The following is a 115343-nucleotide window of genomic DNA, read 5'->3' on the forward strand; positions in this document are numbered from 1 at the left end:
AGAGTTCATATCGACGGCGGTGTTTGGCACCTCGATGTCGGCTCATCACATCCTGGGGCTGAAGCCGGTCCCAAGGGTATGGCTGTTCGCCATTTAAAGTGGTACGCGAGCTGGGTTTAGAACGTCGTGAGACAGTTCGGTCCCTATCTGCCGTGGACGTTTGAGATTTGAGAGGGGCTGCTCCTAGTACGAGAGGACCGGAGTGGACGAACCTCTGGTGTTCCGGTTGTCACGCCAGTGGCATTGCCGGGTAGCTATGTTCGGAAGAGATAACCGCTGAAAGCATCTAAGCGGGAAACTTGCCTCAAGATGAGATCTCACTGGGATCTTGAATCCCCTGAAGGGCCGTCGAAGACTACGACGTTGATAGGTTGGGTGTGTAAGCGCTGTGAGGCGTTGAGCTAACCAATACTAATTGCCCGTGAGGCTTGACCATATAACACCCAAGCAATCTGCTACGCAGATTGTGGTGGTGAAGACGAAAGACCCGAAAATTCGTGCTTTACACAAGAGCTTCGCAAATATCGCATATCCGAATTCGCTGGGCTGTCCATCTGGACATTCTGGCAACAGAATTTCTTGACGACCATAGAGCATTGGAACCACCTGATCCCATCCCGAACTCAGTAGTGAAACGATGCATCGCCGATGGTAGTGTGGGGTTTCCCCATGTGAGAGTAGGTCATCGTCAAGATTCATTTCGCAAAACCCCTATCTGCGCATGCAGGTAGGGGTTTTGTCTTTGTGGGCAAAAAAACTGGACCTGCTCGAATCACTGTGGGAACAGGCAGCTCGGTGGAGGGCACCGGCTTCGCCGGTGTTCGCGGGTAAACCCGCTCCTACGACGGCCTGTTTCCACCCGCCCGATGTGTGTCCACCACCAATCTGTGTAGGAGCGGGTTTACCCGCGAATGCGGTGGCGGCGGCAACGGTGAACGGCGGGTGGAAATTGGCCAGCAGGGCCGGCCTCTTCGCGGGTAAACCCGCTCCTACGACGGCCTGTGTCCACCCCCCGATGTGTGTCCACCACCAATCTGTGTAGGAGCGGGTTTACCCGCGAATACGGTGGCGGCGGCAACGGTGAACGGCAAGTGGGGATTGGCCAGCAGGGCCGGCCTCTTCGCGGGTAAACCCGCTCCTACAGAGGATGGTGCGACGCCAGGCTAGATTGGCCTCCACGCATCATTAACGTGACTTTCCCGCCCCCCCCCTACGTCAAGACTTTGGTTCGGGGCACTTCTGCTCTGGACCTGGCGATGCCAGCGTACCGTGCTGCGCATTTCTGGACTTCCCCGTCCCATCACTTGAGGTAGCAAGCAAGATGGCCAAGGCCGCCGATGTCGTTGTGCAATGCCTGGAAAACGAAGGTGTCGAGTATGTATTCGGCATTCCCGGTGAGGAAAACCTCGACCTGCTCGAATCCCTGCGCAAGTCGAAGATCAAGCTGGTACTGACCCGTCACGAGCAGTCTGCAGGTTTCATGGCTGCCACCTACGGTCGTCTGACCGGCAAGACCGGCGTCAGCCTGTCGACCCTCGGCCCTGGTGCCACCAACCTGGTGACCGCCAGCGCCTACGCCTACCTGGGCGGCATGCCGATGATGATGATCACCGGGCAGAAGCCGATCAAGAAGTCCAAGCAGGGTCGCTTCCAGATCATTGACGTGTGCGGCATGATGGACCCCATCACCAAGTACACCCACCAGTTCGCCTCGGCCGACAACATCCCGGCCCGCATGCGCGAAGCCTTCCGCCTGGCCGAAGAAGAAAAGCCGGGTGCGGTGCACCTGGAGCTGCCGGAAGACATCGCCGCCGAGCAGACCGACGCGCTGCCGATCCCGCGCAGCCTGCACCGCCGCCCGCTGGCCGAGCACGTGGCCATTGAAGCTGCCGTCGAGAAACTGCAGAACGCGCGTAACCCGATCCTGGTGATCGGTGCCGGTGCCAACCGCAAGATGACCGCCAAGGTCCTCAAGCAACTGATCGACAAGACCGGCATCCCGTTCATCACCACCCAAATGGGTAAAGGCGTGGTCGATGAGCGCCACCCGCGCTTCCTTGGCAACGCTGCGCTGTCGTCGGGCGACTTCGTTCACCGCGCCGTCGAAGCCGCCGACCTGATCATCAACATCGGCCACGATGTGATCGAGAAGCCACCGTTCTTCATGGTCCGTGGCGGCACCGAAGTCATCCACATCAACTTCCGCTCTGCCGAAGTCGATGCCGTGTACTTCCCGCAAGTAGAAGTGATCGGCGACATCGCCAACGCCGTGTGGCAGATCAGTGAAGCACTGAACGACACGTCGCACTGGGACTTCACCCGCCTGATGGCCATCCGTGAAGCCAACGAAGCACAGATCGCCGAAGGCGCCGACGACGACCGCTTCCCGGTCTACCCACAGCGCATGGTGGCTGACATCCGTCGTGTACTGCCGTCCGAAGGCATCGTCGCCCTGGACAACGGCATCTACAAGATCTGGTTCGCCCGCAACTACAAAGCGCACAAGCCAAACACCGTGCTGCTGGACAACGCCCTGGCGACCATGGGCGCCGGCCTGCCATCGGCAATGGCTGCGCACCTGGTGCACCCGGACCGCCCGGTAATCTCGGTGTGCGGCGACGGCGGCTTCATGATGAACAGCCAGGAACTGGAGACTGCAGTACGTCTGGGCATGCACATCACCGTGGTGATCCTGCGTGACGACGGCTACGGCATGATCCGCTGGAAGCAGGCCAACATGGGCTTCACCGATTTCGGCCTGGACTACGGCAACCCGGACTTCGTCAAGTATGCCGAAGCCTACGGCGCCAACGGCCACCGCGTGGAAAGCGCCGAAGGCCTGCTGCCACTGCTGGAGCACTGCATCAAGACCCCAGGTGTGCACGTGATCGACTGCCCGGTCGATTACAGCGAGAACGACCGCATCCTCAACAGCGAGCTGCGTGAGCGCGCGCTGGCGGTGTAAGCCCTGACGACCTTATCGCTGTAAGCCGGCACCCACGGGTATCTCAGATCCTGTAGGTGCCGGCGGGTGGTAGTTAGCAACCACTTCACGCCTGTTGCAATTGATCATTCTCAGGTTCTCTACTCATGGAGAACCCGAGAACATGACTATTGGTTCGACACACAATCATCCTGCCGATCTGGCCATCGACCCATCACTGCCTATGCAGCCATGGGCCGCACGTTTCCCTAATCCCCCGGATCTCTGCTTCGACTACCGCCGGCTTCTCGAACAAGAGGGCGGCGTCGCACGTGCCATACAACCCGATCACCGCATTTGCATCGTCGGTGCCGGAGTTACCGGGCTGACTGCTGCCCGCGAGTTATTGCGCTGTGGTTTCAACCGTATCACCTTGATTGAGCAGTCCCGGCGTGTAGGCAGGCGACACCTGACGGTCGTGAACAGCTCAGCAAGCCACAAGCAACCTGCAACCCCTTTTGAAATGGGGGCGATGCGCATGCCGTTCTTCAATAGGACTGGAGAGTCGCCTAAAGAGGGTCGCTCGCTTATGGCCTATTACGCAAAGCTGTTCGAGCTGCGGATTTCTGACTTCCCTAACCCAGGTACACCTTGGGTGAATGCTACGGGAATTTATCTTCGCGAAGGTCAATTAGAAGGGGAAGGTGAACCGGGTCTTTTGATCTGGCGTAATCCGTCAGGCGAAACCCCACCCCCTACGGCAGTCTTGCAACAGGTCTACGAGAAATGGCGCAATTTTGCTCAGCAATTTGCTGAACATGTTGCCGCGGTTTATGGCACGTCAAGCTGGGAGTCGATATGGCGGGAAATCGTCGAACGCTATCATCGACTGTCGTTCAGGGATCTGGTGCATTTGCCCGCCCTTGCTGCCTGGGATCCTGAAAACCCCGGTGACTTTGGCGGTTTGGGCATGAGCAGTGACGAGTCAGCCATTTTCTATGCTATCGGTATTGGCGATGGCAGCTGGGGAGCATTTTATGATGTTTGCTGCCTGTACCCGCTACGTACGGCAATCTTTGGCTTCAGCAGTCACTTGCAGTTGGTGCATGGCCGTGTGGATTCAAGAGGGGTGCCTTACACTGCGCCGCATCTTGAAGCAAACAATATCCCTGATAGCAGGGGATTGCCGTTTCAAGGGCCAGCTTATCTCGGACTTGCGGCCCTCGACGAAAGCCTTTTGCACCTAGACGTCGGCATGGGTGGGATCTCGCTATATGAACATCTTCTGAAAACAAGTGATGGGCTACTGACTGATACGTCCGTGTGTGCGGTGCAGAAGCTGGAAAGTGGCCGTATTCGGGTCGGATACCGTTGGCGATGCAGTGATCCGTTACACGAGAGCACCGAATATGAAGACTTCGACAGCGTGATCATGACCACTCCGTCATGGCTGATCGAAACCAACATCAGCCTCAGCGGCTTCACCCGCCAGATGTTGCCGCAGCCGATTATCGATGCCTGGAAGCATGCCCATTGGGAGACCAGTTGCAAGGTCTATGCACCGTTGAAGAAAAGTTTCCTAGACCACAAGCCGATGCCGCAAATTCTGATTACCGATAGCTTTGTGCACGATGTCTATGCCTATCGGTACAACGATAGCTATCCAGATGACTGCATTCTCCTCAGTTATACCTGGGAGGATGACGCTACCAAATTGGCAGCCTTCTCTGATGCGGAGTTGGCGAGTAAATGCCTGAAGGAGCTCGATCGGATCCTTCTACGCTGCACCAATGTGGGGGAGGCTATTTCACCTTACGTCGATACTCGAAATATTTGCATACAGCGTTGGATCACAGATCGAAATGCGCTCGGGTGCGCGAAGTTGTATAGGGCAGGTACCTACTTTGATGCTGTAAACCTGATGAAATACAACCGAGACCTGAGTGCGCGCTCAGGGCTGTATCTGGCCGGCGAGTCCTTCTCAGTTGACGCTGGATGGACCGAGCCGTGTTTGCGCACGGCAATCGATACGGTCATTAACCTCTGCAACAACACGTCAGCCGAGTTCAATGGTGGCTTTACCCTCGAGTACTACCCCCACTATCAGGTTGGGAAATAACGGCGTACGGGCCATTTTGTAGGGGGAGTCCTACTGCCATTATGTGACTTTCCTTTGGTCCCATAGGACTCACCTGACTGTCGCTCCCTGGCCCAACATCGCTTTACTGGCGTCCTTCCAAAACAACCACAAAAAGGAAGCCGCCATGTCTGAATCCTGTTCCCCCGTCAGCCCCGTACGAATCGCTGTCATCCAGTACGACCCTCAGGTCGGTCTTGAGCACTGTGAGAGCAACGTGAGCAGAGGCCTGGCATTGGCCCGGCGCGCAGCACGCGAAGGTGCCAACCTGATCGTACTGCCTGAACTGGCCAACACGGGCTACACCTTCAACTCCCGTGCCGAAGCCTATTCCCATGCGCAGGTGCTGCAGGACGGCCCTTGCCTGAAAACCTGGGCCGACTTCGCCAAGCAGTACCAGGTATACCTGGCTGCGGGGTTTGCCGAACGTGACGGGCTGAAGCTATACGACAGTGCTGTACTGTTTGGCCCCGAAGGCCTGCTCGGGCACTACCGCAAAGCGCATCTGTGGAACCAGGAAAAGCTTTGGTTCACCCCTGGTGACCTGGGGTTCCCGGTGTTCGAGACGCCTATCGGCCGTATCGGCCTGCTGATCTGCTGGGACATCTGGTTCCCGGAAGTACCACGGGTGATGGCCGCGCAAGGTGCCGACATCATCTGCAGCCTCAACAACTGGGTATGGACCCCGCCGCCGTTGTTCGATGATGCAGGGCGCTGCATGGCCTCGTACCTGACCATGACGGCAGCGCATGTCAACAACGTTTATATCGCCGCCGCGAACCGCGTCGGCAGTGAGCGGGGCGGGCGCTTCCTGGGCTGCTCGCTGATCGCCGGTACTCATGGCTGGCCGATCGGCGAGGTGGGCAGTGCAGAAGCCGAGGAGATCATCTATGCCGATGTCGATTTGAGCAGTGCGCGCTCGGCACCGATCTGGAACAGCCTCAACGACCTGCCAAGAGACCGGCGCACCGACCTCTACGATGCCACCCTTGGCTATCGCTTGCATGCACCTATGCCACGCTGAGGAGTTGCGAATGAACACGCGCTTCTTCTCACGACAGCAGCATTGGCTTGTGTTGATGTTCGGCTGTCTGCTGGTGTTTTTCGCTGCAAGCCTTGCCCATGGCCAATGGCTGGATTATGCACAGAGGGTGGCGACGCTCGATGAGCCGCTCAGCCGCTTGCGCTGGATTGTTGGTGATATCAGTGAAGTGGCTTTCTACAAGCACGAACTACCCGCGCTGGGCTTGCTGCTGGGCGCGTGCCTGGCGCACTGGGCGCAGGTGCGAGGGTACCGCTGGCAGGGCTTTGCCATTTGCTATGGCAGCGGATTATGGCCATGGGTGTTTACCAGCTCGCTCTTGGGCTTGCTGCTCAGCCATGCGTTGTGGGGATGGACCTTGGCCAGTGGCATCTGGCAACCAACGTTCGTTGCCTTCGTGTCATTGCCGGCAGCCATGGTCTTGCTTTTTGGTGCGGGCTGGCGGGTGACGATCACGGGGGCGCTACTGGGGGCACTACTGGTAACACCGGCCAGCCTGCTGATGGTCAATTACCTGTGTTATCCCCTGCAGTTGCCCGTGGTAGTGGGCAATGTGAGTGGCATGGCTGTGGCAAGCGTCGTGGCCTTCATCCTGTGCAAGCGCTTTCCTTCATGGGTACGCCAATGCGGTGAACCCACCGTCGTGGCGCCGGTTGTCAATCAGCCTGACTACGGTGTGGTCTGGACTTTGCGGCGCGTTCTGGCCGACTTCAGCGAAGCCCCATTCTTTGGTAATGAGCTGGCCAGCCTCGGGCTATTGCTGGGTGTGTTGCTGGCATACCTGTTGAGCCCGGCTGCACTGTCATACGGTTCTATGTTGGTGATGCAGATGGTGGCCGGGCAGGCCCTGGCATCCCTGGTCGGGGTTGTATGCTGGCGTGGACAGTGGAAAGCCCGTGGGTGGTACCCCACCTACATTCCGATTGTGTCGATCGTCCCGGCCGCGGTGTTGACACATGGCGGCAGCTGGCAAGTGGTGGTGGCCAGTGCAGTGCTGGGTGCCCTGGTGGCTCCGCCGCTGGCAGTGGCGATCACTCAGCGGTTGCCGGCCTATGTGCATGGCTACATCGGCAATGTGGTGTCGATGGCCATCTGCACGCTTGGCATTGTGCCGATAGTCGGGTTGATTGTGGGGGGAGAAGCATGAGCGAACATTCGAGCCTGCCCAGGCTGTCGATCGCCACTCTGGGCGGCACGGTCAGTATGCGGCTGGGTACTGTCGGGGATGGTGTGACGCCAAGCCTGGATTGTGAGCGGCAACTGCTTCAGGTTCCACAGTTGCGCGAGATGGCGCAGTTGAACGTTGCTTCATTGTGCCTGCTCCCCAGTGCATCGCTGGGCTTCGCGACGTTGCTGGAGGTGCTGGCATGGGCCCGGGGCGAGGTGGAGCGCGGAGCCCAGGCTTTGGTATTGAGCCAAGGGACCGACAGCCTTGAGGAAACGGCCTATTTCCTGGATCTGCTCTGGCCATTCGATGCGCCATTGGTGATGACCGGTGCCATGCGCTCGGCGAGTCAGCCGGGCAATGATGGGCCGGCCAATTTGTTGGCTGCGGCTCAGGTTGCATTGGCACAAGACAGCCATGGGCGAGGTGTGCTTGTGGTCATGAATGATCAGGTCCACTGCGCGGCAAGGGTTCGCAAGACGGCCAGCCTGGCGATGGCGGCATTCGAGTCGCCCGGATGTGGCCCGTTGGGCGACGTTGTGGAGGGTGTTGTGTTGTATCGCCATCCGCCCGGGCGACGGGAAGTGTTGCCGTTACCGTATCGCATCGACCAGCGCGTTGCCCTGCTGGAAGCCTGCCTGGACGCAGACACGGCGCTGCTGCAGGCTGTGGCCGCATTGGGTTACGAGGGGGTGGTCATCGCCGGTTTCGGTGCTGGTCATGTTTCTGCCAGTTGGTCCGAAGTGCTCGAACACCTGGCGCCCACCTTGCCGGTATTGGTTGCTACACGCACTGGGAGAGGGCCTACAGCCCGGGCAACCTACGGGTTTGCTGGCGCAGAAATCGACTTGCAGAAAAAAGGCGTCTACATGGCTGGGCAACTCTGCCCGCGCAAATGCCGCATCTTGCTGTGGCTGCTGATAGGCACCGACCGGCAACATGAGCTGCAGGCCTGGTTGCAGCCCTGAACCATCTGCCCGCGCGGGCGTTCGCGCGGGCAGCCCTTCCGGCGTTGCTGTGCTAGGGTGCACACACTTTTGCTTCCCAGGATTCTTACCCATGCTCCCCGTACTCAGCGAAAAAGAACTCGACCGCCTCGAAGACCTGCTGATCACCTATGGCAATGACTACTCGGTGCTGGACCTGGCCGAGCTCAATGGCTTTTTCGTCGCACTCGCCAGTTCGCCGATCACTGTCCTGCCGGAACAATGGCTGCCGGCGGTAGCGGGTGGCAAGGTACCGAAGTTCAAGAAGCCCGCCCATGAGGAGGCCTACACGGCATTGATGCTGCGTTATGCCAGCCAGGTGGCAGAAGAACTGAGCAATGAGGTCGACCAGTTCGAACCGCTGTTCGAGGAACGCGAATGCGAGCAGGGCACTGTGATCGTGATGGAGGAGTGGTGTTTCGGCTACATGCGCGGTACCCAGGTGGCCGGTTGGGGCGAGTTGCCACCGGAGCAGGCCCCGCTCCTCAAGGCCATTTCGCTACATGGGTTGGAAGATAACTTCGAGCTGCTGGACCAGATGAGCGATGAGGATATCCAGGCCTGTGTGCCGCAGGTGGTCGAGGCTGCGCGTGGGCTGTACCGACATTTCAAAAAACTGCACTGATCGGATCGTAGGCTAGCGCTCACCTGCAGGCGCCAGCGCAAGTGTTTGGAAACCATTATTCCGCCCTGCGAAATTATGGTTTCCCCTGCGCACTGATTCTGCTACCAGCCGATCCAGTGCAGCATGTGCTCCATCAGCCCCATCCCGGCGCTGACCAGGAGCCAAGCCCATGTCGAACCCGATCAAGCTCTACAACTTCCCCAAGTCTGGCCATGCTCATCGCATCGAGTTGATGCTCTCGCTACTGAACCTGCCCACCGAGCTGGTGTTCGTCGACCTGGCCAAAGGCGCGCACAAGCAGCCGGACTTCCTCGCCCTCAACCCGTTCGGCCAGGTTCCGGTCATCGATGACAACGGCACGGTGATTGCCGACTCCAACGCCATCCTCGTCTACCTGGCCAAAAAATATGACAACGGTGCCTGGCTGCCCGAAGAACCTGCCGCCGCCGCCCGTGTGCAACGCTGGTTATCAGTCGCTGCCGGCCCGCTGGCCTTTGGCCCGGCCGCCGCCCGCCTGGTCACGGTGTTCGGGGCTTCATTCAATGCCGACGAAGTGATTTCCCGTGCCCACACCTTGCTCAAGGTGATCGATGCCGAGTTGGCGAAGACGCCATTCCTGGCGGGTAGCACACCCACGATCGCGGACATTGCCAACTACTCCTACATCGCTCACGCCCCCGAAGGCAACGTGTCGCTGGAGCCCTATGCCAATGTGCGCAACTGGCTGGCGCGGATCGAGGCGCTGCCGCGTTTCGTCCCCATGCCGCGCACCGTGATCGGGCTGCAAACCCACGCCTGAAACCCCGCCATCGCGAGGAACGCCGCCATGCAACAATCTCCTGATCACCGCCCCTCGCCCTGGCATACGGGTGAAAAGACCCTGCAGGAAAAGGTCGGTGTAGCAGAACGCATGGAGGCGTTCGGGCAAAAGGTCATTCGTGACCACATGCCCGACCAGCACCGAACGTTCTATCACCAGTTACCCTTCATGGTCGCCGCCAGTGTGGATGCCCAGGGTCGGCCTTGGGCCACGCTGCTGGAGGGGCCAGAAGGGTTCGTAAGCTCGCCCGACCCTCGTATGCTGACGATCCACACCACGCTGCCAGCAGATGACCCCGCCACCCCCGGGTTGGCAGCCGGGCAGGCGGTCGGCCTGCTGGGGATCGAACTGCACACCCGTCGGCGCAATCGCATCAACGGGCAGATCCGCCACGCTGCCCAAGGGCAACTGCACGTGGCCGTAGAGCAGGCGTTTGGCAACTGCCCGCAGTACATCCAGTTGCGTGACTACACCCGCGTCACCGAACCCGCCCTCGGGCGCATCGATGCGACAACACTGGATACCTCAACCGTCAGCATGATCCAGGCGGCCGATACCTTCTTCGTGGCCAGCTATGTCGAGCATGCTGACGGCCAGCGCTCGGTGGATGTCTCCCACCGTGGTGGCCGGCCAGGGTTCATCAAGGTCGAAGGCAATCGGCTCACGATTCCCGACTATGCTGGCAATCTGCATTTCAACACCTTGGGCAACCTGGTGGTCAACCCGCGGGCCGGCTTGCTGTTCATCGACTTCAATAATGGCAATGTGTTGCAACTGTACGGGCGTGCCGAGGTGCTGCTGGACAGCCCGGCCATCCACGCCTTTGAAGGCGCTGAGCGGTTATGGACACTGCAGGTCGAGCAGGTGGTGTGGCGTCCGGCAGCCGTTGCGCTGCGCTGGGCTTTCAAGGAATACGCGCCGACCAGTCTGATGACCGGTACTTGGGCCGAGGCCGATGCGCGCCTGGAGCAGCGGCAACAACAGCGCCAATGGCTGGCCTGGCGGGTGCTGTGGGTGGAGCAGGAAAGCCGCGACATCCGCTCGTTCTATCTCGAACCACCGGCAGGCTGCCGTGTGGCCTTTGCCCCTGGCCAGCATCTGCCTGTGCAGGTGACGCGTGATGGCGATCCGGCGCTGATCCGCACCTACAGCCTTTCAAGTGCCCCCGACGATGGATTCTTGCGCATCAGCGTCAAAGCCCAGGGCCCGGCTTCGCGGTATTTGCATGAGCACGTTGTGGCCGGCGAGGTGTTGAATGTGCGGCCGCCGATGGGCAGCTTCACGCTTGATCAGCAAAGCACACGCCCGTTGGTGCTGATCGGCGCGGGCGTGGGCATCACGCCGTTGCTGGCCATGCTGCGTCAGCAGTTGAGGACGGGGCAGGCCCGGCGCATTCATCTGTTCCATGGCGCACGCAGCCTGGCCGACTTGCCGTTCCAGCAGGAACTGGCGACCTTGCAGCAACAGGCTGGCGATCTACTGCATATACACCGCGCCCTGAGCCAGCCTGAAGGGCACGCGCAGGTCGGTCGTGATTACGAGTTTGCCGGCCGGTTGGGTATCGAACAGGTCAAGGCAACGCTGGCGTTGGACGACTACGATTTCTACCTGTGTGGGCCGGGCAGCTTCACCCAGCAGCTTTACGAAGGGCTGCGTGGGGTGCATGTGCCGGATGCGCGGATTCACGCCGAAGCGTTTGGCCCGTCGACGCTGCGGCGGCACACCGACGCAGATCAGCCAATCTTGCAACAGCCGCCTGCCGCCGACGAACCGGTGCCGGTGTATTTTGCTGCGTCGGCCAAGGAGGCTCGCTGGGTGCCCGGTAGCGGCACCTTGCTGGAACTGGCCGAGGCGCGTGGGCTGGCACCGGAGTTCAGTTGCCGGGGTGGTTCGTGTGGTACCTGCAAGACCCGGCTGGTGAGCGGCCAGGTGCATTATCCGAATCCGCCGGCAGAGTTGCCGGAGGCAGGGTCGGTGCTGATCTGTTGTGCTGTGCCAGCGAAGGGGGAGGAGGGGATGCAGGCGTTGGTGCTGGATGTCTGATTCAAGCCAGTCGCAGGTGCGGGCTTGCCCGCGAAGAGGCCGGCACAGCTAACACCGCGCATCCAGATGAACGATAATCCGCACGCCCCATTACCCTCAGGAGCCCGCATGGACCAGATCCACCTGATGAAGGTATTCGTCGCCGTCGGCGAGCTGGAAAGCTTCGCCGCGGCTGCCCGCCGTCTGGACATTTCTGCGGCCGCCGTCACCCGCGCCGTCAGCGCCCTGGAAGAGCAGCTCGGGGTCAAACTGTTGCTGCGCACAACACGCAGCGTGCGCCTGACCGAGGCCGGCGGCCGCTATCTGGAAGACACCCGGCACATCCTCGCCAGTATCCACGAGGCCAATGAAGCCGCTGCCGGCATCAACGCGACGCCCAGGGGCGACCTGGCGGTGACCGCGCCGATTTTGTTCGGCAAGAAGTTCGTCATGCCGTGCATTGTCCGTTACCTGCAGCAGTACCCGGAAGTCGACGTTTCCGCGTTTTTTCTCGACCGCGTGGTGAACATGGTCGAGGAGGGCATGGACGTGGCCGTGCGCATCGGGCCGTTGCCCGACTCCGGGTTGAAGGCGTTGCGGGTGGGCAGGGTGCGGCGCATGTTGTGTGCCTCGCCCGACTACCTGGCGCGCCATGGTGTGCCGAAGCACCCGTCGGACCTGGCCGGGCATGCGATAATCGGCACCACCAACCTGTCGCCGCGGGCGGGTTGGCGCTTCGGAGTGACCGACGAGCCGACCTTGGTGCGCATGAAGCCACGGCTGACGGTAACCAGCAATGACGGGGCAATCGCAGCTGCCAGCGGCGGGCTGGGGATTGCCCGGCTGCTGTCGTACCAGGTGGCGGACGAACTGGCTAGCGGGCAGTTACAGGTGCTGCTGGCCGAGTACGAAGAGGCGCCCTGGCCCATTCATGTGCTGCACCGCGAAAGCAAGTACGGCTCGGCCAAGGTCAGGGCCTTTATCGACATGCTGGCGCAAGACTTGCGCGATCAGCAGCTGGATTGAGGTCGTTCAGCGCGTCGAGAAATGGCGCCAGACAATGTTCGCTATCGTGACGGCCCTTTTTCAGGCAGCCCGCTCACAACGCCCGATACTGCATCCTGAACCCCAGGGTCATTGCCTCCCCCCGGTTCAGCAACCGCAACCCTGGTCGCCCTGGCAGGTGATGCGCATTGATTGGGTGGCTAACAGGTTCAAAGCAGAAAAAACCTTGCCCCTGCGGGCAATACAGCAAGAAGTGTTCGGCCCCATTGGCACTGCACGCCAGTCGATAACCCGCGCTGGGCTGTTCGATCACACACTCCCCTGGCCAGCCATTGAAGGCGTGATCAACCACTGTCTCGGGTAAACGCCCCATGGCATTGAAGCGCCATTGTTCGGGCACCTCGGCCTGGTACGACGGCAACCGCCCATCCTCGGCCAGCCACACGTTGCGTGCCGATGCGTACAACTTGGTATCGGGATACCGCGGAAAGTAAGGGTGCAACCCCAACCCGTACCAGTTGGCCGACTCATCCAGATGGGTTACATGCAGGTCCAGGTTCAGGCACCCCTCATGCAGATGCACATCCAGCGTGGCCCGGTAAGCAAACGGCACAGCACTGTCTAGCGTCAGCCGTGCTCGCTGTTCACTGTGATGCTCCACCTGCCAGGCCTGCTGCCAGGCACTGCCATGGATCGGGTAAGGGTCATGCCCGGTATTGGGTGCCAGTGCCTGCCACCCCTCGGGTCGGGCAAAGCCACCCTCGCCAATGCGGTTGGACCAAGGCGCCAGTGGGTAGCAGGCGAGGCGTCGTGGCGTACCACTTTCCAGTGCGGCCAGGTCGGAATGGCGCAGCAGCGCTTGCCCGGTCGCTTTCACTTCCCAGTTGACCAGGCTGGCGCCCAACTCCGGAGCCAGGCTCAGGCGGGTCAGGCGGTCCTGCAGGTGCAGTTCGGTCACAGACATTCAAGGCTCCATTTAAATGAACGATCAATTGGCCCGACGGTAGGTGAGCAGCACGATGCCGCACACCACCACCGCGCCGCCGAGTAATTGCAGGGTGCCCAGTTGCTGGTCGAGCAAGGCCCAGCCCAGCAGTAGCGTGGCGATGGGTTCGACGTTCATCACGGGGGCGTTCTGCGCCATGTTCAGCCTTGGCACACAAACAAACAGCAAGGTGAAGGCCAAGCCATACAGCACTACCAGGCTGGCCAAGGCCGCCCAGCCACTGCTGCTGCCTGGCAGTGACAAACCGGACGGCATCACGCCGCTTGCGCCTGCAACCAGCATGCTGGAGAACACGATCAGCAAAGTCAGCAGGCTGCGCACGGGGCCGCGCACGCTGGCCAGTTTATGGTCGGTGATCCACAAGGCGCAGGCAAAGGCACAGGCGGCGCCGAAGGCCAGGCTGACCCCTGGCACCCAGTGCGGGTTGGCCGCAGCGCTGTCGGCCAGGCGTGCCGGGACATCCAGTGCCAGCACCAGGCCGCACAGGATCAGGCCCATGAACAGTACGGTGCGGCCCGTGGGGCGTGCGCCGCCCAGCGCCCAGGTGAGCAGCGCCAGCAGCATCGGGAAGGTGTTGCCCACCAGCAGCGCCAAAGCCACTGGAATACGCGCCACCGCCGAGTACAGGCACAGGCTCTGGGTGGCAATCAGCAGGCCGAGCAGCAGCTGCCACCGGCGCGCACCAGCGGGCAGGGCCAGGGCCTGGCGTTGCCACAGCAGCAGCCCGGCCAGTACCAGGAAGGTGATGCCAGAGCGGCAGAGGATGGCCAGCAGCACGCCGGTGCCGTCATCGAAGGCGATGCGCGCGGCGATGTGGTTGCCGGCGAATGAACAGGCCAGCAGGGCGAGCAAGGCGATGGCCAGTTTGCGGGGGAAAAGCGGTACAGCCGAGGAGGGGACAGCCATGTGCAGGATCCATTTGCAAGAGCCCAGGGGCCGCCAAGCGGCCCCCGTTCATAATTACAGCACCACGCTAGGCAGCCACAGCGAGATCGCTGGAATGTAAGTCACTGCCATCAGCACCAGGAACAGCGCCAGGTAGAACGGCATCAGCGCCTTCACCGTCGACTCGATACTCACCTTGCCGATGGCTGAGCCGACAAACAACACCGCTCCCACCGGCGGGGTGATCAGCCCGATACCCAGGTTCACCAACATGATCATGCCAAAGTGCACCGGGTCCACGCCGATACCGGTAATCACCGGCAGCAGGATCGGGGTAAGAATCAGGATCAGCGGCGCCATGTCCATCACGGTGCCAAGCAGCATCAGCATGAAGTTGATGCACATCAGGATCACGTAGCGGTTGTCCGACAGGGTCAGGAACGCCGTGGTGATCTTCGACGGGATCTGCATCAGCGTCATCACGTAGCCGAAGCTGGCGGCAAAGCCGATCAGGATCATCACGATGGAGATGGTTCGTACTGTGCGGTGCATCAGCTTGGGCAGGTCGCGCCACTTGTAGTCGCGGTAGATGAACATGGTCACGAAGAACGACCACACCACCGCCACGGCTGCCGACTCGGTGGCGGTGAACACCCCCGACAGGATACCGCCGAGGATGATGACCATGGCCATCAGGCCCCACAGCGCCTCACCGGCAATTTTCAGCGCCTCGCGCAGCGGGATGACTTCACCTTTGGGGTAGTTGCGCTTCTTCGCGAAGATCAGGCACAGGCCCATCATCACTGCGCTCAGCAGCAACCCGGGCATGATACCCGCCATGAACAGCGAGGCAATGGATACCGTGCCGCCCGCCGCCAGCGAGTACAGCACCGAGTTGTGGCTGGGCGGGGTCAGCAACGCCTGCACCGAACCGCTGACGGTTACGGCGGTGGAGAACTCGCGCGGGTAACCCTTGCGTTCCATCTCCGGGATCAGCACCGAGCCCACCGAGGCGGTATCGGCTACCGACGAGCCGGAAATCGCACCGAAGAAGGTCGAGGCCATGATGTTGACCAGCGACAGCCCGCCACGCACGAAGCCCACCAGCACCCCGGCAAAGGCCACCAGCCGGCGTGACATGCCGCCTTCGGCCATGATTGCGCCGGCCAGCACGAAGAATGGAATGGCCAGCAGCGAGAACTTGTTAACCCCACTGGCCACCTGGATCATCATCGCCTGCAGCGGGATGTCGATCCACCAGGCGCCGATCAGTGCCGACAGGCCCAGGGCGTAGGCTACCGGCATGCCGATCAGAATCAGCACGATGAAGCTGCCCAACAGAATGAACGCTTCCATTTACGCAGCTCCTTCGTTTTCTTCGACCAGATCAAAGCGCACGACCTTGCGGTTGCTCTGATCGCCCAGCAGGAGTTTTTCCAGCACGAACATCAGCGTCAGCACGCCGCCGACCGGGATCGGCGCGTAAGTCATGCCGACCCGCACACCGGGCAGCGAGGCCAGCGACTGGTTCCAGGTGGTGATGCACAGCCGGGTGCCGTAATAGGTCATGAACACGCACACCACGATCATCAGCAGTTGTACCAGCAGGGCGACCAGCTGGCGCTGCAGCGGCGGCAACCGGTCGGTAATCATCCCCACCGCCATATGCGCCCCGGCGCGATAGCTGGCGGCGGCACCAACGAAGGTGAATACCACCATCAGCAGGATCGAGACTGGCTCTGGCCAGCTGGAGCCGGTGCCCAGCACGTAGCGGGCGAAGATGCCCCACGGGATGATCAGCGTCATGGCCAGGATCGACAGGCCCGCCATCCAGATACAACTGCGGTACAGCGTGTCGTTCACGCTCAGGAAAAGCGATTTCATAGGCATCACCAAAGCGGCAGGGCGGCGGCGGCCGCACTGCCGAGGTCGTCTTGGAAGGGGCTGGTATTACTGGACGGCGTCGATACGCTTCATCAGGTCGGCGTACGGCGCGCCGTACTTCTCGCGTACCGATGCGGTGGCTTCGAAGAACGGTTTCTTATCGACAGTGATGAACTCGACACCGGCGGCCTTGAGTTTCTCTTCGCTGGCGGCAGACTTGGCGTCCCACAGCGCACGCTCTTCCATCTGTGCTTCGCGCGCGACCTTTTTCACCAGCACCTGCTGCTCGGGAGTGAGCTTGTTCCAGGTGGTCTTGGACATCACCACCGGCTCCGGCAGGATCAGGTGGCCGGTCAGGGTGTAGTACTTGGCGCTCTGGAAATGGTTGTGCTCAAGCAAGGTCGGCGGGTTGTTCTCGGCGCCGTCGATCACGCCGGTTTGCAGGGCACTGAAGATTTCCCCGGTGTCCATGGCGATGCCGTTGCCGCCCATGGCGTTCATCATGTCGATGAACAGCGGGTTGCCCTGTACGCGAATCTTCATGCCTTTGAGGTCTTCCAGGCTGCGCACCGGCTTTTTGGTGTAGATGCTGCGCGAGCCGCCGTCCATCCAGGCCAAGGCCACCAGGTTGAAGTCGGAGTTGGTGATCTTGTCGAGGATCTCCTGGCCGATCTCGCCATCGATGATCTTGCGCATGTGCTCATGGTCGCGGAACACGAACGGCATGTTGAACACGTTCACATCCGGCACTACCGGGCCGACGATCCCCAGGCTGACGCGGGTCATCTGCACGGCGCCGATCTGAGCCTGTTCGATCACTTCCTTTTCCGATCCCAGCACGCCGCCGGCGAACATCTTGAAGGTAATGTCGCCATTGCTGGCCTGTTCCAGCTTTTTACCCATGTTCTGCTCGGCGACCACGGTCGGGTAGCCGGCCGGGTGGATTTCGGCGAACTTGATGTCCAGCGCCGAGGCGGGCATGGCCACGCTGAAGGCGAACGGGAGTACGGCAAGAAGCAGCTTGCGTTTGAACGTCATGATGAAACTCCGTGGTTTTTATTATCCGGTTTCGGGCGTGCAAGTGTGGGTGTGGCAGTGGGGCTCAGCCCCGGTAGGCAGGTTCCTCCAGGCCCTTTGTGCCAGGGTTGAGGGCAAATACCCCGCCAGCCAGTGGCTGGTCGCCGAGGTCGATGCCCGCGGGGCGGATCGAGGTGACGTACAGGGTGTCGAGGTTGGCGCCACCAAAGGCGCACATGGCCGGCTTTTTCACCGGCACGCTGAGCGAGCGGTCGAGGCGCCCGTCAGGGGTGAAGCGGTGAACTTGCCCGGCGTCGTTGCCGCAGATCCAGTAGCAGCCATCCTGGTCGATCGCGGCGCCGTCGGGGCGTCCTGGGTAGCCGCGCATGTCGACGAACAGCCGCTTGTTGTGCGGCGTGCCGTTGTCGGTGTCGTAGTCGAAGGCCCACACCTTCTGCACGTTGGGGTGTGAGTCGGACAGGTACATGCGCTTGCCGTCGGGGCTGAACGCCAGGCCGTTGGGCACGATCATGCCGTCCTGCTGCAGGTGCAGGTGGCCTTCGCCGTCATGCCGGTACAGCGCACCCACATGGGCGCCTTGCTGCATGTCCAGCAGCATGGTCCCGGCCCAGAAGCGGCCCTGACGGTCGCAGCGGCCATCGTTGAAGCGCATGCTGGCCTGGGCGTGCTGCACGTTGCTGAGCAGCCGGCTGTCCAGGCTGCCGTCCGCCCTGGCCTGGAGCTGAAAGATGCCGCTTTCCATACCCGCAACCCAGCCCTGACCGCTGCGGGCGATGCAGGCCAGCATCTCGTCGCCTTGCCAGAACTGGTGTTTGCCATCGGCCGCTTGCCAGCGATGCAATTGGCGAGCGGGAATGTCTACCCAGTACAGGGCCTGTTCACCGGGGTGCCACACAGGGCTTTCGCCGGTACCGTTACGGGCGTCGACGATCAGTTCGCAGTTCATGGCCGTGCCTCCTGGCGTGGGGTCAGTTGAACGGGCCGGCCACGGCGAAAGCGCCGCCCTGGTAGACCATGCTCGGGTCATCGGCGGCGGGTGCCGGTTGGGCCTCCACGGCTGCGCGGAAGGCTTCCGAGCTGTCCTTGGGCACATAGCCCAGGTGCGCGGCATGGCGGTTGTCCCACCACACGGTGCGATTGTCGGAGGCGCCGTAGACGATGGTATGGCCAACGTCGGGCGTCGATAGGCCACGTTCGATCAGTTGCACCAAGTCGTCATAGCTCAGCCAGGTGCAGAGCATGCGCGGGTTCTGTGGCTGCGGGAACGACGAGCCGATGCGAATGCTGACGGTCTCGATGCCGTAGCGGTCAAAGTAGAAGCTGGCCACATCTTCGCCGTAGCACTTGGACAGCCCGTAATAGCTGTCGGGACGGCGTGGCGCGTGAGCGTCGATGCGCTCATCCTGGCGGTAGAAACCGATGGTGTGGTTGGAGCTGGCGAAGATGATGCGCTTGACCCCATGCTTGCGCGCCGCCTCGTACACGTGGAACACGCCGCAGATATTGGGGCCGAGAATCTCTTCGAAGGCGTGCTCGGTAGAAACCCCGCCGAAGTGGATGATGGCGTCCACGCCTTCGACCAGTGCATGCACCGCAGCCTTGTCGGCCAGGTCGCAGGTGATGACTTCCTCATGCGGGCCAGCAGCAGGCGCCATGGGGCTGATGTCGGAAAGGCGCAGGACCTCGGCGTAGCCTTTCAGGCGTTCGCGAAGGACCTTGCCCAGGCCGCCTGCGGCTCCAGTGAGCAGCAGGCGATTGAAGGGGGTAGTGGTCATGGCCGGCTCTTGTTGTTAGTTGTTGTAGGTTGTCGTATGACTTGGGTGATTATTGGCGGTGGTTCTGTGTGTTGTCAATGAGGCTTGGGCGGCTTTTGCCGGCCTTTTCGCGGATAAGAAAATGCGAAAGGCCTGCGCGGTCGCCCGTAGGAGCGGGTTTACCCGCGAATGGGCCAGGCCTGCTGGCCAATCTCCACCCGCCGTTCACCGTTGTCGCCGCCACCGTATTCGCGGGTTTACCCGCGAAGAGGCCGGCCCTGCTGGCCAATTTCCACCCGCCGCTCACTGTTGCCGCGACCACCGTATTCGCGGGTAAACCCGCTCCTACACCAGATCGAGGGTGGACACAGGTCGGTGGTTGGGCGCAGGCCGCTGTGTAGGAGCGGGTTTACCCGCGAAAGGGCCGGCCCTTCTGGCCAGTTTTCACCCGCCGTTCGCCGTTGCCGCCGCTACCGTATTCGCGGGTAAACCCGCTCCTACATCTGATCGAGGGTGGACACAGGTCGGTGGTTGGACACAGGTCGTCGTAGGAGCGGGTTCACCCGCGAAAGGGCCGGCCCTGCTGGCCAATCTCCACCCGCCGCTCACCGTTGCCGCCACCACCGTATTCGCGGGTAAACCCGCAGGTCTTGATCAGAGCAACGACAATGGGTAGTTGAAGATCAACCGGTTCTCATCAAACTCGTTATTGCTGTAATCCCGGCGAATCGACGAGTTACGCCATTTCACACTCAAATCCTTGAATGCCCCGCTCTGGATCACATACGCAAGCTCCGTTTCACGCACCCACTCCTTGCCATCGGTCACCCCCCCGCTGTGCACATCGCGCCCGCTGATGTAGCGGTTCATCAAGGTCAGCCCTGGCACCCCGACGGTGACGAAGTTGAAGTCATGGCGCACCTGCCACGAACGCTCGTTGGCATTGTCGAAGCTGGAGTTGTAACTGTCGTTGGCCAAGGTCCCGCCACTGGTGCCGTTCACCCGCATCCAGGTATCACCATCGACTTTCTGCAGCCCCACCCAGAAGGTGCTGCCACCGTACTTGGCCGAGAACATCCCCGAGTAGGTCTTGTTGTCCAGCTGCCCGGCGCGTTCGGAGCCGTCCTCGTCGCCATGGAAGTAGCCCAGGTTCGCACCCAGGGTCCAGTCACCCACCGGCTGGCTGTGGCTCAGTTGCAGGTATTGCTGCTGGTACACGTCCTTCAGCACCGCATTCCAAAGCCCCACCAGCGTGCGGTCCTGGTTGAACTTGTACTCGCCGCCGACGAAGTTGAAACGGTCCGACACACCGCCGCCGTAGCTCATGTCTTCCATGCTCGCGTCGTTACGCGGGCTGTTGCCGCGGAACTGGCCGCCGTACAGGGTCAGCCCTGCGATTTCGTTGGAGGTAACCTGCCCGCCACGGAACGTCTGTGGCAACGAACGCCCGTCGTCCGAACGCAGAATCGGCAGTACCGGCATCCATTCACCGATCTTCAGTTCGGTCTTGGAAATACGCGCCTTGCCCGCCACTGCCAGGCGCCCGTAGTCGTCTGCCGGCTTGCCATCGTCATGGCGTGGCAGCAACGCCGTGCCATAGGTACCGCCACCGCCGTCGAGTTTGACCGACCACAGCCCCAGCACATCCACGCCGAAGCCGATTGGCCCTTCGGTGAACCCCGAGCGGGCATCGAGGATGAAGCTTTGCGTCCACTCCTCGGCCTTGCTCTGTGGGTTGCTGGGGTTGGTGAAGTTGCGGTTGATGTAGAAGTTGCGCAGCCCGAGGGTGGCCTTGCTGTCCTCGACAAATCCCGCTGCCAGGCTGGTGCCCGGCAGGCCGGCGATAACCCCGGCGCCAAGCAGGGCGAAGGGTAGGGTGTGGCAGATTTTCATTATTGTTGTGCTCCCTAAGGGTGTGGCAGCCCGTCCACCGGGCACGCGCAAGCGGCCTGCGGCAGGGGCGGGTAGATAACGGGCCGGTCAGGGCCAGGGGTGAATGCGCGGTAACCGGGCGCTACGTACTGGCAGGTTTACGCGAGCTGGCCGGGGGAAGAGGGGTATGCAACAGACGTAGGTGTAGCGGGATGGATGTCGACATGAGTTCGTCCACTGATTGTTGTTTTTGTTATGCGTTGTCGTACAACTGTGGGCGATTATTAGCAAGGGGGAGGAGGGCTGTCAACGGCTGATCGCAGAGCAAATAAGGTACTAGACGCCAAAAACTGAGCGGCAGAGGCTCTACCCTGAACGCGCTGCAGACATACTACAACTGCCATGCACCATGCCACGCACGTACACGATCTACTGGTAGGAGCGGGCTTGCCCGCGAACACGGGTAAAGCCCGTGCCATCCACCCCATTGGCCGCCTCGCACTGCAAACCGGGGGCAGGGTTAAAAATCAAATCGTAACTGCGGTGGCCCCATCCCCGAGCCTGCGCTATCTTCAGATCTGGCCTCGCCCTTGACCACGTCGACTGGCATGTCCAGTCCCGGCATCCTTGCTGGTGCCGTACCCCTCCTGTCGGCAGGGGCGAGGCCTCTTCATTTGAAGGGAATGGCGCTGTGGTCACTTCCGGCAGACAAACTGCCATTGCAGAGTCCCCACGATCAGTGCAGTGTAATGACAATCGTCTTTACATGAGGGCTATGTCATGGCTTCTATCAATATCCGCGTCGACGATGATCTCAAAGCCCGCGCCTACAAAGAGCTCGATCGCCTCGGTGTCACCCCCTCCGAACTCATGCGCCAGGCCCTGCAATATGTAGCTGAGCGGGGCAAGCTACCCTTCCGGCCGGTCCTGATGACCGAGGAAGATGAAGATCTCATTGCTACCGTACAAGAGCGGCTTGCTTCTCCGCAGCGCGTGAGGGTAAAGCTGGATGACCTATAGCCTCGACTTTGATTCCCGCGCATTGAAAGAGTGGAAGAAGCTGGGCGATACCGTGCGTCAGCAGTTCAAGAAGAAACTGGCAGAGGTCCTGCTGAAACCTTGAATCGAGGCAAACCGCCTTCACTCGCTGCCGGATTGCTACAAAATAAAGCTTCGCAGCAGCGGGTACAGGCTGGTTTATCAGGTCATTGACCAAGAGATCGTGGTTTTTGTCGTCGCTGTCGATCGCCGTGAGCGGGACCAAGCTTACAAAAAGGCTGCTGAGCGACTTGAGTAGGCCTATAGGGTTTGGCAGCCCCAGGCCGAAATCTCCAAGGTAAAACACCGCCTCAAAGCTAGAGCTGTGCTTCGGTGGGAGCGGGCTTGCCCGCGAAGAATCCGACTCGGTGTATGGCACCGGCTTCGCCGGTGTTCGCGGCGGTTCTACGCCTCGATGAACCCGCACAGGTCCCCCATCAGCCCAGAGGGCTCATTGCCAAGTCAGGCAGACCAGCTTGCCAGGTAACCCCGGCAAACTGCGATCTCTGTAGGAGCGGGTTCACCCGCGAAGAGGCCAGCACAGGCAATAAATGGTCCCCTGTTCACATGGGCCTTCGCAGGGGCGGTCTTTTATAGGATTAAGAAATCAATCTTCGTAACTGACGTCAGGACTCTCGGGGAAAATCATAAAAAAAGGCTGCCAATCGGCAGCCTTCTCGATGCTCAGCCCGGACGATCAGTCCCAGCTCAACGCCCCACCAGTCTGATACTCAATCACACGCGTCTCAAAGAAGTTCTTCTCTTTCTTCAAGTCCATGATCTCGCTCATCCATGGGAACGGGTTGGTAGTCCCTGGATACTCTTCCTTCAGGCCGATCTGGGTCAGACGACGGTTGGCGATGAACTTGAGGTAGTCCTCCATCATCGCTGCGTTCATACCCAGTACACCGCGTGGCATGGTGTCACGGGCGTATTCGATCTCCAGCTGGGTCCCTTGCAGGATCATCTGGGTCGCTTCTTCCTTCATCGCCGCATCCCACAGGTGCGGGTTCTCGATCTTGATCTGGTTGATCACGTCGATGCCGAAGTTCAGGTGCATCGACTCGTCACGCAGGATGTACTGGAACTGCTCGGCCACGCCGGTCATCTTGTTGCGGCGGCCCATGGACAGGATCTGGGTGAAGCCGCAGTAGAAGAAGATGCCTTCCAGGACGCAGTAGTAGGCGATCAGGTTGCGCAGCAGCTCTTTGTCGGTTTCGACGGTGCCGGTGTTGAATTCCGGGTCGGAGATGGCGCGGGTGTACTTCAGGCCCCAGGCGGCTTTTTTAGCGACCGACGGGATCTCGTGGTACATGTTGAAGATCTCGCCTTCATCCATGCCCAGCGACTCGATGCAGTACTGGTAGGCGTGGGTGTGGATCGCTTCTTCGAAGGCCTGGCGCAGGATGTACTGGCGGCACTCCGGGTTGGTGATCAGGCGGTACACGGCCAGGGCCAGGTTGTTGGCAACCAGCGAGTCGGCGGTGGAGAAGAAGCCGAGGTTGCGCATGACGATGCGGCGCTCGTCTTCGGTCAGGCCGTCCTGGCTCTTCCACAGGGCGATGTCCGCGGTCATGTTGACCTCTTGCGGCATCCAGTGGTTGGCGCAGCCGTCCAGGTACTTCTGCCAGGCCCAGTCGTACTTGAACGGTACCAGCTGGTTGAGGTCGGCGCGGCAGTTGATCATGCGCTTTTCATCTACTGCCACGCGGGCCGAGGAGCCTTCCAGCTCGGCCAGGCCTTCGGCAACGTCGAGGGCGTCGAGGGCAGCCTTGGCACGTTTGACGGCTTCGGAGTCAGAAGCGGTGGCCGCACGGGCCTCCAGGGCGGCGGCACCACCGGCGCTGTCGAGCTTGTCGAGGGTGGCGGCGGCAGCGGCCTGCGCAGGGGTGTTGCCTTTGGCGGCTACTTCGCCGTCTTCTTTGTCGAATTCGTCCCAGCTCAGCATGGTTTGGCTCCTGCTTGAGGGTCGCCCTGGGGCAACCGGTTGGATTTTAAGAATGTGATGCCTGACGCAAGGCCGTAACGGCGAATGGACAGCTCGAGAGGCTGACTCTCGTTTACATCTGAATGTGTTCTGGCTTGTACCTGGCCAGGCCTCTGGGAGGGGCCAGGACAATTGAATAGGTGCTCTTTTCAGAGGGCGCAGAGTATACCGGAATTCACCTTCGATCGGGGCGCGTGTGTCGCCGGCGAGGGTAACTTTTTCGACCGGTTTGGCGTGCGTCCGTTCACGAAAAAGGTGGCTTCTTCTACGGGGGGAGAGTGTAGCGCCAACCTATATGTTGTGCCAGTTTAAATTTCAAGGCACATCATATGGTGTTTCTTGAGGGCTGTGTTGCAAAGCCGGCCTCGCCGCGGGCTGGCCGGCGATGAGGCCAGCTACCACTAGCTACGGTGGGTATACAGCGTTTCGACAATGTGTGTCTTGGGGTGCTTGCGTGCCTGTTCCACTGAGGTGAAACGGCCGGTTTCTGCGTTGCGACCAATCTTGCGAGATGCCAGTTTTTTCCGCGCCATGGGCGTACATCCTTTTTTGAGAGGTCCTGTTCTTTTACCGAGCTGCGTGAACAGTGGGCAAAGGGCAAGGTTTCTCTGAGGCGCGGATACAAAAATGCCGCGCGGGGCACCCGTAGGCACCCCGCACGGCATTCAGGCCTTACTGGCAGGCTTCGCAGTCAGGCTCGTCGATCGCGCAGGCCTTCGGCACTGGCGCTGGGCCGGCTGCCTGGACCGGGGCGCTGTCGCCACCGCTGGAAACGGCGTTGAGCTTGCCGGTGTTGATGGTCGACTTCTCGGTGCTGGTGGCGGCCAGGGCACGGAGGTAGTAGGTGGTTTTCAGGCCACGGTACCAGGCCATGCGGTAGGTCACGTCCAGCTTCTTGCCCGATGCACCCGCGATGTACAGGTTCAGCGACTGCGCCTGGTCGATCCACTTCTGGCGACGGGAAGCAGCGTCGACAATCCACTTGGTCTCGACTTCGAACGCAGTGGCGTACAGGTCTTTCAGCTCTTGCGGGATACGCTCGATCTGCTGTACCGAACCGTCGTAGTACTTCAGGTCGTTGATCATGACCGAGTCCCACAGGTCGCGGGCCTTGAGGTCGCGAACCAGGTACGGGTTGATCACGGTGAATTCGCCCGACAGGTTCGATTTCACGTACAGGTTCTGGTAGGTAGGCTCGATCGACTGCGACACGCCAGTGATGTTGGCGATGGTCGCGGTTGGCGCGATGGCCATGATGTTCGAGTTACGAATACCTTTCTGCACGCGGGCACGTACCGGCGCCCAGTCCAGGGTTTCTTCCAGGTTGACGTCGATGTACTTCTGGCCACGGGCCTCGATCAGGATCTGTTGCGAATCCAGTGGCAGGATGCCCTTGGACCACAGCGAACCCTGGAAGGTCTCGTAGGCGCCGCGTTCATCGGCCAGGTCGCAAGAAGCCTGGATGGCGTAGTAGCTGACCGCTTCCATCGACTTGTCGGCAAACTCGACGGCAGCATCGGAGCCGTAAGGAATGTGCTGCAGGTACAGCGCATCCTGGAAGCCCATGATGCCCAGGCCGACCGGACGGTGCTTGAAGTTCGAGTTACGCGCTTGCGGCACCGAGTAGTAGTTGATGTCGATCACGTTGTCGAGCATGCGCACAGCGGTGTTCACGGTGCGTTGCAGCTTGGTGGTGTCCAGCTTGCCATCGACGATGTGGTTTGGCAGGTTGATCGAGCCCAGGTTGCAGACCGCGATCTCGTCCTTGTTGGTGTTCAGGGTGATCTCGGTGCACAGGTTCGAGCTGTGGACCACGCCCACGTGCTGCTGCGGCGAACGCAGGTTGCACGGGTCCTTGAAGGTCAGCCATGGGTGGCCGGTCTCGAACAGCATCGACAGCATCTTGCGCCACAGGTCTTTGGCCTGGATGGTCTTGAACACCTTGATCTTGTTGTACTCGGTCAGGGCTTCGTAGTACTCGTAGCGTTCTTCGAAGGCCTTGCCGGTCAGGTCGTGCAGGTCTGGCACTTCCGAAGGCGAGAACAGGGTCCACTTGCCGTCATCGAAGACACGCTTCATGAACAGGTCAGGGATCCAGTTGGCGGTGTTCATGTCGTGGGTACGACGGCGGTCATCACCGGTGTTCTTGCGCAGCTCGATGAATTCTTCGATGTCCAGGTGCCAGGTTTCCAGGTAGGCACATACAGCGCCTTTGCGCTTGCCACCCTGGTTCACGGCAACGGCGGTGTCGTTGACCACTTTCAGGAACGGGACGACGCCCTGGGATTTACCGTTGGTGCCCTTGATGTACGAGCCCAGTGCACGGACCGGGGTCCAGTCGTTGCCCAGGCCGCCAGCGAATTTCGACAGCATGGCGTTGTCGTGGATCGCGTGGTAGATGCCCGACAGGTCATCTGGCACGGTGGTCAGGTAGCAGCTGGACAGCTGCGGGCGCAGGGTACCGGCGTTGAACAGGGTCGGGGTCGAGGCCATGTAGTCGAACGACGACAACAGGTTGTAGAACTCGATCGCACGGGCTTCCTTGTCCTTCTCTTCCAGCGCCAGGCCCATGGCCACACGCATGAAGAACACCTGCGGCAGTTCGAAGCGCACGCCATCCTTGTGGATGAAGTAGCGGTCGTACAGGGTCTGCAGGCCCAGGTAGGTGAACTGCTGGTCGCGCTCGTGGTTGATCGCCTTGCCCAGTTTTTCCAGGTCGAAGTCGGCCAGGGCCGGGTTCAGCAGCTCGAACTCGATACCTTTGGCGACGTAGGCCGGCAGGGCCTTGGCGTACAGGTCAGCCATTTCGTGGTGGGTGGCGCTGTCGGCTACATTCAGGAAGCCCAGGCCTTCGGCGCGCAGGGTGTCCATCAGCAGGCGGGCGGTAACGAACGAGTAGTTCGGCTCGCGCTCCACCAGGGTACGGGCGGTCATCACCAGGGCGGTGTTGACGTCCTTGATGGCCACGCCGTCGTACAGGTTCTTCAGGGTTTCGCGCTGGATCAGGTCGCCATCGACTTCGGCCAGGCCTTCGCAGGCTTCGCTGATGATGGTGTTCAGGCGGGCCATGTCGAGCGGCGCCAGGCTGCCGTCAGCCAGGGTGATGCGGATGCTCGGGTGCGGCTCGACCACGGCGTCGGTGTTGGCGCGGGTGGCACGCTCCTTGGCGCGCTGGTCACGGTAGATCACGTAGTCGCGGGCAACTTTCTGCTCGCCGGCGCGCATCAGGGCCAGTTCGACCTGGTCCTGGATTTCTTCGATGTGGATGGTGCCACCCGATGGCATGCGACGCTTGAACGTGGCGGTAACCTGCTCGGTCAGGCGCGCGACGGTGTCGTGGATGCGCGACGAAGCGGCGGCAGTGCCGCCTTCAACTGCGAGGAACGCCTTGGTGATGGCGACGGTGATCTTGTCGTCGGTGTAAGGGACGACAGTGCCGTTACGCTTGATCACGCGCAGTTGGCCAGGGGCGGTGGCAGCCAGATCCTGGTTGGAATCGGCGGCCTGCGGCACCTTGGCCTGCGGGTTCTCGCGAGTTGTGTCGGTTTGCATGGGTGGGTGTCTCCACAATTTCTATATTGTTCAGGCGCCCTATGGGCGCCCACCGTTCCGTCCACTTGCTCGATGGCCCTGCGGGGATGCACAAAGCATGCGCATCCGCCCGCACGGGCGTACCGACTTCGGGACAGACTCAGGAATTAGGGGCAATGGCTTGCCGCTCCCTGGCCGAAGTCAAAGGTTTTGGGCGGGGCCCAAAATCTGTTGCTGATGGATGCCAGGGCTGGCCTGCAACACCCATGCCCGAACAAGGCCCTGGAAGGGCTTGCCTCGGTCGCCTCCGCAGGAGCGGTTTGGCTGCTGAAATCACCTGAAGTTCCACCCGAAAAATCGCTTGATCTTGCGGGTTGACTTTTGTGTGTGATTTTGCACGAACCCCTATATCTAGTGGTTCGCTGCGATCGGGATACAAGATAATGCGGTATTGGGGGCTTTGCAAGGCGAGCGCCTGTGGATAAGTTGTGTGTACTTTGTGAGTGAATGGTGGGTATTCGCTGTAGGCCTTGTGCCAAGTGGTTTGCAGTATTTTTCTGCACCGTGACGCCCTTGGGCAGTTTTTTTGGGGCGCGAAGCCTGTCACAAAAAACGGTTCAGTCGAGGGGGCGGTAGGGCGTGTCTTAAGATCTGGGGTGCCTGGGAGATCGAGCACCGTCCGCGGGGCGCTCGGTCTCGCAGGGCCCCCCATCTACATTCATACTCTCAGCTGCCCTGACACGATCCCAAGAACAACAAGGCCAAAGCCATGGACCACCCCATACCCCGCATCCTCATCGTCGAAGACGACCAGCGCCTCGCCGAACTCACCGCCGAATACCTGCAGGCCAATGGTTTCGAGGTCGCGGTGGAGGCCGATGGCGCCCGCGCCGCGAGGCGCATCATCGACAGCCAGCCCGACCTGGTGATCCTCGACCTGATGCTCCCCGGCGAGGACGGCCTGAGCATCTGCCGTCGGGTGCGCAGCCAGTACCAGGGGCCGATCCTCATGCTCACCGCGCGCAGCGATGAACTCGACCAGGTTCAGGGCCTGGACCTGGGTGCCGACGACTACGTCTGCAAACCCGTGCGCCCACGCTTGCTGCTGGCGCGTATCCAGGCCCTGCTGCGCCGCAGCGAAACCGTGGACAGCAAGCGCCAGGACCTGGCCTTCGGTGCGCTGCGTATCGACAACCGCCTGCGCGAGGCGCACCTGGGCGAGCAGTTGATCGAACTGACCGGCGCCGAATTCGATCTGCTCTGGCTGTTGGCCAGCAACGCTGGCCGGGTGCTGACCCGTGAACAGATCTTCACCGCACTGCGTGGCGTGGGCTACGACGGCCAGGACCGCTCCATCGATATCCGCATCTCGAAAATCCGCCCCAAGATCGGCGACGACCCGCTTCAGCCGCGGTTGATCAAGACCCTGCGCAGCAAAGGCTACCTGTTCGTTGGCGAGGCGCCATGAACAATTCGATCTTCCTGCGCATCTACGGCGGCATGCTGGCCGTGCTGGTGCTGGTGGCCCTGCTTGGCGTGCTCAGCCTGCACCTGGTCAACGAAGTGCGCGCTGCCCAGCATCGCGAGGGCCTGGCCCAGGGCACCTTCAGCCTGATGGCCGACAACCTGGCAATGCAGAATGAAACCCAACGCAAGCGTTCGCTGCTGATCTGGGAACGCCTGCTTGGCGTGCCGTTGGCGCTGCAACCGATGAGCGCACGCAGCCTTGACGGTGGCCAGCGGGCGCGCCTGTACCGTGGCCTGGTGGTGGTCGAGAAGATTGGCCCGCATGCGGCGCAAGTGCTACGCAAGGTGGGTCAGGAAGACCTGATGCTGGTCGCGCAGATCAAACAGATCAGCGAGCAGTTGGCGCGGGCCACCCTCTATCTATTGGCCGACGAACTGGTGCGCTACCCGGTAACCGAACAGCAGCAGCGCCTGGCACAGATCAAGCAGGAAAAGGGCTTCGGCTTTGGCGTTGCCTTGCAACGTATCGAGCGGGTCAGCCTGGACGATGACCAGCGGCGCCGCGTGGAGGAGGGCGACACGGTGATGGCGCTGGGCAAGGATGGTGACTCGATCCGGGTGTTCGCCGGGCTGACGGGCTCGCCATGGGTACTGGAAATCGGCCCGCTGTACCAGCTCAACCCTTACCCGCCGCAGTTGCTGATTCTGATTGCCTTCCTGGGGCTGTGCCTGATTGGCCTGGTGGTCTACCTGCTGGTGCGTCAGCTGGAACGTCGTGTGTCCGGCCTGGAGATTGCTGCCACGCGCATCGCCCAAGGCAGCCTGGATACCCGCGTGCCGGCCGGCGACGCCGACTCGGTAGGGCGCCTGGCGGCTGCCTTCAATGGCATGGCCGAGCACCTGCAGCGCTCGCTGACCATGCAGCGCGAGCTGGTGCGAGCGGTGTCCCACGAGCTTCGCACGCCGGTGGCGCGCCTGCGCTTTGGCCTGGAGATGATCGAAAGCGCCACGACTGAACAGGTGCGGGCAAAGCACCTGGCGGGCATGGACGGGGATATCCAGGACCTCGACAAGCTGGTCGACGAGATGCTGACCTACGCCCGCCTGGAGCAGGGCGCACCGGCCTTGAAGTTCCAGCGGGTCGATCTGGATGCCTTGCTCGATCGGGTGATCGAAGAGCTGGCACCTTTGCGTGCCGAGGTGCGGGTGGTGCGCGGCGACTGTCAGGGCGCGGATGCCGAAGGCGCCTGGGTCGAGGCCGAGCCGCGCTACTTGCACCGGGCCCTGCAGAACCTTGTCGGCAATGCCATGCGCCATGCCGAGGGCGAAGTGCGCCTGAGCTATCAGCTGGGCCAGCAACGTTGCCGCATCGATGTGGAGGATGACGGCCCAGGGATCCCCGAGGGCTTCTGGGACCGCATTTTCACGCCCTTCACCCGCCTCGATGACAGCCGCACCCGCGCCTCGGGCGGGCATGGCCTGGGCCTGTCGATCGTACGGCGGATCATCTACTGGCACGCGGGCCGGGCCACGGTGGGCCGCAGCGAGGCGTTGGGCGGTGCCTGCTTCAGCCTGAACTGGCCAAGGCAGCAGGCACCGCTGTGAAGGTCAGACGCTGACCAGGCTCAGCAGGTGGCCGTCCTGCAGGCAGAACTGGCCTTGCAGCTCTGCGCCTTGCTGCCACTGCGGTGACAGGTCGGTGAGCAGGCGCAAGCGCGCCAGCCCTTCTGCGGACCAGTCGAGCACTTCTGCGTGTTCGAAGTAGAAGCGTTGGCGAGTCAGTGGGTACAGGGTCTTGAACAAGCTTTCCTTCAGCGAGAACGTCAGGGTGACCGTAAGCCCAAGCTGGCGGCGGTCCAGGCGCTCCAGCTCTGCCGGGGTAAGGATTTCGCCCATCAGCCTCTCGGCGCGCGCGTCATCCAGCAAGGCTTCCTGATCCAGGCCCAGACCTTGGCAGCTGTTTTCGCCGGCGACCACCGCGGCGGCCCAGCCCTTGCCGTGTGTGATCGAGCCATGAATACCGGCGGGCCAGATGGGCGAGCGGTCTTCGTGGGTGCCGGGCACGTAGTCGCGGCCGTCCAGGTGCTGGAGCGCGGCGCGGGCACATACGCGGCCGGCCAGGTACTCGGCCTGGCGCTTGGCCACCGAGCGCAGCAGGCTGGCGCTGGGCAGTACGCCAGCGCGCTGGAAGTCGTCGGCGGCCAAGTGGGCAGGGTCGAAGGCGCAACTGACCAGCACCGCGCCGGGCAATGGGCGGGGCAGGGGCCAGTGGTGCTGGAGCGGGGCGCAACAGGCAGGAAGTGTGTTCATGGCGGCTATTGTGCCAGCTGTGCAGGCGCTAAGGGAGGTGGCGTGGTAACGCCTCCTTTCCCACAACGATTGCACAATCTTTTATTTGAACACCTTCTTGAAGAACGCCTGCATATCCGCCCAGGAACGCTCGTCCGCGGCCTTGTTATAGCCAATGTCCGGCCCCCCATGTTCACCGTGGCTGAGCCGATCGGCATCGGGGTTGGTGAACCCGTGCTTGGCCCCTTCAATACTGACGAACTGGTAGTTGACCTTGGCCGCATCCATCTCGGCCTTGAACGCCTCCACCTGCTGTGGGGTGACCATGCTGTCCGCCGCACCATGCTCGACCAGGATATCGGCCCGCACCACGCCAGGTTTTGCCGGGGTCTGGGTGGCCAGTGCGCCATGGAAGCTCACCACGCCATCGAGCTTTTCTCCCCGGCGTGCGGCATCGAGCACCACCTTGCCGCCAAAACAGTAGCCGACAGCGCCCAGTTGATGCTTGTTCACATTCGGCTGCTTTTTCAACAACTCCAGGCCCGCGTCGAAGCGCGCTGCTGCCGCAGCCGGGTCCTTCATCGCTGCGGCCATGAATGCCTGGGCATCCTGCGGGTGCTCGGTGTGCTTGCCATCGCCGTACATGTCGATGGCCAGTGCCTTGTAGCCCAGGGCGGCGAGATCTCTCGCACGACGCTTGGCATAGTCGTTCAGGCCCCACCATTCATGCACCACAACGATGCCTGGGCGTTTGCCGTCCAGCGCGTCATCGTAGGCGTAGTAGCCGACGAGGCGGTTGCCATCGTCGTCCTGATAAGGAATTTCACGGGTCACTACCGCCGCTTGGGCGAGGGCGGCGCTGCACATCAGGGTCAGGGCCAGCAGGGCTCGCATGTTCACAACTCCTTGTTTTGCTATCGATTCGTTCAGCCGGGGTTCAGCCAGGGTTCAGTCGCGGTTCAGGGTGCCCTGATTACTCTAGCTTCCAGACCGAAACAGCGCACCCAACTGGAGTACCCAGCCATGAAAACCTTCAATACCCTGCTTGCCGCCATGGCCGTCTGTGCCGCTGGCATTACCACCGCCCAGGCCGCGGACGACAACTTCGCCAGCCTCACCTATGGCCAGACCAGCGACAAAGTTCGCAAGTCCGGCCTGCTGCAACGCAACACCGATCAGCTCAATGCCGACGGTATCATCGGCAAGGACGATACCTGGGGTGTGCGTCTGGGCAAGATCAACGACCAGGGCCGCTACTACATGACCTATGACAATGTCTCTGGCGACCACAGTGGCCTGAAGTTGCGCCAGGAAAACCTGCTTGGCAGCTACGACTTGTTCCTGCCGGTGGGCGATACCACCAAGCTGTTCGGTGGTGGCAGCCTGGGTGTGACCAAGCTTACCCAGGACTCGCCAGGCGCCAGCCGGGACACTGACTACGGTTATGCCTACGGCTTGCAGGCCGGTGTGATCCAGGACATCACCGACAAGGCCTCGGTCGAACTGGGCTACCGTTACCTGCGCACCAATGCCGCGACCGAGGTGGGCGCGCATGGCGGGCCGAAGGATGGCACCCTGCGCCTGACCAGCAGCGCGCAGACCTACCTGGCAGCAAGTTACAAGTTCTGACGAACGAGCCGCGTTATCCTGTACCGGCCTTCGCGGGCACGCCCGCTCCCACAGGTACTGCACAAACCGCTGAAACTGTGCAGTACCTTTGGCTTGTGCAGGTGCTGCACACGTTTCAGAGACTGTGCGATTGCTGTGGGAGCAGGCATACCCGCGAATAGGCCGGTACAGGCAATACACATAAGGAGCTGCACATGAAACTGCTGGTGGTCGAGGACGAAGCCCTGCTTCGCCATCACCTCTACACCCGCCTGGGCGAAAGCGGCCATGTGGTCGAGGCGGTCGCTGATGCCGAAGAGGCGCTGTACCAGGCCGAGCAGTACCATTTCGACCTTGCCATCATCGATCTGGGCCTGCCCGGTATCAGCGGCCTGGAGCTGATCACGCGGCTGCGCAGCCAGGACAAGACCTTCCCCATTCTCATCCTCACAGCCCGTGGCAACTGGCAAGACAAGGTCGAGGGCCTGGCCGCCGGTGCCGACGACTATCTGGTCAAGCCGTTCCAGTTCGAGGAGCTTGAAGCACGGCTCAATGCCCTGTTACGCCGCTCCAGTGGTTTCATCCAGTCGACCATCACCGCTGGCCCCTTGGTACTTGACCTCAACCGCAAGCAGGCCACCCTCGACGAACACGCCTTGGCCCTGACTGCCTACGAATACCGCATCCTCGAATACCTCATGCGCCATCACCAGCAGGTGGTGGCCAAGGATCGCCTGATGGAACAGTTGTACCCAGGTGACGAAGAGCGCGACCCCAATGTCATCGAAGTGCTGGTTGGCCGCCTGCGCCGCAAGCTTGAAGGCGAGCGCGGTTTCAAACCCATCGACACGGTGCGCGGCCTGGGCTACCTGTTCACCGAGCGCTGCCGATGATCCGCTCGCTGCGGGTGCGCCTGATGCTGGCCGCCGCAGTGTTGGCGCTGCTGTTCATGCTGGCGCTGCTGCCGGCCTTGCAGAAGGCCTTCAGCCTGGCTCTGCAGGAATCGATCGAGCAGCGTCTGGCCTCGGATGTGACCACGCTGATTTCCGCTGCGCGTATCGAGCATGGCCAGCTGCAGATGCCGACACTGCTGCCGGACGAGCGTTACAACCTGCCCTACACAGGCCTGCTCGGCTATATCTTTGACCGCGACGGCAAACTGGTCTGGCAGTCGCGTGCCACCGCCGACCGGCACATCAACTACCAGCCGCGCTATGACGGGCGCGGCAACGAGTTCGACCGCATTCACCAGTCCGATGGCGAAGAGTTCTTCGTGTACGACGTCGAGATCAAGCTGTTGGGCGGGCAGAGTGCCGCCTACAGCATTGTCGCTCTGCAGCCCGTGAGCGAGTACAAGGCCACCCTCAATGGCCTGCGCGAAAAGCTCTACCTGGGGTTCGGCGCTGCATTGCTGGCGCTCATGGTGTTGTTGTGGGCAGGCCTGACCTGGGGGCTGCGCTCGTTGCGACGCCTCAGCCACGAACTGGATGAAGTGGAATCAGGTGCACGTGATGGCCTGAGCGGCGAGCACCCACGCGAGTTGCTGCGCCTGACCCGCTCACTCAACCGTCTGTTGCGCAGTGAGCGTGAGCAGCGCACGCGCTACCGTGATTCGCTGGACGACCTGGCCCACAGCCTGAAGACGCCGCTGGCGGTGTTGCAGGGTGTGGGTGAAAGCTTGCAGCAGCGCAGCGGCGAGCGCGAGCAGGCGCGGGTGCTGCAAAGCCAGATCGAGCGCATGAGCCAGCAGATCGACTACCAGCTGCAACGCGCCAGCCTGCGCAAGAGTGGCCTGGTCCGCCACAGCGTCTTGCTGCGGCCGTTGCTCGACAGCCTGTGCAGCACCTTGGCCAAGGTTTACCGGGAAAAACGTGTGAACGTGGTGCTGGAGTTGCCGGACGCGGCGCAGGTGCCGATGGAGCAGGGCGCGTTGCTGGAAATGCTCGGCAACCTGCTGGAGAACGCCTACCGGCTGAGCCTGGGCCAAGTGCGGGTGAGCCTTGTGAAGGCGCCGGGGTATCTGACCTTGTGCATCGAAGACGACGGGCCGGGCGTGCCCGCCGACCAGCGTGAACGCATTCTGGAGCGTGGGGAGCGGCTGGACAGCCAGCACCCGGGGCAGGGCATAGGCTTGGCCGTGGTCAAGGATATCGTCGACAGCTATGACGCCGAGCTGAGCCTTGGCGATTCGCCGCTGGGGGGCGCTGCGTTCAGGATCACCTTCAACCTGGATTGATCCCTAGCCTGTGCCGGCCCATTCGCAGGTCAATCCGCGAATGGGGGCACAGGCAATCCACAAAGGGCGGATTTCCGCCATTCCTCCTTGTACAAATTCCGCCATCGGGCGGAAATCCGCCAATCCGTCTCGGGAATATCGCCCTGTCGTTGGGCATTTATTCCTAGCAAATACGGGCTTTGCACCCTTCATGGGCATTTTGGCACCACCCTTGCTATTGATCCTCGCAGAGGCCTGCCCAGGCAGCTCGAACACAACGACAAATCCCTCCAAGTGCAGGAGGGTTAGCGATTCAGGTGCCCCCATCACCCTGGGAAGGGTGAACCGGCACACTTGAGGAAAATTAGCCATGACGACACGTCAGCCGCTGTACAAATCCCTGTATGTCCAGGTGTTGGTCGCCATCACCATCGGCATCCTGCTCGGCCACTACTACCCGGAAACGGGCGTTGCCCTCAAACCCCTGGGTGACGGCTTCGTCAAACTGATCAAGATGGTCATCGCCCCGATCATCTTCTGTACCGTGGTCAGCGGCATTGCCGGCATGCAGAGCATGAAGTCGGTCGGCAAAACCGGCGGCTACGCGTTGCTGTACTTCGAAATCGTCTCCACCATCGCCCTGATCATCGGCCTCGTCGTCGTCAACGTGGTCAAGCCAGGCGCTGGCATGCACATCGACGTCAGCACCCTGAACGCCAGCAGCGTGGCTGCCTACGCCGCCGCCGGCGCGCAGCAGACTACCGTCGGCTTCCTGCTTAACGTCATCCCCAATACGGTCGTCGGCGCCTTCGCCAACGGCGACATCCTGCAAGTGCTGATGTTCTCGGTACTGTTCGGCTTCGCCCTGCACCGCCTGGGCAGCTACGGCAAGCCGGTACTGGACATGATCGACCGCTTCGCCCACGTCATGTTCAACATCATCAACATGATCATGAAGCTGGCCCCGATCGGCGCTTTCGGCGCCATGGCCTTCACCATCGGCCAGTACGGTGTTGGCTCGCTGGTGCAGCTGGGCTACCTGATGGCCTGCTTCTACATCACCTGCCTGCTGTTCGTGCTGGTGGTGCTGGGCGGTATCTGCCGTGCCCACGGCTTCAGCGTGATCAAGCTGATCCGCTACATCCGTGAAGAACTGCTGATCGTGCTGGGTACTTCGTCCTCGGAGTCGGCCCTGCCACGCATGCTGGCCAAGATGGAGCGCCTGGGTGCCAAGAAATCGGTAGTGGGCCTGGTTATCCCGACTGGCTACTCGTTCAACCTGGACGGTACCTCGATCTACCTGACCATGGCTGCGGTGTTCATCGCTCAGGCCACTGACACCACCATGGACATCACTCACCAGATCACCCTGCTGCTGGTGCTGCTGGTGGCTTCCAAGGGTGCTGCCGGCGTTACCGGCTCGGGCTTCATCGTGCTGGCCGCGACCCTGTCGGCTGTTGGCCACCTGCCGGTTGCCGGCCTGGCGCTGATCCTCGGCATCGACCGCTTCATGTCCGAAGCCCGCGCCCTGACCAACCTGGTGGGCAACGCCGTTGCCACCGTGGTAGTGGCCAAGTGGGTCAAGGAAATGGACAACGACAAGCTGGCTTCGGAACTGGCCTCCGGTGGTGCGCCGCTGGTCGATACCCGCCCGACGGACGACCTGGGCGTGGCTGAAGGCCCGGCTCGTTGATAGCGGGTTGAAATGAGAAAGGCGACCCAAGGTCGCCTTTTTCGTGTCTGCGCGGTCCCTTGTGGGAGCAACTGTCTTGCTCAATTTCTAAAAGCTGGCGCCTTCCCTGTGGGAGCGGGCTTGCCCGCGAACACGGGCGAAGCCCGTGCAATCCACCACGGTGTTGGCTTCGCGGGCAAGCCCGCTTCCACGCGGCTCACGCTGCGTTCTGGATTTACGTTGTACTTTCAGGCTGCGGTAGCACTAGATCGAGCCATGATGTACCCGTTCTGAGCATGGCATTTAACCGCACGATGAACGTTCTCATGCAGGCCACGATAGCGACTTTGGGAAGTTTTCCGCGCTCCCGCAGTGACTGATAACGAGCCTTGAGTGCTGGGTTGTATCTCATCGCCACAAGGCATGCCATGTACAGCGATCGCCTGACCGCAAATCGTCCGCCAGAGATAGAGCGCTTGCCCATGAATTTCCCGCTGTCGTGGTTGAAGGGCGCCACTCCGACCAGGGGCAATTTCTCTGGATTCAACCCGACCCAGCTCCGGCAGCAGCGCTACTAGCTTGCCCGCTGTCACCATCCCAATGCCTTTCACTTTAATCAGTTGGGTAACCCGTTCGTCGTTCAGCATCGCGGTTTGCTGTTCGATCTCACGCTCAACCAGTTTGATCTGCGCTTTGAAGTGTTTCAGGTTGGCATTCAGGTAGTTAGCAACTGCAGTCGATTGCACCTGCTTCAGGCGCCGCAGGTCGTCATCTCGCTGTTGAACCAACCGATCACGTTGCTGAAGCAACTCTCGCAGAAGCGCTCGTTCGGGGCTGATTCGCAGGGAGGGTTGATCTGGAATGACTTCGGCATAGTGCGCCAGAACCTCGGCGTCGATGGCGTCAGTCTTGGCCTTGATGCCTAGAGAGTCAGCGAATGACCTGGCTCGCCTGGGATTAACGCGTATGACCTTGTAGCCAGCGTCCTGTAGAAAACGCATGACATCTCGCTCGTAGCCACCCGTCGCCTCTAACAGGACGCGCTTGATACTGAGCTTGCGAAGGCTCTCCAGTAGCGCCTTAAAGCCTGTGGGATCATTGCTTAAATGCATTTTGATGCCCTGTGGCCGCACCGCAGCATCAAGGGAGAGACTGGAAACATCGATACCCAAGAAGGAAGCCATCACCAAAACCTCCTAAACTCAACACAGTGAGAGGACTTTGGCTTGGCCCACGCTTGTGATTCGAGATCAGAGCCGCATCCAACTGTTCGGGCTCTCGCCAAAGTGGAACGGTGAATGGCAGCTTGTGCTCCCACACGTGCTCAAGGCACCTACGGCATTCAGCTTGCCATTCACCGCTCTCACTCCAGATTCTAATCCCCCATCAAGACACAAGCGGCCTTGCGTCGCGATGGGCTGCGCAGCAGCCCCGGCGACCTTGCAGGATGGCTGAATTCTTGGGGCCGCTGCGCAGCCCTTTCGCGACGCAAGGCCGCTCCCACACAGGGCGATGCGGCGGCCCTCTGCCCAGTACCACCTCCATCACCCGGATGACGTCCGGCTGTGGGTAATGCCACCGCTGGCTTCGGAATTGGCCTCCGGTGGTGCGCCGCTGATCGATACCCGCCCGACGGACGACCTGGGCGTGGCTGAAGGCCCGGCTCGTTGATAGCGGGTTGAAATGAGAAAGGCGACCCAAGGTCGCCTTTTTCGTGTCTGCGCGGTCCTTTGTGGGAGCGGCCTTGCGTCGCGAATGGGCTGCGCAGCAGCCCCGGCGACCTTGCAGGATGGTTGAAATCTTGGGGCCGCTGTGCAGCCCTTTCGCGACGCAAGGCCGCTCCCACACAGGGCGATGCGGCGGCCCTCTGCCCAGTACCACCTCCATCACCCGGATGACGTCCGGCTGTGGGTAATGCCACCGCTGGCTTCGGAATTGGCCTCCGGTGGTGCGCCGCTGGTCGATACCCGCCCGACGGACGACCTGGGCGTGGCTGAAGGCCCGGCTCGTTGATAGCGGGTTGAAATGAGAAAGGCGACCCAAGGTCGCCTTTTTCGTGTGCGCGCGGTCCCTGTGGGAGCGGCCTTGCGTCGCGAATGGGCTGCGCAGCAGCCCCGGCGACCTTGCAGGATGGCTGAAATCTTGGGGCCGCTGCGCAGCCCTTTCGCGACGCAAGGCCGCTCCCACACAGGGCGATGCGGTGGCCCTCAGCCCAGTACCACCTCCATCACCCGGATGACGTCCGGCTGTGGGTAATGCCACCTTACTTGCACATCCCAGAACTTCACCCCGTACACCCGCTCGGACGGTGGTATCTGGTAGGCCGGCCGTGGGTCCTGCGCCAGGCATTGCTCGATCAGTTGCACCAGCGGCTCATTCAAACGCAGCGCATGCTCGCGGGCCTGGATCAGGGCGTTGTCCGCCCACTGCACGTCAATTGCCAAAGGCGCTGCGTTGGCCATCTGGTTGCTGGCGCCAGCGACGCTGTCGGCATAGGGCACATACGGCTTGATGTCCAGCACCGGCGTGCCGTCGAGCAGGTCGATCCCGGACAGCAGCAGGCGCCCGGGCTCCATGCCCTCCAGGCGTACCACCGACTGGCCGATGCCGTTGGGCCGATGGGTGGCGCGGGTGGCGAACACCCCCATGCTCTTGTTGCCGCCCAGACGCGGAGGCCGCACTTTCAGGCGCGGCTTTTCTTCCAGGGCCTGGTGGAACAGGAACAGCAGCCAGACATGGCTGACCTGCTCCAGGCCTTCGACCGCGTCACCTTGATCGAACGGCGGCAACAGTTCGAGTACGCCACGGGCGGCAGGCGCCAGCTGCGGCTGGCGCGGAATGGCGAACTTTTCCTTGAAACAGGAGTGGACGATGCCGACCGGGACAACCGTATGCTGCATGGCCACTCAGCCGCGCACGCGCAGGGTCAGGCCCTTGAGGAAGTTGCGCATCAACTGGTCGCCACACGGGCGGTAGTTGTCGTGGCCAGCCTTGCGGAACAGCGCGCTGAGCTCAGGTTTGCTGACCGGGAAGTTGACCGACTTGAGAATCGCGTGCAGGTCGTCTTCCTTGAGCTCAAAAGCCACACGCAGCTTCTTGAGGATCAGGTTGTTGGTTACCGGCAGCTCGATCGGCTGCTGCGGGCGGCTATCGTCTTTGCCTCGGCGGTAGATCACCAGGCCGTCAAGGAAGTGCGCCATCACCCGTTCCGGGCAGCGCACGAAGCCTTCCTCTTCTTCTTTTTTCAGGTAGGTGGCCAGCACCAGAGGATGCACTTCGAGGCCAGAGAGCCCGATGATCTCGGCCATCTTGGCGTCGTTCACCTTGAGCATGTAGCGCAGGCTGCGCAGGACGTCGTTGTGGTTCATTGCAGCAGAATCCTGTTCAGGTGCCGCGCGTTCCGGCGCGGCGTATTGCTTAGAAACGTTCGGAGGTAGCCAGGTAACGCCATTGGCCCAAGGGCAGCTTGCCCATCGACACACCACCCAGGCGAATGCGTCGCATGCTTAAAAGCTCCAGGCGCAGGTAGGCGCATAGCTCGGAAATCTGCCCTGGTTGTGGGTTTTTCAACACCATGCGCAGGTGTGTCTCGTTCTGCCAGCTGGCCTTGGCCTTGGGCAACTCGCGGTCATTGCGCATGGCCCCACGCGCCAGGCGTTCCAGCGCCTGGGGGGTGGTTTCGCCGCGCACTTCAATGATGAACTCTTGCTCCAGGCGACGCAGGTCGGCCTCGATCTTGCGGGATACCCGCCAGTCCTGGGTAAACACCTGCAGGCCGCTGGCGCCACGCTCCAGCGGTGCCACGCAGGCCTGCCGGGCAAAATGCCCGTGCAGGGCGCGCACGCCTTCGCGGTGGGCCTCGCTAAGGCTGCCCATGTTCATGCTGGCGCGGGCGTCTTCACTGTCCATGCCGGCTGGCTGGTTCAGCAGCAGGGTCACTGGCTCCAGGGTTTCGGCACGGGCGCCCGGCAGCAGTTCGACGCGCTGCTGCTCAACCTTGAACTGCGGCTGCTCGACCACCACGCCATCGACCGTTACCCAGCCTCCTTCAATGTACTGCTCGGCCTCGCGGCGGGAGCAGCCGAGCTGCTCGATGAGGCGTTTGGACAGGCGGACGGGTTCGGACATGGGGCAATTCGCAAGGCAGGGAAAGGCCTCCATTGTACCTGCCTGCAAGCGGTAGATGATGGGAATCTGTGTCAGATGCGCCATTTTGGACACATAGCGCGGCACATTCAGGCGCCGCCTCAAGGCACTGTGCGCATTAGCCTCATGTGCAGCAGAGGATAGGGCTGGCCCAGGCCGTCGGTTTCCGAACGGCCGATGACCTCGAAACCCTCATGCAGGTAGAAGCCCAGCGCTTTCGGGTTCTGTTCGTTGACGTCAAGGTACTCGGCATTCAGCTCATTGATGGCATAGCGCAGCAGGCGCTTGCCTACCCCTTGGCCGCGGTAGCCAGGTGCGACGAACAGCATGTCCACCCGCCCGTTGGCGACACCGGCGAAACCACAGATGCGCTGGCGGTCCTTGCAGCAGATCAGCATCACTGCGTCGAGGTAGCGGCGCAGCACATGTTCGCGCAGTAGCAGGATATAGCCCTCTGGCAGAAAGTCGTGGGTGGCGCGTACTGAATCCTCCCACACCTGTACCAGCTCGCTGTAGTCGCACAAGCGCGGGGTTTGCAGCGTCAGTAGCGCAGCCATGCCGGTGTTCCTCTGGGACGATAGGGAAAACATAGCAGGCCAACCACCGGTCGGCTTGTTCGCTTGGCGCTTGAGACCTGGGGAGTGACGGTCTATTAATTAAGCGTGGGAAAAAATCCCACGCAAATATAAGTTCAATCTGAAGCAAGATTACTGACCGATTTGGCGTTCTCGTGGCGAAGACCTGGAGACGGACTATGCAAATCCACCTGCTGTTCAAGAAGGCTTTACTCGCGGCTGCTGTAGCTGGCGTGTTGTCGATGTCCATTGCCTTGATCCCTGACTCGATTTCTCATGGCTCCAGTGCCTACGCTAAAGATGGCGGTGGCGGTGGCGGTGGCGGTGGCGGTGGCGGTGGCGGTGGCCACGGTGGCGGTGGAAGTGGCGGCGGCGGTGGCCACGGTGGCGGTGGAAGTGGCGGTGGCGGTGGCCACGGTGGCGGTGGAAGTGGCGGTGGCGGTGGCCACGGTGGCGGTGGAAGTGGCGGTGGCGGTGGCCACGGTGGTGGTGGAAGTGGCGGTGGCGGTGGCCACGGTGGTGGTGGAAGTGGTGGCGGCGGTGGCCATGGTGGCGGAAGCGGAAGTGGTGGCCACGGCAGCGGCGGTGACGGTGGTGGCCATGCCGGCAACAGCGGCAGTGGCCACGACGGTAATTCAAACGCTGGGCGCAGCAGCAACCATGCTGAAGCGGGTGACGATCATGGCAATCACGCGGGTGGGGAACCCGGGGATGATCATGGTAATCATGTCGGCGGTGAGCCTGGCGATGATCACGGCAATCATGTTGGTGGTGAACCTGGTGACGATCACGGCAACCATGTGGGTGGCGAACCCGGTGATGACCACGGTGTTCATGCCGGCGGCGAGGCCGGGGATGACAACAGCAGAAGCTGATTGGCGCTGACCCGAAGTGGCCCATACAAAACCCAGCGGACGGGTTTTGTATGAGCAGGTTCTGGCTTGTCTTGCCTTTATCACGTCATTTCCAATGAGCGCTGACAGCTTTTTCCTCGTCCATGCCGGGATATGATTGCGGTTTGCGTGGGATTAATTCCCGCGTCTTATACTGGGTGCCTCTGTCAAGGAATGCCCTCGATGCAATCGCCTGTCTTACCCCCGTCGATGCTGAGTGCGCTGCGGCGTGTGATGCGCCCGCTGGTGCGCCTGATGCTGCGCAAAGGGGTTACCTACACGATGTTCACCGACCTGCTCAAGGAGGTGTTCGTCGATGTGGCCCATCGCGAGTTTCGCCTGAACGACACCGCGCCAACCGATAGCCGCATCAGCCTGCTTACTGGTGTACATCGTAAAGATGTTCGGCGGCTGCGTAATGAGGGTGACACTGCAATTGCGGCCCTGCCGGATAACATCACGCTAGGTGCACAGTTGGTCAATGTATGGACCAACACCCCACCATTCTGCTCGGCACCCGGCCAGGCGAGGGCGCTTGCGCGGCTAGCCAGTGTGGGTGGCGATTGCTCATTCGACGCCCTGGTCGCCAAGGTCAGCACCGATATCCGCGGCCGGGTGGTGCTGGACGAATGGTTGCGCCTGGGCGTCGTGCGGCTCGATGAGCAGGATTGCGTGCACCTGGAAGCCCATGCATTCGTGCCACAGAAGGGTTTTGATGAAAAGGCTGCGTACTTCGGCCACAACCTGCATGACCATGCCTGTGCGGCGGTGCACAACCTCAGCGGCGAAGGCCCGCCATTTTTTGAGCGTAGCGTGCACTACGATGCCTTGAGCCCGGCCAGCGTCGAGCATTTGCGAGATGTGGTAGCCAAGGATGGCATGCAGACACTACTTGCCTTCAGCCGGCTTGCAGCAGCGTTGGAGAGTGCTGATGAGCCCGGTATCGAACAACGTCAGCGCATCACTGTCGGGCTTTATTTCTACACTGAAGCTACCGATTCCGATCCGTCGAAGACACCCGGCCCATGACTCTTCCTGTGCGCTACCTCAGTGCTGTCATGTTTGCCCTGGTTTTCGGGGGGAACCTGATGGCCCCGGCCGAGGTGGCCGCAGCGCCGGTGTGTGTCAGCCGTGACGAGATGGGTATGGCCGGTGCCGCAGGCCTGCAGTTTCCCGGCGGTATGGGCGGCACCGGTGTACGCAATGAAAATGGCGGCGTCGGTGGCACCGGTGCCCCAGTCCAGCAACGCCCGGGTGGTACAGGCGGCACAGGCGCGGTGGCGGAGGGTGTGGACGGCACCTACTTTGATCAGCGCCACGGTGATGTAGGTGGTACCGGTACGCCGATCCTGCGCCCGGGTGGTACTGGGGGTACAGGCATCGTCGGTACCATCACCGGCTTCGCCTCGATCTGCGTCAATAGCATGGAAGTGCACTATGGCAAGGACGTACCGGTGAGTGAAAACGGTGCGCCTGCCAGCAGTGGTCACCTGGCGATCGGGCAGGTGGTGGCGGTGGAGGCATTCGCCACCCAGCGCGGCCTGCAAGCGGGGCGCATTTCGATCCTCAACGTCTTCGAAGGGCCGTTGACGGCGCTGCCCAATGCCTCGGCCCCACTGCGGGTCATGGGGCAACCCGTGCGGCTGGCCGCTGGCGCGCGGGTAGCTGAAGGGTTGCGCCCGGGTGAGCCCGTGAGGGTCAGCGGCCTGCGCGATGCCCGGGGAGAAGTCGTGGCGACCCGTATCGAACGGGCACCGGGGTTGAGGGAGGCCAGCGCCATCGGCGCGGTTGATCGCACTGGCAGCCTTCAAGGGTTGAAGTTGGGTACCCGTGTGGCGCCTGCACGTGAGGTGCTGGTGCGCGGCCAGTGGACCGGGCGCCAGCTTGAAGTGGCGCAAACCCGTCCAGACCCGAGCCTGCCTTTTGCTGGTCGTGTCCAGCAGGCGGTGGTTGAAGGGCTGGTACAGCGCACACAAGCTCGGCAGTTGGTGGTTGCAGGTCTCAATGTGACATTGGGGCAGGGCACCGTAATTGTCGGTCGGCAGCCAGCGGCGTTGGCGCTTGATCAACGTGTGCGGGTGAGCGGGGTGCTCAATGGAACTCACGAGCTGCGGGCAACCCGCGTGGAATTCCAGGACGACCGTGTCGACAATTCTGACAGAAGCCAGTCGGAGCACGGAGGTGAGCATGACGGAAGCAGCTCCGGCGGCTCCAGCAGCGGTCATGGCGCAAGCGATGGGGCCAACGATCGTGATGAAAACAGCGATGATCACAGTGGGCGCAGTGCCGTTGACGGCTCCAGTGACCATGGCAGTGGTGACAAGTCGGGAGAGTCGGTACACCTCGACGCATCGGAGCAATCGACGCGTAGCAACAGTGGAAGCTCCGATCGGGTTGAGAAGGTCGAAGTCGAAAACACCGGAAAGGTCGAAAAAGTAGACAAGGTCGAGAAGCCCGAGAAAGTCGAGAAGGTCGAGAAGGTCGAGAAGGTCGAGAAGGTCGAGAAGGTCGAGAAGGTCGAGAAGGTCGAGAAGGTCGAGAAGGTCGAGAAAGTCGAGAGGGTCGAGAAAGTCGAGAAAGTCGAGAAGGTCGAGAAGGTCGAGAAGGTCGAGAAAGTCGAGAAGCCCGAGAAAGTAGAAAAAGTAGAAAAGCCTGAACGGGTCGAAAAGGTGGAGTTACCAGAGAAAGTTGAAAAGGTGGAGAGGCCGGAAAAGGCAGAGACGGTGGAAAAAGTCGAGCATCCAGAGCGATCCGGGCGTTAGCCAACTAGGCTGGGTAAGTCTGGCCATGCTTCCCGAAAGAGTACTGAGTTGCAAATGAGACCCACGCTCCCTCTGTTCGCCTGTTTGCTCTCGTGCACCTGCGTGTCGGCGCTGGCCGATACCTTCAGTGCCGCCATTGGCATGGATTATTCAAGTGGCGACTATGGTACCGGCACCACTTCGGAAATCTGGTATGTGCCGGTGGTCGGCAAGTATGAGAGCGGCCCCATGACCTACAAGGTTACCGTGCCTTGGTTGCGTATCACCAACCCCGAAGTCGGCCCCAATGGTGACCCCTTGCCCGGTGGTTGCCGAGACGTGGAAAGCGGGTTGGGTGACACGGTTGCCAGCGCCGCCTATGCACTGCTCGATGGTCGTGACGGCGGCCTGATGCTGGACCTGATCGGCAAGGTCAAATTCCCTACCGCTGATGAAGACCAGTGCCTGGGCACCGGCCAGTACGATTACACCACCCAGGTCGACATAGCCAAGGGCTTTGGCCCGGTCACCGGTTTCGCGACGCTGGGTTGGAAGAAGTTCGGTGACCCGCCCGATAGCGACTTCGATGACCCGGTATTTGCCAGTCTCGGCTTTGCCCTGCCGGTGGCGGTCGGTACTTCGGCCGGCGCCTCCTACGATTGGCGGCAGAAAGTGGTCTCGACCGGGGCGCAGATCAAGGAGCTTACCCTGTTCCTCACCCACAAGCTCAACCAGCACTGGAAAGTCCAACTCTATGCAGTCAAAGGCTTCTCGGATGCCAGCCCGGATGCCGAGGGCGGCCTGATGCTGTTTCACACATTCTGACAAAAAAGCCCCTGCGCCGGTCATTCCCTATGGAGAACGCCGGGGCAGGGGCTTTGCAGGCTTCAGCCGTTTTAGATGGGTTCAGCCCACATGTCGTACTCGTCGGCATCCACCACACGGCAACGCACTTTGTCGCCTGGCTTGAAACCATGGTCGCCATCGATGAACACGCTGCCATCGATTTCCGGTGCATCGAAGAAGCTGCGGCCAACCGAACCTTGTTCCTCGACTTCGTCGATCAGCACGTCGATTTCCTTGCCGATGCGCAATTGCAGGCGGGCAGCACTGATGGCCTGCTGGTGGGCCATGAAGCGGTCCCAGCGCTCTTGCTTGACGTCGTCCGGTACTTCGGCCAGGCCCAGGTCGTTGGCCGGGGCGCCTTCCACTGGCGAGTACTGGAAGCAGCCCACGCGGTCGAGCTGGGCTTCGGTCAGCCAGTCCAGCAGGTACTGGAAGTCTTCCTCGGTCTCGCCCGGGAAGCCGACGATGAAGGTGGAGCGGATCACCAGCTCAGGGCACTGCTCGCGCCAGTTCTTGATGCGCGCCAGGGTGCGGTCTTCGAAGGCCGGGCGCTTCATCGACTTGAGCACTTTCGGGCTGGCGTGCTGGAACGGGATGTCCAGGTACGGCAGGATCTTGCCGGCAGCCATCAGCGGGATCACGTCGTCAACGTTCGGGTAAGGGTACACATAGTGCAGGCGTACCCAGGCGCCCAGGCTGCTCAGTGCTTCGCACAGCTCGAGCATGCGGGTCTTCACCGGGCGGCCGTTCCAGAAGTCGGTCTTGTACTTGACGTCGACGCCGTAGGCGCTGGTGTCCTGGGAAATCACCAGGATTTCCTTCACCCCGGCCTTGACCAGGCGCTCGGCCTCGCTCAGCACTTCACCCACCGGGCGGCTGACCAGCTTGCCGCGCATCGACGGGATGATGCAGAAGCTGCAGCTGTGGTTGCAGCCTTCGGAGATCTTCAGGTAGGCATAGTGGCGCGGGGTTAGCTTGACGCCCTGTGGCGGCACCAGGTCGATCAGCGGGTTGTGGTCCTGACGCGGCGGCACCACTTCGTGAACGGCGTTGACTACCTGCTCGTACTGCTGCGGGCCAGTGACCGACAGCACGCTTGGGTGCACGTCACGGATGCTGCCTTCTTCGACGCCCATGCAGCCGGTGACGATCACCTTGCCGTTTTCCTTGATGGCTTCGCCGATCACTTCCAGCGATTCGGCCTTGGCGCTGTCGATGAAGCCGCAGGTGTTGACCACCACCACGTCGGCGTCCTCGTAGGTGGGTACGACTTCATAGCCTTCCATGCGCAGCTGGGTCAGGATGCGCTCGGAGTCGACCAGGGCTTTTGGGCAACCCAGGCTTACGAAACCTACCTTGGGGGTGGCGGGCGTGGTGGACATGACTAACCTCGGTATTGAATACAGGTCGCCCGGCCGGAATCGGGGGCGAACTTGACGGGCGCTTTTGGCGCCTCTGATCAAAAAGTGCGCAATTCTAGCGAGCGCAAGGGCGCTTGACCAGCAGAAATACGACGAACGCTGCGCTATGCTTCGCGCCGTTGCGCCGGGGTACCTTCCAGGGCCTGGTGGCAGATTGATTACCAAGGGCCGTGAAGGCCGTTTGCGGGAGTGGTCGATGGTTCAGGCAAGCAGTCACGCTGAGGGCGGGCACGAGGGGAAGCAGGGTGCGTCACGGTCGGTGGGCCTGCTCGTGGCGGCGGTCGGGGTAGTTTATGGCGATATCGGCACCAGCCCGTTGTATACCCTCAAGGAAGTCTTTACCGGCGGCTACGGGGTGTCGGTCAACCATGATGGCGTGCTGGGGATCCTGTCGCTGATCCTTTGGTCGTTGTTGTGGGTGGTGTCATTCAAGTATGTGATGTTCATCTTGCGTGCCGATAACCAGGGGGAGGGCGGCACCATGGCGTTGACCGCTCTGGCGCGGCGGGCCACGGCGGCGTACCCGCGGCTGCGCACGCTGATGGTGATCTGTGGCTTGATCGGCGCTTCGCTGTTCTATGGCGACAGCATGATCACCCCGGCGGTGTCGGTGCTGTCGGCGGTGGAGGGCATGGGCCTGGCCTTCGATGGCATCGACCACTGGGTGGTGCCAATTTCGCTGGTGGTGCTGGTGGCGCTGTTCCTGGTGCAGCAACATGGCACTGAGAAGATCGGCAAGCTGTTTGGTCCGATCATGGTGACCTGGTTCGTGGCGCTGGGCGCGCTGGGTGTGCATGGCATCTCGCAGAGCCCGGAAGTACTCAAGGCGTTCAACCCGGGCTGGGCAGTCAACTTCTTCGTGGTGCACCCCGGTATTGGCGTGGCCATTCTGGGTGCGGTAGTGCTGGCGCTGACCGGTGCCGAGGCGCTGTACGCCGACATGGGGCACTTTGGCCGCAAGCCGATTGCCCGGGCCTGGTTCATCCTGGTGCTCCCGGCGCTGGTGCTCAATTATTTTGGCCAGGGTGCACTGCTGCTGCAAAACCCGGAGGCCGCGCGCAACCCGTTCTACCTGCTGGCGCCGGGCTGGGCGCTGCTGCCGTTGGTCGGGCTGGCCACCATGGCCACGGTTATCGCTTCGCAGGCGGTGATTTCCGGGGCCTTCTCCCTGACCCGTCAGGCCATTCAGCTGGGCTACATCCCACGTATGCAGATTCAGCACACCTCAAGCGACGAGCAGGGGCAGATCTACATTGGTGCAGTGAACTGGACGCTGATGGTGGGTGTGGTGCTGCTGGTCATCGGCTTCGGGTCCTCGGGCGCTCTGGCGGCAGCCTACGGGGTTGCGGTCACCGGTACCATGCTGATGACCACCATCCTGGTGTCCGCGGTGATGCTGCTGCTGTGGAAGTGGCCGCCGCTGCTTGCAGTGCCGATTCTGGTCGGCTTCCTGTTTGTCGACGGGCTGTTCTTCGCCGCCAATGTGCCGAAAATCGTCCAGGGTGGTGCCTTCCCCGTGTTGGCCGGTGGTGTGCTCTACCTGCTGATGAGCACCTGGAAGCGCGGCAAGCAGATTCTGGTCGAGCGCATCGATGAAGGTGCCCTGCCATTGCCATTGTTCATCAGCAGCATCCGCATTCAGCCACCGCACCGGGTCGAGGGGACTGCAGTGTTTCTGACGGCACGCTCCGATGCCGTGCCGCATGCGCTGTTGCACAACATGTTGCACAACCAGGTGTTGCACAGCCAGGTGGTGCTGCTGACTGTGGTCAGCGAAGACCGGCCGCGGGTGCCGGAACATGAGCGTTTCGAGGTGGAAGCCTATGGCGACGGATTCTTCCGTGTGTTGCTGCACTTTGGGTTCATGGATGAGCCGGACGTGCCTGCCGCGTTGAAGCTGTGTCACCTGGATGACCTCGACTTCACGCCAATGCGCACTACCTACTTCCTCAGCCGCGAGACGGTGATCGCGTCACGGCTGGAGGGGATGTCGCGCTGGCGGGGCAACCTGTTCGCGTTCCTGCTGAAAAATGCCAACGGCAACTTGCGCTTCTTCAACCTGCCGTTGAACCGGGTGATCGAACTGGGGACGCAGGTCGAGATCTGAATGGGTTTGCACAGCAAGGGTCAGGGCCGCAGAGCGGCCCTGACCCTTGTCAGTTCTGCTCAGCTACGCTGGTCTTGCCCTGGCGCGTCTCGATCTCGCCAATCAAGCGCTTGGCGAGTGCCGGGTAGTTCTCGTCGAAGTGGTGACCACCAGGCAGTTTCAGGCGTTCACCCACTGCCGTCTTTTCCGTGCAACCGCTCTCGTCGGTTTCCTCGACGCCATATACGCACACGACCTTGGACGCTGGCAGCTTGGCCATTTCCGGCCCGGTTGGCGCTTCCTGGCCTTCCTTGCCCAGCCAACCCTCGACCTCGATCTCGAAGCTGCCACTGCGCGCAAAGGCTAGCAGCACCACCGCGTCGATACGCTGCTGGTCCTCGACGGGCAGGCGGTTGTAGATTGCCGGCAGCACGTCGGCGCCGAACGAATAGCCGGTCAATACGAAGCGCTTGGTACCCCACTTCTGCCGGTAGTGATGCATTAGCTCGGAAAGGTCGGCGGCGCTTTGTTCCGGGGTCTTGTGCTGCCAGTAGTAGCGCAGCGTGTCGATGCCCACCACCGGGTAACCCAGCTTGGCCATTTCCCCGGCCACGTCGCGGTCCAGGTCGCGCCAGCCGCCATCACCAGAGAGGAACAAGGTAACCGTGTCTGTGGTTTGCCCGGCCGGCACTTCGACCACCGGGATGGCCAGTGCGTTACCGTCGCGGCCGACCAGGGCTTGGGTCAGTTGCGCCTTGAGCACTTGTGGCAAGTGGATGTCGTAGTCGCTGATGCTGGTTTCGGCGTTGGCCTGGTCGCGCACGAAGGCGGCGCTGGCGTCATCCGGGTTGTCGTTCCAGGCGACGTTCCAGTGGCCATGGGCAGCCGATTTGGGCAGCGGTGCCTGGCAGTCAGGCTGTTCGAGGGTGAAGCCCACGGAAATGGCCCGCGCCTTGTCATCGTTCTGGCTGGCCAGCCAGCGCCAGGCCTGGGTGGCACCGGGGCCGATGCCGGCGACCAAGGTCGGTTTTTCCTGCAGTTGGGTCAGCGCCTGGTCCATGGCCTGTTGCTGCTTGCTGCAGTCGCCAGGCGGCAGAATCACCTGTACCAGCTGGGCTTCACCGGCCTGGCTCAGGTCGAGCAGTTGCTTGCCCGTCAGTGCCTGGTCTTGTGGCACGCCGATGGCCACCCGGGCCTTGGGGTGCACGCCAGGGGTAACACGGGTGATGCTGGTGTCATTGATGCTCATTTGCTCCAGGCGCGCCTCGGGAGCCGGGCGCGTCCACAGCCAGAAGGCCAGCGCACCACCCAGGGCGGCCAGCAGCAGGGGAACCAGCAGGTACAACCAAAAGCGTCGGGTCATCAGCGTTTCACCAATCCAGTCAGGCCGCCTGCAATCAGGGCGGCGGTGTCGGCCAGTGCCACCAGCGGGTCAAGCCCGGCTGGCACGGCCATGTAGCGGGGTTCCCAGTCCGGCTGGAACTTGTCCTTGAAGCGTCGAAGCCCCTGGAAGTTGTAAAGCTGTTCACCACGGCGGAACACCAGCGAACCCAAGCGCTGGGTCAAGGGGGCGCCGCGCCTGGGTTGCAGGCCGGACAGCGGTACCATGCCCAGGCTGAAACGCCCGTAGTCATGGCTTTTGTAGTGCAGGATCAAGCCGATCATCATGAACTCCATGGTCAGCTTTGGCGCTTCGGGGTGCGCACGCATCAGGTCGAGGCTGGCCAGCTCGTTTCCATGGGTTTCCAGCAAGTTGGCGAAGGCTACCGGGCGGCCCTGGAAGCGAATCAGGGCTATGCGGAAGTGCTGCAGGTAGTCTGGGCTGAAGCGCCCCAGCGAGAAGCCTTTCTCGCGCACGTTTTTACCGCCGAGCCAGGCGTCGGAAATTTCCTTCAGCTCAGCCAACGGGGCGTGGCCGGGCTCATGGATCTCCAGGCTCAGGCCATCGCGTCCGCCGCGGTTCCAGGTGTAGCGCAGGTCTTTCATCTCCTTGCCTTTGGCTTCAAGGTCAAAGCGGCGCAAGTCGACCCGGGCTTCTTCACCGAGCTTCAATGCGGTCAGGCCGATGTCCATGTAGAACGGCAGGTTCTCCGCACGTACCTGGTAGAACACGGGGCGTGCGTGGTGCAGGTCGCACAGGTCGCGGAACTGCCAGATCATCTCGGCGCGTTCCTGGGCCGGGCCTATCGGGTCGTACAGCGCCACCAGGCTGCGGCCGCGCCGGGCGTACATGAGGAACGCGTTACCACGCGGGTGGAACAGCAACGCCTTGTCGCCAGTCAGCGCCAAGCCGCCGTCGGGTTGGTCGGAGGCCTGCAGGATGCGGTTGGCGCGTTGCAGCTCTTCTTCATCGGGCAGGTGGATCACGGGCGGCGCTGTGCGCAGCAGCCACGTCAGTGCCACGGCAGCCAGCAGCAAGGCACTGCCCATGGCGGCGCGCAGGCCGCGTGGCGCGTCGGCATCGAGGGTGAACTGCCACCACAGCTGATGGCTGTAAGGCACATCCTGGTAGGCGAACAGCAGAAGCCACACTGATGCGCCCACCGTACAGGCGCTGGCCACCAGGAAAACCGGTGAGAAGGGCAGCTCCAGCAGTCGGCTGGGGCGATAGAACGAGCGGCGGAACAGTGCGAGCAGGGCGGCGGTAAAGGTCAGCAGGCAAGCCTCTTCCCAGTCAAAGCCCTTCAACAGCGACAGCAGGGCGCCGACCAGCAACAGCACGGTGGTCAGTAGCCAGGCGGCGGACAGGCGCCGGCGTAGGCCTTGGGCCAGCAGCAGGCATAGCACACCGATCAGGCTGGCGCCGAAATGAGAGGCGTCGATCAGCCGGTGTGGCACCAGGAAACCCATATGCTCCAGGCGCGTATCTATCTCGGGCGTGGCACCGGAAAAAAGCAGCACCACGCCGGACAGGAACACCAGAATCGACAGGATCGGTGCGGCCAGACCTGAAGCGGCCTTGATGGCCTGTTGCGCAAACAGCAGGCGTCGGGCTTCATTGGCCAGCAGCAACACGCAGGCCAGCAGCAGTGGCAGCACCACATAGATCAGCCGGTACAGCAGCAAGGCAGCCGCCAGCGGTGCGGCACCGAGCTGGTCGGCAAAGGCCGCCAGCAGGATCGCTTCGAACACCCCGACGCCGCCCGGTACGTGGCTGAGCACGCCCGCAGCCAAGGCCAGCAGGTACACCAGCACGAACGCGCCGAAAGGAGGGGCTTCGGGCAGCAACAGGTAGAGCACGGTGGCCGCCGCCGCCACATCCAGCGCGGTTATCAGCAATTGCAGGGCCGCCAGGCGTGCATCCGGCAGGCGAAGTGTGCGCCGCCCCAGTTGAACGAGCAGGTTATTGGCCGCCGGTTGCTCGGCCAGGCGTCGGCGGTACAAGCCAATTACCAGTAAGGCAGACACCACCAGCACGGCGCTGGCAACAGCTGCCAGCAGGCCGGGCGCCAACCCGAGCGCTGTCGAGGCCGCCGGCAGGTTGCTCAATGTCGCCAAGGCGGCCAGGGGCGGCAGCGCGCAGCCCAGTGACAGGCTGGCAAACACGGTCATGCGTGCGACTTCGCCAGCACCAAGCCCTTGCCGTGCGTACAGGCGATAGCGAACCGAGCCGCCAGAGAGCATCGACAGGCCGATGGCGTTGCCGATGGCAAAGGCGCTGAAGCCGCCCAGTGCCAGGCTGCGTGCTGGCAGTTTCACGCCCGCATAGCGGCTGGCCGACCACTCGTAGCCCAGCAGGATCACAAAGCCGATCACCGTTGCCAGCAAGGCGCCCAGCAATGACTGGGTGGGCACGCTGAGCATGGCATCGTGCAAGGCATAGATGTCCAGCTCGCTCAGCAGGTGGCGGCAGGCAATCAAGGCCATCGTGAACAGTAACAGGGTCACCATCAGGCCTATGGGCTGGCGGTAGCGACTCAGGCGTTCGAGTAGGGGCAGGCGCTGCACAGCACCGGGTAGCGCCGTAGCGAGTGGCACCGGAGGTTCGGGATTGTGCGAAGTCATGAGTTGCCCCGGGCATGCAGCGCGAGGTGAAGGAAAGGTGCGGCCAAGTGAAAGTCCCTTAGGAAAACGTATCCAATGTTACTCCGGCCTCAGGCGTTTGCAGCGGCTTGGCAGGGTTAAAGATAGTTCATCCTGGGCACGACATCTCAAGCCTGCGGGTTGGCATGAGGGGAGGGAAAATCGAGGCGACGAAAATCAGGGAGGTATAAAGCAACAAACCCCGCGCTGCTTTTACACAGGCGGGGTTTGTTCTGACGAATATGGTTGCGGGAGCCGGATTTGAACCGACGACCTTCGGGTTATGAGCCCGACGAGCTACCAGGCTGCTCCATCCCGCGTCAGTGGGGCGGATTCTACAGCGTGTGGTTTGTATGTCAAGCGCTAGGCTTTGATTTTTCGACGTTTTTTCGCAAATGCTTATCAGCGGGCAAAGAAAAAGGCCACTGTGTTAACAGTGGCCTTTTCTTGAATCTGGTTGCGGGAGCCGGATTTGAACCGACGACCTTCGGGTTATGAGCCCGACGAGCTACCAGGCTGCTCCATCCCGCGTCAGTGGGGCGGATTCTACAGCGTGTAGTTTATATGTCAAGCGCTAGGCTTTGATTTTTCGAGGCTTTTTCGGAAAAGCTTTTTAACGGTGTCTAGTCCTGAAATAGGTTTACACCTGTTCAGGTAGGCCGACAGGCCTCAAAACGCCCGATGCACCGCATCGGGCGTTTTGTTTTTCAGGGCCATATGAGGCCGTTCTGTATTGTAAATCTGCACTGCCTCGTCAACCATCTGCCTCGCTTGTTCCAGATCTTCAGGGCTACTCAACAGCAGCTCCATCTTGAGGATTCCGTTGATTCGCTCGGCCAGCGCGTTCTGGTAGCAGTCATACCCATCAGTCATGGAGCACTGAACGCCGTGCCGTTGATGTAGTGACTGGTATAGCGCCGAGCAATATTGGATTCCTCGATCCGAATGGTGGACTAATGGCTGGCGACGACGGCGCTTTCGTAATGCCTGCTTGAAGGCTTGCGCCACTGACTCGGCATGCAGGCTTTCATGGACGTGGTGGCCAACAATCTTCCTGGAGTACGCATCCGTTACCAGGCTCAGGTACAGCGGGCCCTTGCGTGCGGGCAGGTAAGTAATGTCGGCAACCCAGACGTGCTCCGGCCTTGTCGGAACGATCTGACTTGGGCCGGGTTTGAGTAAATTGGGATGGCGGTAGAAGCGATGAAAGCTTTGTGTTGTCTTGTGATAGGCCCGCTTAGGCAGCACTAGCAAACGGCGCTCTCCCAAGACCTGGAACAGCCTATCTCGGCCGACCTGGAATCGTCTGTCAGGTTGGCAATGCAGCAGATAGTGCAGCTTGCGTGTGCCCAGACGAGGCTGGCGTATCCGGATCTGCTGTACAAACTCAACCACCCGGTCTGCCTGGCGTTCTTTGCCATCAGCAACTCGATTGCGTTTGTAGTAAGCCTGTCGACTGATGCCTAGAAACTGACAAGCCCTGGCAATGCTCAGTCCTGCGACTTGACCTTGCGTGAGGACTTGCCGGATCGCTTTTTTACGACCGAGACACCATAGTCATTTTTCAGAACATCAACGACCGTCTCAAAGAATTGGGCCTTCTGGCTCATCAGCTCAAGCTGCTGCTCAAGCTCTTTGATCCGCTGCTCTGGAGTGAGCGTTTTGGGGTCAGACATCGCGCAGCTCCTCTCGTCGCGGATCGAGGCCCCCTGGCTCCAATCCTGCCGACCGTGCTTACGCAACCATACCAGAACCGTCGAGCGACCCTGGATGCCATACCGCATCTGGGCCTGCTTGTAGGTCAGTTCGCCTTTTTCTATCTGATCAACCACCGCCAATTTAAAAGACAGTGAGTAATCACGCTGTGTGCGCTTTACACCTTGCTCCATCAGACTCTCCGGAAATTCGGGATGGGAGGTGTAAACCTTATTCAGGACGGGACACGGGCAAAGAAAAAGGCCACTGCGTTAACAGTGGCCTTTTCTCGAATCTGGTTGCGGGAGCCGGATTTGAACCGACGACCTTCGGGTTATGAGCCCGACGAGCTACCAGGCTGCTCCATCCCGCGCCTGTGAGATCGAATTCTACGGATTTACGCACTGATGTCAAGCAATTGTTTTGGAAAAACCTTTTTTGTTCAAACCCTTAGCGCTTCATAACAGTGTACAGCTCAGTCACGGCGGGGCTTTCAGGCCGATTATCGTGTAGCAAAGCAGGTGAGCTGTTTCAGAGGAGGGCGCATGCGATACTATCTGTATGAATTTACAGTGCTGACGGTCGTCCATGTCCTTGCGCAAGATCATCCACGTCGACTGCGATTGTTTCTACGCTGCGATCGAGATGCGTGATGACCCGCGCCTGGCCGGTCGCCCCATGGCGGTGGGGGGCTCGCCCGACCATCGCGGGGTAATCGCCACCTGCAACTATGAAGCGCGTGCCTATGGCGTGCGCTCGGCCATGTCATCGCGGCATGCGCTGAAGCTCTGCCCCGATCTGTTGATCGTCAAGCCGCGCTTCGAGGCCTACCGTGAGGCCTCGCGGGAAATCCACACGATCTTTCGCGACTACACAGAGCTCATCGAGCCTTTGTCCTTGGACGAAGCCTATCTGGATGTCAGCGACAGCCAGTGGTATTCGGGCAGCGCCACGCGCATTGCCGAGGATATACGCCGGCGTGTTGCCCGCACCCTGCATATCACCGTGTCGGCTGGCGTGGCGCCTAACAAGTTTCTGGCCAAGATCGCCAGTGACTGGCGCAAACCCAACGGGCTGTTCGTGATTACCCCAAATGAAGTGGAAACGTTCGTTGCAGCCTTGCCGGTGGCCAGGTTGCATGGGGTGGGTAAGGTGACGGCCGACAAACTGACGCGGCTGGGCATCGAAACCTGCCTGCATTTGCGTGAGTGGTCACGGCTGGCATTGGTGCGCGAGTTCGGCAGTTTTGGCGAGCGGTTGTGGGGGTTGGCGCGGGGGATCGATGAGCGTGCAGTGCATAACGACAGCCGACGCCAGTCGGTGAGTGTGGAAAACACCTACGACACCGACCTGCCAGACCTGGCGAGTTGCTTGGCGCGGCTGCCAGATCTGCTGGCTAGCCTGAACGAACGCATCGCTCGAATGGACAGCAGTTACCGGCCAGACAAGCCGTTCGTCAAGGTCAAGTTCCATGACTTCAGCCAGACCACCATGGAGCAAGCCGGGGCCGGCCGGGACCTGGAGAGTTATCGGCAATTGCTGGGGCAGGCGTTCGCCCGTGGCGGCAAGCCGGTACGCTTGCTAGGGGTAGGGGTGAGGTTGCGTGACTTGCGGGGCGCACATGAACAGCTGGAGCTGTTCCCGCCTAAATGAAAGGGGCTGCAATGCAGCCCCTTCTATTAATGCACGCCTGGATCCGCCACCAACCGGCCAGTGGCCTTGGTCAGCGACTGCAGGAACTCCTGTTGCAGCTCCGGATCGTTGCGGGTCAGCTCGATCAGGCTCTGTTCCATTTCACTGGCTTCCTCTTCAAGGCCCAGTTCGGACAGGCGCTTGACCCGGTGCACCCACTGGCCGACATCATCGTCTTCGAGGTCATCGAAGATCAGCTCATGGGCTTCGAGCAGCTTATTGCGCAGGGTAGCGCTGACCAACAGGCTGGCATCGCCTCGTACCGCATTGTCCTCGTCAAGTACTTGCAGGTGCAGGGTGCCAACGTGGTTGAGGTTTTGCTCGGAGAACGGGCTGTCGAGCAGGTTCAGGCGCAGCACGCCGTTGCGGTCCGTGGTCAGCTCGTGGGTCATCTTGCCGGCCTTGACCTCGACCAGGCGCTCGCTCCAGGGCAGGCTGGTGGATTCCTCTCGCTGGCCTTTCTGCACTTCGCTGATCCCGGCCAGGTTCTGCTGGGCGCGGCCGTTGGATGGCACGTTCATGAACGGATTGAGCCCATCCACGCCATAGCTGAGCCAGTCGTGGGTGATACTTTGCGGCAGGTTGCCCAAGGCGAAGACGTTGACCACATTGGCGCCGACACCCGCCACCACGGCCACTGCACCCAGCGGGATCTCGTAGATCTCCCGCCAGGGTTGGTAAGGCGTGTAGCGGTCATAGCGACGGGTCACTTCGAATTCGGTCACTTCGAAGCGCTTTTGCTCATGCACGCGCACACGTCGCTGCGGAAGCTCCATCACCTTCGGCTCGCCGACATCGATCTGCAGGGTGTGCTCGAGCAGTTTGCGCTCGACGCGCTCCTCATGGTCGCTGCGCTGGGACATCTGGTTGGCGCAGCCGCTGACGAGCAGGGCGCCGCACAGTGCGGCGCCCCCAAGGGTAAAGGTACTTCGCTTGTACATGATCACTCGTGCATTGGTTATCAGCGGCGAACGCGGGCCTGCAGGAAGGCCAGCACTTCATTGAGCGGCAACGCCTGGGCGTCCTGCTCGGTGCGGTGCTTGTACTCCAGGTTGCCTTCGGCCAGGCCGCGATCGCTGACGACGATGCGGTGTGGGATGCCAATCAGCTCCATGTCGGCAAACTTGATGCCTGGGCTGGTCTTCTTGTCGCGGTCGTCCAGCAGCACTTCGAAGCCGGCAGCAGTCAGTTCGGCGTACAGCTTGTCGGTTGCCTCACGGACCACCTCGGTTTCATAGCGCAGCGGTACCAGAGCGATCTGGAACGGGGCCAGGGCGTCGTTCCAGATGATGCCCTTGTCGTCATAGCTCTGCTCGATGGCCGCGGCGACCACGCGGGAAACGCCGATGCCGTAGCAGCCCATCGACAGAACCACCGGCTTACCGTTCTCGCCCAGTACCTGGCATTTCAATGCCTCGCTGTACTTGGTACCCAGCTGGAAGATGTGGCCCACTTCGATGCCGCGCTTGATCACCAGGGTGCCCTGGCCGTCCGGGCTTGGGTCGCCTTCGACCACGTTACGCAGGTCGGCAACCTGTGGCACCGGCAGGTCGCGTTCCCAGTTGACGCCGAAGTAGTGCTTGTCGTCGATGTTGGCGCCAATGCCGAAGTCGCTCATCAGGGCAACCGAGCGGTCGATGATGATTTCCAGTGGCAGGTTGAGCGGGCCGAGCGAGCCGGCGCCGGCGCCAATGGCGTCGCGCAGTTCGGCTTCGGTGGCCATGACCAGCGGGTCGGCAACCTGTTCCAGCTTGGTGGCCTTGATTTCGTTCAGTTCGTGGTCGCCACGGACGATCAGGGCAATCAGCTTGCCCTCTTCGGCACCGCGTACGATCAGGGTCTTGACGGTCTTTTCGATCGGCAGGCCGTGGTTTTCCACCAACTGGGCGATGGTCTTGGCGTTCGGGGTGTCGACCAGGCGTAGCTCCTCGGTAGGGGCAGGGCGCACGGTTTCACGCGGGATAGCCTCGGCTTTCTCGATGTTGGCGGCATAGTCGGAGCTGTCGCTGAAGATCACGTCGTCTTCGCCGGACTCGGCCAGCACGTGGAACTCGTGCGAGTAGCTGCCACCGATCGAGCCGGTATCGGCCTGCACAGGGCGGAAGTCCAGGCCCAGGCGGGTGAACACATTGCTGTACGCCTGGTGCATGCGGTCGTAGGTTTCCTGCAGGGAAGCCTGGTCGGCATGGAACGAGTAGGCGTCCTTCATGATGAACTCGCGGCCACGCATCAGGCCGAAGCGCGGGCGGATTTCGTCACGGAACTTGGTCTGGATCTGGTACAGGTTGAGCGGCAGCTGTTTATAGCTGGACAGCTCGTTACGGGCCAGGTCGGTGATCACTTCTTCGTGGGTAGGACCGACGCAGAAGTCACGCTGGTGGCGGTCTTTCAGGCGCAGCAGCTCAGGGCCGTATTGCTCCCAGCGACCGGATTCCTGCCACAGCTCGGCGGGCTGGATGCTCGGCATCAGCACCTCCAGGGCGCCGGCGGCGTTCATTTCCTCACGCACCACGGCTTCGACCTTGCGCATTACCCGCAAGCCCATCGGCAGCCAGGTGTACAGGCCGGAGGCCAGTTTGCGGATCATGCCGGCACGCAGCATGAGCTGATGGCTGATGACCACTGCGTCGGCAGGGGTTTCTTTCTGGGTGGCGAGCAAATATTGACTGGTGCGCATGGTTAGCCGTGTCGATTGCCTAAGACGTTGAAATAGCCCCGCATTGTACGGGGGGGAAACGAAGGCGTACAGGATGCCCCAGGGCGTGACACTTGTCAGCCAAGAAAAAGCCCGGCGTATTTGCCGGGCTTTTTCAGGTGCGGGGCACTGCAAGCCAGGCTTACAGGATGCTCAGCGGGTACTCCACGATCAGGCGCAGTTCGTCGATCGATGGGGAATCGTAGTAGACACCATCGGAAGAACGGTAGGTGGCTTGACGCACGCGGAAGCTCAGGTCTTTCGCCGGGCCTTCCTGCAGCACGTACTTGATGTCGACGTCGCGTTCCCATTCTTTGCCGTTGGTGGTGCCGGCGACGTTGGCGTCGGAACCGCGTACATAACGGGTCATGAAGGTCAGGCCTGGAATGCCGTATTCGGCAAAGTTCAGGTCGTAGCGAGCCTGCCAGGATTTCTCGTCTTCGGCGTTGAAGTCGGAGCGGGCCACGGAGTTGGCCAGGAAGATGGTGCCGCCACCGTCGATACCATAGCCATAGTCGCCGTCACCGGTGACTTTCTGGTAGGCCAGGGTGAAGGTGTGAGCGCCGATGTTGTAGGCGCCCGACAGGCTGAACGCGCGGTTGTCCAGCTTCTCGCCATCGAATGCGCGGTACTCGGCAGAGCCTTCGCTCTTGGTGTCATAGATGTTGAAGTCGAACACCAGGCCTTGATTGTCGGAGATTGGCAGCGCCCAGTTGACGTTGGCGTAGTATTTGCGCCAGTAGTCTTCAACCTTCGAGTAGTACAGGCTGGTGCTGAGGTTGTCGGTGAAGGCGTAGGTGCCGCCGACCACGTTGGCTTCCTTCAGGCCGAAGCTGTCGCGGTTGGTTTGTTCCTGGGCAGTCAGGCTGGTGAAGTGACCAGCGTGCAGGGTCAGCCCTTCGATCTCGTTGCTGGTGATCAGGGTGCCCTGGGCGATTTCTGGCAGCAGGCGGCTGTCATCGGTGGCGAAGACCGGCAGCGCGGTGAACTGGTCACCCACTTTCAGCACGGTGTCGGAGATGCGGAATTTGACCGCGCCGCCGCCCTTGGAGTAGTCATCCTGCGAACGGCCGTCGGAACCGGTCGGGAACAGGCCGGTACCGGCACGGCCCTTGCCGCTGTCCAGTTTCAGGCCGAGCATGCCGATGGCGTCGACACCTACACCCACGGTGCCTTGGGTGAAGCCGGACTCGAAGGTGCCGACGAAGCCCAGGCCGGTTTCTTCGCGACGGCTCTGACCGCCTTCGTTGTTGCGGAAGTCACGGCTGAAATACAGCATGCGGGTCTTGACGCTCAGCTTGCTGTCTTCGATGAAACCTTTGGACTCGTCCTGTGCCGAGGCCATTGCCAACTGCGAGGTCCCTGCCGAAACGGCCAGGGCGATCATGCTCCACTTCATCACGCGCATCGTGATTTGCTCCTTTGGTTTTTAGGAAGAGTACCGCTGCGTCCAAGTCTTTTAGTTATATGGGGCAGCTCTTTCTTGTTATGTCGGCGAAAATGTATAGCACGCAGACTGTTGTTGGCGATATGGCTATAAGCACTCTTTGCGGAACTTTTTCACCGTGTCGCTTTTAAGTATTTCCATGTCGCAAATCACGCCCCGGTTCAGGGGCCGTATAACCTCAGCGCTGTTCCTGTCACCGTAATGAATCGGTAACTGCCGATTCCGGATGAGGAAACTCCCTGGTAACCCATGTCGCTGTTGTTATTTGTCGCGTACAGCTGCCACTGCAGGTGTCGTGCCGACTTGGCGTGAAGGGAATGCAACAAGCGTGCTCAAAATTCGCAACAGTTCATGAAATTTTCACAAAACCTGCTACCGAGGGTCGGAAAGTGCCGTAAATGCGGGACGAAGGCGGCGTGAGTGATTTTTGGGATCGAGAATCATTAAAATTTAAAAACCTGCCATTAGAGTCAAGGTGTTACCGCAACTTGTTCATCCGGCGTCGTTTGTGGGGTGGTCAGTGTGGGGAGGGCGGGCAGGTGGCCTCATTTTGGTGCGAAAAGTAGCGCTGTGTTACCGGGAGTGTGCAAGGTATCCTTGCTGGCCTGTTTTCCGCCTGAAGCGGGATGGTATTGCCTGAAGGAGATATGCCGTGTTCGTCCTCGATTCGCGTTTGCAGCAGGATTCGCTGGTGTTGGGAGAGTTTTCGCTGTGCCAGTTGCTGCTGAGCAAGGATGCCAATTACCCATGGTTCATTCTGGTGCCCAAGCGCGCTGGTGTCAGTGAGCTGTTCGAGCTGGATGCGGCAGAGCAACAGCAGTTGTGGCAGGAAACCACCTTGTTGGCAGAAGCGCTGAAGGCCAGCTATGGGGCCGACAAGATGAACGTGGCTACCTTGGGCAACGTGGTCAGCCAGTTGCACATGCATGTGATCGTGCGCCAGCGCGACGACGCCGCGTGGCCGGCACCGGTATGGGGCAAGTGTGCGCCTGTGGGCTACACCGATGATCAACTGCAAGCCGTTCGCCTGCGCCTGCGCGGGCTACAACTTGCTGGTTACCAAGAGGCCTGAGATGACACTGGAAATGCGGATGGTCGAACTGGAAACCCGTCAGGCGTTTCAGGATGACGCTATCCAGGCGCTGAATGACGTGGTGGTGGAGCAAGCGCGTGTGATCGAGCGGCTGCAATTGCAGATGGCCGAGCTGATCAGGCGCCATGAAGAGATGGTTGGCCAGTATGGCAGCGAAGGGGAAGAGGCCCCGCCTCCTCATTATTGAGTTGTTCCCGGCTGCTATCGCCGGCAAGCCAGCCCCCACAGGTGTGATGCTGCCTTCAGGTGCAGCACGGCCCTTGTGGGCGTTGGCTTGCCGTTGATAGCGTCGGCCGGTCAGCCGTTGGTCAGCGGCGGGTTACTGCAACCACGTCTTCGGCCTGCAGGCCCTTGTCGCGGTGCATCACCGAAAACTCCACGCGCTGGCCTTCGACCAGAATGCGGTGGCCCTCGCCGCGGATGGCCCGAAAGTGCACGAAAATGTCATCACCCGAGTCTCGGGAGATAAAACCAAAGCCTTTCGATGTGTTGAACCATTTGACGGTGCCGGTATCACGGTTGCCGGCATCTTGTGCCACGTGTTGACTGCCGCGTGCCTTGCGCGGGCTGCGGGCAAAGCCCACGGCCAGATGCAGGGCCACGGCCAGCGCCGCACACACCAGGGCTGCCAGGTTGCCCATTTCCGGGCGGGCCAGTAGCGTCAGGGTCTGCAGCACGACGGCGACCACCAGCAGGGCGCAGGCCAGGTGCTGCAGTTGTTGCCGCGCGCCGCGATGATACAGCGGCACGACCGGGGCCAGCACCAGATTGAGCAGGCCGAGAAGGGCCAGGTAGACCGCGTCGGGTTGCTGCAGGAAGGGTGTCGCATCGGTTTTCAGGCTGGGTATGAGCGATAGCAGCAAAGCTGCGACGCCCGTCACCAGATGGACGATCTTGAACATGGGGTTGGCTCACTGTTGATAAGGCCGATCACAGGAAGAGCTGGCAGCACGGTGCGCATGAGATATAGAGCGCGAACACGTGGCAGGCCAGCCTATGCACCCGGCAATGACAGTCCGCACGGGTGGCACAGTGCCTATTTAACAGTAAAGCCACAGCCTACTCAAACCGCGGGCCGCCCAGTGGCGATGTATTGCGCCATGTCACATGCGGGATGCGACAAGTGTTGCTACAGTGGTCGGCGCCCGCTTGAGTCTCAAGCCTTATGGAAAGGGGAGCTTCATGGCAATCGATATCGGTATCAGTGAAGAAGATCGCAAGTCCATCGTCGATGGGCTGTCCCGCCTGTTGTCGGATACCTACGTGCTGTATCTGAAAACCCATAACTTTCACTGGAACGTCACCGGCCCGTCGTTCCGCACCCTGCACCTGATGTTCGAAGAGCAGTACAACGAACTGGCGCTGGCAGTCGATTCGATCGCCGAGCGCATCCGTGCCTTGGGCTTCCCGGCACCGGGTTCGTATGCATTTTATGCACGGCACTCGTCGATCAAGGAGGAGGAAGGCGTCCCCCCGGCAGATGAGATGATCCGCCAGTTGGTTCAGGGGCAGGAGGCCGTGGTACGCACTGCGCGCAGCATTTTCCCTGTGGTGGACAAGGTCAGTGACGAGCCGACCGCCGACCTGCTGACACAGCGCATGCAGGTACACGAGAAAACCGCCTGGATGCTGCGGGTACTGCTCGACGGCAAGTAACCGTTGCTCAAGGCGGAAAGCTTGCGCAACCTCTGTGGGAGCGGGCACGCCCGCGAACACCGGCGCAGCCTGTGCCCAACCATTCATCGGCAGCCGCCTGCCAGGTGCAGTGCGTTATACCTTGGTCGACGGGCACCTCTGCCACGAGGCCTGAGTAACCCCTGTGGGAGCGGCCTTGTGTCGCGATAGGGCCGCAAAGCGGCCCCAGCAATCTATGCATGATGCCGAGATCCTGGGGCCGCTGCGCGGCCCTATCGCGACGCAAGGCCGCTCCCACAGGCTCCGCCTGGCAATCCGGTATTTGCGAAGGAACATTTTGCCGCTGCTTTAAGCTCGCCCGTCAGCGCTTCATAGGCCACCTGGTACCTGTGACGAGGAAGTGTGGCGCATGATGCAAGCGAGCAAACGTATGGCTGGCCAGGGCAGTTGGCCAGGAAAACAGTGCATCGACCCGTTCAAGGCGGACTTCGACATGTTGCAGACGCAACCGGTGTCACGTTCGGTGCGGCTCAACGGCTTTTCTACCTGTTTGCGCCTGGAGGCTGTCTACTGGGGTATCCTTGAGCGCATCGCTGCCGCCAACCGTTGTTCGGTCAGTGCGGTGTTGTCCTACGTGGACCGTGAAGTGCACCTGCGCCAGGGCGGAGTGCGCAACTTCAGCGGGCTGATCCGGGTAATCTGCGTGGCGTGGCTGCAGGACCCGCCAAGTGTGCGCTGATCGCCAGGCGGGCTGCGCAGTGCTTGCTAACCATATATAATCCCGCTTTTTGCTGCCCCCCGGCAGCCAGCGTTATGGTTGACGAGAGACACCCATGCCCCTTTATGACTATCAATGTGCGTCCTGCGAGCACCGCATGGAAGTGCTGCAGAAGATCAGCGCCGCGCCGCTGACCGATTGCCCGGCCTGTCAGGCGCCGGCACTGAAAAAGCTGCTGTCGGTGCCAGGCTTTCGCCTGAGCGGTAACGGTTGGTACGAAACCGACTTCAAGACCGGGGCGAAAAAGAATCTGGCAGGCGGCGACAAGGCCGACTGAGTTGAATGCTGTGACCGGGTCTTGCAGTATTAGCCCTCCGGGCGGCCAAGGCCTCCACCGAATACACGAATCACGAGAAGCGAAACCACCATCATGATGCGCAGCCATTATTGCGGCCAACTGAACGAGAGCCTGGACGGCCAGGAAGTCACCCTTTGCGGCTGGGTCCATCGTCGCCGCGACCACGGCGGGGTGATCTTCCTCGACATCCGTGACCGCGAAGGCATGGCCCAGGTCGTGTTCGACCCGGATCGCGCCGAAACCTTCGCTGCCGCCGACCGTGTGCGCAGCGAATACGTCGTGCAGATCACCGGCAAGGTCCGCAAGCGTCCTGAAGGTGCAGTGAATGCCAACATGGCATCCGGTGCCATCGAGATCCTCGGCTACCAGCTGAACGTGCTCAACGAAGCGGAAACCCCGCCGTTCCCCCTGAACGAATACTCCGACGTCGGCGAGGAAACCCGCCTGCGTTACCGCTTCATCGATCTGCGTCGCCCGGAAATGGCCGACAAGCTGCGCCTGCGCTCGCGCATCACCAGCAGCATCCGTCGCTTCCTCGACGAAAACGGCTTCCTCGACGTCGAAACCCCGATCCTCACCCGAGCCACGCCGGAAGGCGCGCGCGACTACCTGGTGCCAAGCCGTACCCACGCCGGTAGCTTCTTCGCCCTGCCGCAATCGCCACAGCTGTTCAAGCAGCTGCTGATGGTCGCTGGCTTCGACCGTTACTACCAGATCGCCAAGTGCTTCCGTGACGAAGACCTGCGTGCCGACCGTCAGCCGGAATTCACCCAGATCGACATCGAGACCAGTTTCCTCGATGAAAGCGAGATCATGGGCCTGACCGAAAGCATGATCCGCAAGCTGTTCAAGGAAGTGCTCGACCTGGAATTCGGCGAATTCCCGCACATGACCTTCGAAGAGGCCATGCGCCGCTACGGCTCCGACAAGCCAGACCTGCGTATTCCGCTGGAGCTGGTTGACGTTGCCGACCAGCTGAAGGATGTCGACTTCAAGGTGTTCGCCGGCCCGGCCAACGATCCGAAGTGCCGCGTTACCGCCCTGCGTCTGCCAGGTGGTGCCAGCATGCCGCGCAGCAAAATCGACGAGTACACCAAGTTCGTCGGTATCTACGGTGCCAAGGGGCTGGCCTACATCAAGGTCAACGAGCGCGCCAAGGGCGTCGAAGGCCTGCAGTCGCCGATCGTCAAGAACATCCCTGAGGCCAACCTCAACAACATCCTCGATCGCGTTGGCGCCGTAGACGGTGACATCGTGTTCTTCGGTGCCGACAAGTTCAAGGTGGTCAGCGAAGCCCTGGGTGCGCTGCGTATTCGTCTGGGTCACGACTTCGAGCTGCTGACCTGCGAGTGGGCGCCGATGTGGGTCGTCGACTTCCCAATGTTCGAAGAGAACGAAGACGGCAGCTTCACTGCATTGCACCACCCGTTCACCGCGCCGAAGTGCACCCCGGAGGAGCTCGAGGCCAACCCGGCCACTGCCCTGTCCCGTGCCTACGACATGGTGCTGAACGGTACCGAGCTGGGTGGCGGTTCGATCCGTATCCACCGTAAAGAGATGCAACAGGCGGTATTCCGTCTGTTGGGTATCGAGGCAGAAGAACAGGAAGAGAAGTTTGGCTTCCTGCTCGACGCTCTGAAGTTCGGGGCACCGCCTCACGGTGGCCTGGCGTTCGGTCTGGACCGTCTGGTCATGCTGATGACCGGCGCTCAGTCGATCCGTGAAGTGATCGCGTTCCCGAAAACCCAGAGCGCCGCATGCGTCATGACCCAGGCCCCTGGCATGGTCGACGCCAAGGCCCTGCGCGAGCTGCACATCCGACTGCGCGAACAGACCAAGGTCGAGTAAGCAGTCCCCGGGCGCATCCACATGGATGCGCCTTTGCGTTTCGACGCAGGTATTTTCCCGTCCCGCCCCGTCATGGGGCGGGGCTGTTTGTGATTCAAAGGATTCGGAGTCGTTATGGCTGGTCATTCCAAGTGGGCGAACATCAAGCACCGCAAAGAGCGCCAGGATGCCAAGAGGGGCAAGGTCTTCACCAAGTGGATCCGCGAACTGACGGTCGCTGCCAAGCAGGGTGGCCCTGATCCGGCATCCAACCCGCGCCTTCGCCTGGCGCTGGACAAGGCGTTGGGCGCCAACATGAGCCGCGACATCATCGATCGTGCCGTGGCCCGTGGTGCTGGCACCAATGAAAGCGACAATGTCGAAGAGCTTAGCTACGAAGGTTACGGCCCGGGTGGCGTGGCGATCATGGTCGAAGCCATGACCGACAACCGCAACCGTACCGCCGCGGCCGTGCGCCATGCCTTCACCAAGTGTGGCGGCAACCTGGGTACTGACGGTTCTGTGGCCTACCTGTTCGAACGCAAAGGCCAGATCAGCTTTGCCCCGGGCGTGGAAGAGGACGCGTTGATGGAAGCGGCAATGGAAGCCGATGCCGACGACGTGGTCGCCAACGACGACGGCTCCTTCGACGTGTTCACCTCGTTCAACAGCTTCTATGCCGTGCGTAATGCCTTGGAAGAGGCTGGCTTCAAGGCCGCTGACGCGGAAATCGTCATGCAGCCGACCACCAGCGCCGAACTCGACCAGGACGGTGCCGAAAAGGTGCTCAAGCTGATCGACATGCTCGAAGACCTGGATGACGTGCAGAACGTTTACTCCAACGCCCAGATTTCCGATGAGATCATGGAAAACCTCGGCTAAGGTGATTTGGCATTTTGTGCCAACTCTGAGCGTTTGATAGCGCCTGTGCCGGCCCTTTCGCGGGTAAACCCGCTCCTACAGGTATTACGCCCATTTCAAATGTGGTGCAGTACCTGTAGGAGCGGGTTTACCCGCGAAAGGGCCGGCGCAGTTTGTAGAGATGCATCATTTTTTCGACGGGCTTTATGACTCTGATTCTAGGTATCGACCCCGGCTCGCGCATCACCGGCTATGGCGTGGTACGCCAGACCGCCCGTGGTTGCGAGTACGTGGCGTCGGGCTGCATCCGCACCGGCAGCGGTGAGCTGCACGAGCGGCTGCAGATTGTTTTTCGTGGTGTCAGTGAAATCATTGCTCAGCACGGCCCGGTGACCATGGGCATCGAACGGGTGTTCATGGCCCGCAACGCCGATTCGGCGCTCAAGCTTGGCCAGGCACGTGGCGCGGCTATCGTCGCCGCCGCCGAGGCCGGCCTGGAGATCGCCGAGTACAGCGCCACCCAGGTCAAGCAGGCCGTGGCCGGCACGGGGGGGGCCAACAAGGAGCAGGTGATGATGATGGTCATGCACCTGCTGAAATTGACGCAAAAACCGCAGATCGACGCTTCCGATGCCCTTGCCATCGCCCTGTGCCACGCCCACACCCGCTCCAGCCTGGTGCCGCATGGCTTGAGCACAGCGCGGCGACGCGGCGGGCGCTTGCGTCTGTAAGCGCTTCATGCGCTGATACACATTTTGTTCGGGTGATGCATTCACCTGCTGCATTTGCTGATAGGGTTGAGCGGTCTTTGACCGGCTCCCCGAGAGGAAGGATCGGAACGTGATTGGACGTTTGCGCGGCACCCTGGCGGAAAAACAACCGCCTCACCTGATTATCGACGTCAACGGCGTGGGTTACGAACTGGAAGTTCCCATGACCACGCTGTACCGTCTGCCCAAAGTGGGTGAAACCGTCACGGTGCATACCCACCTGGTCGTGCGCGAAGATGCCCACTTGCTCTACGGCTTTGCCGAAAAACGTGAGCGCGAGCTGTTCCGCGAGCTGATCCGTCTGAACGGCGTAGGGCCTAAGCTGGCCCTGGCGCTGATGTCCGGGCTGGAAGTGGATGAACTGGTGCGCTGCGTGCAGGCCCAGGACACCTCAGCCCTGGTGCGCGTGCCGGGCGTCGGCAAGAAAACCGCCGAGCGCTTGCTGGTCGAGCTCAAGGACCGTTTCAAGGCCTGGGAAACCTCGCCGGCCATGTTCACCCTGGTGTCCGATGGGCCTTTGCCGGTTGCCAGCGAGTCCAGTGCCGAGGCCGATGCAGTCAGTGCCTTGGTCTCGCTGGGCTACAAGCCGCAGGAAGCCAGCAAGGCAATTGCCGCGATCAAGGACAAGGCCGGCCTGAGCAGTGAAGAGCTGATCCGCCGCAGCCTGAAAGGGATGATTTCCAAGTGATCGAAGCCGACCGCCTGATCGCCGCCAGTGGCCGCGACCGCGAAGAAGTCCAGGACCGTGCGATTCGCCCGCTGAGCCTGGACGAGTACATTGGCCAGCCGGTGGTGCGCGAGCAGATGGCGCTGTTCATCCAGGCCGCCCGCGGCCGCGGCGAATCGCTTGACCACACGCTGATCTTCGGCCCGCCCGGCCTGGGCAAGACCACCCTGGCCAACATCATCGCCCATGAAATGGGCGTGTCGGTGAAGAGCACTTCGGGGCCGATTCTCGAGCGCCCCGGCGACCTGGCAGCGATGCTGACCAATCTCGAGCCGCACGACGTGCTGTTCATCGACGAAATCCACCGGCTGTCGCCTGTGGTCGAAGAAGTGCTTTACCCGGCCATGGAGGACTTCCAGCTCGACATCATGATCGGCGAAGGCCCGGCAGCCCGTTCTATCAAGCTCGATCTGCCACCCTTCACCCTGGTGGGGGCTACTACCCGTGCCGGCATGCTGACCAACCCGCTGCGTGACCGCTTCGGTATCGTGCAGCGCCTGGAGTTCTACAACGACAAGGATCTGAGCACCATCGTCAGCCGCTCGGCCAACATCCTTGGCCTGGCCATCGAAGACCAGGGGGCCTACGAGATCGCCCGTCGTGCCCGTGGCACGCCGCGCATCGCCAACCGCCTGCTGCGCCGCGTGCGTGACTACGCCGAGGTGCGCGGCAAGGGCCAGATCACCAAGGCCGTGGCTGACATGGCGCTGAACCTGCTGGATGTCGACGAGCGTGGTTTCGACCATTCGGACCGTCGCCTGTTGCTGACCATGATCGAGAAGTTCGACGGCGGCCCGGTGGGCGTGGACAACCTGGCTGCAGCCATCAGCGAAGAGCGTCATACCATCGAAGATGTGCTTGAGCCGTACCTGATTCAGCAGGGCTACATCATGCGCACGCCACGCGGCCGCGTGGTCACCCGGCATGCCTACCTGCACTTTGGGCTGAATATTCCCGGGCGCTTGGGGGAGGGGGGCGATTTTTCCGAGCCAGGCGATGAATGACAGATCAAAAGCGACTTTTCGTGGTCCTACCGCTGGCATGCCCTGGGTGCGCTGGCAATAAGACATTAATGAAGAAAAAACAGTTGCCACAGCGGATTGGCAAGCTGAGGAGTAAGCACTAGAGTATGCGCGCGCAAAATCAGCTCGAACCGTTCGCACACCGGTGTCGCGTCTATTACGAAGATACCGATGCGGGCGGCGTGGTGTATTACGTCAACTACCTGAAATTCATGGAGCGCGCGCGCACCGAACGCCTGCGGCACCTGGGCTTTTCCCAGTCGCAGCTGGCTGAAGACAACCTGCTGTTCGTGGTCCATTCCAGCGAAGCGCGCTATCACGCGCCGGCGCGGCTGGATGACGAATTGCGGGTGACCGCGCAAGTACTTGAACTCAATCGCGCCAGCTTGCGTTTCGTACAGCAGGTCTGGCGGGAAAAGGATGAAACGCTGCTTTGCGAAGGGCAGTTCCTGGTGGCTGCCGTGCGCGCCGACACTTTCAAACCCCGAGCCCTACCCCCCCAGCTGCGCGACGCCTTTGCGGCGGACGGCTCGGGTAATCAATCGAATGCAGGAGAATAAGCGTGGAAGCTAACGTCGTCGACCATACCTCCATGTGGAGTCTGGTCAGCAATGCCAGCGTGGTGGTACAGCTGGTAATGCTGACCCTGGTGGCCGCCTCGGTCACCTCATGGATCATGATCTTCCAGCGCAGCACCATGCTGCGCGCCGGTCGTCGTGCGCTGGATGCCTTCGAAGAGCGTTTCTGGTCAGGCATCGACCTGTCCAAGCTGTACCGCCAGGCAGGCAGCAACCCAGACCCGGACTCCGGCGTGGAGCAGGTGTTCCGTGCCGGTTTCAAGGAGTTCTCGCGCCTGCGCCAGCAGCCGGGTGTCGACCCGGACGCTGTCATGGAAGGTGTTGGCCGTGCCATGCGTGTGGCCATCTCGCGCGAGGAAGAAAAACTCGAGCAGAGCTTGCCGTTCCTGGCCACCGTTGGTTCGACCAGCCCGTACATCGGCCTGTTCGGCACCGTGTGGGGCATCATGAACTCCTTCCGCGGCCTGGCCAGCGCACAGCAGGCCACCCTGGCCACCGTTGCACCGGGCATTGCCGAAGCACTGATCGCTACCGCCATCGGCCTGTTCGCGGCAATCCCGGCTGTCATTGCCTACAACCGTTTCGCCGCGCGCAGTGAAATACTGATCGGCCGTTACTACACCTTCGCCGACGAGTTCCAGGCGATCCTGCACCGCAAAGTGCACACCAGCGAAGAGTAATCAGGTAGAAGCCCATGGCCCGAGTTCGCCACAAACGCAAGCCCGTCGCCGAGATGAACGTGGTGCCCTACATCGACGTGATGCTGGTGCTGCTGGTCATCTTCATGGTGACGGCGCCCATGCTCAATCAGGGCGTGAAGGTCGACCTGCCCAAGGTTTCCAGCGAAGCCTTGCCGCAGGACAACAACGTCCAGATCCTCACCATCTCCATCAAGGCCGATAAAACCTATTACTGGAACCTCGGCAGCGAAGTCGATACCGACAAGCAGATGGACAAAGCCATGACCTTGCCGGCCATGACCGACGCCGTTACCAAGATCATTGCTGCCGGCCGTGACCAGGGCAAGCAGACCCAGGTGTTCATTCGTGGCGACAAGGCTGTCGACTATGGCGCGGTCATGGGTGCCATGGGCGGGTTGCAGAAGGCCGGTGTCGGTAACGTTGGCCTGATTACCGAGGCGCCCTGATGCAACAGCGAGAGCCATCCGCCTCGGAAAGCTACTTCTGGCCCAGTGTCTGGGCCATCGGCCTGCATGTGCTGGTGTTTGCCCTGCTGTTCGTCAGTTTTGCCATGACGCCTGAGCTGCCGCCTTCCAAGCCGATCGTTCAGGCTACCCTGTACCAGCTCAAGTCCAAGAGCCAGGCAACCACCCAGACCAATCAGAAGATTGCCGGGGAGGCGAAGAAAACCGCTTCGCGCCAGACCGAAGTCGAGCAGCTGGAACAGAAGAAGGTCGAGCAGGAGGCCGTGAAGGCCGCGGAACAAAAGAAAGCTGACGCCGCTCAAAAGGCCGAAGAGGCCCGCGAAGCCGCCGAGGCGAAAAAAGCCGAGGATGCTGCCAAGGCCGCCGAAGCTGCCAAGGCTGCCGAGGCCAAGAAAGCCGCCGAAGCCAAGAAAGCCGACGAGGCGAAGAAAGCCGCCGAGAAACAGCAGGCCGACATCGCCAAGAAAAAGGCTGAGGACGAAGCCAAGAAAAAAGCCGAAGAAGAGGCCAAGAAAGAGGCCGCTGAAGAGGCGAAGAAGCAAGCCGCCGAGGAAGCCAAGAAAAAGGCAGCCGAAGAGGCCAAGAAGAAAGCAGCCGAGGACGCCAAGAAGAAAGCGGCGGCCGAGGACGCGAAGAAGAAGGCAGCTGAAGAGGCCAAGAAAAAGGCCGCTGCAGATGCCCAGAAGAAGAAGGCACAGGAAGCGGCCCGCAAGGCGGCAGAAGACAAGAAAGCCCAGGCACTGGCCGAGCTGTTGTCCGATACCACCGAGCGGCAGCAGGCGCTGGCCGACGAGCAGGGTGACCAGGTGGCCGGTGACTTCGACGACCTGATCCGTATGCGCGCGGCCGAGGGCTGGGCACGTCCGCCTTCCGCGCGCAAGGGCATGACGGTGGTCCTGCAGATCAACATGTTGCCGGACGGTACCATCACCAGTGTCAGCGTGGCCCGTTCCAGTGGTGACGGCCCGTATGACAGTTCGGCGGTGGCTGCGGTGAAGAACATTGGTCGTTTGACCGAGATGCAGGGTATGAAGCCGAGCGATTTCAACCAATATCGTTCGTTCAAGATGACATTTACACCTGAGGATCTAGCGTTGTGATTAAACGTCTGAGAGGACTGCTGGTCATGCTCTGCTGCGTGGCAGGCATGGCGGTGGCAGAAGAAAAGAACATCCTGGTTACCAGCGGCAGTGATCGGGCCACGCCCATCGCGGTAGTGCCGTTCGGTCTGCAGGGCGGCAGCGTGCTGCCCGAAGACATCGCCGACATCATCGGCAATGACCTGCGCAACTCTGGCTACTACTCGCCAATTCCGCGGCAGAACATGATCAGCCAGCCGTCGCAGGCCAGCGAAGTGATCTTCCGTGACTGGAAAGCGCTGGGTGCACAATACGTGATGGTCGGCAGCATCGTGCCGTCGGGCGGTCGCCTGCAGGTGCAGTACGCGCTGTTCAACGTCGCCACCGAGCAGCAAGTGCTGACCGGCAGCGTGGCGGGCAGCACCGACCAGCTGCGCGACATGGCGCACTACATTGCCGACCAGTCGTTCGAGAAGCTCACCGGCATCAAGGGCGCGTTCTCTACGCGCATGCTGTACGTGACGGCCGAGCGTTTCTCCACCAACAACACCCGCTACACCCTCCAGCGTTCGGACTACGACGGTGCGCGTGCGGTGACCCTGCTGCAATCGCGTGAGCCGATCCTGTCGCCGCGCTTTGCGCCAGATGGCAAACGGATCGCCTATGTTTCGTTCGAGCAGAAGCGCCCACGTATCTTCGTGCAGAACATCGATACTGGCCGCCGCGAGCAGGTGACCAACTTCGAGGGCCTCAATGGCGCGCCAGCCTGGTCGCCAGACGGTTCGCGCCTGGCGTTCGTGCTGTCCAAGGACGGCAACCCGGACATCTACGTGATGAATGTGGCCTCGCGCCAGATCAGCCGTGTTACTGCAGGCCCGGGTATCAATACCGAGCCGTTCTGGGGTAAAGATGGCAACACCCTTTACTTCACTTCCGACCGTGGCGGCAAACCGCAGATCTATAAACAGTCGGTCAGTGGTGGTGGTGCCGAGCGCGTAACGTTCGTGGGTAACTACAACGCCAACCCGAAACTTTCGGCGGACGAAAAGACCCTGGTAATGATCCATCGCCAACAGGGCTTTACCAACTTCAAAGTGGCGGCACAGGACTTGCAGCGCGGAAGTGTAAAGATTCTGTCTGAAACAAGTCTTGATGAGTCTCCCACTGTTGCGCCAAACGGCACCATGCTAATCTACGCCACCCGCCAGCAGGGCCGGGGAGTCTTGATGCTCGTGTCGCTTAATGGCCGCGTGAGGCTCCCACTTCCTACCGCTCAAGGCGAAGTCAGAGAACCGTCCTGGTCCCCTTACCTGAACTGATTGCGGCGTAATACATTTTGCTTAACACACTGGGGTTTCATTAGGAGTTTCACGATGGAAATGCTGAAGTTTGGTAAATTTGCTGCGCTGGCCCTGGCCATGGCCGTAGCTGTAGGTTGCTCCTCGAAGGGCGGTGATAACGCAGGCGAAGGCGCTGCTGTAGACCCTAACGCTGGCTACGGTGCCAACACTGGCGCTGTTGACGGCTCCCTGAGCGAAGAAGCCGCCCTGCGCGCAATCACCACCTTCTACTTCGAATACGACAGCTCGGACCTGAAGCCAGAAGCCATGCGCGCTCTGGACGTTCACGCCAAGGACCTGAAAGCCAACGGCAACCGTGTTGTTCTGGAAGGTAACACCGACGAGCGCGGCACCCGCGAGTACAACATGGCTCTGGGTGAGCGTCGTGCGAAAGCCGTTCAGCGCTACCTGGTTCTGCAGGGCGTTTCCCCTGCTCAGCTGGAACTGGTTTCCTACGGCGAAGAGCGTCCAGTTGCTACCGGCAACGACGAGCAGTCCTGGGCTCAGAACCGTCGCGTAGAACTGCGTAAGTAAGTTCTTATGCGTATGTGCCGCCGTGTAGTAACCGTCCTCGCACTCAGCCTGCCGCTTGCGGCCTGGGCTGAGGTCCCTGTAGTAGATGACAACGCAGGCAGCTATCCGCCTGCGGGTTATGGCACGAGCGGCGCCTATGCCGGGTCAGGGGCTTCGGCCCCTGCCTCTGCACAGGGCCAGCTGTTCATGCAGCTGCAACAGATGCAGGATCAGCTTTCCCGCCAGCAAGGCATCATCGAAGAGCTGCAAAACGATGTGTCGCGCATGAAGCAGGAAAACCTGGAGCGTTACCAGGACCTGGACCGTCGCATCAACAGTGGCGCTGCGCCTGCCGCAACCCCTGATAATTCCTCCGGTGGTGGTGCGTCCAATGCCGCCCCCGATGCCGCAGCAGGTGCTGCTGCGCAACAACCGGCCGGCAGTAGCCAGCCCGGTGATCCGGCGAAAGAGAAGCTCTATTACGACGCAGCTTTCGACCTGATCAAACAGAAAGACTTCGACAAGGCCAGCCAGGCGTTCAACGCCTTCCTGCGCAAGTACCCCAACAGCCAGTACGCCGGTAATGCCCAGTACTGGTTGGGTGAAGTGAACCTGGCCAAGGGTGACCTGCAAGGCGCCAGCCAGGCTTTTGCCCAGGTCAGCCAAAAGTACCCGAAGCACAGCAAGGTGCCAGATTCGCTGTACAAACTGGCTGATGTCGAGCGCCGTATGGGCCATACCGACAAGGTAAAAGGCATCCTCCAGCAGGTCGTCACCCAGTACCCCGGCACCTCTGCCGCTCAACTGGCCCAGCGTGACCTGCAGAAGCTCTAGGCGTTGTCGCTGTACCGCTCGAAAGAAACCCGCGCCAGTCGCGGGTTTTTTCGTTAGAATCACTGCCCTTTTTTCGTAAACACGCTGCTGCGGATAACGCGATGTCGAGTCCGCGACAGTGCCTGACGGAGGCGGACAGCCTGTTTAGCTGTCACGCCCGTGGCGAGCATGCAAGACACATTACGCATCACCGAAGTCTTTTACTCTTTGCAGGGTGAGACGCGAACGGCCGGGCTGCCTACGGTATTTGTGCGCCTCACCGGTTGCCCCCTGCGTTGCCAGTACTGCGACAGTGCCTATGCCTTCAGTGGCGGTACCGTTCGCACCCTTGATTCGATCCTTGAGCAAGTGGCCGGCTTCAAGCCGCGCTACGTCTGTGTCACCGGTGGCGAACCGCTGGCCCAGCCCAACGCCTTGCCGTTGCTGCAGCGGCTGTGTGACGCTGGTTACGAGGTGTCGCTGGAAACCAGCGGCGCGCTGGATATTGCCGGCACCGACACCCGCGTCAGCCGTGTGGTCGACCTGAAAACCCCAGGCTCCGAAGAGTCGCACCGTAACCGCTACGAGAACATCGAGCAGCTGACGCGCAACGACCAGGTCAAGTTCGTCATTTGTTCCCGTGAGGATTATGACTGGGCGGTATCCAAGCTGATCCAGTACAACCTGGCAGAGCGTGCCGGTGAGGTGTTGTTCTCACCCAGCCATCATCAGGTGAACGCCAGTGACCTGGCTGACTGGATCGTTGCTGACAACCTGCCCGTACGCTTCCAACTTCAGCTGCACAAGCTGCTGTGGAACGACGAGCCCGGACGTTGATTGAGGAGCACGTACACATGACAGAAAAACGCGCAGTAATCCTGTTGTCCGGCGGCCTGGACTCGGCCACCGTGGTTGCCATGGCCAAGGCCGAAGGCTACAGCTGCTACACCATGAGCTTCGACTACGGCCAGCGTCATCGCGCCGAGCTGAACGCCGCTGCCCGCGTGGCCCGCGACCTGGGTGTGGTCGAGCACAAGGTGATTGGGCTGAACCTCGACGGCATCGGCGGTTCGGCATTGACCGACAGCAGCATCGACGTGCCGGAAGCCCCGGGTGAAGGCATTCCGGTCACTTATGTGCCGGCGCGCAACACCGTGTTCCTTTCGCTGGCGCTGGGTTGGGCAGAAGTGCTGGAAGCGCGCGACATCTTCATTGGCGTCAACGCCGTCGATTACTCTGGCTACCCGGATTGCCGTCCCGAGTTCGTCGAGGCCTTCGAGCGCATGGCCAACCTGGCGACCAAGGCTGGCGTAGAAGGGCAGGGCTTCCGCATCCAGGCGCCGCTGCAGAACATGAGCAAGGCGCAGATCGTGCAGGCCGGTATGGCCCGTGGTGTGGACTACAGCCTGACTGTTTCCTGCTACCAGGCCGACGATGACGGCCGCGCCTGTGGCAAATGCGACAGCTGCCGCCTGCGCGCCGACGGTTTCAAGGCCGCCGGTATCGAAGACCCGACTCGGTATTTTTGAAAAAATCGTGATGGGGTGTTGAATTCTCGTTAGAAATCAGTATTATACGCGCCATCAAATGGGTCGTTAGCTCAGTTGGTAGAGCAGTTGGCTTTTAACCAATTGGTCGTAGGTTCGAATCCTACACGACCCACCATACGCAGTACGTGAAAGCCCGCTACCAGAAATGGTCGCGGGCTTTTTCGTTTGCGCTACGGGGTTCAAAAAAGGGCGCAGCGCGCCCACACATTACTCGGCCCATTCCGGGTCGCCAGTGAACACCACTGTCAGCCAGCGGTCCGGCCCTTCGCCGCCTACCGCGTCGCCAATCTCGTTGCGCCAGGCATCCCATTCATCGATGGTCTTCGCCGCCATGGTTTTGGGCACGATGAAATACAGTTCGATCTCCCGCGAACGCCCGACCTTGGCGACATAGGCGCGGTAAGACTGCAGGCCGTGGCGAGCGACGAAGGCCTTGGCCACCTCATCTACGTGCAGCTTGAGGTCGCCAGGGGTGACCAGGAAGATTTCAGACAGCGCCTGACGCACCACCGACATCGGCAATGGCACGATCACCAGGCACACCAGCGCCAGCACCGCCGGGTCAATATAGGGTGATACCCATTCCAGCGAAGTGCCTTGCACGGCATAGCCAAAGCAGAAGGCGATCAGCAGTGCGGCAGTGATGCTGGCCGACATCACCCAGCCCTTGACGTCCATGCGCACGAAGTCTGACTTTAGTTTGCGGTTGGCGCGGGCCTCGATGACGGCGATGGTCACGCAGGTGATCACTGTCAGCGCCGCGTAGACCATGGCAATGCCGAACTCCAGGTGGCGTCCGCCTTGCAGCAGGCTGCTGACGGCATTGATCAGCGCGTAGATGGCCACGCCGCCGAGCAGAATGCCGTTGAGCGCCAGTACCATGGGTTCCAGGTGCCAGAAACCCATGGTGAAGCGCTCGCGCAGCTTGCGTGACATCTGCACGCTGGTGGTGTGCGAAGTGATCAGCTTGACCACGACCAGCGAGAGCCCGCTCATGCTGGCGTCGACCAGCGAGTATACGCCGTCGAAGACGATGGAAAACGAGCCGGAGGCAAGGCCGAAGGCGATGCCGATGCTGGCGATGAACAGGGTGGCGGCGATCGAGGTGCGTAAAAGTCCTTGTTCGCTGGTGATGTCGAAGAAGGTGGATCGGGTTGCGGTTTGCATGAGTAGTGCTCAGTAAAAACGATGATGCTGTTGTGTCTGTGCCGGCCTCTTCGCGGGCAAGCCCGCGCCTACAGGGGCTGGCGCCGCCTACAAGAGCAGTGCAAATCCCGTGTAGGAGCGGGTTTACCCGCGAAGAGGCCCTCACAGGCTAGACGCGAAACTGCTCCATTAGCGCTTGCTGCTGGTTGGCCAGCCGGTTCAGGGCCTGACTGATGCGTGCCGACTCATCGGCCTGTCCGGCCAGTGATTCTGTCACGTCTCGAATGCCGGCCACGTTACGGTTCACTTCCTCGGCCACCGCACTCTGCTCTTCCGCCGCCGAGGCTATCTGCAAATTCATGTCGCTGATCACCGCCACGGCCTCGCCAATACGCTGCAGTGCCGGTAATGCCTGCTCCATGCGTGCGGCGCTGTCCTGGGCCTGGCGTTGGCCTGCATGCATGGCCCCCACCACGTCCTGGGTGCCTTGCTGAAGGCCCTCGATGACCTGGCGAATTTCCTCTACCGAAACCTGCGTGCGCTGGGCCAGGCCGCGCACCTCATCGGCAACCACGGCGAAGCCACGCCCGGCTTCGCCTGCGCGGGCCGCTTCGATGGCGGCATTCAGTGCCAGCAGGTTGGTTTGCTCGGCAATGGTGCGGATCACTTCAAGTACCGAGCCGATTTGCCCGCTGCGGTCTTCCAGTGCACGGGCCTCGTCCATGGCAGTGTTCATGCCTGCGGCCAGGCGGTCGATGCCCTGGCGCGTGCTGTCCACCAGTTGCAAGCCTTCCTGGCTGGCCTGATCCGCGGCGCGTGCGGCCTGGGCCGCCTGCGAGGCGTTGTGGGCGACATCCAGAGCGGTGGCGCTCATTTCATTGGCCGCTGTGGCCACCTGTTCGATTTCGCGATGCTGTTGCTGCATGCCGTTGCTGGTCTGGCTGGCGATGGCGGCCGATTGGTCGGCGGTGTCGCGGGCCTCCTGCAGCGACCCTTTGACCTGGGCAATGACCGGTTGCAACTTGTCGAGGAAGCGGTTGAACCAGCCGGTGAGCAGGCCCAGTTCATCCTGGCGGGCGTAGTCCAGGCGACGGGTAAGGTCGCCTTCGCCACTGGCAATGTCTTCCAGGCGTGCCGCCACGGCCAGGATTGGCCGGCTAACGCCGCGAGCGGTCAGCCACACCAGCAGCAAACCCACGATTGCCGTGCCAAGGCCTATCAGCAGGCTGGTGAGGTTGGCATTCTGGTTATGGGCATCAAGGCGCTGGTTGAGGGCTACGGCAGGGGCCTGCAGCACGCTTTCCGGCACTTCCAGCCATACCTGCCACGGGGCTGTGTCAGGGATTGGCGTGAAGGGATGGGCCACGCGCAGCAGACCGTCGGCTACCGCATTTGCCATGGGCTTGCCGAGCGTGCTGTCGTCGCGGCTGTTGCCCGCCAGCAGGCCGGCGGCGGTGGCGATACTCACCTGGCCCTGGCCGTCGAACAGGTCGCGGCGGCCGTCCACACTCAGTTGCTGCAGGTTGGCCAGGCCGATGTCCAGGCCGACCACGCCGACTACCTTGCCGTGTTCCAGCAGTGGCAAAGCGATGCTGGTCATCAGCACCTGACGGCCGTTGACCTCGTCGAGGTACGGTTCGAGCATGCAGGTCCTGGCGGTGTCCTGCGGGCAGGTCAGCCAGCGGTTCTTCGCCGCGCCGTTGCTGCCGATGCTGGTGTCGCCGAGCATCGTTTCCGGCATGGCTTCAAGTTCCAGGGTGCCGCGGCTTGGTTGGGACCAGTACAGCGAGAAACGCCCGCTCTCATTGCTGCCCAGGGCGTCCTGCCCGAGGTAGTGGCTGTCCTGCTGGTCCAGGGCATTGGGCTGGAACACCAAATACAGGCCAATCACATCCGGGTTGCCGGCCAGGCTGGCACGCGCCTGGCGGGTCAGTTCGGCGCGCAGGTCGCTACCACCACGGGCCTTCAGCACGTGTACCAGGCGGGCAAAGCCATTGCCGTACTGGTAGGCGTCCATGAAGTAGCGCTGGATACGCAAGGCCTGGGTTTCGGCGTGGGCCTGCAGGCGCTGGCGGGCGCTGTCTTCGAGCATGGCAGTGTTGGCCTGGTTAACCAGGGCGGCGCTGCGATGGGCCTGGGTCAGCGAGGTGGCTACCAGCAAGGCGACAATGGCCAGCAGGCACAGGCCGGCGAGGAGTGTGATCTTCCACTGGATGGAGAGGCGACGCAGCGGCATGAGGGCTTTCCTTTTCGAACAAATGCAACGCCCGCGATCAGGCGCGGGCGTTGTTGGCAGCGTGGGTCATTCGGCGACGTAGTTGGGCGGTGCCGCGCGGAAGGCTTTGGTCAGCCAGCCCAGGTAGATCAATCCGAGCGCAGCCCAGATGCCGCCAAACATCAGCGAATGTGCGTTCAGGTCCAGCCACAGCGAGACGATGATGCAGAAGCCGATGGTCGGCAGCACCAGGTACTTCAACTGGTTGCTCAGGCCTTTGCGATTGCCTTCACGCAGGTAGCAGTGGTTGATGACCGACAGGTTGACGAAGCTGAACGCGACCAGGGCGCCGAAGTTGATGATGGAAGTGGCGGTGACCAGGTCGAAGAAGATCGCCGATAGCGAAATCAGCCCTACGACTGCAATGTTCAGCACTGGCGTCTTGTAGCGCGAATGCAGGCGGGCGAAGACGCTGGCCGGGATCACGTTGTCGCGGCCCATCACATACAGCAGGCGTGACACGCTGGTTTGCGAGGCCAGGCCCGAGGCGATGGTGTTGATCACGGTGCAGGCAATGAAGATCGACTGGAAGAGCTTGCCGCCAACGTACAGGGCAATTTCCGGCAGGGCTGCTTCCTGGTCGTGGAAGCGGGCCATGGTCGGGAAGTAGGCCTGGATGAAGTACGACACGGTGATGAAGACCACACCGCCAATCAGTGCGGTGAGGAAGATCGCCCGGGGAATGGTCTTGGCCGGATCGCGGGTTTCCTCGGACAGGCAGGTGACCGCATCAAAGCCCAGGAACGAGAAGCACAGGATGGTTGCACCGGCGGCCAGGGCACTGAACTGGGTCTGGCTGTCGGCGAACGGTATCAGGCTCCAGGTGGTACCCAGCCCTTCACCCTGGTCCAGGCCGCGCACGCACAGGTAGATGAACACGGCGATGATCGCCACCTGTACACCCACGAACAGCAGGTTGAAGTGGGCCACCAGGTTTACGCTGCGCATGTTGATCAGGCTGATCAGGGTGACGAAGCCGGCGACCCACATCCACTCAGGTACTTCCGGGAACATGGCCGAAAGGTACAGCTTGGCCAGTAGCGCGTTGACCATCGGCAGCAGCAGGTAGTCCAGCAGTGAAGACCAGCCCACCAGGAAGCCCACGTGCGGGTTGATCGCGCGCTGGGTGTAGGTGTAGGCCGAGCCCGACTGCGGGAAGCGTTTTACCAGGGTGCCATAGCTCACCGCGGTGAACAGGATGCCGGCCAATGCCAGGATGTAGGCGCTGGGTACATGGCCAGCGGTGATCCCGCTGACGATGCCGAAGGTGTCGAACACGGTCATCGGGGTCAGGTAAGCCAGGCCGATGATGATCACGTGCCAGAGGCGCAGGGTCTTGCGAAGTTGGCCGTTGCCGGAAGCGCTGTGGTCAGGCTGCATGCTGGCATGGCTCCTGCTGCTGGGCGTAAACGACGGGCACGGTGTATTGCGCATGCGGCAAGGGCGAGCGGGTGGGCTCCATATTGTTCACCTTTTATGTTGGAGCGGCGGAAGGCGCGGTGGGGCGCGCAAAGTGGTGAAAATAAAAAACGATGGGTAGGTGGGTGTCAAGTTAAACATGACAAGATGTTGCAAAATTGAAATATTTATCGATTAAATACGGGATTTGTTCGGTTGTTGCGCGTTTTTTTGCGATTCTGATCAATTTGAGTGTTCGTAAAAATTAACGAATCCTTTGCTTGTTTCACCTGGCTGTCGGATGTGTCCGAAAAATGGCATTTCTCGAGCTGGGCCAGCACTCGGCCCAATCGGGGGTGGTACTCTTCGATTTCTGCGTGGCCTCTGGCCGCCTTCGAAGCCCTTACGGACAGCAATCGGTTCTATTCATGAAGAAATCAGTTGGCATCCTTTCCGGCCTGGCTATCGCCATTGCCGTCGCAACCACCGCAGGCGCCTGGTACACCGGCAAGCAGCTGCCGGCAGAGCTGGACAACGCCCTTGCACGCAGCAACGCCGAACTCAAAAAGGCCCTGGTCAGTACCGGTGGTAGCATGAGCATCGAGCGTGTGTCGCTGGAGCAGCATCTCTTCAGCAGCACTGCCCAGTACCGGCTCAAGGCTCGCGACATCAACGTGGGGCAGGGCGAGGTGATCAATTTTGACGTGGGCGTGACCGACCAGATCGAGCACGGCCCGTTTCCCTGGTCGAGGGTCAGGGCACTGAAGCTGATGCCGGTAATGGCGGTCAGCAACAGCACGCTGCAGAAGGATGAAGCCGTCGCGCCATTGTTCGCCGCTGCGGGTGAAAAGGCCCCGATCAGCGCACAGACCAGCCTGGGTTACGGCGGCAGCGTGGTCAGCCAGGTTCAGCTGGCGCCGCTCAAGTTTGACGAAGCGGATGGCAACAGCCTTGACTTCTCGGGTATGCAGTTCGAAGTCAGTGGGGACAAGGAGGGCAAGGCCTCCAAGTTCCGCGGCCAGGCCGACAGGCTGGTGATGAAGCGTGTGCATGACGACCAGCCGCCGGCCACGTTCGAGCTCAAAGGGCTGACGTTCGGCGGTAACCTCGCAGCCACTGCGCACGATGCCATCTATGTCGGTAACGTCGATCTGGCGTTGGCTGAAGCCAAGGTCACACTTGGGCCGAAACAGCAGGTGCTGTTGATCAAGGGCCTGGAACAGAACGCCTTGCAAACCCTCGACGGCACGGACACCGTAGGTGGTCGCGCGGCGTACAAGGTCGGCGACATCAGCTGGGATGGCCGCGCGGTAGGCAAGGCGCAGATGGCGGTGAGCGTGACTTCGGTAAACGCCCCGGCGCTGCAGGCCTTGTCGAAGTGGTACCAGTCGCACTTGCCGGAGTTCGAGGCCGCCAGTGCGGCTGGCCAGCCGGTGCCGCAGATCCAGATGGACGACGCCGAAAAGGCCCGCTTCCAGGGTGACTTGCAGAAATTGCTGGCCGCCAAGCCCAAGCTGGCGGTGGAAAACCTGTCGTTCAAGACCGCCAATGGCGAGAGCCGCTTCAACCTGTCGATGGACCTCGCCGCGCCGGCCAGCTTCGACCTGCCGCCGGATCAGCTGAGCAAGCAGATCATCACGGAGGTGAAAGGCAAGCTGTCACTGTCCAAGCCGATGATCGGTGACCTGGCGACCTTGCAGGCCTTGCTGGATGGCCAGACCGATGCGCAAGCGATTGCCATGCAGTCGAGCCAGGCGGGGGAGATGGTCGGCATGATGGCGCTGCAGAGCGGCATGGCCACCGTGCAGGGCGATGATGTGGTCAGCAGCCTGCACTATGCCGATGGCATGGTCGATTTCAATGGCCGAAAAATGACCGTGGAAGAATTTGCCATGTTCATGGCGGCGCATCTGGCGGCCCTGTCGCCGCAGGGGTGACGGTTTCTCCTGTTGCGGCCTCTTCGCGGGTGAACCCGCTCCTACCAGGATTTCACCGTGTAGGAGCGGGTTTACCCGCGAAGAGGCCAGCACAGGCAACACAAAAACCCCTTTAGTAATCGCTGGATTGTCTGTAGCCTTCGGCCTCCGATAATAATCCGCGCCCGCAGAGGGCCGTGGCGGTCAGCATGCCGTCCGGCACCCTTAGCCGATCTGCCAGGGCCGGGTGATACACTCGATTTGACGCGCAAGCGCGCCTGCAGGTCCAGCGATCATGACCCAGATTTCCGAACGCCTTTTGGTTCAGGCCCACCTCGACGCCAAGCAGCCCAACCCGCTGACAGCCGAGCAGGAGGCCGAATACCGTGCGGCCATCGCTGCCGAGCTCAAAGCCCAGAATGCCGTGCTGGTTGCCCATTACTACTGCGACCCGGTCATCCAGGCGCTGGCTGAAGAAACCGGCGGCTGCGTGTCCGACTCGTTGGAAATGGCCCGTTTCGGCAAGAACCACCCGGCCGAAACGGTCATCGTGGCCGGTGTGCGCTTCATGGGCGAGACGGCAAAAATCCTCACTCCGGAAAAGCGCGTGCTAATGCCGACACTGGAGGCCACTTGCTCGCTCGACCTGGGCTGCCCGGTAGAAGAGTTCTCGGCCTTCTGCGACCAGCACCCTGAGCGCACCGTGGTGGTCTACGCCAACACGTCCGCAGCGGTGAAGGCACGCGCCGATTGGGTGGTGACTTCGAGCTGTGCCCTGGAAATTGTCGAAAGCCTGATGGACAACGGCGAAACCATCATCTGGGGCCCGGACCAGCACCTGGGCCGTTACATCCAGAAGCAGACCGGTGCCGACATGCTGCTGTGGGACGGTGCCTGTATCGTTCACGAAGAGTTCAAGTCGCGCCAGTTGGCTGACATGAAGGCGCTGTACCCGGATGCTGCGATCCTGGTGCACCCCGAGTCGCCGGAAGCGGTGATCGAGTTGGCCGACGCGGTGGGTTCCACCAGCCAGCTGATCAAGGCTGCCCAGACCCTGCCGAACAAAACCTTCATTGTCGCCACCGACCGCGGCATCTTCTACAAGATGCAGCAGCTGTGCCCGGACAAGGAATTCGTCGAAGCCCCCACCGCCGGCAACGGCGCGGCATGCCGCAGCTGTGCGCATTGCCCGTGGATGGCGATGAACACCCTGGAGCGGGTGCTGGATTGCCTGCGTAATGGCACCAACGAGATTTTCGTTGACCCGGCGCTGGTGCCCAAGGCGATCAAGCCGCTTAATCGCATGCTGGACTTTACCCAGGCGGCGCGGCTGAAGCTTTCCGGTAACGCTTGAGGTTGCCGGGGCCGCGTTGCGGCCCTATCGCGACACAAGGCCGCTCCCACAGGGATCGCGCCAGTTTTTAGAAATTGAGCAAGACAGCTGCTCTCACATGGCCCTGCAGACGCCTGTGGGAGCGGCCTTGTGTCGCGATTGGGGCGCAAAGCGCCCCCAAAATCCTCAGCGCCCCATCATTTCCTGAACCATGCGCCGTTGCTCCATGATCTCGCGCTGGCGCTGGTCAATCTGTGAGGCCAGCGGGAAATTCCCACCCGCCCGGCGCTTGGCGTAATCCAGCTGCTGGATTGCCTGATCAAAGTCGCCGACCAGCGTGAAGTACTCGGCACGCGCCCGGTGCAAGCCAATGGTATTGCCCGACAAACCACGCACCTCGGCCATGTCGTACCACACATCCGGGTCATCCGGCCGACTCTTCACCAGCTCGTTCAACACCTTCTCGGCCTCAGCCGGCTTGTTCTGTTTCACCAGCAGGTCGGCACGCACCTGTTTCAACGGGTAGTTGCCCGGGTACAGCCCCTGCATCCGTTCGGCGCGCTGCTGGGCGTCGGCAAGACGGTTGTTGGTGATGTCCAGGTCGATTTGCGCCAGGTTGTAGGTGATGTCGTTGGGCGCCTTTGCCAGCAGCGGCTTGAGCATTTCACGGGCCTCGTTCAATTGCCCGCCCTTGATCTGTGCCAAGGCCAGGCCATAACGTGCGGCATCCAGTTTTGGGTCTTCGTCCAGCTGGGCGCGGAAGCGCTTGGCGGCAAGCCCCGGCGTGCCTTCGTAGGTCAGTGCCACCCGGGCGCGGATCAGCTGGTAGCGCATGCTGTCTTCAATACCACCCTGGGGCGCCTGGTCGGCGCGGTTACGGGTGTCGGCAATACGTGATTCGGTCACCGGGTGGGTCAGCAGGAACTCCGGCGGTTTTGCGTCATAGCGATACTGGCGTGCCAGGCGCTCGAACATGGTCGGCATGTTGCGCGGATCGTAGCCGGCCTTTTCCAGGTTCTGGATACCGATGCGGTCGGCTTCCTGTTCATTTTGGCGCGAGAAGCGCCGTTGCTCCTGAATGGCCGCCGCCTGGGTGCCGGCAATCATGCCGATGCCCGCATCACCGGCGCCACCTGCGGCCAGCACGATGCCGGCCAGCAGCGCTGCCATCATCGGCAACTGCATACGCTGCTGGGCCTCGACACCCCGCGCGAAGTGGCGTTGCGACAAGTGCGCCAGTTCGTGGGCCAGTACCGAGGCATATTCACCCTCGGTCTGGGCGTTGAGGAACAACCCGCCGTTGACCCCGACAATGCCACCCGGGGCGGCAAAGGCGTTCAGCTCGCGGCTGTCGATCAGGATGAACTCCAGGCGCCGGTCCTGCAGCTGGCTGGTTTCGGCCAGCTTGTACACGCTGGTTTCGACGTAGTCCTTGAGCTGTGGGTCGTTGAGCTGATTGACCTGGCCGCGCAGCAGGCTGAGCCAGGCACGGCCCAGTTGGTGCTCCTGTTGTGGCGAGACGATCGCAGAACTGGCATCACCCAGTGATGGCAGGTCGTCAGCATGGCCGGGAAGGGCCATCAGGCAGGCCAGCGTCAGCAGGGTAGGGCGCAGTAGATTCATGCATGAAGCTCGCGTCGGATCAAAGATACCTACTGTAGCGGGCTCACACGTTGGCGACCAGTGGCGCTATCCTAGCCAGCCATGCCAAGAAGCACCCTGGCGATGCCTTTGGAGACCCCGCGATGAGTAACACCCTGACCTGCGACGCCGAACTGGACGCCAGCGGGCTGAATTGCCCTTTGCCACTGCTCAAGGCCAAGATGGAGCTCAATCGCCTGGCCAGTGGCGCGGTGCTCAAGGTTATCGCCACGGACGCAGGCTCCCAGCGCGACTTCCGCACTTTCGCCCAGTTGGCCGGTCATACCCTGCTGCAAGAAACGGCCGAGGCCGGTACCTATACTTACTGGCTGCGCAAGGCCTGAGTCTTTTCCAAGGATCGTCAATGTTCAAAGTGCTTCGCGACTGGGTGCAGCGCTACTTCTCCGATGAGGAAGCGGTGGTGCTGGCGGTCCTGTTGTTCCTGGCTTTTACCGCCGTGCTCACCCTGGGCGGCATGCTCGCGCCGGTGCTGGCGGGCATGGTGCTGGCGTTTCTGATGCAGGGGCTGGTCAACGCCCTGGAGCGCGTGCGCGTACCGACACGGCTGGCGGTGATGCTGGTGTTCGCCTTGTTCATGGGCGCACTGGCGGTGTTCATGCTGGTGCTGGTACCGCTGCTGTGGCATCAGCTGATCACGCTGTTCAACGAGCTGCCGGGCATGCTCGGCAAGTGGCAGTCGTTGTTGCTGCTGCTGCCGGAGCGCTATCCGCACCTGGTGTCGGACGAGCAGGTATTGCATGCCATCGAATCGGTGCGCGGTGAAATTGGCAAGTTTGGTCAATGGGCGCTGACCTTCTCGTTGTCCAGCCTGCCACTGCTGGTCAATGCCATGATCTATCTGGTGCTGGTGCCGATTCTGGTGTTCTTCTTCCTGAAGGATCGCGAACTCATTGGCCGCTGGGTCAGTGGCTACCTGCCGCGCCAGCGCACCTTGCTGAACCGGGTGGGCAGCGAGATGAACCGGCAGATCGCCAACTACATCCGCGGCAAGGGTATCGAGATTCTGATCTGCGGCATTGCCACTTACATCGCCTTCATCAGCCTGGGGCTCAATTACGCAGCGCTATTGGCGTTGCTGGTGGGGTTGTCGGTGGTGGTGCCTTACGTGGGCGCGGTGGTCGTGACCGTGCCGGTGACCCTGATTGCGCTGTTCCAGTGGGGCTGGGGCGACCAGTTCATCTACCTGATGACGGTGTACGCGATCATCCAGGCGCTGGATGGCAACGTGCTGGTACCGCTGCTGTTCTCCGAGGCGGTGAGCCTGCACCCGGTGGCGATTATCTGCGCGGTGCTGCTGTTTGGCGGGCTATGGGGGTTTTGGGGGATATTCTTCGCCATCCCCCTGGCGACGCTGATCAAGGCCGTGCTGGATGCGTGGCCCAAGCAGGAGCCTAGCGTTTCACCGATGCTTTGAATGTAATTGGGGCCGCAGAGCGGCCCCATTCAATTTCAAGCCTTGTTCAAGGCTTGGGCTGCCGCCAATACGGCATCCACATGCCCGGGCACTTTCACGCCACGCCATTCCTGGCGCAGCACCCCGTCCTTGTCGATCAGGAAAGTGCTGCGGTCAACGCCCATGTACTCCTTGCCATACAGCTTCTTCAGCTTGATCACGTCGAACAGCTGGCACAGGGCCTCGTCCTTGTCGCTGATCAGCTCGAACGGGAAACCTTGCTTGGCCTTGAAGTTCTCGTGCGACTTGATGCCATCACGCGACACACCGAATACCACGGTGTTGGCCGCGGCGAAGGCGTCATGCTGGTCGCGGAAGCCCTGGCCCTCGGTGGTGCAGCCTGGGGTGCTGTCCTTGGGGTAGAAGTACACCACCACCTGCTGGCCCTTGAGTTCGGCAAGGCTGACGGTTTGCCCGCTGGTGGCCTGGGCCTGGAAGTCGGCGACAGGTTGGTCGAGTGCTACAGCCATGATCGGTTTCCTTACATTGGGTTCTGGGGACGCCATGGCTCGATCAGTGCGTCGAGGTTCAGGGCATCGGCAAAGTCCAGGAACTGGTCGCGTAGCCAGCTGATCTGCGTGCCGGCCGGCAGAATCACGGTGAACTGGGCGTTGAGCATGCTGCTACCGGTTTGCGGCGCCAGGTAGGTGTCGCAGGTCATGGCTTCCAGCTCGACGCGGTGGTCAAGGAAGAACTGGCACAGCTCGTTGATGATGTCCGGGCGGTAGGCAGCGCTGACGTAGGCTACATACGGAAGGGCCTGCGGGCGCACTTCCTGGTCCGCGCTGCGGACCACGTCGAGGGTCAGGCCGTGCTTCTTGCCCAAGCCTGGCAGGGTGGACTCGAGACGTGCCAGGGCGTCCCAGCTGCCGCCCACCTGCAGCACCAGGGCGCTGGTCTCGCCGTGGCGGCTCAGGCGCGAGGTGACCACCGCGCAGCGGTTTTCGAAGGCAGCGCGGCTGAGGACGTTGGCCAGCTCCATGGGGTTCGGGCCCAGGGCACTGATGACAAGGAATTGTTCGCGGACGGTGGGGGTGGACATGCAGCATTCCTAAAGCGATGAGCGGTCGGCACAGGACGGGCAAAAGCCTCCTGTCGGCAGGGCCCGGGGCTCGCATGCGAGGTCTTGGACGCTGGCGGGGAGCAAGGTCGACGGCCCGGCGGGCCGCGCTGCACCGATCAAAGGGCCAAGGGTAGCGAAATAAGCCGCCGAGGGGAATGCTCCACCCGCCTGCTTCGCTTGTGCAAGGTCGATGCCCCCAGTACCATTACCGCTCTCTTTTTCCGGCAGGAGCAGTTACATGATTGCGGGCAGTATGGTGGCATTGGTCACACCCATGGATGCACAAGGGCGTGTTGACTGGGGCAGCCTCGACAAACTTGTAGACTTCCACCTGGAAAACGGCACCCATGCGATCGTCGCTGTCGGCACCACCGGTGAGTCGGCCACGCTGGATGTCGAAGAACACATCCTGGTCATCAAGCACGTGGTCGAGCGCGTCAAACGCAGCGCCAAGCCGATTCCGGTCATCGCCGGCACCGGTGCCAACTCCACCGCCGAAGCCGTGCACCTGACCCAGAACGCCAAGAACGCTGGCGCCGACGCCTGCCTGCTGGTTGTGCCGTACTACAACAAGCCAACGCAAGAAGGCCTGTACCAGCACTTCAAGCACATTGCCGAAGCCGTCGACATCCCGCAGATCCTCTACAACGTTCCCGGCCGTACCTCCTGCGACATGCAGGCCGAGACCGTGATCCGCCTGTCGACCGTGCCGAACATCATCGGCATCAAGGAAGCCACGGGCGACCTGGCCCGCGCCAAGGCCATTCTCGATGGCGTCAGCAAGGACTTCATCGTCATGTCTGGCGACGACCCGACTGCCGTAGAGCTGATCCTGATGGGCGGCAAGGGCAACATCTCCGTCACCGCCAACGTCGCTCCGCGCGAAATGGCGGACCTGTGCGAGGCCGCCCTTGAGGGCAATGCCGAGAAGGCCCGCGCAATCAACGAAAAACTCATGCCGCTGCACAAAGACCTGTTCTGCGAGTCCAACCCGATCCCGGTGAAATGGGCGCTCGTCGAAATGGGCCTGATGCAAAAAGGTATTCGCCTGCCACTGACCTGGCTGAGCGAAGGCTGCCACGAAAAAGTCCGTACTGCCTTGCGCCAGTCCGGCGTACTGGTTTAAGAGGAAGTACACCGCATGAAGCGACTGGCTGGTCTTTCCGCCCTTGCCCTGATTATCTCCACCACCAGTGGGTGTGGCTGGCTGTGGGGCGAGGATGGCTATTTCCGCGACCGCGGCAGTGACTACCTGCAGGCGCACCCGACCGCGCCGATGCAGCTGCCGCCGGACGCCAGCAACGTCAAACGCCTTGACCCGCTGCTGCCGATTCCGCGTAACGTCGCTGACGATACCGTCAAGGGTGAGTTTGAAGTGCCTCGCCCGCAACCGTTGACGGGCGGTGCCGCCCAGGTCACCGACTACAGCCTGCAGCGCAGCGGCAGCAGCCGTTGGGTGCTGGCCCAGCATTCGCCAGCCGAAGTGTGGCCGGTAGCCCGGCAGTTCTTCGAGGATAACGGCTTCCGCATTGCTGAAGAGCGCCCGCAGACGGGTGAGTTCAACACCACCTGGCAGCGTTTCGACGAACTGTCGGCATCGCTTGGCCAGCGTCTGGCCAGCACTGCCAGCAGCGGCGACAGCGAGGTGCGTGTCCGTGTGCGCATGGAGCCTGGCGTGCAGCGCAACACCTCCGAAGTGTATGTGGTCAGCGTCGAGCGCCCGGCCGGCAGCACTGCCGAGCCTGCGTTCCCGTCCAGCTCCAGCAATACCGGCACCGATGCCCTGCTGGTCGACGAAATGCTTGCCAGCATGAACCGCAGCGCCGAGAAGGGCGGTTCGGTATCGCTGCTGGCCGCGCGCGATTTCGACGCCCCAAGCCGCGTCAGCCTGAGCGAAGACGGCAGCGGCAACCCGGTGCTGTACCTGGGCTCCGACCTGGACCGCGCCTGGTCTGGCGTGGGCCGTGCGCTGGAGCAGGGTGGCGAATGGCGTGTTGAGGACATCAACCGCAGCCTGGGCCTGTATTACATCAACCTGTCCGAAAAGCCTGACGACAAGCAGAACCAGCCTGGCTTCTTCAGCCGCCTGTTCGGCAGCGAGCCGACCAAGGAAGAGCGTGAAGCCCGTGCCGAGCGTTACCAGGTTCGCCTGAGCAAGGTGGGTGAGAGCGTGCAGGTCACGGTCGAGAAAAACATCAACACCGTGGCTCCGGCCGATGTCGCCCGCCGTGTGCTGAGCGCCATTCAGGACCACCTGGGCTAAGTGCGCTTCGCGGTACTCGGAAGCGGCAGCCAAGGGAACGGCACGCTGATCGCCAGTGGTGACACGTTCATCCTGGTCGATTGCGGCTTTTCCCTGCGTGAAACCGAGCGGCGCCTGGCGCTGCTCGGGGTTTCTGCCGCTCAGCTCAGTGCAGTGCTGGTCACCCACGAACATGCCGACCACGTGCATGGGGTCGGCTTGCTGTCACGGCGCTACAATGTACCGGTCTACCTCAGCCAAGGGACCTTGCGCGGCATGCGCAAGCCGGTGGAGGTGGCCGGTTTTCTCGCGTGTGGCCAAAGCCTGCGTATCGGCAGCCTGGAAGTAACTGCAGCGCGGGTCGAGCACGACGCCTACGAGCCGTTGCAGTACGTGGTCAGCGACGGCAAGCGGCGCTTTGGCATGCTGACCGACCTGGGCTCTTACGACGCGCTGTTGCTGGAGCGTTACCAGGGCCTGGATGCACTGCTGATCGAGGCTAACCACTGCCGCGACCTGCTGGCACGTGGTCACTACCCGGCTTTTCTGAAGCAGCGGGTGGGTGGCATGCAAGGGCATTTGAACAACCACCAGGCCGCGCGCCTGGTGCACGAGTTGGGCTGGAACAACCTGCAACACCTGGTGCTGGCCCACCTCAGCAGCAAGAACAACCTGCCACACTTGGCCCGCCAGTGCTTTGTCGACACCCTCGGGTGTGACCCGGACTGGCTCCAGGTGGCGAATCAGGAACACGGGCTCGACTGGCGCGAAATCGCCTAGCCCAACACCTCAAGCAAGCGGAGCCCAATCATGGAAAAACGCGAAGAACTTTACCGCGGCAAGGCCAAATCGGTTTACAAGACCGATGACGCCGACCGCTTGATCCTGCTGTTCCGTAACGACACTTCGGCGTTCGACGGCAAGCGTATCGAACAACTCGACCGCAAAGGCATGGTGAACAACAAGTTCAACGCCTTCATCATGCAGAAACTGGAAGAAGCCGGCGTGCCGACCCAGTTCGACAAGCTGCTGGGCGACAACGAGTGCCTGGTGAAGAAGCTGGACATGATTCCGGTCGAGTGCGTGGTGCGTAACTACGCTGCCGGCAGCCTGGTCAAGCGCCTGGGCGTGGAGGAGGGCATCAAGCTGGAGCCGTCCACCTTCGAGCTGTTCCTGAAGAACGACGAGAAGGGCGACCCCTTCATCAACGAATCCCACGTTGTCGCGTTCGGCTGGGGCACCGCCGAGCAACTGGTAGAAATGAAGAAGCTGTCGTTGAAGGTCAACGAAGTGCTGAGCAAGCTGTTCGATGACGCCGGCCTGCTGCTGGTCGACTTCAAGCTGGAGTTCGGCGTATTCCACGGCCAGATCGTGCTGGGCGACGAGTTCAGCCCGGACGGCTGCCGCCTGTGGGACAAGGAAACCCGCAAGAAGATGGACAAGGACCGCTTCCGTCAGGGCCTGGGCGACGTGATCGAAGCCTACGAAGAAGTTGCCAAGCGCCTGGGCGTGCCGCTGTAAGCGGCACGTTCACGCAAGCGCCTGATACCACGCGGTTTTTTTGAAAAAAAGATTTGCGTTTTAAAAGAACGCTGGTATGATGCGCGGCATTGGAGAGATGCCGGAGTGGTCGAACGGGACGGATTCGAAATCCGTTGTACTGGCAACAGTACCTAGGGTTCAAATCCCTATCTCTCCGCCATACATAGAAAACCCTTGCAATTCAATGAGTTGCAGGGGTTTTTTATTTCCTGTTGTACTACTCATTTGTATCACTTTGCCGACTGGTATTAGTGGCAGGTGCATGTCTTTTGCGTGGTGACGTTGTGGGCAATGTCACGCTTAGCAATGTCCTTGGGCGGCTCCTGTGCCTACACTCCCTGTGGGCTGTCGAAAGCTCTGCAGAACGTGCGAAAAACACATAGTATTCGTGTCCCAACAAGGACAGTTCAGAACGCAGGCGTTGGTGACAGTCGTCACGGTCGCTGAGCGGACTGGCCACCAGATGCCAATGCAGGCGCGATCTATGAAATCCAGACCTGAAGACGTACTGATCTACCACATCACAGATATTGCCAATCTGCCCGGAATTATTGCCTCTGGCCTTCAGTCAGATGCAGTGATGGTTCAATCGGGGCAGCATTCGGTCATTGGCTACGATCACATCAAGCTTCGCAGGCTCCAAGAGATAAGCGTTGACTGCTGCGAATCTATGTATGTTGGGGAGTTTGTACCTTTTTATTTTTGTCCGCGTACTCCGATGCTTTACACCGTCAACATGGGTAATACGGGCAAGCCTGCGGGGTGTCAACGTGACATCGTCCACCTCGTGAGTTCAGTCGGTACCGGTATCGAGCTTCAACGGCATTGGGCCTTCAGCGACGGCAATGCTGGCGCTAGGCACACAGACTTTTATAACGATATTGATAAGCTCGCTGACTTGGATTGGTCCACAATCAATGCCAAGTATTGGGGAGAGAAACGGCATCAAAAGCAATCAGAGTTCTTGGTTGCAGGGCAATTCCCTTGGCGGGGAATCCATTTTATTGGCTGTCATAGTCAGGCGGCGGTTGAGAGAGTGCAAGAGGTTATGCGCGAGTCGACACATCAGCCTGAAGTGAGCGTCAAAAATGCCTGGTACTTTTAATATGATCAAGCTTAGCAAAGGAAACCTTCTTACAGCACCCGCTGAGGCATTGGTGAACACCGTGAACACTGAGGGTGTCATGGGCAAAGGTATCGCGCTGCAATTCAAGCAAGCATTTCCTGGTATGTTCAAAAGCTATCAGGATGCCTGCAAGAATGATGCCGTAAAGCTGGGTAAGGTTCATGTGTTTGATCTTGGCGGGTTAGTTGGTGGTCCGCGTTGGATTATAAACTTTCCAACCAAAGGGCATTGGAAGTCAAAGAGCAAGCTGGAGAACATCCAAAGCGGCCTTGATGATCTAGTGCGTAAAGTGAATGAGTTGGATATCAAGTCGATTGCAATTCCTCCACTTGGTTGCGGATTGGGTGGCCTTAAGTGGGAGGAAGTTCAGCCGGCAATTGTGGAGGCGTTTTCGGTTTTGCCAGAGGTCGAGGTTTTGTTATACCCGCCATCTGGCGCGCCAGCAGCAAAGGAAATGCCGAACAGAACAGAGCGTCCAAAGATGACCGATGGCCGTGCCGCGCTGATTCTATTGATGGATCGATATCTAAAAGGGCTCCTTGACCCATTTGTCAGTTTGCTCGAAGTGCATAAGCTTGTGTACTTCTTACAGGAAAGCGGCAAGCCACTTCGACTTCAGTTTGAGGCTAAGCAGTATGGCCCATATGCTAAGAATCTTAGGCAGGTACTGATTAAGTTAGATGGCCACTTTATCCATGGCTATGGTGATGGTCAGGATGACCCCACTAAGCCGTTGGAGCTAAAGATGGGGGCTGTCGAAGAGGCCGAACAGTTTCTGTGTAATGATGTTGAAACCATGCATCGTATGGAAAGAGTTGTAGAGCTAATTGACGGATTTGAAGATCCGTATGGAATGGAGCTGCTAAGTACCGTTCACTGGGTTATGTGCAATACCACCGGGGCGAAAGATTATCCTGAGCTGGCCATCAGGGCTGTGCATGACTGGAGTGAGCGGAAGAAGATGTATCTAAAGCCCGCTCACTTAGAGAGAGCCTGGTACCGTCTGAAGGAGATGAGCTGGGATTCCGAGTCTCAAAGCAGCCTTCGTTAGTTCTAACAAAGGGTCGAGCGTCTGTTCGGCCCTACTTTTCACGTGGACGTCCAGTTTTTATTGGGTTTACTGGGGGGGAAATCGATTGGTTGAGGGGCCCTATCTCTCCGCCATACGCGAAGTAGTCGAAGCCCCCGAAAACGTTGATGTTTTCGGGGGCTTCGTCGTTTCAGGGGTTTCAGTTAGGGCAGATTTGGGGCAGATTTGCGACCTTTCTTGACATTCAAACCTTCGGTTCAGAGAGCTGGTAGAGCTGGAAGCAAACCTGAGTCTTCAAGTGGCACTCAGTCGTGCTCAAATCGTACACGTCGGATTTTAAGTCCGGACGCCTTCCACCCCTCGAGTTTTTTCAGGTGGTTTTTGACGTAGGCCAAGGTGTCAAAAGGCGTTAGATAATGACCGCTTTCGTTATTTAGCTGAATAACCCCGTCCTTTATTGTAAGCATGCCAGCAGAAATTGCTGTGGGATGCGAAATTTCAGATTTTGCAGCAATGGCCACTATGCTTGAGTGCGAAGGGTCAGTACCTGAGGCATCATCGTAGCTGCCGATAATGAATTTATTATCCTCTGTCATTACCCATTTATGCTTCTGCTCCGGGCGGATGTCATTTTTGAAAAAATTCACATGCGTAGGCATATTAATCTGTGCCTTGTTATCGTCCATATAGCCTTTCATTAGCTCGACCTCACTGCTGAGTTTTCCTTGTTTAACATCTGTCAGTGGACGAGGTCTTTGGGGGCGCCACCAGCTATAGCCGCTAGGGTCAGTTCTGTTCACCGGGTCACAAGCGCAATAGGCGTATGCATTTAAGCCGCCACGATGAAATGGGCTGAGCGGGTCTGGATTTAGAAAGCGCATCAGAACGGGGCTGTAGGCTCGCTTGCCATTGCCGAGTAGATAACAATTGATCCTTGTCAGTATATGTTCGCTATTAAATGCAAGCTGCGTTGAAATTCCAGGCACCAGTGTGTGGTATCCGTAGGGGCTGTAGGTACGATGCAGTAAAAACGACGCTTCCGTGCTGCTTCGAGTGTTGCTCATAACGGATGGCCCCTTTCGATTTTCTCACTGATGGTTGCTGAGGTCATTATGTGTTATCTCTAGTGACTTGCTGAACTGGCAGAAATACCAGGGTTTAGCTGCTTCGGGGTGGGGCCGCTATGCCCCCTAAGGCCAGCATCAACTGCTGCATCGTGGAGCCGCCTGTTTTATCCATTCCCAATTGACGGCTGCACCTTGCGCAAGATATTCATGCCTTGGCTTTCACCTCTTCACCCAAAGCAAACACTAAGGTTTGAGCGTCATTAGCCTTCGTTGTATCTGCCAGAAAAGCCCCGATGGCCTCGGAGCTGTCGAGAAAGCGGCAAGCCTCGAAGCGCTTGGTATTGCTCAAGTCCAGTTCAAGGATGGGCATATCCTCGGGGGGGCATGTGTCGCTCTTAGTTGTTTGCCTCGTAACGCATCAAGAATTTCCTTGGGTCGGTTAGGGGCTCCGATTCGATCCGATTTATCGCTACGCTTGAGCATCAGGTAGCCAGTCAAGCCCGTTCGTACGAAGTATTTCCGATATTCGGCGCAACAAACGGGCTATTGGGTTGACCTTACTTTTTCATCACCCCCAGCTCAGCATCATCCAACAGCGCCTTGGCCATCGCGCTCAGGTAATGCGAGGCCCAGATCAGTTTCTGGTCGCCGTCCATCAGGCCGGTGATGATCAGGTCGCGCACGTAACCCATCAGTTCGGACGCCTGTTCGCGGGCGTCCTGGCAGGGGATGCCGGGTTCGATGCGGAACAGCGGGTGGGTGTTGTTTTCGCCTTGGTAGAAGCAGGTCTTGCCGACTGTGGTGGGTTCTGTTGTGTTGTCGGTGGGCATTGTTTTGTTTCCCTGGATTCTGGGTTGCCTGGGCTGGCCTCTTCGCGGGCATGCCCGCTCCCACAGGTGCTGTGCAGTGCATGACGGCTGTGATGACCCTGTGGGAGCGGGCGTGCCCGCGAAGAGGCCTGACCTGCTAATGCAAGGTGTGAGGCTCTGTGGGTAAATGCGGCCGCATCTGCAACTGCATCAACGCCGACTCGACCAGCCCCTGTACCGCTTCCATTTCATGGATCACGGCCTGCATCACGATCGAGCTGTGGGCGGTGGGTTTGAGTTGCACGGATTGGCGGGCCACGGACAGGGCGCAGAGTACGTACTCTGAGGACTGGACCAGGGTGTCTTGCAGGATCTGGGTGGAATGGGGGGAGTAGGGTGGATCGGGGACTGTCTTGCGCATGTAAGCTCCTTGGGTAGTGGAGCCGCCTGGCAACGCTGTCAAACGAATGGAGGCAGCTATACATGGGTTGACAGACCGGTACCCAAGGACCCGGCGCACACGAATGTGCCCCATGCACAGCTGCCATTAAGCGCTGCAACGGAAACTTGAGTAGTCGGCCTGTCAAAGCCGGTCGCTGATTTCACAACGACGAGCCGAGACTAGAGCGCGACCGAATCCGTCGCAACCGTTTGAGCGGGTTGGCAGTATGTTTGGGAAACGCCCTACAAGGAAGGGGATAATTCTGAGTAGAAGTTGTAGGACGGATTTCTACTAATCAATCAGACAGGCTTCCTGCAACATTTTGTCTTGAACTGCCAATGGCACCTTGGGCTACAATGCGGCCCTCTGATACGCCACTCACGCCCAGGCCACACGCCGTAATGATTACGCGCGCTGGGCGATGAACTCTTCCTGACATGGATTCGTTGGATGCTTTGCGCCGTACTGGTCTCCCCCTGCGCCCCTCGCTGGACGGCTGAATTGTCGTCTGCGGCCAGTGCTGCACACTTTCTGAAAACCCCGCACAAACTCGAATGCTGCCGCCAACCATTGGCTGCGGTACGCGGCTGTGCGCCCCACCGAAAATGGAGTGCTCCACTTGCGTAAGAAATTCGTCGCGTCCCTTCTGGCGGTCGCCATCGCCTCTACCACGGCCTGTGCACAGCTCGGGATCAGCAAAGAGCAAGCGGGCACCGTGATCGGTGGCCTGGCCGGTGTGGCCATCGGCTCGACCATGGGCAGTGGCAACGGCAAGATCGCCGCTGCGCTGATCGCAGGTGGCATTGGCGCCTACGTGGGCAACCGCATCGGCCACATGCTCGATGAAAAGGACCAGCAAGCCCTGGCGCTGCGTACGCAGGAAGTGCTGAGCCAGCAGCAAACCACTGCCAGTGCCCAGCCAGTGACCTGGAAGTCCGACCACTCCGGCGCCACCGCGCAGATCGTGCCGGGCAAGGAATACACCAAGACCAAGCAGGTCGAGGTCAAGCGCGCGCCGAAGATCCAGGTGGTGCCGTCGATGAAGCTGATCAACGAGCCGTATGTGACCATCAGCGACAACCTCAACGTGCGTGCTGCGCCTAACCAGACTGGCGAGAAGGTCGGCAGCCTGAAGAACCACACCGAATTCACCGCCGTGGGCTCCACCGGTGACTGGATTCTGGTCGGCCGCAAGGGTGTGACCGTGGGCTATGTGCACAAGAACTACGTCGAGCCCAAGGCGCAAGCGGTTGCCAAGCGTGTAACGCCAGCCGTCAACCTGGACGAGCTGGACGTTGCCGCCAGCAAGGAAACCCAAGGCTTCGACCTGGACTCGGTGCAGTCGCTGCCGACCCAGACAGTTGCCGCCGAAGCGGCCTGCCGCCCGGTCACCGTCAGCCTGAAATCGCAAAGCGGCCAGACCGAACAAGAGCAGAACACCTTCTGCAAACAAGCCAACGGCACCTGGGAACTGATCTGAGGAACTCCATGAAAAAGCACGCGCTCGCGCTGGCTGTGATCGGCGCTTGTGGTCTGGTACCGCAGGCGTTCGCCCACGAGCTGGCCTTTTCCAAGAAAGACAACATCAAGGTCGAAGTGCCCGGGGATGCCACCACCTGGTGCAAACCCCAGGTAGACCTGACCATCACCCGCCCGGCCTGGGATAACCAGGAACTGCTGTCAGGCCTGCTGACCAAGCTGCCGTTCGTGTTCGCCAAGGACTGCTCGACTGCCAAGGTGAACTGGAAGGCGGTCGATGCCAAGGGCAACCTGTACGCCAGCGGCTCGGGCAATGCCAGCAACCTGGGGCTGGTGACACTGGCTGCTGCGCCTGCCACTGCCGCCCCGGCGCCGGCTGCAGCAGTTGCCCCCGCTCCGGCACCTGCGCAGCCAGAAGCACCGGCTGCTGCTGCACCTACACCGACACCGGCACCTGCTCCGGCCCCAGCCCCAGCCCCTGCTGCTGCAGCGGCGCCGGCAGTGGTCGAAGCCGCACCTGCGCAGGCAAAACCCGCTCCGGCCCCCGCGCCCGCGCCAGCCGTAGCCGCAGAGCCAGCCCCGGCCCCCGAAGCTCCGGCAGCAGCCCCTGTTGTGCCGCCCGCTCCGGCACCTGCCACAGCAGTCGCCGCAGCCCCCACTTCGGACTTCGGTCGCTCGGTGGTCCTGGAAAACCGCAACCTGATGCAGGTAACGGACGGTACCGGCTGCAAATGGGTGCTCAGTACCTCGATCATCGGCGATGGCGACACCCTGTCGTTCGGCACCACCCCGGCCATGCCGTGCCCGGCGTCCGGCTTTGGTGAAGGCAGCTTCGACAAAATCAGCTGGAAGGCTGTGGGTACCTACCGGGGTGATAACTGGACCCGCGTCTATGCTCACCCGAGTGGTTTGATCTTCAACAAGCACCTTGAGCCTGCGGTAAAGGACAAGGCCGTTTCTTATCTCACGCCGCAAGCTGACCAGGCCGCGTTCCTGGTCGGCGAGATCCCAGGCCGGCAGATGAAGGTGTACCTGACGTTCACCCGCTCCAGCTACGGCGTGCTCCGCCCGTTCGGCAGCGACCCTTACTACGTCGCGGTCACCCCGGACGAGTCGTTTGCCCTGGACGCGACCAAGTACAAGGAAGCTGCGCTGGAAATCTTCGACCTGATCAAGACCACCTCGCCGACCACCACCGATGTGGCCAACCTGTTCATCGTCAAAGACCTGTCGGCGATCTCGAACAACATCTGGGGCAACGACGCGCAGAAAATCACCCGCAACCGCATCGGCATCAACCGCCAAGGCCTGTTCTTCGATGTGCGCGACGGAGCCAACTGGGCGGTACAGCGGGAGCAGCAGCGTGTGCGTGAGCAGCGTCAGCGCCAACAGGAACTGGCCCGCGTGCACACCCGTGTGCTGGAACGTTACCAGCAGTTGCAGGACGGCATGAGCGACTTCAAGGGGCGCGAAACCGAGGCGTTGGCGCAGATGGCCGGTATCAAGGTGCGCTTCGCTTCGCCACTGGAGCAGCAAAACCCTGCGACCTCGGCCAGCGTAGTGCCGATGATGGTGCACGTTACCGGCAAGAAAGGTGACTTCTACAGCATCGACTTCCCGAGCAACGGCCGCCTGGTTGCGGACGAGGAATACAGCGAAGGCTGGTACGTGACCCAGGTGGCCAACGCCACGCCGTACTACCCGCTGGACGACGGCCGCGCCGTGCCTACCTACCGTGCCTACAGCGCCGGTGAGCCGGAGGCCTGCAAACAGGACCACTGTGCCGACCGCGTGTCGTTCGGCGCCGTGCTGGCCAAGGAATTCCCCAACGCCGGTATCGATTTCAGCTGGACCCCCGAGGTCTCCCAACAGTACGTGAACGACTGGAACAACGCTTCCGCCATGGTCCAGTGAGGCAAACACCATGATCAAACAGATGAACAAGAAGCAGCTGCTGATTGGCGGTGTGGCCGCAGCGGTGCTGGTGCTCGGTGGTGGCTATGCGATGGTCGCCAGCTCGGGCAAGAAGGCTGCGCTGGCTTACTACGACGACTTCAAGGAGCGCTATTTCCTTGAGGATGTGCTGTCGGAGGGGGACATTTCCTACTCGGCGCTTTCCGGCAACCTGACGGTAGCCGACCCGGAGATCCGCGTGGCGGCGGCGCAGACCAATGGCGCCCAGCAGTTCATGCGCGGCCTGTCGGGCTTGATGGAGTCCGTACAGGGTGGTTCGGCTGAGGAAGGCCTGGCGGGCTGGGCCAAGTACCAGCTCAATGTCAGCCGCAATGTGGCCGGGGTGTACCTGAAGGCTGATGCGCTGAAGCTGGCCCATGACGGAGACAGCAAGGATGGCAGCATTCATATCCAGTTGCTGGGCATGCAGATGGCCAACCCTTACGTTGCCAGCAAGGGGGCTGAAGTCGTGCTGGTGGCGGATGTCAGCGACGAAGTCCAGCCACGTGCCGAGCTGGCCGCCAATGGTCGGGCCGCCCCGTCGAACTTCACCTGGGGCGCTAACATGGCGGTGCGCCAGCCAGTAACCGGCGCGTTTCTGGTCAGCAGCACCGGTGACTTTGGTACCACGGTCGACCTGGACTTCACCATCAAGCGCTCCAGCGATGGCGAAGGCTCGATGGCGTTCGTGGTCACCCACCGCAACGACGGCTCCAAGGTGGGGGAGATCGTGCGCAAGGCCGACTTCCAGTCGCTGCCGGAACTGGACGATGTCGAAACCCAGCTCAAGAGTGCCCTGAGCGCGATGCTGATTGGCGCGTACAGCCCGTACACCGGCCAGGCGGTGTTGGCTGAAGCGGTCAGCGGCTTTGCCCGCAAGGCCAAGGTCGAGAACTACTCGGTGAGCTACAGTGGCTTCAAATCGCTGAAAGAGGCTTTCAGCGATTACCAGCAGCAAGTCCCCAAGGCAAAGTTCGCAGCCTTCTGCCAGGAGGTTGGGCTGTCGTCGTGGAGCAGTGACTTTGGCGCCAAGGCCAAGAACCACAGCGATTCGGAATGCGCCATCGGGCAGAAGCTGGTCGAAGACGGCAGTTTCGAAGAGCAGTACACCTTCAAGGAAGGCAAGAGCCTGTTTGCAGCGTTGTTCGTGAGCAAGGCGTATCAGCTGGAAACCAATTGATTGGGTAATGGCTGAGTGAACAAGCCCCCGGGAACCCTGAGTTGCCGGGGGCTTTTTTTGCTGTCAGGTGTGCCCGGACCCTGTCGGGCTTGGGATCAGCGCATCGCCGCCAGTTTGATGCCGAATCCCACCAGGCAAGCCCCCGCCAGTCGCTCGAACATATTGGTAATTCGCGGGTTGGCGCGCATGCGCTCGGCCAGTTGATGGGTCAGCACCACGGCAATCAGCCCATACAGGAAGGTCACCACCGCCACTGTCGCCGCCATGAAACCGAACGTCACCAGCCCTTGGTGCTTCACCGGGTCGACGAACAGCGGGAAAAACGCCATGTAGAACATGATCGCCTTGGGGTTGAGCAGGGTGATCATCATGGTCTGGCGCAGGTACTGGCCGTTGTCCATGCGGCAGGTGTGTGCTGCACCACCGGGTTTGCTCAGCAGCATGCGCAGGCCCAGGTAGGCCAGGTATGCAGCCCCCGCCCACTGCACCATATGAAAGGCGGCAGGGTAGGTGGCCAGCAGGGTGGCGACGCCGGCTACCGCCAGCCACAGCAGCACCTGGTCACCCACGATCACGCCACAGGTCGCGGCCAGGCCTGCCTTGATACCGCCCTTGCCGGTGGCGGTGATCAGGGCGAAATTGCCCGGGCCGGGGATGGCCAGAAGAATGAGGAAGGCGATGACGAATGCGCCGTAGTCGGTGACGCCAAGCATGGTGAGTTCCTGTTGGGCATTGCGAAGGCAGTGCGCTGAACTATCGTCGCCAACGGCGCGCTTTTCAACCTGTTGTTGCACAGTTGCAAAGAACCTGTGCCAAGTGCGGCTTGGATCCAATGCCTGGAGTCTGTATGATTCCGCGGCCATCAGACGATGGTCGAAGATGATTCATTTAAAGGACTGAGTAATGAAAAAGCTGTTCAAGGCCACCGTTGCCGTTGCTGTCGTTTCGGGTGTTGCCCTGCTGTCGGGTTGCACTGGCCAAGTTTACAACCAACCAAAAAACTGCACCTACGACTACCTGTTCCACCCTTCGGTTTCCATCTCCAAGATCATCGGTGGCTGCGGCCCGATCGATAAACTGCCTCAGCAGCAGTAATCTTGGCGGTACCCTGATCGCGACGCTTGCGGCGTGATCCAAGGCCCCCGGTCATGCACATGGCCGGGGGTTTTTGTTTTTGACGTGACAAACTGCCGCTGGGGCAACCGGTCGCCTTGACGCGTCTGCCTGCAATTTGTTTGTGCTGGCATTTCAGATACAATCGGAAAAACGATTCAGCCTTGTCGGTCAATTCGACCAAAGGCCGAGCCGTTTTCTGGTTCTCTGGCTGCTGAACAATGATCAACAAAAAGCCTGCGCTGAAGAACACGCTTTACCGGGGCCAGCCACAGGCCCTCCCTCTGTTCTCCTGACTGGAATTGATCAATGTTCAAGAAAGCTGGCAAGACCTTGCTGGGTCTGGCGGTCGCTGCAAGCGTCATGCAAGCGCACGCTGCAGAAACCAAGAAAGTAGACGTGCTGCTGGTCGGCGGCGGCATCATGAGCTCCACCTTGGCCGTGTGGCTGCACGAGCTGGAGCCAAGCTGGTCGATGGAAATGGTCGAGCGCCTGGATGGCGTGGCCGAAGAAAGCTCCAACGGCTGGAACAACGCCGGTACCGGCCACTCCGCGCTGGCCGAGCTGAACTACACCCCGGAAGACAAGGACGGCAACGTCAACATCGCCAAGGCCATCGAAATCAACGAAGCCTTCCAGATTTCCCGCCAGTTCTGGTCGTGGCAGGTACGCCAGGGCGTGCTGAAGAACCCGCACTCGTTCATCAACACCACCCCGCACATGAGCTTCGTGTGGGGCGACGACAACATCAAGTTCCTCAAGAAGCGTTACGACGCGCTGCAGGCCAGCCCGCTGTTCCGTCCGATGCAGTACTCCGAGGACCACGCGCAGATCGCCAAGTGGGTCCCGCTGATGATGGAAGGCCGCGACCCGAACCAGAAGCTGGCCGTGACCTGGACGCCGATCGGCACCGACGTCAACTTTGGCGAGATCACCCGCCAGTTCGTTGGCCACCTGCAGACCCAGAAAGGCTTCGAGCTGAAGCTGTCCAGCGAAGTGCAGGACATCACCCGTAACAAGGACGGCTCCTGGCACGTCGAGTACAAGAACCTGAAGGACGGTACCGAGTCGGCCACCGACGCCAAGTTCCTGTTCATCGGTGCCGGCGGCGGCGCGCTGAAGCTGCTGCAGAAGTCGGGCATCCCGGAAGCCAAGGAATACGCAGGCTTCCCGGTGGGTGGCTCGTTCCTGGTGACCGAGAACCCGACCGTGGCCATGCAGCACATGGCCAAGGCCTATGGCATTGCCTCGACCGGTGCGCCACCCATGTCGGTCCCGCACCTGGACACCCGCGTGCTGGACGGCAAGCGCGTCATCCTGTTTGGCCCGTTCGCTACCTTCTCGACCAAGTTCCTGAAGAACGGTTCTTACCTGGACCTGCTGAGCAGCACCACCACCCACAACGTGTGGCCGATGACCAAGGTGGGTATCGACCAGTATCCGCTGGTCGAGTACCTCGCTGGCCAGCTGATGCTGTCTGACGATGACCGCTTCGAAGCCCTGCGCACCTACTTCCCGAATGCCAAGAAGGAAGACTGGCGCCTGTGGCAGGCCGGCCAGCGTGTGCAGATCATCAAGCGTGATGCCGACAAGGGCGGCGTGCTGAAGCTGGGTACCGAAGTGGTGGCTTCCGAAGACCGCACCATCGCGGGTCTGCTGGGTGCCTCGCCAGGTGCTTCGACCGCTGCGCCGATCATGCTGAACGTGCTGGAGACGGTGTTCAAGGACAAGGTCGCTACCCCGGAGTGGCAGGCCAAGATCAAGGAAATCGTGCCGAGCTACGGCACCAAGCTGAACGACTCGGCAGCGGCCACCCAGAAAGAGTGGAACTACACCGCTGAAGTGCTGCAACTGGGTAAACCGCCGGTGATCGACGCCAGCGTTGAATTCGGTGGCGCGGCAAGCAAGCCGGTTGAGAGCAAGCCTGAGAACGACATGGCGCTGTAACCGGCCATTGTTGTGAAAGAAAGCCACGGGGGAGACCTCGTGGCTTTTTTGTTGCCAAGCCCAGCGCAGCCCTCAGGCTTATCGCCATCCCTGGTAGGAGCGGGTTCACCCGCGAAGAGGCCTGCACAGGTATCACTGCTGGCGCAGTATGCACTCCAGCAGCCCGGGAAACCGCTCGCCCAGCATCTCGCTGCGCAGCGAATTCATATGGGTAGTCCCCACATTGCGGGTTTGCACCAGCCCTGCATCACGCAACACACGGAAGTGGTGGGACATGCTCGACTTCGGCCGGCCTCCGTCCAGCTCGCCACAGCTGGCCTCGGCCACGCCGGCCAGGTGGCGGACGATTTCCAGGCGCACGGGGTCGCTGAGCGCATAGAGCAGGCGTTCAAGGATGAGGTCGTCGGGGTTGGGATGTTTATAGGCTCGCATGGTTGACATGATAACGGGGGTTTCATTAATTGCCATAGTTCGATTATGATCGAACAACAGTATTCAAATGAACCCGGAGTTTCCCATGTCCGCACTGTTCGAACCCTACACCCTCAAAGACGTCACCCTGCGTAACCGTATTGCCATTCCGCCGATGTGCCAGTACATGGCCGAAGACGGCATGATCAACGATTGGCACCACGTTCACCTGGCCGGCTTGGCCCGTGGTGGTGCCGGCTTGCTGGTGGTCGAGGCCACTGCTGTGGCGCCGGAAGGGCGTATCACCCCCGGTTGCGCCGGTATCTGGAGCGATGCCCACGCTCAGGCGTTCGTACCGGTGGTGCAGGCCATAAAGGCTGCCGGCTCCGTGCCGGGTATCCAGATCGCCCACGCCGGGCGCAAGGCCAGCGCCAACCGCCCGTGGGAGGGTGATGACCACATTGCCGCCGACGACGCGCGCGGCTGGGAGACCATTGCCCCGTCTGCCATTGCCTTTGGTGCGCACCTTCCGAAAGTGCCACGCGAAATGACGCTGGACGATATCGCCCGGGTCAAGCAGGACTTCGTCGATGCCGCCCGCCGTGCGCGTGATGCCGGCTTCGAGTGGATAGAACTGCACTTTGCCCATGGCTACCTGGGCCAGAGCTTCTTCTCCGAGCACTCCAACAAGCGCACCGATGCCTACGGTGGCAGCTTCGAAAATCGCAGCCGCTTCCTGCTGGAAACACTGGCCGCAGTGCGCGAAGTGTGGCCGGAGAACCTGCCGCTGACCGCGCGCTTTGGTGTGTTGGAATACGATGGCCGCGATGAGCAGACCCTGGAAGAGTCGATCGAACTGGCCCGTCGCTTCAAGGCCGGTGGCCTTGACCTGCTGAGCGTGAGTGTCGGCTTTACTATTCCCGAGACCAACATCCCGTGGGGCCCGGCGTTCATGGGGCCGATTGCCGAGCGTGTGCGCCGTGAGGCGAAGCTGCCGGTGACCTCGGCGTGGGGCTTTGGCACGCCGCAACTGGCGGAAGGGGCACTGCAAGCCAACCAGCTGGACCTGGTGTCCGTGGGGCGTGCACACCTGGCCGACCCGCACTGGGCGTACTTCGCCGCCAAGGAACTGGGGGTGGAGAAAGCCTCCTGGACGTTGCCGGCGCCTTATGCGCACTGGCTCGAGCGTTACCGCTGAGGCTTGGAGGGGCTGCTTTGCAGCCCATTCGCGGGCAAGCCCGCGCCCACAGACACCACAGGTTTCAGATACTGCACCCTCTCTGTGGGAGCGGGCTTGCCCGCGAAGGGGCCGGTAAAGGCTAAAACCGGTCCAGTCGGTATGCACCCATTTCAGGCCCACCAGCCTGCCCAGCCAACCGCCCCACCCATTCCGCCGTCACCGCTGCCTGGGTCAACCCCAGGTGTTGATGCCCAAACGCCAACAGCACCCGCCCATCGCACACCCTGTCGATCACCGGCAGCGAGTCCGGCAACGAAGGCCTGAAACCCATCCACGGTGTTGCTCCTTCGACGCTCAAGTCGTGCCGGAACAACCCCTTGCTCAACCGGTGCAACTGCCACGCCCGCTGCATGCTCGGCGGTGCCTGCAGCCCGGCAAACTCCACTGTGCCAGCCAGGCGCAAACCTTCGACCATGGGCGTCATGATGAATTTGCGCTCAAGCGAGGTGACTGCAAACGGCAGGCGCTGGTGCTCACCCGGCAACATCAGGTGGTAGCCGCGTTCGGTATCCAGCGGCACTCGCGTGCCTGTCAGCGCGGCAGTCAGTTTTGCAGAATGGGCGCCACAGCTGACAAGCACCTGGCGGGCATTGAGCATGCCTTGGTCGCTGGCAAGGCTCACGCCGGCACTGTGCAACTGCCCGCCATCGACCTGCGCCTGGACAAAGCGCACCCCACTGGCCTTGGCCGCTTCGAACAATTCGCACACCACCCGATAAGGGTCGATGAAGTGCCCGGTGCGCGGGAAGAACAGCCCGCCCAACAGTGACGGGCTGAGTTGCGGCGCCGCTTCGCGCACGGTTTCGGCCGACCAGAAGTCCACCGGCACCGCCTGCTGTTGCATGCGTGTGCGCAACGCCTCCAACGCCTGGCGTGACTCAGGCTTCTCGAACACCAGCAACGAACCATCCTCTTGAAACAACTCGCTGCGCCCGATCGAGCCCAACAGCCGTTGCCAGGCGCCCAGACTGCCTTCGTTCAGCGTGCGGATGCCCGCCACGCTGCGCTGGAACGGCGCCGGGCGCAGGTTGAGCAGCAGCCGGGTGAACCACGGCATGGCCTTGGGCAGGTATTTCCAGTCCAGGCGCAGCGGGCCCATCGGGTCGAGCAGCATGCGAGGCAGGCGCTTGAGGATCGACAGGTCGGCAATCGGGAACACTTGCTCGGTTGCCAGGTGCCCGGCATTGCCGAAGGACGCGCCAAGGCCGGGTGCCTGGCGGTCGACCAGGGTTACCCGACGGCCCTGGCGGGCCAGTTGCAAGGCACAGGCGACGCCGACGATGCCTGCGCCGACCACGGCAATATCGGTTTCAGCGGTTTCGAGCATGCTCAGCCTTCCCGTTTGCCATCTAGCAGGCGCCGCAGTTGCAGCGGGTTGCCGTGTTTCAATGCCTGCGGCAGCAGCGCATCGGGGAAGTCCTGATAGCAAACCGGGCGCAGGAAACGCAGGATCGCCGCGGTGCCCACCGAGGTGGTGCGGGCATCGGAAGTGGCCGGGAACGGCCCGCCGTGGACCATGGCATCGCACACCTCGACGCCCGTCGGCCAGCCATTGACCAGAATGCGCCCGGCCTTGCGCTCAAGGGTGGGGAGCAGGGCGCGAGCGCTTTCGATGTCGGCCTCGTCCAGTTGCAGGGTGGCGGTCAGCTGACCTTCCAGGTGTTCGGCTACCTGGCGGACCTGCTCAGCGTCGGTGCAGGCAACGACCAGCGACGCTGCACCGAACACTTCAGCCTGCAACGCCGGGTCGGCGAGAAACGCTTCGGCCTGGGTCACGAACAACTGTGCCTGGCACTGGTTGGGGCCCTGATCGGTTTGGCCACTGGCGATGGTTTGGGCACAGGGGTTGTCTGCCAGGGCTGCGATACCGGCCTGGTAGGCACTGAAAATGCCGGGGGTGAGCATGGTTTGGGCGGGGGCCTGCTGCACGTAACCGGCGGCTGCAGTGATGAACCGCTGCAGGGCCGGCCCCTGCCGGGCGATTACCAGGCCAGGGTTGGTGCAGAACTGGCCGGCGCCCTGGGTCAGCGAGGCGACGAAACCTTGTGCCAGTGCTTCGGCACGGGCTTGCAGGGCGGCGTCGAACAGGAACACCGGGTTGATCGAACTCATTTCTGCATACACCGGGATGGGCTCCGGGCGCGCCTGGGCGGCTTGGCACAGCGCCATGCCACCGCTGCGCGAGCCGGTGAAACCAACGGCCTTGATACGCGGGTCGCTGACCAGGGCAATGCCCACTTCACGGCCCGAGCCATAAAGCAGCGAGAACACACCGTTCGGTAACGCGCACTGCTTCACTGCTTGCGCCACTGCCTGGCCGACCAGCTCACTGGTGCCGGGATGGGCACTGTGGGCCTTGACCACCACGGGGCAGCCAGCGGCCAATGCCGACGCGGTGTCACCACCGGCCACCGAGAAGGCCAGCGGGAAATTGCTGGCGCCGAACACGGCGACTGGCCCCAGGGCCACCTGGCGCTGGCGCAAATCAGCGCGGGGAAGGGGCTGGCGCTCAGGCAGGGCGCTGTCGACCCGCACGTCCAGCCATTCGCCGGCCCGCACTACACGGGCAAAGGTGCGTAGCTGGGTGCAGGTACGACCACGCTCGCCCTGAATGCGTGCCTTGGGCAGACCGGTTTCGGCCACGGCGCGGTCGATCAGGGCATCGCCGAGGGCCTCGATCTGTGTGGCGATGGCTTCAAGGAAGTCTGCTCGTTGTTCGAGCGAGGTTTCGCGGTAGGTGTCGAATGCCGCCCAGGCCAGCGCGCAGGCCTGGGCCACGTGTTCGCCGGTGCCGCCGAGGTAGGCCGGCTCCAACGTCTGACCGGTGGCTGGGTCGATGGCACGGATGGCGTCGCGGCTGCCGGTTACCGGCCTCTGGCCGATCAGCAGGTTGCCTGTGAGGGGCATGTAGCCTCCTTGGATATCTAATGCAGATGCATGGGGGGGATTACGACCCCTGTAGGAGCGGGTTCACCCGCGAACACCGGCGAAGCCGGTGCCATGCACCGGGTCGCCTGATTCGCGGGCACGCCCGCTCCCACAGTGGGAGCAGTGGCAGCTCAGGCGATGTTCTGCTCGGCCGACCAGCTGGCATACCAGCTGCGGAACAGCGCGTACTGCTGTTCGGCATAGTTGCGCTGAGCGTCGGTCAGTACGTCGGTCTCGTTGAAGTGCAGGCTGTACTCGGTGTCGCCGTTGAGCACCATCAAGTGCTTGTAATACAACACCAGGTCGCAGCCTTCATCGAACGACGACAGTACCGCCAGCGCCGCTTCCAGCTCGCGCGCCAGGCGCCGGGCCCGGGCGTCGCCTTTGGCGGCCTGTTTGCTCAGGCTCACCAGTTGCAGCACTTCGCGCGGCAGCGCATTGCCGATGCCGGTGATGGCGCCGGTGGCGTTGCAGTTGACGAAGCCATGCACCACCTGGGTGTCGACACCGACCATCAGGGTGACATCGTCATCCTTGGAGGTGATGTGCTCGGCGGCGTAGCGCAGGTCGGCGCCACCGCCGAACTCCTTGAAGCCGATCAGGTTGGGGAACGCGCTACGCAGTTCGAAGAACAGGTCGGCGCGGGTGGCAAAGCCGTAGTAAGGGCTGTTGTAGATCACCGCCGGCAGTTTCGGTGCGGCAGCCAGGATGGCCGAGAAGTGATGCTTCTGGGCGATCAGCGAGGCGCCGCGGCTGAGCACGCGAGGGATGACCATCAGGCCGGCGGCACCGACCTTGGCGGCGTGGGCGGCATGCGACACTGCCTCACGGGTGTTGACTGCGCCCGTGCCGACGATGGTCGGGATACCGGCCGCCACCAGGCGCGCCACGCCTTCCTGGCGCTCGGCCTCGGTCAGCAGCGGCCAGTCACCCATCGAGCCGCAGTACACCACCGCGCTCATGCCGGCTTCGATCAGTTCGCGGCCCTTGCGCACCAAGGCGTCGAAGTCCGGCTTGCGCTCGGCGGTGCATGGGGTCATCAGGGCGGGCATGGTGCCGGTGAAAATGTTGTTGGTCATTGTTGTTACTCCTGGCGAAATTGGGTTTGGTCAAAAAGCCGGGGGCTCAGATGCCCCAGGCGAACGGGTCCTGTTCGTCGATCAGCAGGGTGCTGTCGGCGGTCATGTGGGCGCGGCCGGTGATGAACGGTCGAATACGCTCGCCGTCACGCTCGTAACGGCCGTGAAACTGGCTGCCGGTGATGCTGGCCTGCACCCAGGTCTGGCCTTCGGCAAGCGTGCCGTCGGCGGCCAGGCAGGCCAGCTTGGCGCTGGTGCCTGTGCCGCATGGGGAGCGGTCGTAGGCCTTGCCGGGGCACATCACGAAGTTGCGGCTGTCGGCGTTGGCGTCGTCGGCGAACAGCTCGACATGGTCGATGGGCGCGCCGTTTTCGCCGGTGATGCCTTGGGCTTCGAGCGCCTTGAGCATGGCCCAGGTGTACTCGGTCAACACCTCGCGGTTATCCAGCTCGATGCGCTGGCCGTGTTCGGCAACGAGGAAGAACCAGTTGCCGCCCCAGGCGATGTCGCCGTGCACCACGCCATGGCCGGGCACGTCCACCGCAACCTGTTGCCGGTAGCGGTAGGAGGGCACGTTGCCGATGGTGATGGCGCCGTCGTCATGCAGGGTGGCGCTGACCTGGCCGACCGGGGTGTCGATCTTGTGCACACCCGGTGCGATCAGGCCCAGGTGCTGTAGCGAGGCGACCAGGCCGATGGTGCCGTGGCCGCACATGTTCAGGTAACCGGCGTTGTTGAAGAAGATCACCCCGCAGGTGGCGTCGGCCGACACTGGCGGGCAGTACAGTGCGCCAACCAGCACATCGTTGCCGCGTGGCTCCAGCAGGCAGGCGCGGCGCCACCGGTCGTGCAGCTCGCGCAGTTCGTCGCGCTGTTCGGCCATGCTGCGGCCGTGCAGTTGCGGAAAGCCCTTCATCACCAGGCGGGTTGGTTCGCCGCCAGTGTGGGAGTCGATGACGTGAATCTGTTTCATGGGCTTGTCCCTTGCGTAAAAGATCAGGAAGCGACGGCAGCAGGGCGGCCGGTATAGGTTTCAGCGCAGGCTTCGCTTTCGTCCTCGCCTTCCAGGCGCACCAGGTGGGCAGGCACGCCAGTGGCCGCGCCCCAGTAGTAGATGCCCAGCGCGCAGGCCGCCACGACCACGGTGTCGAATGGGTGGCCGATGACGCCCAGGCCGCCGAAGCTGCCCAGCCACGACAGCAGGATGGTCACCGCGTAGAAGCCGATCAGCCAGGCCGACGAGCGAACTTGCTGGGCCAGCGACAGGTGCTGGGTGGGTACGAAACGGCTGCACAGCAGGTACAGCACGAACATCACGATCTGCAGGGCCAGCAGCCACGACACGGTGTTCCAGCCCGACCAGTACACGATCAGCGCGGCGATGATGAACGACAGCGGGCCGAGCACAGCCATGCCCTTGACCCGGAACGGGCGCGGCATGTGTGGTGCATTGCGGCGCAGGGCGGCAACACTGACCGGGGCCACGGCGTAGCTCAGTACCAGAGCGGCGGATACCACGTTGATCAGCGCTTCCCACGACGGGAAGGGCAGGGTCCAGAACACCGACAGGCCAAATGTCAGCCACAGGGCCGGGCGCGGGATGCCGGACTCTGCATCGATGCGGGTGAAGTACTTGAAGAAGGTGCCGGTCTGCGCCCAGCCATAGATCACGCGCGGGGTGGCGTTCATGTAGATGTTGCCGCAGCCGCTTGGCGAGATCACAGCGTCGGCCACCACCAGGTAGGCCAGCCAGCCCACACCCAGCGCCAGGGCGATGTCACGGTAGGGCAGGGCCAGTTCCTTGGTCACGCTGGCCCAGCCGTTGGCCAACATTTCGGTCGGCACGCTGCCGAGGAAGGCCAGTTGCAGCAAAGCGTAGATCGCGGTGGACAGCAACACCGAAAGAATCAGCGCAATCGGGATGGTGCGCTGCGGGTTCTTGACCTCGCTGGCCACCGAAATGATCGGCGTCAGGCCCAGGTAGGCGAAGATGATGCCGCCGGCGGATACGGCCATTTCCACCCCGGACAGGCCGAACGGGGCAAAGCCCTGGACCTCGAAGTTTTCTGGCTTGAAGAAGGTGAACAGCACGCCGATCACCAGCAGCGGCACGATGAACTTGAACACGCTGACCAGGTTGTTGGCCTTGGCGAAGGTTTTCACGCTGCGGTAGTTGAGGAAGAAGAACAGCCCCAACAGGGCGAACTGCACCAGCCAGCCGAGCACGGTTGGGTCGCTGGAGCCGGCCTTGGTCAGCCCGGGGAACCAGGCGGCGGCGTATTGGCGTGAGGCGACCACTTCGATGGCGATCAGGCTGGAAAAGGCGATCAGGGTGATGAAACCCATCAGGTAACCGAGCAGTGGGCCGTGCGAGTAAACCGGGTAGCGCACCACGCCGCCGGCACGTGGCAGGGCGGCGCCCAGCTCGCAGTAGACGATACCCAGCAGCAGTACGGCGAACCCGCCGAGAAACCAGGAGAGGATGCCGGCCGGGCCGGCGATGGCCGACACGTGGCTGGCGGCGAACAGCCAGCCGGAGCCGAAAATGGCCCCTAGGCCGATGAAGGTGAGGTCCAGCAGTGATAACTGTTTTTTGAATTTGCCTGACATGGGTTCGCCTTTTTGTTGGTTATTGGATAGGCAGGTCTGATGTCACGAGATGCGGCTTTTTGGGCCGCGCTCTTGTAGGACTTGGGCGGCTTGCGTGGGGCATAGAGTGAACCGGTCGGGGCGGCGGTTCTTGATGGTTTTCTGCAAGGGGGATGACGAAATCGGCACAGTTGCAGAAAAACAGTGGTAAGGCGCAAAGCGGGGGGATAGGCTCAAAGCCATACCGGATAAGGGTTTGAGAGATGCATTGCTAGTGCCGGCCCTTTCGCGGGTGAACCCGCTCCTGCAGGTACGGCGCAGAATTCAAAATCTGTGGGGGCCCTGTAGGAGCGGGTTCACCCGCGAAGAGGCCGGCCCAGCCAGCAGAGAACCGACAGATGACCGACGCCCCCCTGGCAACCCTCTACCAGTCTCTCGACCAGCACCGCCCCGCCACCCTCGAGGCCCTGCTCGCCGGTGTATCGCTGTTGCTGCCGATGCTCGACGCCATCCCCAACGCCGCAATCTTCATCAAGGACCCGGCCGCCCGCTACGTGCTGGCCAACAACACCTTGGTCCAGCGCTGCGGCCTCAAGCGCTTGCAACCGCTGCTGGGCAAGACCAGCGCCGAAGTGTTCCCGGCACAGCTGGGCCCTGGGTACACCGAGCAGGACCGCCGGGTGCTCAAGGAAGGGATGGTGCTGGAGGACCAACTGGAGCTGCACCTGTACGGCAGCCGTGAACCCGGCTGGTGCCTGACCCACAAGCGCCCGCTGTACAACCAGGCGGGCGAGATCATCGGCCTGGTTGGTATTTCGGTCGACCTGCAGTCAGCCGCCGACAGCCACCCCGCTTACCAGCGCCTGGCTGCTGTGGACGAGCACATTCGCCAGCATTTTCACCAGCCGATCAGCATGGGCGAGCTAACCCGCATCGCCGGTATCTCCGTGGCCCAGCTGGAGCGCTATTGCAAGCGGGTGTTCCACCTCACGCCCCGGCAGATGATCCACAAGGCGCGCCTGGAGCATGCCCATCGCCTGCTGCATTCGGAGCTGCCGATCACTGAAGTGGCGATGCGCTGCGGCTACACCGACCACAGCGCCTTCAGCCGCCAGTTCAAGCAACTGACCGGCTTTACGCCACGCCAGTATCGCCAGGCTACCGCCGATCAGGTGGCCTGAAACAACCCCCGGGCCTCGGCAAAGCATTGCTCGGCAATCGCCGAGCGCGGCTCGCTGCGGCGCAGCAGCAGGCCGACCGGGCTGTGGATGGCGGCGTCGGCCACCGGTACGATGCGCAGGTGCTCGCTGAGGTCTTCCAGGCCGCAGTCCAGTGGCATGATCGCGCAACATATGCCGGTGTTGATGGCCTGGATAAGCTGGAAGCTCGAGTCGCTCTCAAGCACCGCATTGGGCTCCAGACCACGGCTGCGGAAGCTCAGGTCCAGCGACTGGCGGTAGTGCATGCCTTTGCTCAGCAGCCCCAGCGGAATATCGCCAAGCTCCTCCCAGCGCAGCCGGTCGCTGGCGAACTGAAAGTGCCGTGTATCGTGCAGCAGGCCCATGGTGGTGGTGCCGAGTTCGATCACTTCGAAGAAGCTGGTGTTGACCTGGTCCAGGTAGCAGATACCCAGGTCGAGC

General features: G+C 61.3%; 101 protein-coding genes, 5 tRNA genes, 2 rRNA genes and 4 pseudogenes (2 of these 112 cut by a window edge). 64 read left to right on the plus strand and 48 right to left on the minus strand.

Going from position 1 to position 115343, the window contains the following annotated elements; translation table 11 throughout:
• From LMH93_RS06120 to LMH93_RS06170, 11 genes are all read left to right on the plus strand, one after another.
• Positions 1-436 (plus strand): 23S ribosomal RNA (locus tag LMH93_RS06120); it begins 2457 nt to the left of the window's first position.
• A 142-nt stretch (positions 437-578) separates the two neighbouring features.
• A 5S ribosomal RNA gene (rrf, locus tag LMH93_RS06125) occupies positions 579-694 on the plus strand.
• Positions 695-1321: 627 nt separating this feature from the next.
• Complete coding sequence (locus LMH93_RS06130; RefSeq protein ID WP_004576806.1) at positions 1322-2965, plus strand: acetolactate synthase large subunit; 1644 nt, start codon at positions 1322-1324, stop codon at positions 2963-2965.
• A 142-nt stretch (positions 2966-3107) separates the two neighbouring features.
• Positions 3108-5042, plus strand: coding sequence for a flavin monoamine oxidase family protein (locus tag LMH93_RS06135; protein WP_230064927.1), 1935 nt, complete (start codon positions 3108-3110; stop codon positions 5040-5042).
• Between the two features lie 145 nt (positions 5043-5187).
• Positions 5188-6084: a nitrilase family protein gene (locus tag LMH93_RS06140; protein ID WP_003254849.1), complete on the plus strand. Its 897-nt coding sequence runs from the start codon at positions 5188-5190 to the stop codon at positions 6082-6084.
• Between the two features lie 10 nt (positions 6085-6094).
• A complete protein-coding gene (locus LMH93_RS06145; RefSeq protein ID WP_230064928.1) occupies positions 6095-7249 on the plus strand; it encodes a hypothetical protein in 1155 nt (384 codons plus the stop codon).
• The gene (locus tag LMH93_RS06150; protein ID WP_230064929.1) at positions 7246-8235 is read left to right on the plus strand and encodes an asparaginase; all 990 of its coding nucleotides are present in this window, start codon (positions 7246-7248) and stop codon (positions 8233-8235) included. Before LMH93_RS06145 ends, LMH93_RS06150 begins: the two co-directional genes overlap by 4 nt.
• A gap of 91 nt (positions 8236-8326) precedes the next feature.
• Positions 8327-8878, plus strand: a complete 552-nt coding sequence (locus LMH93_RS06155; RefSeq protein ID WP_014860612.1) for a UPF0149 family protein — start codon at positions 8327-8329, stop codon at positions 8876-8878.
• A 169-nt stretch (positions 8879-9047) separates the two neighbouring features.
• Positions 9048-9677 (plus strand): glutathione S-transferase family protein, encoded by a 630-nt coding sequence (locus LMH93_RS06160; protein WP_012051444.1) that lies wholly within the window; start codon positions 9048-9050, stop codon positions 9675-9677.
• A gap of 27 nt (positions 9678-9704) precedes the next feature.
• The gene (locus tag LMH93_RS06165) at positions 9705-11741 is read left to right on the plus strand and encodes a pyridoxamine 5'-phosphate oxidase family protein (protein ID WP_230064930.1); all 2037 of its coding nucleotides are present in this window, start codon (positions 9705-9707) and stop codon (positions 11739-11741) included.
• A 108-nt stretch (positions 11742-11849) separates the two neighbouring features.
• Positions 11850-12746 carry a LysR family transcriptional regulator gene (locus LMH93_RS06170; RefSeq protein ID WP_003254840.1) on the plus strand — a complete coding sequence of 299 codons (897 nt, stop codon included), beginning with the start codon at positions 11850-11852 and terminating at the stop codon, positions 12744-12746.
• Between the two features lie 73 nt (positions 12747-12819).
• Here the strand turns inward: LMH93_RS06170 and LMH93_RS06175 are convergent, their stop codons facing one another.
• The 8 genes from LMH93_RS06175 to LMH93_RS06210 all read right to left on the minus strand — a co-directional run bounded on the left by LMH93_RS06175 (position 12820) and on the right by LMH93_RS06210 (position 21185).
• Positions 12820-13689: an aldose 1-epimerase gene (locus tag LMH93_RS06175; RefSeq protein WP_003254837.1), complete on the minus strand. Its 870-nt coding sequence runs from the start codon at positions 13687-13689 to the stop codon at positions 12820-12822.
• A gap of 24 nt (positions 13690-13713) precedes the next feature.
• Positions 13714-14637, minus strand: coding sequence for an EamA family transporter (locus LMH93_RS06180; protein ID WP_003254835.1), 924 nt, complete (start codon positions 14635-14637; stop codon positions 13714-13716).
• Between the two features lie 54 nt (positions 14638-14691).
• Positions 14692-15972 (minus strand): TRAP transporter large permease, encoded by a 1281-nt coding sequence (locus LMH93_RS06185; protein ID WP_010952322.1) that lies wholly within the window; start codon positions 15970-15972, stop codon positions 14692-14694.
• On the minus strand, positions 15973-16500 hold the full coding sequence (locus LMH93_RS06190; RefSeq protein ID WP_230064931.1) for a TRAP transporter small permease: 528 nt from the start codon (positions 16498-16500) through the stop codon (positions 15973-15975).
• Between the two features lie 66 nt (positions 16501-16566).
• Complete coding sequence (locus LMH93_RS06195) at positions 16567-17538, minus strand: TRAP transporter substrate-binding protein (protein ID WP_003254830.1); 972 nt, start codon at positions 17536-17538, stop codon at positions 16567-16569.
• Positions 17539-17602: 64 nt separating this feature from the next.
• Entirely contained in the window at positions 17603-18484 is an 882-nt protein-coding gene (locus tag LMH93_RS06200) for a glucurono-1,5-lactonase (protein ID WP_047603512.1), read from the minus strand.
• Between the two features lie 22 nt (positions 18485-18506).
• On the minus strand, positions 18507-19313 hold the full coding sequence (locus LMH93_RS06205) for an NAD-dependent epimerase/dehydratase family protein (protein ID WP_003254828.1): 807 nt from the start codon (positions 19311-19313) through the stop codon (positions 18507-18509).
• A gap of 633 nt (positions 19314-19946) precedes the next feature.
• Positions 19947-21185, minus strand: a complete 1239-nt coding sequence (locus LMH93_RS06210; protein ID WP_004577198.1) for an OprD family porin — start codon at positions 21183-21185, stop codon at positions 19947-19949.
• A gap of 759 nt (positions 21186-21944) precedes the next feature.
• Here LMH93_RS06210 and LMH93_RS06215 point away from each other — a divergent pair.
• The gene (locus LMH93_RS06215) at positions 21945-22184 is read left to right on the plus strand and encodes a type II toxin-antitoxin system RelB/DinJ family antitoxin (protein WP_003254825.1); all 240 of its coding nucleotides are present in this window, start codon (positions 21945-21947) and stop codon (positions 22182-22184) included.
• A pseudogene (locus LMH93_RS06220) lies at positions 22174-22461 on the plus strand (type II toxin-antitoxin system RelE family toxin). The gene LMH93_RS06215 and the pseudogene LMH93_RS06220 overlap by 11 nt, the downstream one beginning before the upstream one ends.
• Before the next feature lie 438 nt (positions 22462-22899).
• Here the strand turns inward: LMH93_RS06220 and LMH93_RS06225 are convergent.
• The 3 genes from LMH93_RS06225 to LMH93_RS06230 all read right to left on the minus strand — a co-directional run bounded on the left by LMH93_RS06225 (position 22900) and on the right by LMH93_RS06230 (position 27741).
• Entirely contained in the window at positions 22900-24150 is a 1251-nt protein-coding gene (locus LMH93_RS06225) for a ribonucleotide-diphosphate reductase subunit beta (RefSeq protein WP_003254823.1), read from the minus strand.
• A 440-nt stretch (positions 24151-24590) separates the two neighbouring features.
• Positions 24591-24722, minus strand: coding sequence for a hypothetical protein (locus LMH93_RS29620; RefSeq protein WP_003254821.1), 132 nt, complete (start codon positions 24720-24722; stop codon positions 24591-24593).
• A gap of 139 nt (positions 24723-24861) precedes the next feature.
• Complete coding sequence (locus tag LMH93_RS06230; RefSeq protein WP_003254820.1) at positions 24862-27741, minus strand: ribonucleoside-diphosphate reductase subunit alpha; 2880 nt, start codon at positions 27739-27741, stop codon at positions 24862-24864.
• Positions 27742-28489: 748 nt separating this feature from the next.
• Here LMH93_RS06230 and LMH93_RS06235 point away from each other — a divergent pair.
• Positions 28490-29188, plus strand: a complete 699-nt coding sequence (locus LMH93_RS06235; protein ID WP_004576832.1) for a response regulator transcription factor — start codon at positions 28490-28492, stop codon at positions 29186-29188.
• Positions 29185-30792, plus strand: a complete 1608-nt coding sequence (locus LMH93_RS06240; RefSeq protein ID WP_003254818.1) for an ATP-binding protein — start codon at positions 29185-29187, stop codon at positions 30790-30792. The genes LMH93_RS06235 and LMH93_RS06240 overlap by 4 nt, the downstream gene beginning before the upstream one ends.
• A 3-nt stretch (positions 30793-30795) precedes the next feature.
• Here the strand turns inward: LMH93_RS06240 and LMH93_RS06245 are convergent, their stop codons facing one another.
• Both LMH93_RS06245 and LMH93_RS06250 read right to left on the minus strand, forming a co-directional pair.
• Positions 30796-31497: a 4'-phosphopantetheinyl transferase family protein gene (locus LMH93_RS06245; RefSeq protein ID WP_003254817.1), complete on the minus strand. Its 702-nt coding sequence runs from the start codon at positions 31495-31497 to the stop codon at positions 30796-30798.
• Between the two features lie 81 nt (positions 31498-31578).
• The gene (locus LMH93_RS06250) at positions 31579-32370 is read right to left on the minus strand and encodes a dienelactone hydrolase family protein (RefSeq protein ID WP_004576834.1); all 792 of its coding nucleotides are present in this window, start codon (positions 32368-32370) and stop codon (positions 31579-31581) included.
• Between the two features lie 129 nt (positions 32371-32499).
• On the opposite strand from LMH93_RS06250, the gene LMH93_RS06255 reads away from it, so the two are divergent.
• From LMH93_RS06255 to LMH93_RS06270, 4 genes are all read left to right on the plus strand, one after another.
• Positions 32500-33105, plus strand: a complete 606-nt coding sequence (locus tag LMH93_RS06255) for an outer membrane beta-barrel protein (protein WP_003254814.1) — start codon at positions 32500-32502, stop codon at positions 33103-33105.
• A gap of 194 nt (positions 33106-33299) precedes the next feature.
• On the plus strand, positions 33300-33977 hold the full coding sequence (locus LMH93_RS06260) for a response regulator (protein ID WP_004576835.1): 678 nt from the start codon (positions 33300-33302) through the stop codon (positions 33975-33977).
• A complete protein-coding gene (locus LMH93_RS06265; protein ID WP_088513450.1) occupies positions 33974-35320 on the plus strand; it encodes an ATP-binding protein in 1347 nt (448 codons plus the stop codon). Before LMH93_RS06260 ends, LMH93_RS06265 begins: the two co-directional genes overlap by 4 nt.
• 349 nt (positions 35321-35669) lie before the next feature.
• Complete coding sequence (locus LMH93_RS06270) at positions 35670-36992, plus strand: dicarboxylate/amino acid:cation symporter (protein WP_003254811.1); 1323 nt, start codon at positions 35670-35672, stop codon at positions 36990-36992.
• Positions 36993-37206: 214 nt separating this feature from the next.
• Here LMH93_RS06270 and LMH93_RS29800 read toward each other — a convergent pair.
• The 5 genes and pseudogenes from LMH93_RS29800 to LMH93_RS06300 all read right to left on the minus strand — a co-directional run bounded on the left by LMH93_RS29800 (position 37207) and on the right by LMH93_RS06300 (position 41674).
• Positions 37207-38155: pseudogene (locus tag LMH93_RS29800) on the minus strand (IS110 family transposase).
• Positions 38156-39178: 1023 nt separating this feature from the next.
• Positions 39179-39871 (minus strand): tRNA (N6-threonylcarbamoyladenosine(37)-N6)-methyltransferase TrmO, encoded by a 693-nt coding sequence (tsaA, locus tag LMH93_RS06285; RefSeq protein ID WP_230064932.1) that lies wholly within the window; start codon positions 39869-39871, stop codon positions 39179-39181.
• 6 nt (positions 39872-39877) lie between these two features.
• A complete protein-coding gene (locus LMH93_RS06290; protein WP_003254807.1) occupies positions 39878-40339 on the minus strand; it encodes a DUF1456 family protein in 462 nt (153 codons plus the stop codon).
• Between the two features lie 49 nt (positions 40340-40388).
• Positions 40389-41099: an rRNA pseudouridine synthase gene (locus LMH93_RS06295; RefSeq protein ID WP_021783315.1), complete on the minus strand. Its 711-nt coding sequence runs from the start codon at positions 41097-41099 to the stop codon at positions 40389-40391.
• 119 nt (positions 41100-41218) lie between these two features.
• Positions 41219-41674 carry a GNAT family N-acetyltransferase gene (locus tag LMH93_RS06300; RefSeq protein WP_003254803.1) on the minus strand — a complete coding sequence of 152 codons (456 nt, stop codon included), beginning with the start codon at positions 41672-41674 and terminating at the stop codon, positions 41219-41221.
• Between the two features lie 294 nt (positions 41675-41968).
• Here LMH93_RS06300 and LMH93_RS29625 point away from each other — a divergent pair, with 294 nt between their 5' ends.
• From LMH93_RS29625 to LMH93_RS06325, 4 genes are all read left to right on the plus strand, one after another.
• On the plus strand, positions 41969-42577 hold the full coding sequence (locus LMH93_RS29625; RefSeq protein ID WP_326839527.1) for a hypothetical protein: 609 nt from the start codon (positions 41969-41971) through the stop codon (positions 42575-42577).
• Positions 42578-42768: 191 nt separating this feature from the next.
• Positions 42769-43614, plus strand: coding sequence for a DUF6502 family protein (locus LMH93_RS06315; protein ID WP_003254799.1), 846 nt, complete (start codon positions 42769-42771; stop codon positions 43612-43614).
• The gene (locus LMH93_RS06320; protein ID WP_230064933.1) at positions 43611-45347 is read left to right on the plus strand and encodes a DUF5666 domain-containing protein; all 1737 of its coding nucleotides are present in this window, start codon (positions 43611-43613) and stop codon (positions 45345-45347) included. The genes LMH93_RS06315 and LMH93_RS06320 overlap by 4 nt, the downstream gene beginning before the upstream one ends.
• Before the next feature lie 54 nt (positions 45348-45401).
• A complete protein-coding gene (locus LMH93_RS06325) occupies positions 45402-46151 on the plus strand; it encodes a hypothetical protein (RefSeq protein ID WP_103518157.1) in 750 nt (249 codons plus the stop codon).
• Between the two features lie 71 nt (positions 46152-46222).
• Here LMH93_RS06325 and rimO read toward each other — a convergent pair whose 3' ends face one another.
• On the minus strand, positions 46223-47554 hold the full coding sequence (gene rimO / locus LMH93_RS06330) for a 30S ribosomal protein S12 methylthiotransferase RimO (protein WP_004576169.1): 1332 nt from the start codon (positions 47552-47554) through the stop codon (positions 46223-46225).
• Positions 47555-47789: 235 nt separating this feature from the next.
• Between rimO and LMH93_RS06335 the strand changes: the two genes are divergently transcribed.
• Positions 47790-49700 carry a potassium transporter Kup gene (locus LMH93_RS06335; RefSeq protein ID WP_012051466.1) on the plus strand — a complete coding sequence of 637 codons (1911 nt, stop codon included), beginning with the start codon at positions 47790-47792 and terminating at the stop codon, positions 49698-49700.
• 49 nt (positions 49701-49749) lie between these two features.
• On the opposite strand, the gene LMH93_RS06340 is transcribed toward LMH93_RS06335, so the two are convergent.
• The 6 genes from LMH93_RS06340 to LMH93_RS06365 form a co-directional block, all read right to left on the minus strand.
• The gene (locus LMH93_RS06340; protein WP_014861198.1) at positions 49750-51042 is read right to left on the minus strand and encodes a virulence factor family protein; all 1293 of its coding nucleotides are present in this window, start codon (positions 51040-51042) and stop codon (positions 49750-49752) included.
• A complete protein-coding gene (gene mprF, locus LMH93_RS06345) occupies positions 51042-53684 on the minus strand; it encodes a bifunctional lysylphosphatidylglycerol flippase/synthetase MprF (RefSeq protein ID WP_010952355.1) in 2643 nt (880 codons plus the stop codon). The genes LMH93_RS06340 and mprF overlap by 1 nt, the downstream gene beginning before the upstream one ends.
• A 261-nt stretch (positions 53685-53945) precedes the next feature.
• Positions 53946-54022 (minus strand) — tRNA-Met (locus LMH93_RS06350).
• A gap of 134 nt (positions 54023-54156) precedes the next feature.
• A tRNA-Met gene (locus LMH93_RS06355) sits at positions 54157-54233 on the minus strand.
• A gap of 138 nt (positions 54234-54371) precedes the next feature.
• Positions 54372-55591 (minus strand): IS3 family transposase gene (locus LMH93_RS06360; protein WP_156747497.1). Its coding sequence is split into 2 segments (ribosomal slippage): positions 54372-55243 and positions 55243-55591, totalling 1221 coding nucleotides; the frame shifts between segments, so codons are not numbered across the junction.
• Positions 55592-55693: 102 nt separating this feature from the next.
• Positions 55694-55770, minus strand: a tRNA-Met gene (locus LMH93_RS06365).
• A 221-nt stretch (positions 55771-55991) separates the two neighbouring features.
• Here LMH93_RS06365 and dinB point away from each other — a divergent pair.
• Complete coding sequence (gene dinB / locus LMH93_RS06370) at positions 55992-57050, plus strand: DNA polymerase IV (protein ID WP_161775046.1); 1059 nt, start codon at positions 55992-55994, stop codon at positions 57048-57050.
• 26 nt (positions 57051-57076) lie between these two features.
• Here dinB and LMH93_RS06375 read toward each other — a convergent pair whose 3' ends face one another.
• From LMH93_RS06375 to LMH93_RS06385, 3 genes are all read right to left on the minus strand, one after another.
• On the minus strand, positions 57077-58030 hold the full coding sequence (locus tag LMH93_RS06375) for a hypothetical protein (protein ID WP_003254789.1): 954 nt from the start codon (positions 58028-58030) through the stop codon (positions 57077-57079).
• A 20-nt stretch (positions 58031-58050) separates the two neighbouring features.
• A complete protein-coding gene (locus LMH93_RS06380; RefSeq protein WP_003254788.1) occupies positions 58051-59766 on the minus strand; it encodes a proline--tRNA ligase in 1716 nt (571 codons plus the stop codon).
• Positions 59767-59926: 160 nt separating this feature from the next.
• Entirely contained in the window at positions 59927-61192 is a 1266-nt protein-coding gene (locus LMH93_RS06385) for an OprD family porin (RefSeq protein ID WP_012051471.1), read from the minus strand.
• Positions 61193-61883: 691 nt separating this feature from the next.
• Between LMH93_RS06385 and LMH93_RS06390 the strand changes: the two genes are divergently transcribed.
• The gene (locus LMH93_RS06390; protein ID WP_070095932.1) at positions 61884-62303 is read left to right on the plus strand and encodes an HIT family protein; all 420 of its coding nucleotides are present in this window, start codon (positions 61884-61886) and stop codon (positions 62301-62303) included.
• 1 nt (position 62304) lies between these two features.
• Positions 62305-62511, plus strand: a complete 207-nt coding sequence (locus tag LMH93_RS06395) for a SlyX family protein (protein ID WP_003254785.1) — start codon at positions 62305-62307, stop codon at positions 62509-62511.
• 121 nt (positions 62512-62632) lie between these two features.
• Here LMH93_RS06395 and LMH93_RS29695 read toward each other — a convergent pair whose 3' ends face one another.
• A complete protein-coding gene (locus LMH93_RS29695) occupies positions 62633-63226 on the minus strand; it encodes a cold-shock protein (protein ID WP_003254784.1) in 594 nt (197 codons plus the stop codon).
• 280 nt (positions 63227-63506) lie between these two features.
• Here LMH93_RS29695 and LMH93_RS06405 point away from each other — a divergent pair, with 280 nt between their 5' ends.
• From LMH93_RS06405 to LMH93_RS06490, 19 genes and pseudogenes are all read left to right on the plus strand, one after another.
• Positions 63507-63980 carry a Dps family protein gene (locus LMH93_RS06405; protein ID WP_003254783.1) on the plus strand — a complete coding sequence of 158 codons (474 nt, stop codon included), beginning with the start codon at positions 63507-63509 and terminating at the stop codon, positions 63978-63980.
• Between the two features lie 79 nt (positions 63981-64059).
• Positions 64060-64134: pseudogene (locus LMH93_RS29805) on the plus strand (dihydroorotase); the annotation flags it as partial.
• 234 nt (positions 64135-64368) lie between these two features.
• Positions 64369-64698, plus strand: a complete 330-nt coding sequence (locus LMH93_RS06410) for a ribbon-helix-helix domain-containing protein (RefSeq protein ID WP_003254778.1) — start codon at positions 64369-64371, stop codon at positions 64696-64698.
• A gap of 94 nt (positions 64699-64792) precedes the next feature.
• On the plus strand, positions 64793-65014 hold the full coding sequence (locus LMH93_RS06415) for an FmdB family zinc ribbon protein (RefSeq protein WP_003254776.1): 222 nt from the start codon (positions 64793-64795) through the stop codon (positions 65012-65014).
• Between the two features lie 93 nt (positions 65015-65107).
• Positions 65108-66883 (plus strand): aspartate--tRNA ligase, encoded by a 1776-nt coding sequence (gene aspS, locus LMH93_RS06420; RefSeq protein ID WP_004575741.1) that lies wholly within the window; start codon positions 65108-65110, stop codon positions 66881-66883.
• A gap of 114 nt (positions 66884-66997) precedes the next feature.
• Positions 66998-67744, plus strand: coding sequence for a YebC/PmpR family DNA-binding transcriptional regulator (locus LMH93_RS06425; RefSeq protein WP_003254770.1), 747 nt, complete (start codon positions 66998-67000; stop codon positions 67742-67744).
• Between the two features lie 185 nt (positions 67745-67929).
• The gene (gene ruvC, locus LMH93_RS06430) at positions 67930-68454 is read left to right on the plus strand and encodes a crossover junction endodeoxyribonuclease RuvC (RefSeq protein ID WP_003254769.1); all 525 of its coding nucleotides are present in this window, start codon (positions 67930-67932) and stop codon (positions 68452-68454) included.
• 109 nt (positions 68455-68563) lie between these two features.
• Positions 68564-69181: a Holliday junction branch migration protein RuvA gene (ruvA, locus tag LMH93_RS06435; protein WP_003254768.1), complete on the plus strand. Its 618-nt coding sequence runs from the start codon at positions 68564-68566 to the stop codon at positions 69179-69181.
• Positions 69178-70224: a Holliday junction branch migration DNA helicase RuvB gene (gene ruvB / locus LMH93_RS06440; protein WP_003254766.1), complete on the plus strand. Its 1047-nt coding sequence runs from the start codon at positions 69178-69180 to the stop codon at positions 70222-70224. The genes ruvA and ruvB overlap by 4 nt, the downstream gene beginning before the upstream one ends.
• A 125-nt stretch (positions 70225-70349) precedes the next feature.
• Positions 70350-70802 carry a tol-pal system-associated acyl-CoA thioesterase gene (gene ybgC, locus LMH93_RS06445; RefSeq protein WP_003254764.1) on the plus strand — a complete coding sequence of 151 codons (453 nt, stop codon included), beginning with the start codon at positions 70350-70352 and terminating at the stop codon, positions 70800-70802.
• A gap of 2 nt (positions 70803-70804) precedes the next feature.
• The gene (gene tolQ / locus LMH93_RS06450) at positions 70805-71500 is read left to right on the plus strand and encodes a protein TolQ (RefSeq protein WP_003254762.1); all 696 of its coding nucleotides are present in this window, start codon (positions 70805-70807) and stop codon (positions 71498-71500) included.
• 14 nt (positions 71501-71514) lie between these two features.
• Positions 71515-71967, plus strand: a complete 453-nt coding sequence (gene tolR / locus LMH93_RS06455) for a protein TolR (protein WP_003254760.1) — start codon at positions 71515-71517, stop codon at positions 71965-71967.
• Entirely contained in the window at positions 71967-73085 is a 1119-nt protein-coding gene (tolA, locus tag LMH93_RS06460) for a cell envelope integrity protein TolA (protein ID WP_012051476.1), read from the plus strand. The genes tolR and tolA overlap by 1 nt, the downstream gene beginning before the upstream one ends.
• Positions 73086-73111: 26 nt before the next feature.
• Positions 73112-74383 carry a Tol-Pal system beta propeller repeat protein TolB gene (tolB, locus tag LMH93_RS06465; protein ID WP_012051477.1) on the plus strand — a complete coding sequence of 424 codons (1272 nt, stop codon included), beginning with the start codon at positions 73112-73114 and terminating at the stop codon, positions 74381-74383.
• Positions 74384-74437: 54 nt separating this feature from the next.
• Positions 74438-74938 (plus strand): peptidoglycan-associated lipoprotein Pal, encoded by a 501-nt coding sequence (gene pal / locus LMH93_RS06470; RefSeq protein ID WP_003254755.1) that lies wholly within the window; start codon positions 74438-74440, stop codon positions 74936-74938.
• A 6-nt stretch (positions 74939-74944) separates the two neighbouring features.
• The gene (gene ybgF / locus LMH93_RS06475; protein WP_003254754.1) at positions 74945-75751 is read left to right on the plus strand and encodes a tol-pal system protein YbgF; all 807 of its coding nucleotides are present in this window, start codon (positions 74945-74947) and stop codon (positions 75749-75751) included.
• A gap of 168 nt (positions 75752-75919) precedes the next feature.
• Positions 75920-76567, plus strand: a complete 648-nt coding sequence (gene queE / locus LMH93_RS06480) for a 7-carboxy-7-deazaguanine synthase QueE (RefSeq protein WP_003254753.1) — start codon at positions 75920-75922, stop codon at positions 76565-76567.
• Positions 76567-77259 carry a 7-cyano-7-deazaguanine synthase QueC gene (queC, locus tag LMH93_RS06485; protein WP_076403786.1) on the plus strand — a complete coding sequence of 231 codons (693 nt, stop codon included), beginning with the start codon at positions 76567-76569 and terminating at the stop codon, positions 77257-77259. The genes queE and queC overlap by 1 nt, the downstream gene beginning before the upstream one ends.
• Before the next feature lie 60 nt (positions 77260-77319).
• A tRNA-Lys gene (locus LMH93_RS06490) sits at positions 77320-77395 on the plus strand.
• Positions 77396-77487: 92 nt separating this feature from the next.
• Here LMH93_RS06490 and LMH93_RS06495 read toward each other — a convergent pair.
• The 4 genes and pseudogenes from LMH93_RS06495 to LMH93_RS06505 all read right to left on the minus strand — a co-directional run bounded on the left by LMH93_RS06495 (position 77488) and on the right by LMH93_RS06505 (position 82081).
• Positions 77488-78447: a cation diffusion facilitator family transporter gene (locus tag LMH93_RS06495; protein WP_003254751.1), complete on the minus strand. Its 960-nt coding sequence runs from the start codon at positions 78445-78447 to the stop codon at positions 77488-77490.
• A 148-nt stretch (positions 78448-78595) separates the two neighbouring features.
• Positions 78596-79351 carry a methyl-accepting chemotaxis protein gene (locus LMH93_RS29810; RefSeq protein WP_370688784.1) on the minus strand — a complete coding sequence of 252 codons (756 nt, stop codon included), beginning with the start codon at positions 79349-79351 and terminating at the stop codon, positions 78596-78598.
• Between the two features lie 102 nt (positions 79352-79453).
• A pseudogene (gene mcpU / locus LMH93_RS29815) lies at positions 79454-80662 on the minus strand (methyl-accepting chemotaxis protein McpU); the annotation flags it as partial.
• A 66-nt stretch (positions 80663-80728) separates the two neighbouring features.
• Entirely contained in the window at positions 80729-82081 is a 1353-nt protein-coding gene (locus LMH93_RS06505) for an APC family permease (protein ID WP_003254749.1), read from the minus strand.
• A gap of 446 nt (positions 82082-82527) precedes the next feature.
• Here LMH93_RS06505 and LMH93_RS06510 point away from each other — a divergent pair, with 446 nt between their 5' ends.
• Entirely contained in the window at positions 82528-84036 is a 1509-nt protein-coding gene (locus LMH93_RS06510; protein WP_230064935.1) for a YdgA family protein, read from the plus strand.
• 274 nt (positions 84037-84310) lie between these two features.
• Positions 84311-85369: a quinolinate synthase NadA gene (gene nadA / locus LMH93_RS06515; RefSeq protein WP_003254747.1), complete on the plus strand. Its 1059-nt coding sequence runs from the start codon at positions 84311-84313 to the stop codon at positions 85367-85369.
• 165 nt (positions 85370-85534) lie between these two features.
• Here the strand turns inward: nadA and LMH93_RS06520 are convergent, their stop codons facing one another.
• Positions 85535-86971, minus strand: coding sequence for a M48 family metalloprotease (locus LMH93_RS06520; RefSeq protein WP_003254746.1), 1437 nt, complete (start codon positions 86969-86971; stop codon positions 85535-85537).
• A 122-nt stretch (positions 86972-87093) separates the two neighbouring features.
• Here LMH93_RS06520 and LMH93_RS06525 point away from each other — a divergent pair, with 122 nt between their 5' ends.
• Both LMH93_RS06525 and LMH93_RS06530 read left to right on the plus strand, forming a co-directional pair.
• On the plus strand, positions 87094-87333 hold the full coding sequence (locus LMH93_RS06525) for a sulfurtransferase TusA family protein (protein ID WP_003254745.1): 240 nt from the start codon (positions 87094-87096) through the stop codon (positions 87331-87333).
• A gap of 20 nt (positions 87334-87353) precedes the next feature.
• Positions 87354-88424, plus strand: coding sequence for an AI-2E family transporter (locus LMH93_RS06530; protein ID WP_003254744.1), 1071 nt, complete (start codon positions 87354-87356; stop codon positions 88422-88424).
• 35 nt (positions 88425-88459) lie between these two features.
• On the opposite strand, the gene LMH93_RS06535 is transcribed toward LMH93_RS06530, so the two are convergent.
• Together LMH93_RS06535 and LMH93_RS06540 are read right to left on the minus strand one after the other, a co-directional pair.
• Positions 88460-88933 (minus strand): peroxiredoxin, encoded by a 474-nt coding sequence (locus tag LMH93_RS06535; RefSeq protein ID WP_003254742.1) that lies wholly within the window; start codon positions 88931-88933, stop codon positions 88460-88462.
• An 11-nt stretch (positions 88934-88944) separates the two neighbouring features.
• On the minus strand, positions 88945-89505 hold the full coding sequence (locus LMH93_RS06540) for a glycine cleavage system protein R (RefSeq protein ID WP_003254741.1): 561 nt from the start codon (positions 89503-89505) through the stop codon (positions 88945-88947).
• A gap of 259 nt (positions 89506-89764) precedes the next feature.
• Between LMH93_RS06540 and dapA the strand changes: the two genes are divergently transcribed.
• The 7 genes from dapA to darG all read left to right on the plus strand — a co-directional run bounded on the left by dapA (position 89765) and on the right by darG (position 95487).
• Positions 89765-90652, plus strand: coding sequence for a 4-hydroxy-tetrahydrodipicolinate synthase (gene dapA / locus LMH93_RS06545; RefSeq protein ID WP_003254739.1), 888 nt, complete (start codon positions 89765-89767; stop codon positions 90650-90652).
• Between the two features lie 15 nt (positions 90653-90667).
• Positions 90668-91789 carry an outer membrane protein assembly factor BamC gene (bamC, locus tag LMH93_RS06550; protein WP_003254738.1) on the plus strand — a complete coding sequence of 374 codons (1122 nt, stop codon included), beginning with the start codon at positions 90668-90670 and terminating at the stop codon, positions 91787-91789.
• The gene (locus LMH93_RS06555) at positions 91790-92548 is read left to right on the plus strand and encodes an MBL fold metallo-hydrolase (RefSeq protein ID WP_003254735.1); all 759 of its coding nucleotides are present in this window, start codon (positions 91790-91792) and stop codon (positions 92546-92548) included.
• A gap of 30 nt (positions 92549-92578) precedes the next feature.
• A complete protein-coding gene (gene purC, locus LMH93_RS06560; protein ID WP_003254733.1) occupies positions 92579-93289 on the plus strand; it encodes a phosphoribosylaminoimidazolesuccinocarboxamide synthase in 711 nt (236 codons plus the stop codon).
• Between the two features lie 91 nt (positions 93290-93380).
• Positions 93381-93470, plus strand: a tRNA-Ser gene (locus LMH93_RS06565).
• 324 nt (positions 93471-93794) lie between these two features.
• Positions 93795-94415: a type II toxin-antitoxin system toxin DNA ADP-ribosyl transferase DarT gene (darT, locus tag LMH93_RS06570; protein ID WP_230064936.1), complete on the plus strand. Its 621-nt coding sequence runs from the start codon at positions 93795-93797 to the stop codon at positions 94413-94415.
• A gap of 1 nt (position 94416) precedes the next feature.
• Positions 94417-95487 carry a type II toxin-antitoxin system antitoxin DNA ADP-ribosyl glycohydrolase DarG gene (gene darG, locus LMH93_RS06575; protein ID WP_230064937.1) on the plus strand — a complete coding sequence of 357 codons (1071 nt, stop codon included), beginning with the start codon at positions 94417-94419 and terminating at the stop codon, positions 95485-95487.
• Between the two features lie 284 nt (positions 95488-95771).
• Here the strand turns inward: darG and LMH93_RS29820 are convergent, their stop codons facing one another.
• The 4 genes from LMH93_RS29820 to LMH93_RS06600 all read right to left on the minus strand — a co-directional run bounded on the left by LMH93_RS29820 (position 95772) and on the right by LMH93_RS06600 (position 97763).
• Entirely contained in the window at positions 95772-96530 is a 759-nt protein-coding gene (locus LMH93_RS29820; protein ID WP_409293363.1) for an RHS repeat-associated core domain-containing protein, read from the minus strand.
• A 208-nt stretch (positions 96531-96738) separates the two neighbouring features.
• Positions 96739-96882: a hypothetical protein gene (locus LMH93_RS29825; RefSeq protein WP_180688697.1), complete on the minus strand. Its 144-nt coding sequence runs from the start codon at positions 96880-96882 to the stop codon at positions 96739-96741.
• Between the two features lie 208 nt (positions 96883-97090).
• Positions 97091-97363, minus strand: a complete 273-nt coding sequence (locus LMH93_RS06595; protein WP_230064938.1) for a DUF3077 domain-containing protein — start codon at positions 97361-97363, stop codon at positions 97091-97093.
• A 136-nt stretch (positions 97364-97499) separates the two neighbouring features.
• Positions 97500-97763 (minus strand): hypothetical protein, encoded by a 264-nt coding sequence (locus tag LMH93_RS06600; RefSeq protein WP_003254728.1) that lies wholly within the window; start codon positions 97761-97763, stop codon positions 97500-97502.
• 640 nt (positions 97764-98403) lie between these two features.
• On the opposite strand from LMH93_RS06600, the gene LMH93_RS06605 reads away from it, so the two are divergent.
• Genes LMH93_RS06605 through LMH93_RS06615 form a run of 3 tightly spaced genes read left to right on the plus strand, consistent with a single transcriptional unit; the run spans position 98404 to position 102396 of the window.
• Entirely contained in the window at positions 98404-99264 is an 861-nt protein-coding gene (locus tag LMH93_RS06605; RefSeq protein ID WP_230064939.1) for an SH3 domain-containing protein, read from the plus strand.
• Between the two features lie 8 nt (positions 99265-99272).
• Complete coding sequence (locus LMH93_RS06610) at positions 99273-101177, plus strand: hypothetical protein (RefSeq protein ID WP_230064940.1); 1905 nt, start codon at positions 99273-99275, stop codon at positions 101175-101177.
• Positions 101178-101187: 10 nt separating this feature from the next.
• Positions 101188-102396 carry a hypothetical protein gene (locus LMH93_RS06615; protein ID WP_230064941.1) on the plus strand — a complete coding sequence of 403 codons (1209 nt, stop codon included), beginning with the start codon at positions 101188-101190 and terminating at the stop codon, positions 102394-102396.
• A gap of 95 nt (positions 102397-102491) precedes the next feature.
• Here the strand turns inward: LMH93_RS06615 and LMH93_RS06620 are convergent, their stop codons facing one another.
• Positions 102492-103109: a LysE family transporter gene (locus tag LMH93_RS06620; RefSeq protein WP_004575730.1), complete on the minus strand. Its 618-nt coding sequence runs from the start codon at positions 103107-103109 to the stop codon at positions 102492-102494.
• 190 nt (positions 103110-103299) lie between these two features.
• Here LMH93_RS06620 and LMH93_RS06625 point away from each other — a divergent pair, with 190 nt between their 5' ends.
• Both LMH93_RS06625 and mqo read left to right on the plus strand, forming a co-directional pair.
• Entirely contained in the window at positions 103300-103491 is a 192-nt protein-coding gene (locus tag LMH93_RS06625; protein ID WP_003254720.1) for a YhfL family protein, read from the plus strand.
• 327 nt (positions 103492-103818) lie between these two features.
• The gene (gene mqo / locus LMH93_RS06630) at positions 103819-105456 is read left to right on the plus strand and encodes a malate dehydrogenase (quinone) (protein WP_054889130.1); all 1638 of its coding nucleotides are present in this window, start codon (positions 103819-103821) and stop codon (positions 105454-105456) included.
• 132 nt (positions 105457-105588) lie between these two features.
• Here mqo and LMH93_RS06635 read toward each other — a convergent pair whose 3' ends face one another.
• Complete coding sequence (locus LMH93_RS06635) at positions 105589-105924, minus strand: ArsR/SmtB family transcription factor (RefSeq protein ID WP_003254716.1); 336 nt, start codon at positions 105922-105924, stop codon at positions 105589-105591.
• Between the two features lie 49 nt (positions 105925-105973).
• On the opposite strand from LMH93_RS06635, the gene xenA reads away from it, so the two are divergent.
• Positions 105974-107065 carry a xenobiotic reductase XenA gene (gene xenA / locus LMH93_RS06640; protein WP_108190687.1) on the plus strand — a complete coding sequence of 364 codons (1092 nt, stop codon included), beginning with the start codon at positions 105974-105976 and terminating at the stop codon, positions 107063-107065.
• A 121-nt stretch (positions 107066-107186) separates the two neighbouring features.
• On the opposite strand, the gene LMH93_RS06645 is transcribed toward xenA, so the two are convergent.
• The 5 genes from LMH93_RS06645 to LMH93_RS06665 form a co-directional block, all read right to left on the minus strand.
• On the minus strand, positions 107187-108434 hold the full coding sequence (locus tag LMH93_RS06645) for an NAD(P)/FAD-dependent oxidoreductase (RefSeq protein ID WP_230064942.1): 1248 nt from the start codon (positions 108432-108434) through the stop codon (positions 107187-107189).
• Positions 108435-108436: 2 nt separating this feature from the next.
• Positions 108437-110014 (minus strand): aldehyde dehydrogenase (NADP(+)), encoded by a 1578-nt coding sequence (locus tag LMH93_RS06650; protein ID WP_108190689.1) that lies wholly within the window; start codon positions 110012-110014, stop codon positions 108437-108439.
• A gap of 152 nt (positions 110015-110166) precedes the next feature.
• Complete coding sequence (locus tag LMH93_RS06655; protein WP_003254709.1) at positions 110167-111114, minus strand: dihydrodipicolinate synthase family protein; 948 nt, start codon at positions 111112-111114, stop codon at positions 110167-110169.
• A gap of 46 nt (positions 111115-111160) precedes the next feature.
• Positions 111161-112087: a 4-hydroxyproline epimerase gene (locus tag LMH93_RS06660; protein ID WP_003254707.1), complete on the minus strand. Its 927-nt coding sequence runs from the start codon at positions 112085-112087 to the stop codon at positions 111161-111163.
• 23 nt (positions 112088-112110) lie between these two features.
• Positions 112111-113724, minus strand: a complete 1614-nt coding sequence (locus tag LMH93_RS06665) for an APC family permease (protein ID WP_100774589.1) — start codon at positions 113722-113724, stop codon at positions 112111-112113.
• A gap of 377 nt (positions 113725-114101) precedes the next feature.
• Here LMH93_RS06665 and LMH93_RS06670 point away from each other — a divergent pair, with 377 nt between their 5' ends.
• Positions 114102-114884, plus strand: coding sequence for an AraC family transcriptional regulator (locus tag LMH93_RS06670; RefSeq protein WP_003254703.1), 783 nt, complete (start codon positions 114102-114104; stop codon positions 114882-114884).
• Here the strand turns inward: LMH93_RS06670 and LMH93_RS06675 are convergent.
• Positions 114872-115343: the 3' portion of a LysR family transcriptional regulator gene (locus LMH93_RS06675; RefSeq protein ID WP_070095968.1), read on the minus strand. 416 nt of this gene lie beyond the right edge of the window; 472 of the gene's 888 nt are visible here — the last part of the coding sequence; its start codon lies off the right edge, out of view; it ends in the stop codon at positions 114872-114874. The two genes, LMH93_RS06670 and LMH93_RS06675, sit on opposite strands and share 13 nt — an antisense overlap.

Origin of the sequence: Pseudomonas sp. CIP-10 (assembly GCF_020911845.1) — a bacterium.
Classification (GTDB): Bacteria; Pseudomonadota; Gammaproteobacteria; order Pseudomonadales; family Pseudomonadaceae; genus Aquipseudomonas; species Aquipseudomonas alloputida.

Coding starts and splice junctions, on each gene's coding strand:
- LMH93_RS06335 (WP_012051466.1), top strand. CDS start 47,790: ATGGTTCAGGCAAGCAGTCACGCTGAGGGCGGGCACGAGGGGAAGCAG.
- LMH93_RS06140 (WP_003254849.1), top strand. CDS start 5,188: ATGTCTGAATCCTGTTCCCCCGTCAGCCCCGTACGAATCGCTGTCATC.
- LMH93_RS06530 (WP_003254744.1), top strand. CDS start 87,354: ATGTTCAAAGTGCTTCGCGACTGGGTGCAGCGCTACTTCTCCGATGAG.
- LMH93_RS06130 (WP_004576806.1), top strand. CDS start 1,322: ATGGCCAAGGCCGCCGATGTCGTTGTGCAATGCCTGGAAAACGAAGGT.
- LMH93_RS06325 (WP_103518157.1), top strand. CDS start 45,402: ATGAGACCCACGCTCCCTCTGTTCGCCTGTTTGCTCTCGTGCACCTGC.
- LMH93_RS06660 (WP_003254707.1), bottom strand. CDS start 112,087: ATGAAACAGATTCACGTCATCGACTCCCACACTGGCGGCGAACCAACC.
- LMH93_RS06385 (WP_012051471.1), bottom strand. CDS start 61,192: ATGCGCGTGATGAAGTGGAGCATGATCGCCCTGGCCGTTTCGGCAGGG.
- LMH93_RS06225 (WP_003254823.1), bottom strand. CDS start 24,150: ATGCTGAGCTGGGACGAATTCGACAAAGAAGACGGCGAAGTAGCCGCC.
- LMH93_RS06315 (WP_003254799.1), top strand. CDS start 42,769: ATGCAATCGCCTGTCTTACCCCCGTCGATGCTGAGTGCGCTGCGGCGT.
- purC (WP_003254733.1), top strand. CDS start 92,579: ATGGAAAAACGCGAAGAACTTTACCGCGGCAAGGCCAAATCGGTTTAC.
- LMH93_RS06195 (WP_003254830.1), bottom strand. CDS start 17,538: ATGACGTTCAAACGCAAGCTGCTTCTTGCCGTACTCCCGTTCGCCTTC.
- LMH93_RS06260 (WP_004576835.1), top strand. CDS start 33,300: ATGAAACTGCTGGTGGTCGAGGACGAAGCCCTGCTTCGCCATCACCTC.
- LMH93_RS06300 (WP_003254803.1), bottom strand. CDS start 41,674: ATGGCTGCGCTACTGACGCTGCAAACCCCGCGCTTGTGCGACTACAGC.
- tolB (WP_012051477.1), top strand. CDS start 73,112: ATGCTCTGCTGCGTGGCAGGCATGGCGGTGGCAGAAGAAAAGAACATC.
- LMH93_RS06510 (WP_230064935.1), top strand. CDS start 82,528: ATGAAGAAATCAGTTGGCATCCTTTCCGGCCTGGCTATCGCCATTGCC.
- tolA (WP_012051476.1), top strand. CDS start 71,967: ATGCAACAGCGAGAGCCATCCGCCTCGGAAAGCTACTTCTGGCCCAGT.
- LMH93_RS06290 (WP_003254807.1), bottom strand. CDS start 40,339: ATGAACCACAACGACGTCCTGCGCAGCCTGCGCTACATGCTCAAGGTG.
- LMH93_RS06155 (WP_014860612.1), top strand. CDS start 8,327: ATGCTCCCCGTACTCAGCGAAAAAGAACTCGACCGCCTCGAAGACCTG.
- LMH93_RS06320 (WP_230064933.1), top strand. CDS start 43,611: ATGACTCTTCCTGTGCGCTACCTCAGTGCTGTCATGTTTGCCCTGGTT.
- LMH93_RS06270 (WP_003254811.1), top strand. CDS start 35,670: ATGACGACACGTCAGCCGCTGTACAAATCCCTGTATGTCCAGGTGTTG.
- LMH93_RS06135 (WP_230064927.1), top strand. CDS start 3,108: ATGACTATTGGTTCGACACACAATCATCCTGCCGATCTGGCCATCGAC.
- LMH93_RS06190 (WP_230064931.1), bottom strand. CDS start 16,500: ATGAAATCGCTTTTCCTGAGCGTGAACGACACGCTGTACCGCAGTTGT.
- xenA (WP_108190687.1), top strand. CDS start 105,974: ATGTCCGCACTGTTCGAACCCTACACCCTCAAAGACGTCACCCTGCGT.
- LMH93_RS06150 (WP_230064929.1), top strand. CDS start 7,246: ATGAGCGAACATTCGAGCCTGCCCAGGCTGTCGATCGCCACTCTGGGC.
- pal (WP_003254755.1), top strand. CDS start 74,438: ATGGAAATGCTGAAGTTTGGTAAATTTGCTGCGCTGGCCCTGGCCATG.
- LMH93_RS06250 (WP_004576834.1), bottom strand. CDS start 32,370: ATGCGAGCCCTGCTGGCCCTGACCCTGATGTGCAGCGCCGCCCTCGCC.
- LMH93_RS06200 (WP_047603512.1), bottom strand. CDS start 18,484: ATGAACTGCGAACTGATCGTCGACGCCCGTAACGGTACCGGCGAAAGC.
- LMH93_RS06340 (WP_014861198.1), bottom strand. CDS start 51,042: ATGACCCGACGCTTTTGGTTGTACCTGCTGGTTCCCCTGCTGCTGGCC.
- darT (WP_230064936.1), top strand. CDS start 93,795: ATGAAATCCAGACCTGAAGACGTACTGATCTACCACATCACAGATATT.
- LMH93_RS06650 (WP_108190689.1), bottom strand. CDS start 110,014: ATGCCCCTCACAGGCAACCTGCTGATCGGCCAGAGGCCGGTAACCGGC.
- queE (WP_003254753.1), top strand. CDS start 75,920: ATGCAAGACACATTACGCATCACCGAAGTCTTTTACTCTTTGCAGGGT.
- LMH93_RS29620 (WP_003254821.1), bottom strand. CDS start 24,722: ATGGCGCGGAAAAAACTGGCATCTCGCAAGATTGGTCGCAACGCAGAA.
- LMH93_RS06635 (WP_003254716.1), bottom strand. CDS start 105,924: ATGGCAATTAATGAAACCCCCGTTATCATGTCAACCATGCGAGCCTAT.
- LMH93_RS06210 (WP_004577198.1), bottom strand. CDS start 21,185: ATGAAAATCTGCCACACCCTACCCTTCGCCCTGCTTGGCGCCGGGGTT.
- LMH93_RS06180 (WP_003254835.1), bottom strand. CDS start 14,637: ATGGCTGTCCCCTCCTCGGCTGTACCGCTTTTCCCCCGCAAACTGGCC.
- LMH93_RS06600 (WP_003254728.1), bottom strand. CDS start 97,763: ATGCGCAAGACAGTCCCCGATCCACCCTACTCCCCCCATTCCACCCAG.
- LMH93_RS06625 (WP_003254720.1), top strand. CDS start 103,300: ATGAAAAAGCTGTTCAAGGCCACCGTTGCCGTTGCTGTCGTTTCGGGT.
- LMH93_RS06235 (WP_004576832.1), top strand. CDS start 28,490: ATGGACCACCCCATACCCCGCATCCTCATCGTCGAAGACGACCAGCGC.
- mprF (WP_010952355.1), bottom strand. CDS start 53,684: ATGACTTCGCACAATCCCGAACCTCCGGTGCCACTCGCTACGGCGCTA.
- LMH93_RS06505 (WP_003254749.1), bottom strand. CDS start 82,081: ATGCAGCCTGACCACAGCGCTTCCGGCAACGGCCAACTTCGCAAGACC.
- LMH93_RS06230 (WP_003254820.1), bottom strand. CDS start 27,741: ATGCAAACCGACACAACTCGCGAGAACCCGCAGGCCAAGGTGCCGCAG.
- LMH93_RS06165 (WP_230064930.1), top strand. CDS start 9,705: ATGCAACAATCTCCTGATCACCGCCCCTCGCCCTGGCATACGGGTGAA.
- LMH93_RS06245 (WP_003254817.1), bottom strand. CDS start 31,497: ATGAACACACTTCCTGCCTGTTGCGCCCCGCTCCAGCACCACTGGCCC.
- LMH93_RS06615 (WP_230064941.1), top strand. CDS start 101,188: ATGATCAAACAGATGAACAAGAAGCAGCTGCTGATTGGCGGTGTGGCC.
- LMH93_RS06395 (WP_003254785.1), top strand. CDS start 62,305: ATGACACTGGAAATGCGGATGGTCGAACTGGAAACCCGTCAGGCGTTT.
- rimO (WP_004576169.1), bottom strand. CDS start 47,554: ATGTCCACCACGCCCGCCACCCCCAAGGTAGGTTTCGTAAGCCTGGGT.
- LMH93_RS06170 (WP_003254840.1), top strand. CDS start 11,850: ATGGACCAGATCCACCTGATGAAGGTATTCGTCGCCGTCGGCGAGCTG.
- LMH93_RS29810 (WP_370688784.1), bottom strand. CDS start 79,351: ATGCAGCAACAGCATCGCGAAATCGAACAGGTGGCCACAGCGGCCAAT.
- LMH93_RS06665 (WP_100774589.1), bottom strand. CDS start 113,724: ATGTCAGGCAAATTCAAAAAACAGTTATCACTGCTGGACCTCACCTTC.
- mqo (WP_054889130.1), top strand. CDS start 103,819: ATGTTCAAGAAAGCTGGCAAGACCTTGCTGGGTCTGGCGGTCGCTGCA.
- LMH93_RS06265 (WP_088513450.1), top strand. CDS start 33,974: ATGATCCGCTCGCTGCGGGTGCGCCTGATGCTGGCCGCCGCAGTGTTG.
- darG (WP_230064937.1), top strand. CDS start 94,417: ATGATCAAGCTTAGCAAAGGAAACCTTCTTACAGCACCCGCTGAGGCA.
- LMH93_RS06525 (WP_003254745.1), top strand. CDS start 87,094: ATGAGTAACACCCTGACCTGCGACGCCGAACTGGACGCCAGCGGGCTG.
- LMH93_RS06175 (WP_003254837.1), bottom strand. CDS start 13,689: ATGTCTGTGACCGAACTGCACCTGCAGGACCGCCTGACCCGCCTGAGC.
- LMH93_RS06520 (WP_003254746.1), bottom strand. CDS start 86,971: ATGAATCTACTGCGCCCTACCCTGCTGACGCTGGCCTGCCTGATGGCC.
- LMH93_RS06535 (WP_003254742.1), bottom strand. CDS start 88,933: ATGGCTGTAGCACTCGACCAACCTGTCGCCGACTTCCAGGCCCAGGCC.
- LMH93_RS06215 (WP_003254825.1), top strand. CDS start 21,945: ATGGCTTCTATCAATATCCGCGTCGACGATGATCTCAAAGCCCGCGCC.
- LMH93_RS06425 (WP_003254770.1), top strand. CDS start 66,998: ATGGCTGGTCATTCCAAGTGGGCGAACATCAAGCACCGCAAAGAGCGC.
- LMH93_RS06620 (WP_004575730.1), bottom strand. CDS start 103,109: ATGCTTGGCGTCACCGACTACGGCGCATTCGTCATCGCCTTCCTCATT.
- LMH93_RS06670 (WP_003254703.1), top strand. CDS start 114,102: ATGACCGACGCCCCCCTGGCAACCCTCTACCAGTCTCTCGACCAGCAC.
- LMH93_RS06645 (WP_230064942.1), bottom strand. CDS start 108,434: ATGCTCGAAACCGCTGAAACCGATATTGCCGTGGTCGGCGCAGGCATC.
- LMH93_RS06410 (WP_003254778.1), top strand. CDS start 64,369: ATGATGCAAGCGAGCAAACGTATGGCTGGCCAGGGCAGTTGGCCAGGA.
- LMH93_RS06415 (WP_003254776.1), top strand. CDS start 64,793: ATGCCCCTTTATGACTATCAATGTGCGTCCTGCGAGCACCGCATGGAA.
- ybgF (WP_003254754.1), top strand. CDS start 74,945: ATGCGTATGTGCCGCCGTGTAGTAACCGTCCTCGCACTCAGCCTGCCG.
- LMH93_RS06610 (WP_230064940.1), top strand. CDS start 99,273: ATGAAAAAGCACGCGCTCGCGCTGGCTGTGATCGGCGCTTGTGGTCTG.
- LMH93_RS06255 (WP_003254814.1), top strand. CDS start 32,500: ATGAAAACCTTCAATACCCTGCTTGCCGCCATGGCCGTCTGTGCCGCT.
- LMH93_RS06240 (WP_003254818.1), top strand. CDS start 29,185: ATGAACAATTCGATCTTCCTGCGCATCTACGGCGGCATGCTGGCCGTG.
- LMH93_RS29820 (WP_409293363.1), bottom strand. CDS start 96,530: ATGAGCAACACTCGAAGCAGCACGGAAGCGTCGTTTTTACTGCATCGT.
- LMH93_RS06375 (WP_003254789.1), bottom strand. CDS start 58,030: ATGTACAAGCGAAGTACCTTTACCCTTGGGGGCGCCGCACTGTGCGGC.
- aspS (WP_004575741.1), top strand. CDS start 65,108: ATGATGCGCAGCCATTATTGCGGCCAACTGAACGAGAGCCTGGACGGC.
- LMH93_RS29695 (WP_003254784.1), bottom strand. CDS start 63,226: ATGTTCAAGATCGTCCATCTGGTGACGGGCGTCGCAGCTTTGCTGCTA.
- bamC (WP_003254738.1), top strand. CDS start 90,668: ATGAAGCGACTGGCTGGTCTTTCCGCCCTTGCCCTGATTATCTCCACC.
- LMH93_RS06145 (WP_230064928.1), top strand. CDS start 6,095: ATGAACACGCGCTTCTTCTCACGACAGCAGCATTGGCTTGTGTTGATG.
- LMH93_RS06540 (WP_003254741.1), bottom strand. CDS start 89,505: ATGTCCACCCCCACCGTCCGCGAACAATTCCTTGTCATCAGTGCCCTG.
- LMH93_RS06405 (WP_003254783.1), top strand. CDS start 63,507: ATGGCAATCGATATCGGTATCAGTGAAGAAGATCGCAAGTCCATCGTC.
- dapA (WP_003254739.1), top strand. CDS start 89,765: ATGATTGCGGGCAGTATGGTGGCATTGGTCACACCCATGGATGCACAA.
- LMH93_RS29625 (WP_326839527.1), top strand. CDS start 41,969: ATGGCTCCAGTGCCTACGCTAAAGATGGCGGTGGCGGTGGCGGTGGCG.
- LMH93_RS06185 (WP_010952322.1), bottom strand. CDS start 15,972: ATGGAAGCGTTCATTCTGTTGGGCAGCTTCATCGTGCTGATTCTGATC.
- ruvC (WP_003254769.1), top strand. CDS start 67,930: ATGACTCTGATTCTAGGTATCGACCCCGGCTCGCGCATCACCGGCTAT.
- tsaA (WP_230064932.1), bottom strand. CDS start 39,871: ATGCAGCATACGGTTGTCCCGGTCGGCATCGTCCACTCCTGTTTCAAG.
- LMH93_RS06655 (WP_003254709.1), bottom strand. CDS start 111,114: ATGACCAACAACATTTTCACCGGCACCATGCCCGCCCTGATGACCCCA.
- LMH93_RS06205 (WP_003254828.1), bottom strand. CDS start 19,313: ATGACCACTACCCCCTTCAATCGCCTGCTGCTCACTGGAGCCGCAGGC.
- LMH93_RS06160 (WP_012051444.1), top strand. CDS start 9,048: ATGTCGAACCCGATCAAGCTCTACAACTTCCCCAAGTCTGGCCATGCT.
- ybgC (WP_003254764.1), top strand. CDS start 70,350: ATGCGCGCGCAAAATCAGCTCGAACCGTTCGCACACCGGTGTCGCGTC.
- nadA (WP_003254747.1), top strand. CDS start 84,311: ATGACCCAGATTTCCGAACGCCTTTTGGTTCAGGCCCACCTCGACGCC.
- LMH93_RS06495 (WP_003254751.1), bottom strand. CDS start 78,447: ATGCAAACCGCAACCCGATCCACCTTCTTCGACATCACCAGCGAACAA.
- LMH93_RS06380 (WP_003254788.1), bottom strand. CDS start 59,766: ATGCGCACCAGTCAATATTTGCTCGCCACCCAGAAAGAAACCCCTGCC.
- tolR (WP_003254760.1), top strand. CDS start 71,515: ATGGCCCGAGTTCGCCACAAACGCAAGCCCGTCGCCGAGATGAACGTG.
- LMH93_RS06595 (WP_230064938.1), bottom strand. CDS start 97,363: ATGCCCACCGACAACACAACAGAACCCACCACAGTCGGCAAGACCTGC.
- LMH93_RS06295 (WP_021783315.1), bottom strand. CDS start 41,099: ATGTCCGAACCCGTCCGCCTGTCCAAACGCCTCATCGAGCAGCTCGGC.